Annotated in this window: 79 protein-coding genes; 44 read left to right on the forward strand and 35 right to left on the reverse strand. The window is 67.4% G+C overall.

The window, feature by feature from the left end; genetic code table 11:
• Nucleotides 1-205: 205 nt before the first annotated feature.
• A complete protein-coding gene (locus C9412_RS14235) occupies nt 206-553 on the reverse strand; it encodes a phasin family protein (protein ID WP_107232224.1) in 348 nt (115 codons plus the stop codon).
• Nucleotides 554-669: 116 nt separating this feature from the next.
• Nucleotides 670-1,032: a 6-carboxytetrahydropterin synthase QueD gene (queD, locus tag C9412_RS14240; RefSeq protein WP_107232297.1), complete on the reverse strand. Its 363-nt coding sequence runs from the start codon at nt 1,030-1,032 to the stop codon at nt 670-672.
• Nucleotides 1,033-1,228: 196 nt separating this feature from the next.
• On the opposite strand from queD, the gene C9412_RS14245 reads away from it, so the two are divergent.
• Nucleotides 1,229-3,868 (forward strand): TonB-dependent receptor, encoded by a 2,640-nt coding sequence (locus tag C9412_RS14245; RefSeq protein ID WP_107232225.1) that lies wholly within the window; start codon nt 1,229-1,231, stop codon nt 3,866-3,868.
• A gap of 74 nt (nt 3,869-3,942) precedes the next feature.
• Entirely contained in the window at nt 3,943-6,537 is a 2,595-nt protein-coding gene (locus C9412_RS14250; RefSeq protein ID WP_107232226.1) for a M14 family metallopeptidase, read from the forward strand.
• A gap of 100 nt (nt 6,538-6,637) precedes the next feature.
• Here the strand turns inward: C9412_RS14250 and C9412_RS14255 are convergent, their stop codons facing one another.
• From C9412_RS14255 to C9412_RS14265, 3 genes are all read right to left on the reverse strand, one after another.
• A complete protein-coding gene (locus C9412_RS14255; protein ID WP_107232227.1) occupies nt 6,638-7,261 on the reverse strand; it encodes a hypothetical protein in 624 nt (207 codons plus the stop codon).
• Between the two features lie 94 nt (nt 7,262-7,355).
• Entirely contained in the window at nt 7,356-7,979 is a 624-nt protein-coding gene (locus C9412_RS14260; RefSeq protein ID WP_107232228.1) for a hypothetical protein, read from the reverse strand.
• Between the two features lie 227 nt (nt 7,980-8,206).
• A complete protein-coding gene (locus C9412_RS14265; protein ID WP_107232229.1) occupies nt 8,207-9,622 on the reverse strand; it encodes a DEAD/DEAH box helicase in 1,416 nt (471 codons plus the stop codon).
• A gap of 946 nt (nt 9,623-10,568) precedes the next feature.
• On the opposite strand from C9412_RS14265, the gene C9412_RS14275 reads away from it, so the two are divergent.
• Together C9412_RS14275 and maiA are read left to right on the forward strand one after the other, a co-directional pair.
• A complete protein-coding gene (locus tag C9412_RS14275) occupies nt 10,569-11,558 on the forward strand; it encodes a fumarylacetoacetate hydrolase family protein (protein ID WP_107232231.1) in 990 nt (329 codons plus the stop codon).
• Between the two features lie 14 nt (nt 11,559-11,572).
• A complete protein-coding gene (gene maiA / locus C9412_RS14280; protein ID WP_107232232.1) occupies nt 11,573-12,241 on the forward strand; it encodes a maleylacetoacetate isomerase in 669 nt (222 codons plus the stop codon).
• Between the two features lie 74 nt (nt 12,242-12,315).
• Here maiA and C9412_RS14285 read toward each other — a convergent pair whose 3' ends face one another.
• A complete protein-coding gene (locus tag C9412_RS14285; protein ID WP_107232233.1) occupies nt 12,316-13,446 on the reverse strand; it encodes a PilT/PilU family type 4a pilus ATPase in 1,131 nt (376 codons plus the stop codon).
• Nucleotides 13,447-13,567: 121 nt separating this feature from the next.
• On the opposite strand from C9412_RS14285, the gene C9412_RS14290 reads away from it, so the two are divergent.
• From C9412_RS14290 to C9412_RS14340, 11 genes are all read left to right on the forward strand, one after another.
• Nucleotides 13,568-13,933 (forward strand): DUF4398 domain-containing protein, encoded by a 366-nt coding sequence (locus C9412_RS14290; RefSeq protein WP_057496724.1) that lies wholly within the window; start codon nt 13,568-13,570, stop codon nt 13,931-13,933.
• Complete coding sequence (locus tag C9412_RS14295) at nt 13,930-14,814, forward strand: hypothetical protein (protein ID WP_107232234.1); 885 nt, start codon at nt 13,930-13,932, stop codon at nt 14,812-14,814. The genes C9412_RS14290 and C9412_RS14295 overlap by 4 nt, the downstream gene beginning before the upstream one ends.
• A 323-nt stretch (nt 14,815-15,137) precedes the next feature.
• Nucleotides 15,138-15,374 (forward strand): YdcH family protein, encoded by a 237-nt coding sequence (locus tag C9412_RS14300; protein ID WP_057496722.1) that lies wholly within the window; start codon nt 15,138-15,140, stop codon nt 15,372-15,374.
• A 301-nt stretch (nt 15,375-15,675) separates the two neighbouring features.
• Nucleotides 15,676-17,046, forward strand: a complete 1,371-nt coding sequence (locus tag C9412_RS14305) for a pyridoxal-phosphate dependent enzyme (RefSeq protein ID WP_107232235.1) — start codon at nt 15,676-15,678, stop codon at nt 17,044-17,046.
• Between the two features lie 123 nt (nt 17,047-17,169).
• A complete protein-coding gene (locus C9412_RS14310) occupies nt 17,170-18,342 on the forward strand; it encodes a cystathionine gamma-synthase (RefSeq protein WP_107232236.1) in 1,173 nt (390 codons plus the stop codon).
• Nucleotides 18,339-19,157 carry an ABC transporter permease gene (locus C9412_RS14315; protein WP_107232237.1) on the forward strand — a complete coding sequence of 273 codons (819 nt, stop codon included), beginning with the start codon at nt 18,339-18,341 and terminating at the stop codon, nt 19,155-19,157. Before C9412_RS14310 ends, C9412_RS14315 begins: the two co-directional genes overlap by 4 nt.
• Before the next feature lie 39 nt (nt 19,158-19,196).
• The gene (locus C9412_RS14320; protein WP_107232238.1) at nt 19,197-20,540 is read left to right on the forward strand and encodes an ABC transporter ATP-binding protein; all 1,344 of its coding nucleotides are present in this window, start codon (nt 19,197-19,199) and stop codon (nt 20,538-20,540) included.
• On the forward strand, nt 20,537-21,094 hold the full coding sequence (locus tag C9412_RS14325) for a CatB-related O-acetyltransferase (RefSeq protein WP_107232239.1): 558 nt from the start codon (nt 20,537-20,539) through the stop codon (nt 21,092-21,094). The genes C9412_RS14320 and C9412_RS14325 overlap by 4 nt, the downstream gene beginning before the upstream one ends.
• Complete coding sequence (locus C9412_RS14330) at nt 21,033-22,241, forward strand: class I SAM-dependent methyltransferase (RefSeq protein WP_258190247.1); 1,209 nt, start codon at nt 21,033-21,035, stop codon at nt 22,239-22,241. Before C9412_RS14325 ends, C9412_RS14330 begins: the two co-directional genes overlap by 62 nt.
• 54 nt (nt 22,242-22,295) lie before the next feature.
• The gene (locus C9412_RS14335) at nt 22,296-24,803 is read left to right on the forward strand and encodes a glycosyltransferase (RefSeq protein ID WP_107232240.1); all 2,508 of its coding nucleotides are present in this window, start codon (nt 22,296-22,298) and stop codon (nt 24,801-24,803) included.
• 3 nt (nt 24,804-24,806) lie between these two features.
• Entirely contained in the window at nt 24,807-25,784 is a 978-nt protein-coding gene (locus C9412_RS14340; protein ID WP_107232241.1) for a glycosyltransferase, read from the forward strand.
• Nucleotides 25,785-25,800: 16 nt separating this feature from the next.
• Here C9412_RS14340 and C9412_RS14345 read toward each other — a convergent pair whose 3' ends face one another.
• From C9412_RS14345 to C9412_RS14400, 12 genes are all read right to left on the reverse strand, one after another.
• The gene (locus C9412_RS14345; RefSeq protein WP_107232242.1) at nt 25,801-26,352 is read right to left on the reverse strand and encodes a hypothetical protein; all 552 of its coding nucleotides are present in this window, start codon (nt 26,350-26,352) and stop codon (nt 25,801-25,803) included.
• Between the two features lie 5 nt (nt 26,353-26,357).
• Nucleotides 26,358-28,124: a hypothetical protein gene (locus C9412_RS14350; protein ID WP_146160109.1), complete on the reverse strand. Its 1,767-nt coding sequence runs from the start codon at nt 28,122-28,124 to the stop codon at nt 26,358-26,360.
• Nucleotides 28,124-28,900, reverse strand: a complete 777-nt coding sequence (locus tag C9412_RS14355; protein WP_107232244.1) for a GDSL-type esterase/lipase family protein — start codon at nt 28,898-28,900, stop codon at nt 28,124-28,126. Before C9412_RS14355 ends, C9412_RS14350 begins: the two co-directional genes overlap by 1 nt.
• Nucleotides 28,897-29,301 carry a GtrA family protein gene (locus C9412_RS14360; protein ID WP_107232245.1) on the reverse strand — a complete coding sequence of 135 codons (405 nt, stop codon included), beginning with the start codon at nt 29,299-29,301 and terminating at the stop codon, nt 28,897-28,899. Before C9412_RS14360 ends, C9412_RS14355 begins: the two co-directional genes overlap by 4 nt.
• Nucleotides 29,298-30,605 carry an NAD(P)/FAD-dependent oxidoreductase gene (locus C9412_RS14365; protein WP_107232246.1) on the reverse strand — a complete coding sequence of 436 codons (1,308 nt, stop codon included), beginning with the start codon at nt 30,603-30,605 and terminating at the stop codon, nt 29,298-29,300. Before C9412_RS14365 ends, C9412_RS14360 begins: the two co-directional genes overlap by 4 nt.
• A 29-nt stretch (nt 30,606-30,634) precedes the next feature.
• Nucleotides 30,635-31,579 carry an NAD-dependent epimerase/dehydratase family protein gene (locus C9412_RS14370; protein ID WP_107232247.1) on the reverse strand — a complete coding sequence of 315 codons (945 nt, stop codon included), beginning with the start codon at nt 31,577-31,579 and terminating at the stop codon, nt 30,635-30,637.
• A gap of 1 nt (nt 31,580) precedes the next feature.
• Nucleotides 31,581-32,312, reverse strand: a complete 732-nt coding sequence (locus C9412_RS14375; RefSeq protein WP_107232248.1) for an SDR family oxidoreductase — start codon at nt 32,310-32,312, stop codon at nt 31,581-31,583.
• Between the two features lie 2 nt (nt 32,313-32,314).
• Nucleotides 32,315-33,628, reverse strand: coding sequence for an FAD-binding oxidoreductase (locus tag C9412_RS14380; protein WP_107232249.1), 1,314 nt, complete (start codon nt 33,626-33,628; stop codon nt 32,315-32,317).
• A complete protein-coding gene (locus tag C9412_RS14385; protein WP_107232250.1) occupies nt 33,625-35,040 on the reverse strand; it encodes a UbiA family prenyltransferase in 1,416 nt (471 codons plus the stop codon). Before C9412_RS14385 ends, C9412_RS14380 begins: the two co-directional genes overlap by 4 nt.
• Before the next feature lie 125 nt (nt 35,041-35,165).
• Nucleotides 35,166-36,089, reverse strand: a complete 924-nt coding sequence (locus C9412_RS14390) for a lysylphosphatidylglycerol synthase transmembrane domain-containing protein (RefSeq protein WP_258190248.1) — start codon at nt 36,087-36,089, stop codon at nt 35,166-35,168.
• 56 nt (nt 36,090-36,145) lie between these two features.
• A complete protein-coding gene (locus C9412_RS14395; RefSeq protein WP_107232252.1) occupies nt 36,146-37,084 on the reverse strand; it encodes an electron transfer flavoprotein subunit alpha/FixB family protein in 939 nt (312 codons plus the stop codon).
• Nucleotides 37,084-37,830 (reverse strand): electron transfer flavoprotein subunit beta/FixA family protein, encoded by a 747-nt coding sequence (locus C9412_RS14400; protein ID WP_012509979.1) that lies wholly within the window; start codon nt 37,828-37,830, stop codon nt 37,084-37,086. Before C9412_RS14400 ends, C9412_RS14395 begins: the two co-directional genes overlap by 1 nt.
• A gap of 290 nt (nt 37,831-38,120) precedes the next feature.
• Here C9412_RS14400 and rfbB point away from each other — a divergent pair, with 290 nt between their 5' ends.
• The 4 genes from rfbB to rfbD are packed head-to-tail and all read left to right on the forward strand — an operon-like array spanning nt 38,121 to nt 41,528.
• On the forward strand, nt 38,121-39,176 hold the full coding sequence (gene rfbB, locus C9412_RS14405) for a dTDP-glucose 4,6-dehydratase (RefSeq protein ID WP_107232253.1): 1,056 nt from the start codon (nt 38,121-38,123) through the stop codon (nt 39,174-39,176).
• Between the two features lie 14 nt (nt 39,177-39,190).
• Nucleotides 39,191-40,078: a glucose-1-phosphate thymidylyltransferase RfbA gene (gene rfbA / locus C9412_RS14410; RefSeq protein WP_021202693.1), complete on the forward strand. Its 888-nt coding sequence runs from the start codon at nt 39,191-39,193 to the stop codon at nt 40,076-40,078.
• Entirely contained in the window at nt 40,075-40,632 is a 558-nt protein-coding gene (gene rfbC, locus C9412_RS14415) for a dTDP-4-dehydrorhamnose 3,5-epimerase (RefSeq protein ID WP_107232254.1), read from the forward strand. Before rfbA ends, rfbC begins: the two co-directional genes overlap by 4 nt.
• The gene (rfbD, locus tag C9412_RS14420) at nt 40,629-41,528 is read left to right on the forward strand and encodes a dTDP-4-dehydrorhamnose reductase (protein ID WP_107232255.1); all 900 of its coding nucleotides are present in this window, start codon (nt 40,629-40,631) and stop codon (nt 41,526-41,528) included. The genes rfbC and rfbD overlap by 4 nt, the downstream gene beginning before the upstream one ends.
• A gap of 77 nt (nt 41,529-41,605) precedes the next feature.
• Here the strand turns inward: rfbD and C9412_RS14425 are convergent, their stop codons facing one another.
• Together C9412_RS14425 and C9412_RS14430 are read right to left on the reverse strand one after the other, a co-directional pair.
• Nucleotides 41,606-43,009, reverse strand: a complete 1,404-nt coding sequence (locus C9412_RS14425) for a mannose-1-phosphate guanylyltransferase/mannose-6-phosphate isomerase (protein WP_107232256.1) — start codon at nt 43,007-43,009, stop codon at nt 41,606-41,608.
• A 12-nt stretch (nt 43,010-43,021) separates the two neighbouring features.
• Nucleotides 43,022-44,368, reverse strand: a complete 1,347-nt coding sequence (locus C9412_RS14430; RefSeq protein WP_107232257.1) for a phosphomannomutase — start codon at nt 44,366-44,368, stop codon at nt 43,022-43,024.
• A 139-nt stretch (nt 44,369-44,507) separates the two neighbouring features.
• On the opposite strand from C9412_RS14430, the gene C9412_RS14435 reads away from it, so the two are divergent.
• Both C9412_RS14435 and C9412_RS14440 read left to right on the forward strand, forming a co-directional pair.
• Entirely contained in the window at nt 44,508-45,242 is a 735-nt protein-coding gene (locus C9412_RS14435) for a CoA transferase subunit A (protein ID WP_107232258.1), read from the forward strand.
• Nucleotide 45,243: 1 nt separating this feature from the next.
• Complete coding sequence (locus C9412_RS14440) at nt 45,244-45,876, forward strand: CoA transferase subunit B (RefSeq protein ID WP_107232259.1); 633 nt, start codon at nt 45,244-45,246, stop codon at nt 45,874-45,876.
• A gap of 35 nt (nt 45,877-45,911) precedes the next feature.
• Here C9412_RS14440 and C9412_RS14445 read toward each other — a convergent pair whose 3' ends face one another.
• Nucleotides 45,912-47,960: a glycoside hydrolase family 99-like domain-containing protein gene (locus tag C9412_RS14445; protein ID WP_107232260.1), complete on the reverse strand. Its 2,049-nt coding sequence runs from the start codon at nt 47,958-47,960 to the stop codon at nt 45,912-45,914.
• A 118-nt stretch (nt 47,961-48,078) separates the two neighbouring features.
• Here C9412_RS14445 and C9412_RS14450 point away from each other — a divergent pair, with 118 nt between their 5' ends.
• Nucleotides 48,079-48,669 carry an alpha-ketoglutarate-dependent dioxygenase AlkB gene (locus C9412_RS14450; RefSeq protein WP_107232261.1) on the forward strand — a complete coding sequence of 197 codons (591 nt, stop codon included), beginning with the start codon at nt 48,079-48,081 and terminating at the stop codon, nt 48,667-48,669.
• 121 nt (nt 48,670-48,790) lie between these two features.
• Here the strand turns inward: C9412_RS14450 and C9412_RS14455 are convergent, their stop codons facing one another.
• Genes C9412_RS14455 through C9412_RS14470 form a run of 4 tightly spaced genes read right to left on the reverse strand, consistent with a single transcriptional unit; the run spans nt 48,791 to nt 52,306 of the window.
• The gene (locus C9412_RS14455; RefSeq protein WP_107232262.1) at nt 48,791-49,429 is read right to left on the reverse strand and encodes an ABC-type transport auxiliary lipoprotein family protein; all 639 of its coding nucleotides are present in this window, start codon (nt 49,427-49,429) and stop codon (nt 48,791-48,793) included.
• On the reverse strand, nt 49,426-50,352 hold the full coding sequence (locus tag C9412_RS14460) for an MlaD family protein (RefSeq protein WP_057496696.1): 927 nt from the start codon (nt 50,350-50,352) through the stop codon (nt 49,426-49,428). The genes C9412_RS14455 and C9412_RS14460 overlap by 4 nt, the downstream gene beginning before the upstream one ends.
• A gap of 3 nt (nt 50,353-50,355) precedes the next feature.
• Entirely contained in the window at nt 50,356-51,183 is an 828-nt protein-coding gene (locus C9412_RS14465) for an ABC transporter ATP-binding protein (protein WP_107232263.1), read from the reverse strand.
• Between the two features lies 1 nt (nt 51,184).
• Nucleotides 51,185-52,306, reverse strand: coding sequence for an ABC transporter permease (locus C9412_RS14470; RefSeq protein WP_107232264.1), 1,122 nt, complete (start codon nt 52,304-52,306; stop codon nt 51,185-51,187).
• A 92-nt stretch (nt 52,307-52,398) separates the two neighbouring features.
• On the opposite strand from C9412_RS14470, the gene C9412_RS14475 reads away from it, so the two are divergent.
• Nucleotides 52,399-53,658: a threonine/serine exporter family protein gene (locus C9412_RS14475; RefSeq protein ID WP_057496693.1), complete on the forward strand. Its 1,260-nt coding sequence runs from the start codon at nt 52,399-52,401 to the stop codon at nt 53,656-53,658.
• A gap of 81 nt (nt 53,659-53,739) precedes the next feature.
• On the opposite strand, the gene C9412_RS14480 is transcribed toward C9412_RS14475, so the two are convergent.
• From C9412_RS14480 to C9412_RS14490, 3 genes are all read right to left on the reverse strand, one after another.
• Nucleotides 53,740-54,123 (reverse strand): H-NS histone family protein, encoded by a 384-nt coding sequence (locus C9412_RS14480; RefSeq protein WP_049398421.1) that lies wholly within the window; start codon nt 54,121-54,123, stop codon nt 53,740-53,742.
• 225 nt (nt 54,124-54,348) lie between these two features.
• Complete coding sequence (locus C9412_RS14485) at nt 54,349-56,052, reverse strand: proline--tRNA ligase (protein WP_107232265.1); 1,704 nt, start codon at nt 56,050-56,052, stop codon at nt 54,349-54,351.
• 578 nt (nt 56,053-56,630) lie between these two features.
• On the reverse strand, nt 56,631-57,005 hold the full coding sequence (locus tag C9412_RS14490; protein ID WP_107232299.1) for a DUF4124 domain-containing protein: 375 nt from the start codon (nt 57,003-57,005) through the stop codon (nt 56,631-56,633).
• Nucleotides 57,006-57,085: 80 nt separating this feature from the next.
• Here C9412_RS14490 and pssA point away from each other — a divergent pair, with 80 nt between their 5' ends.
• The 3 genes from pssA to rimI are packed head-to-tail and all read left to right on the forward strand — an operon-like array spanning nt 57,086 to nt 58,859.
• Nucleotides 57,086-57,862: a CDP-diacylglycerol--serine O-phosphatidyltransferase gene (pssA, locus tag C9412_RS14495; RefSeq protein WP_107232266.1), complete on the forward strand. Its 777-nt coding sequence runs from the start codon at nt 57,086-57,088 to the stop codon at nt 57,860-57,862.
• On the forward strand, nt 57,859-58,365 hold the full coding sequence (locus C9412_RS14500; protein ID WP_107232267.1) for a hypothetical protein: 507 nt from the start codon (nt 57,859-57,861) through the stop codon (nt 58,363-58,365). Before pssA ends, C9412_RS14500 begins: the two co-directional genes overlap by 4 nt.
• Nucleotides 58,362-58,859, forward strand: a complete 498-nt coding sequence (gene rimI / locus C9412_RS14505) for a ribosomal protein S18-alanine N-acetyltransferase (RefSeq protein WP_107232268.1) — start codon at nt 58,362-58,364, stop codon at nt 58,857-58,859. Before C9412_RS14500 ends, rimI begins: the two co-directional genes overlap by 4 nt.
• A gap of 36 nt (nt 58,860-58,895) precedes the next feature.
• Here rimI and C9412_RS14510 read toward each other — a convergent pair whose 3' ends face one another.
• From C9412_RS14510 to C9412_RS14530, 5 genes are all read right to left on the reverse strand, one after another.
• Nucleotides 58,896-59,717 carry an EamA family transporter gene (locus C9412_RS14510; RefSeq protein ID WP_107232269.1) on the reverse strand — a complete coding sequence of 274 codons (822 nt, stop codon included), beginning with the start codon at nt 59,715-59,717 and terminating at the stop codon, nt 58,896-58,898.
• A 101-nt stretch (nt 59,718-59,818) separates the two neighbouring features.
• Nucleotides 59,819-62,647, reverse strand: a complete 2,829-nt coding sequence (locus C9412_RS14515) for a valine--tRNA ligase (RefSeq protein WP_107232270.1) — start codon at nt 62,645-62,647, stop codon at nt 59,819-59,821.
• 33 nt (nt 62,648-62,680) lie between these two features.
• On the reverse strand, nt 62,681-62,872 hold the full coding sequence (locus C9412_RS14520; RefSeq protein ID WP_014035920.1) for a YqaE/Pmp3 family membrane protein: 192 nt from the start codon (nt 62,870-62,872) through the stop codon (nt 62,681-62,683).
• 20 nt (nt 62,873-62,892) lie between these two features.
• On the reverse strand, nt 62,893-63,318 hold the full coding sequence (locus tag C9412_RS14525) for a DNA polymerase III subunit chi (protein WP_014645876.1): 426 nt from the start codon (nt 63,316-63,318) through the stop codon (nt 62,893-62,895).
• 82 nt (nt 63,319-63,400) lie between these two features.
• Entirely contained in the window at nt 63,401-64,879 is a 1,479-nt protein-coding gene (locus C9412_RS14530) for a leucyl aminopeptidase (RefSeq protein ID WP_107232271.1), read from the reverse strand.
• A 104-nt stretch (nt 64,880-64,983) separates the two neighbouring features.
• Here C9412_RS14530 and lptF point away from each other — a divergent pair, with 104 nt between their 5' ends.
• Nucleotides 64,984-66,066 carry an LPS export ABC transporter permease LptF gene (gene lptF, locus C9412_RS14535; protein WP_107232272.1) on the forward strand — a complete coding sequence of 361 codons (1,083 nt, stop codon included), beginning with the start codon at nt 64,984-64,986 and terminating at the stop codon, nt 66,064-66,066.
• A complete protein-coding gene (gene lptG / locus C9412_RS14540) occupies nt 66,063-67,169 on the forward strand; it encodes an LPS export ABC transporter permease LptG (RefSeq protein WP_107232273.1) in 1,107 nt (368 codons plus the stop codon). Before lptF ends, lptG begins: the two co-directional genes overlap by 4 nt.
• An 89-nt stretch (nt 67,170-67,258) precedes the next feature.
• Here the strand turns inward: lptG and C9412_RS14545 are convergent, their stop codons facing one another.
• Entirely contained in the window at nt 67,259-67,750 is a 492-nt protein-coding gene (locus C9412_RS14545) for an RDD family protein (RefSeq protein WP_107232300.1), read from the reverse strand.
• Between the two features lie 56 nt (nt 67,751-67,806).
• On the opposite strand from C9412_RS14545, the gene xerD reads away from it, so the two are divergent.
• A complete protein-coding gene (gene xerD, locus C9412_RS14550) occupies nt 67,807-68,784 on the forward strand; it encodes a site-specific tyrosine recombinase XerD (RefSeq protein ID WP_107232274.1) in 978 nt (325 codons plus the stop codon).
• A gap of 99 nt (nt 68,785-68,883) precedes the next feature.
• The gene (locus C9412_RS14555) at nt 68,884-69,669 is read left to right on the forward strand and encodes a DsbC family protein (protein ID WP_107232275.1); all 786 of its coding nucleotides are present in this window, start codon (nt 68,884-68,886) and stop codon (nt 69,667-69,669) included.
• A 109-nt stretch (nt 69,670-69,778) separates the two neighbouring features.
• Here the strand turns inward: C9412_RS14555 and C9412_RS14560 are convergent, their stop codons facing one another.
• Nucleotides 69,779-71,878 (reverse strand): glycosyl hydrolase family 18 protein, encoded by a 2,100-nt coding sequence (locus C9412_RS14560; protein ID WP_107232276.1) that lies wholly within the window; start codon nt 71,876-71,878, stop codon nt 69,779-69,781.
• A gap of 813 nt (nt 71,879-72,691) precedes the next feature.
• On the opposite strand from C9412_RS14560, the gene purL reads away from it, so the two are divergent.
• From purL to gspD, 14 genes are all read left to right on the forward strand, one after another.
• A complete protein-coding gene (purL, locus tag C9412_RS14565; RefSeq protein ID WP_107232277.1) occupies nt 72,692-76,576 on the forward strand; it encodes a phosphoribosylformylglycinamidine synthase in 3,885 nt (1,294 codons plus the stop codon).
• Nucleotides 76,577-77,003: 427 nt separating this feature from the next.
• Nucleotides 77,004-85,121: an ESPR-type extended signal peptide-containing protein gene (locus tag C9412_RS14570; RefSeq protein WP_107232278.1), complete on the forward strand. Its 8,118-nt coding sequence runs from the start codon at nt 77,004-77,006 to the stop codon at nt 85,119-85,121.
• Nucleotides 85,122-85,306: 185 nt separating this feature from the next.
• On the forward strand, nt 85,307-87,169 hold the full coding sequence (locus C9412_RS14575; RefSeq protein WP_107232301.1) for a S8 family peptidase: 1,863 nt from the start codon (nt 85,307-85,309) through the stop codon (nt 87,167-87,169).
• Between the two features lie 133 nt (nt 87,170-87,302).
• Complete coding sequence (gene gspE / locus C9412_RS14580) at nt 87,303-89,024, forward strand: type II secretion system ATPase GspE (RefSeq protein WP_107232279.1); 1,722 nt, start codon at nt 87,303-87,305, stop codon at nt 89,022-89,024.
• Nucleotides 89,025-89,048: 24 nt separating this feature from the next.
• Nucleotides 89,049-90,269: a type II secretion system F family protein gene (locus C9412_RS14585; RefSeq protein ID WP_107232280.1), complete on the forward strand. Its 1,221-nt coding sequence runs from the start codon at nt 89,049-89,051 to the stop codon at nt 90,267-90,269.
• A gap of 48 nt (nt 90,270-90,317) precedes the next feature.
• Complete coding sequence (gspG, locus tag C9412_RS14590; RefSeq protein WP_107232281.1) at nt 90,318-90,761, forward strand: type II secretion system major pseudopilin GspG; 444 nt, start codon at nt 90,318-90,320, stop codon at nt 90,759-90,761.
• A 6-nt stretch (nt 90,762-90,767) separates the two neighbouring features.
• Nucleotides 90,768-91,262, forward strand: coding sequence for a GspH/FimT family pseudopilin (locus C9412_RS14595; protein ID WP_107232282.1), 495 nt, complete (start codon nt 90,768-90,770; stop codon nt 91,260-91,262).
• Nucleotides 91,259-91,684 carry a prepilin-type N-terminal cleavage/methylation domain-containing protein gene (locus C9412_RS14600; RefSeq protein WP_107232302.1) on the forward strand — a complete coding sequence of 142 codons (426 nt, stop codon included), beginning with the start codon at nt 91,259-91,261 and terminating at the stop codon, nt 91,682-91,684. Before C9412_RS14595 ends, C9412_RS14600 begins: the two co-directional genes overlap by 4 nt.
• Nucleotides 91,681-92,313 carry a type II secretion system protein J gene (locus tag C9412_RS14605; protein WP_107232283.1) on the forward strand — a complete coding sequence of 211 codons (633 nt, stop codon included), beginning with the start codon at nt 91,681-91,683 and terminating at the stop codon, nt 92,311-92,313. The genes C9412_RS14600 and C9412_RS14605 overlap by 4 nt, the downstream gene beginning before the upstream one ends.
• Nucleotides 92,310-93,173 carry a general secretion pathway protein GspK gene (locus tag C9412_RS14610; protein WP_107232284.1) on the forward strand — a complete coding sequence of 288 codons (864 nt, stop codon included), beginning with the start codon at nt 92,310-92,312 and terminating at the stop codon, nt 93,171-93,173. Before C9412_RS14605 ends, C9412_RS14610 begins: the two co-directional genes overlap by 4 nt.
• On the forward strand, nt 93,170-94,312 hold the full coding sequence (locus C9412_RS14615) for a PilN domain-containing protein (protein WP_107232285.1): 1,143 nt from the start codon (nt 93,170-93,172) through the stop codon (nt 94,310-94,312). The genes C9412_RS14610 and C9412_RS14615 overlap by 4 nt, the downstream gene beginning before the upstream one ends.
• Nucleotides 94,293-95,006, forward strand: a complete 714-nt coding sequence (gspM, locus tag C9412_RS14620) for a type II secretion system protein GspM (RefSeq protein ID WP_258190256.1) — start codon at nt 94,293-94,295, stop codon at nt 95,004-95,006. The genes C9412_RS14615 and gspM overlap by 20 nt, the downstream gene beginning before the upstream one ends.
• Complete coding sequence (locus tag C9412_RS14625; protein WP_107232286.1) at nt 94,996-95,784, forward strand: general secretion pathway protein GspN; 789 nt, start codon at nt 94,996-94,998, stop codon at nt 95,782-95,784. Before gspM ends, C9412_RS14625 begins: the two co-directional genes overlap by 11 nt.
• 9 nt (nt 95,785-95,793) lie before the next feature.
• Entirely contained in the window at nt 95,794-97,992 is a 2,199-nt protein-coding gene (gene gspD, locus C9412_RS14630) for a type II secretion system secretin GspD (protein ID WP_107232287.1), read from the forward strand.
• Nucleotides 97,993-98,509: the final 517 nt, after the last annotated feature.

The following is a 98,509-nucleotide window of genomic DNA, read 5'->3' on the forward strand; positions in this document are numbered from 1 at the left end:
GGAGGGGACGGCCAACGGCCGGCGCCGGGGGACATTTGCCCAGGTCCCTGCCTGCCCCGGCGGGGCCCTTCAGTTCGCGGGGAAGTGCGTCGAAGAAGTGCTCTGCAATCCAGACGCCAGGCAAAAAAAGACCCGGCAGAGGGAGGGATCTGCCGGGTCCGGATTGCATGGGGGGAGGGACCCATGCAATGAGCGTTGCGTCGCGTCAGTGACTGTTCGCGTCCGCCGTTGATTCGTTGTAACCCTGCACCAGTTCTGACCAGGCCTTGCTGGCCTGCAGGCCGAGACCGACCACGTCCTGCTGGGCCTGGCCCAGTCGCTGCAGGTTGTCCTGCCACAGCTGTGCGCCCCTGGAGAGGGCACCGGCCGCGTCTTCGCTGCGGGCCAGCTCGCCCAGCCAGCCGCCGGTGGCGGTCAGGTTGCGCTCCATCGCCTTCAGCTGCACGCCGAACATGCTTTCCGCGTTCTCCAGCGCCAACCGGTTCGCGCGCGTTGCCGCAGCGGCGAGCTGGCGGGTGGCATCACTGAAGCGATCGCTGAAGGCGGCGGCCATGGGGCATCAGGGAGTGACTTGATGCAATGCAGCATACGCCGTTGATGCGGCAATGCAACAAAAATAACAAAGGCGCCCAAGGCGCCTTTGAAAATCCTTGAAGATCAATGGGTTGATCAGGCGGATGGGCCGCGGTAACGGCAGCCGGAGGTGCAGGTTTCATGCACGGTGATCTCGCTCAGCGCCGGCAGGCCGGGCTTGAGTTCGTTCCAGATCCACACCGCCAGGTTCTCGCTGGTCGGGTTCTCCAGGCCAGGGACATCGTTGAGGTAGTGGTGGTCCAGGCGGTCGTAGATCGGCTGGAAGGCGGCCTTCACGTCTCCGAAATCCATGATCCAGCCGGTCTGCGCGCCTGGCTCGCCCTCGACCTTCAGTTCCACCCGGAACGAGTGTCCATGCAGGCGCGCGCACTTGTGCCCGGGCGGCACGTTGGGGAGGCGGTGCGCCGCCTCGATCATGAAGACTTTGAAGATTTCCATGGCGCCCATTGTACGTCGCAGGTGTCGCTTACGGCCGGTCGGCGCCGGCACGTCCGTGAAGAAATTCTTTCCATCCGGATGAAGAGATGATAGTTTATCTTATATCCGCATGAAGAGATGTTATTGGCCGGACCCCGGCCAGGCATGGACTACTGCGGAACTTACGTCGTCCTTCCACTACCTCCCTCACATCGTCATGCCCCAGCACACCCTGCTCGTGGCGGCCCTGGCCGTCGCTCTGGCCGCGCCTTTGTCCGCCGCCGCCGAAACCTCCGCCGACGCCAGTGGCGAAGCCAGCACACTGGCTGCCGTGCGCGTCACCGGCTCCAACATCAAGCGCGCCGATAGCGAAGCCTCCAACCCGGTGCAGGTGATCGGCCGCCAGCAGCTGGAGCAGACCGGCAAGGCCACCGTGGCCGATGTGCTGCGTTCGATTTCGGCCAACACCGGTAACGCGGCCAACGAAACCACCAACAATGGCTGGGCCTCCGGTTCGGCCGGCATCGGCCTGCGTGGCCTGTCGCAGAAGAACACGCTGGTGCTGCTCAACGGTCGCCGCCTGGCCAACTACGGTTTCCCGGCCGGTGGCCTGTCCGACACCTTCGTCGATCTCAACGCGCTGCCGCTGGTGGCGGTGGAACGCATCGAAGTGCTCAAGGACGGCGCCTCGGCCGTGTACGGTTCCGACGCGGTGGCCGGCGTGGTCAACATCATCACCCGGCAGAACTTCGAAGGCGCCGAGATCGGCGGCAGCTTCGGCGGTGCCGACCAGGGCGGCCTGCACGAGCAGAACCTGAAATTCGTCGGCGGCCTGGGTGATCTCGACACCGACGGCTACAACATCCTCTTCAGCCTGCAGGGTTACAACCGCGAACGCCTGGACCAGGACGAACGCAACCTGACCAAGAGCGGCATCTACACCGACCAACCGGGCGGCCGCTGGAACGGCTGGTCGGCCAAGGGCGCGCGTTACCTGGTCAACGGCGTGTCGGTGCCGATGCTCGATGCCAACGGCAACTGCCCCACTGGCACCACCCGTGTCGCCAGTGCGCCGATCGATGGCCTGGCCGGCGATACCTGCGGTTTCAACCAGGCGCCGTTCACCACGCTGATTCCTTCAACCAAGCGCTACCAGGCCTATGCCAACGGCACCTTCCGCCTGAACGACAACGTCGAAGCCTTCGGCGAAGTGCTGTACAGCCAGATCAAGGGCGCTGCATGGTTCGGCAGCAGCCCGTTCTTCACCCTCGAAAGCGGTCGCTTCGCGTTGAACGCCGACAGCGGCCTGGCCGAGCCGGTGTCGTCGCTGCTGCCGGCCAGCAATCCGTACAACCCGTACGGCCGCGCGATCCCGATCGAGTACACCTTCTTCGACCTCGGCGGCACCATCAAGACCAACCGCTCCACCGCCTATCGCGGCGTATTCGGGCTGCGCGGCACCACTGCGAACTGGGACTGGGAAGTGGCCGCATTCGGCGCGCGCAGCAGCGAGCGCGAGACCGTGTCCGGTGGTTTCGCCAACCGTTGGGCACTGGCCGATGCGCTGGCCACGGGCAGCTACAACCTGCTCAACCCCGCCGCGACGCCGCAGTCGGTACGTGATGCGATCAACATCGCCACGCTGCGCCCGGCCGAGTCCAAGCTGCAGGGCATCGACGCGAAGATCTCCGGCACGCTCGGCCACACCTGGGCCGGTGACATCGGCTTTGCCGCCGGTGCCGAGTGGCGCCGCGAGAAGCTCGACTCCAACAACCCGTGGCAGATCGACGCCGGCCTGCAGGTACGCCCGGCCATCGCCGAAGTGCACGGCGAGCGCCGGGTCAGCGCCGCCTACGCTGAAGTGAATGTACCGCTGGCCTCGACGCTGGAGCTGTCCGCTGCTGCGCGCGCCGACCATTACGACGATTTCGGCGACGCGTTCTCGCCGAAGATCGGCCTGCGCTGGCAGCCGCTGGACTTCCTGCTGGTGCGCGCCTCGGCCTCGAAGGGTTTCCGTGCACCGTCGCTGTCGGAGAACTCCAACAGCACCAGCATCGCCTACGGCAGCGTGGTCGACCCGCGTGATCCGGACGTACCGGGCTCGCGGCAGAATCCGACCTTCTTCACCGTCGGCAACAACGCGCTGAAGCCCGAACGCACCAAGAGTGTGAACTTCGGCGTGGTGCTGTCGCCGTGGGCCAACACCAACCTGAGCGTGGATTACTACCGCATCCAGCTGGACAACCTGGTCGGCACCAACAACACCCAGACCCTGGTCAACGACAACGTGGCTGGCGCGGTGCAGCGCGACGAGCGCGGCAAGCTGCAGGCGGTCTACAACCGCTACCAGAACCTGAGCGAACTGAAGACCTCGGGCATCGACGTCGAACTGCGCCAGCGCATCCCGACCGTTGCACTGGGTGACTTCACCGTGTCCTCGGCCTACACCCATGTGCGCGATTACCGTCGGCCGACCGTGGTCGGTGGCCCGCTGGTGGACTACGCCGGCAGCAACCTTGGCGCGACCCTGCCCAAGGACAAGGCCACCACCACGCTGGACTGGAAGCAGGGCGACTTCAACGCGGCGGTGACCTGGTACTACACCAGCGGCTACCGGCAGGAAGCCAGCACCGCGGCCAAGGCGGTGCAGACGCGCGTCGGCAGCTACAGCCAGTTCGACCTGTACCTGGCCTACACCGGCGTGGACAGGCTGACCGTGTACGCCAAGGTGCAGAACCTGGCCGACAAGACGCCGCCGTACGACGCCTCGTTCCCGGGCATCCGCGCGCCGTACGACTTCAGCCAGTACGACCTGCGCGGCCGCTACTTCACGCTGGGCTTCGATTACCGCTTCTGATCCATCCGCCGCGGCCGGTCACCTTCAGGGGCCGGCCGCGCGACCGTCTGCCGTTGTGTTCCCGGGGAGTTACCGTGTCCTTGCATCGCCGTGCCGTTCTTCCGTTGCTGATCGCCGCCGCCACCGCGTTGTCCTGCCCGCAGCCGGCGCAGGCACAGAGTGCGTACTTCTTCCCGCAGGCCACCGACGCGGCCGCATTCGATACGGCCATCCCCACGCCGGAGCAGTTCCTGGGCTATCCGATCGGCAGCCGCTACACCCGGCATGACCAGCTGGTGGCGTACCTGCAGGAACTGGCCCGGCGTTCGGACTCGATCAGCGTGCGCGAGATCGGTCGCAGTTACGAGGGCCGCCCGCTGCTGATCGCCACCGTCACCGCCGCCAGCAACCATGCGCGGCTGGAACAGATCCGCCAGCAGCACGCCACCCTGGTCGATCCGGCGCAGCCGCGCAGCGCCGCCGGCACCAGCCCGGTGGTGGTCTGGCTGGGCTACAGCGTGCATGGCAATGAAACGTCCAGCGCCGAAGCGGCGATGCTGACCGCCTACTACCTGGTGGCCAACCGCAGCGCCGAAACCCGGCAGTGGCTGCAACAGGCGGTGGTGCTGTTCGACCCGGCGCAGAATCCCGATGGCCGCGATCGCGCCGCCAACTGGCACAACGCCTGGGCCTCGGACCCGGCTTCGGCCGACCCGGCCGACAAGGAACATGTCGAACCCTTCCCGCAGGGCCGCACCAACCACTACTTCACCGATCTCAACCGCGACTGGCTGGCGCTGACCCAGCGCGAGTCGCGACCGAAGGTGGAGGTGTTCCATCAGTGGTATCCCAACGTGCAGATCGACTTCCACGAAATGGGCAAGGACAGCACCTACTACTTCGAGCCCTCGCCGAAGAGCATGCACAGCCCGCTGATTCCGCCGGCGTCGTATGAATTCAACAAGACCCTGGCCAAATACCACGCGCAGGCGCTGGATGCGCTGGGTTCGCTGTACTACACGGGTGAGAACTTCGACAACTTCTCGCCTGTGTACGGTTCTACCTATCCGGACTTCCATGGTGCGGTCGGCGTGACCGTCGAACAGGCCAGCTCGCGTGGCCGCGTGCAGGAGTCGGTGAATGGTCTGCTGACCTTCCCCTTCACCATCCGCAATCAGGTCGCCACCGGGCTGGGCACCGTGCGTGGTGCAGTGACCGAGCGCAGCGGCCTGTTCGACCTGCAGAAGCAGTTCTTCCAGAGTGCACTGAAGCAGGCCGCACAGCAGCCGGTGAAAAGCTTCGTGTTCGGTGATGCGCAGGACCCGGCACTGACCCGTCGCCTGCTGGAACTGTTGCTGCTGCATCGCATCGAGGTGCACGCTCTGGATCGCGAGGTGAACGTGGACGGCCAGCGCTTCAGCGCCGGCAGTGCCTACGTGGTGCCGGTGCAGCAGGCGCAGTTCCGCCTGGTGCATTCGATCTTTGCCGAGACCCCGCCGATCAAGGGGGATGTGTTCTATGGCAGCACCAGCTATGCGATCGCGCCCGCCTACGGTGTGGCGTTCGCCGGCAGCCGCAGCCGCATCGACGGGGGGGCACGCGTTCGCGCGCTGCCGGCGGAGCAGGGCGCGGTGCTGGGCGGCCAGGCCGGATTCGCTTATGTGATCGACTGGCGCGACTACAACGCCGGGCGCGCGCTGGCCGCGCTGCAGGGCAAGGGCGTGAGCGCACGTGCGGCGTTCCAGCCGTTCACCACCGCGACCGCGCAGGGCGACGTCAGCTTCGCCGCCGGCAGCCTGGTCATTCCGGTCGCCGGGCAGTCGCTGCAGGGTGTGGCGCTGCTTGAGGCTGTGACGTCCGCCGCGCGCGAAGCGGGAGTGCAGGTGCAGGCACTGTCCAGTGGCCGCAGCCGCGAAGGCATCGATCTCGGCAGTGACGGCGTCAAAGCGCTGCGCAAACCCGTGGTTGCGCTGGTGATGGGTGAGGGCGTGGCGGCCACCGAGATCGGCTCGGCCTGGTTCCTGCTCGACCAGCAGCTGCGGCTTCCCGCCAGCAAGCTCGACCCGCAGCAACTGGGCAAGGTGGCACTGGACCGCTACACCACCATCGTGTTGTCCGGCGGAACCTACAGCGGCGTGGATGCCACGGCCGTGGCCGCGCTGAAACGCTGGGTGCAGGCTGGTGGTTCACTGGTGACCTACGGCAGCGCCGCGAAGTGGGCGATCGAGCAGAAGCTGGCCGACGGCGAGACGCTGGGCAAGGAGGAAGAGGCTGCCGACGCCGGCCGTCGCGCCTTCGGTGACCAGCGCGATATCGCCGCGATCGAGCGGGTCAGCGGCAACATCCTCAGTGCCGACGTCGATACCAGCCATCCGCTCGCCTTCGGCGTGCCGCGACGGCAGCTGGCGATCAACAAGGAGAACACGGTGACGCTGCAGCCAAGCGCGAATCCGTTCTCGACGGTGGTACGCATCGACACGCCGCCGCGGGTGAACGGCTATCTGTCTGAGCGCAACCGCGCGCGGGTGGCGGGCAGCGCGTGGTTGCTGGTGTCGGCGCAGGGGCAGGGCAATGTGGTGCTGTTCGCCGATGACCCGGCGCACCGCAAGTACTGGCACGGGACGGATCGGCTGCTGATCAACGCGATCTTCTTCGGGAATCTGCTGAATCCGGCGAAAGCGCGGGGTTGAGGCTGCACGCATCAGACGGTAGTGCCGGCCGCTGGCCGGCAAGAGAAAAAGACGGCGCGCCAGCGCCGTCCCCGACAGCCCCGCGCAGCGGGAGCAGCGATCAGAAGCTGGCGCGCACGCCCGTCCTGTACTCGGAGGCGTCCTTGTCGAACTGGCCTTCCAGCACAACCCCCCAGGTATCGGTGATGTTCAGCTGTCCGCCCACCACGCCGTACCAGCGGGCATCCTGGCCGTCGCCGCCATTGGCGTAGCCGCCCTTCAGCCAGCCTTCGGCGTGCTCGGTGAACCTGCCGCGCACACCCACCATGCCCAGTACCTGGTTGAAACGAGAGGTCTGGCGGAAGCGCGCATCGCCGAGTCGATGGTCCGACCTGGCCGAACGGTGGTTCCAGGCGAACTCGCTGGTGAAGTCCAGGCGGTCGCTGATCGGTGCGTGATATCCCAGGCCCAGGTACGGAACGTCGAGCGTGGTCTTCATCCGCGCATCGCCGCCATGGTCGCTTGCACTGACGCGGGATGCGCCTGCGATCACATGGAACTGCGGTGCAATTGCGAATGAACCGCGGACATAGCCACCGTCGGCGGTGAAGTCAGCGGCACCGCCGGCATCAAGCTTCAGTCGGTTCCAGCCGCCTTCCACATAGGTGTAGCTGAGCTCGTCGCTGGCCGACGCCAGCAGCGGCGTTGCCAGCAACAGGCAGGTTGCCAGGAGCATCTTGCGCATCGTTCAAGTCCTTGTATGAGGCGGGAGCGCGGCGGACGGCTGGTCCGTGCCGCAGCGCCGGGCCGTGCCGTCAGCGGGTGGACGCAGGTTCCGATCAGAAGCTTGCGCGGACGCCCACGCGGTACTCGGCAAAGTCGTCGTAGAACTGGCCTTCGGCCACCACACCCCAGGTACGGTTGAAGCTGATCTGGCCACCGACGGTGCCTGTCCAGGTGCCATCGAAGTGGTTGTTCCCGTCGATGTAGCCTGCCTTGATCCACGCCTCGGTCATTGCAGACGGCTTGCCGCGAAGGCCGACATTGCCGACGGCGGTATTGACCGAGGCCTTGCTGGTGTAGGTCACGCCATCGGAGTGGATTTCGTCTTTGCCGCTGCGGCGGTTCCATGCCAGGTCGGCGGTGAAGTCCAGCCGGTCGCTGATCGGCATGTGGTAGCCGATGCCCAGATGCGGTTGGTCGAAGGTGGTCTTGACGCTGGAGTATGCGTAGCGGGTGGTATCGGTCACACGCGACCAGCCACCGAACACGTTGACCTGTTCGGCGATGGCGAAGGAGCCACGCACATAGCCGCCATCGGCCTTTGGATCGTTGAGGGCGCGGGAGCTGATCTGGAGCTGGTTCCAGCCCCCTTCCACGTAGCTGTAGCTCATGCCGTCGCTGGCCATGGCAGTCAGCGGAGCGCTGAGCAGCAGGCTGGAAACCAGGAGAATCTTGCGCATCATGCGTGTCCTTATGGCGTTGCGATCCTGGCCGGAACGTGCGGAGACGCGTCCGGTTGCGACGTCATGTCGCCGGCTGAGTCTAGCCAAATTTCACGCGGCGTATACGCCATGCCCGGCGGCGATGACGGCGGGTAGCGAACCATTCAGGAAGTGCCCGGCGCTTTGCACAACAAAAAAGGGCGCAACTTGCGCTGCGCCCTTTCGTGCATCACAGGTGCGGATGATCAGCCGGCGCGACCGCCGCCGTTGCCACCCTGGCCGCGGCCACGGCCGCCACCATTGCCACCACCGCCACGACGCTGGCCCTGGCCCGCGCCCGCACGCTGCTGGCCATTGCCACCGCCCTCGCGACGGCCACCACCGGCCTTCTTCGGGCCCGCGTGCGCATGGCGCGGTGCATCGCCGTGCGGACGACGTGCGTGGCTCTTGCGCGGTGCGCGCTCGCCGGTATCGTGCTCGGCCTTGCCCGGCGCACTGTTGCCCCAGCGGATCGGCACCTGCAGCTCGAAGCCCGGCACATCACGGATGTCCATGTCTCGGCCCAGCAGGCGCACGATCGCGCGCAGCAGCTTCACTTCATCCTGCGCCACCAGCGAAATCGCCTGGCCGGTGGAACCGTTGCGGCCGGTACGGCCGATGCGGTGCACGTAATCCTCGGCCACCATCGGCAGATCGAAGTTGATCACCTTCGGCAGTTCGTTGATGTCGATGCCACGTGCGGCGATGTCGGTGGCCACCAGCACGGTCACCCGGCCGGCCTTGAAATCGCCCAGTGCACGCAGGCGCTGGCCCTGGCTCTTGTTGCCATGGATCGCCGCGGTCTTGATGCCCGACTTTTCCAGGAACGTGGCCAGCTTGTCGCTGCCGTGCTTGGTGCGGGCGAACACCAGCGTCTGCTCGCGGCTGTCCTGCGCCAGCAGGTGCAGCAGCAGGTCGCGCTTGCGGCCGGCATCGACCGGGTGCACGCGGTGGGTAATGGTTTCGGCCACGGTGTTCTTCGGCGTCACCTGGATCTGTTCCGGGTTGCGCATGAACTCCAGCGCCAGCTGGCGGATGTTGTCCTCGAAGGTGGCCGAGAACAGCAGGGTCTGGCGGTTCTGCTTCGGCAGCTTGGCCAGGATGCGCTTGATCGACGGCAGGAAGCCCATGTCGAGCATGCGATCGGCTTCGTCCAGGATCAGCACTTCGATGCCGGACAGGTCGACGCTGCGACGCTCCAGGTGATCGATCAGGCGGCCCGGGCAGGCCACCAGCAGGTCCACGCCACGGCGCAGGATGTCCAGCTGGTTGCCCATGCCGACGCCGCCGTAGATGCAGGCGCTGGGGATGCGCAGATACTTGCTGTAACCGCGCAGGCTGTCATGCACCTGGGTAGCCAGCTCGCGGGTCGGGGCCAGGATCAGCGCGCGCGGCTTGCGCGGGCCGGCGCGCACTTCCTGCGAGGCGGTGCCCAGGTGCTGCAGCAGCGGCAGGCCGAAGGCGGCGGTCTTGCCGGTGCCGGTCTGAGCGCCGGCCAGCAGGTCGCGACCGGCCAGCGCCAGCGGGATCGCCTGCTGCTGGATCGGGGTCGGGTTTTCGTAGCCCTGCTCGGCGAGCGCACGCAGCAGGAAGGGCGCCAGGCCCAGCGATTCAAAAGACATTGAGTTTGCTCCAAGTACAAGAAACGCCTGTCCGAACGGACAGACGGGGGCAGATCAGAGTGATCGGCTGACTCGGAGCGTTCCCGTGAACCGCGCTGCGAGAAGTTGGGTGCAGCCGGCGCGGAGCGCAGGCTGGAATGCGTGACGAACGGTGTCGGAGTGGGGGCGGGCGACGGGGCGGACCCCGGACGCCGGCGATCCCGAAGGGAAACGGACGGCCGCTGCAGACCTGCATAGTCTAACCGATGGCTGAGACCTCGCGCAAAAAGCCCCGTTCAGGTAGGGGGGCTCTCCGCAGGGCTGCGCCCTGCACCCGCAGAGGCCGAAGCGACGTCAACGTCAAAGGCGGGTTTCCTGAGGGATGGCGGGGTGGGTCCGGTTGCGGGGGACGCCGTGAACCCCCCTCCGGGGTCCGGCCCAGCCGCCGGCGGCTGGGCGTTCGGGCGCTTGCGAAGCAGTGCTTCGCAAGCAAAGCGCCCTCACCCATGGGGGCTTGGCCGCGGCATCCATGCCGCGGACACTCCCGCCACCGGACCCACCCCGCCTTCGACAGTTTTCCGCGATCTGTCAGATCTCATTCGATCAATTTCGATGTCTGATCGATTTCGACGGTGAATGATGTGGATGTTCGATCCGTCATCGGGAAATTGTCGGGGGTGGGGCGGTGTGGGCGGGCAGGACCGTTGGCGCCATGGATGGCGCCATCGAGCCCCCAAGGATGGGTTTACGGCGTGTCCTGCCCGCCCACACCGCCCCGCCAAACCCGCGGACAACCCAGAGCCGGCTGTTGCCTTTGACGTTGCCGTTGCATTGAGCAGGTGCAGGGCTGCAAGCCCTGCCGACCCCCCACTACGGTAGGGTGGGCCGATGCCGCGCTGCAGCTTGGCGCCGCCACAGATTTGATTACACTTGAAACTTGTTTGCCCACGACTCCGGACACCCACCCATGAAGCTTGGTTCTTTGAAGGAAGGCGGCCGCGACGGCACCCTGATCGTCGTCTCGCGTGACCTGCGCCACGGCGTGCGCGCCACCGGCATTGCCGCCACCCTGCAGCAGGCCCTGGAGGACTGGAGCCGCATCGCGCCGCGCCTGAACGCCCTGTCCGAATCGCTCAATGCCGGCGACGCCGATGGCGTGTTCGACCTCGATCCGCAGGCGCTGGCCGCGCCGATGCCGCGCGCCTATGAATTTGTCGATGGCAGCGCCTACCTGCCGCACGTGGAGCGCGTACGCCGCGCCCGCGGCGCCGAAGTGCCGGAGAGCTTCTACACCGACCCGCTGATGTACCAGGCCACCAGCGCCGGTTTCTACGGCCCGCGCGATGCGGTCAAGGTAGTCAGCGAGGACTACGGCATCGACCTGGAAGCGGAGATCGTGGTGATCACCGACGACGTGCCGATGGCGGCCACCCCGGAGCAGGCCGCTGGCCACATCCAGCTGGTCGGCCTGGTCAACGATGTCTCGCTGCGCAACCTGATTCCGGGCGAGCTGGCCAAGGGCTTCGGCTTCCTGCAGTCCAAGCCGCGTTCGGCGCTGTCGCCGGTGTTCGTCACCCCCGACGAGCTGGGCGCTGCGTGGCAGGACAGCAAGGTGCATCTGCCGCTGCTGACCCACATCAACGGCCAGTGGTTCGGTGCGCCGGAAGCGGGCGTGGACATGCAGTTCAATTTCGCCCAGCTGGTCGCACATGCGGCCAAGACCCGTCCGCTGGGTGCCGGCACCATCGTCGGCTCGGGCACCATCGCCAACGAAGACACCAGCAAGGGCGCCTCGTGCTTCGCCGAACAGCGCGTGGTCGAAACCCTGCGCGACGGCAAACCGAGCACGCCGTTCATGTCGTTCGGCGATGTGGTGCGCATTGAAATGCTCGATGCCGCCGGCAACAGCATCTTCGGTGCCATCGAACAGCGCGTCGAGCAGGCGGCCAAGCCCTGAGCATGGAGGCGGCGATGGACATCCTGGTTGACGACGGCATCGTGCTGTACACCTACTGGCGATCCAGCGCCGCCTACCGCGTGCGCATCGGCCTGGAGCTGAAGGGCCTGGCCTGGGAAGCGCGGCCGGTGCACCTGGTGCGCGAGGGCGGCGAGCAGCATCTGCAGGCTTACCGCGCGCTCAACCCACAGCAGCTGGTGCCGACCCTGCTGCACGAGGGACACGCGCTGACCCAGTCGTTGGCGATCCTGGAATACCTGGATGAGCGTTTCCCGCAGGTGCCGCTGCTGCCGGCCGACGCTGCCGGCCGTGCGCGGGTGCGGGCCCTGGCCCAGCTGGTGGCCTGCGATATCCATCCGATCAACAACCTGCGGGTGATGCAGTACCTGGAGCGCGCGCTGCAACTGCCGGCCGATGCCCGCACGCAGTGGACCCTGCACTGGATCGCCGAAGGCTTTGCCGCGATGGAAGCGATGCTGGCCAACAGCCGCGACACCGGCACCTTCTGCCACGGCGACCGCCCCGGCCTGGCCGACCTTTGCCTGCTGCCGCAGCTGTACAACGCCCAGCGCTTCGGCCTGGACCTGGCGCCGTACCCGACTCTGCGCCGCATCGAAGCGGCCTGCCAGGCGCTGGACGCCTTCGACCGCGCGCGCCCGGAAAACCAGCCCGACGCCGCCTGATCCCAAAAAGGGGACGGAGGGGATTAAGTCGTAAGTGCACATACGACCTAATCCCCTCCGTCCCCTTTTTTCGCTCAGAAGCCGTGGGTGATGGTGGGCTGGGTTGGCGATGAGAAATCCGCGTACGGATCGTGCTCGCCGCTGCTGCCTTCGGACAGGCGGAACTTCAGCGCCAGGCCATCGCGCGAATCAGCTGCACGCAGCGCCTCTTCCTGCTCGATCACGCCGCTCTTGGCCAGCCGGAACAGGCACTGGTCGAAGCTCTCCATGCCTTCCTCCAGCGAACCTTCCATCGCCGCCTTGATCTCGTGCACCTGGCCGCGGCGCAGCAGGTCGCGGATCATCGGCGTATTGATCAGCACCTCGGTGGCCGGCAGGCGGCGGCCTTCCTTGTTCTTCACCAGGCGCTGGCTGATCACCGCACGCAGGTTCAGCGCCAGGTTCATCAGCACGTTCTTGTGTGCGCTTTCCGGGAAGAAGTTCAGGATGCGCTCGATGGTCTGGTCGGCGTTGTTGGAGTGCAGGGTGGCCAGGCACAGGTGGCCGGTCTCGGCGAAGGCGATCGCCGCCTCCATCGTCTCCGCGTCCAGGATCTCGCCGATCAGGATCACGTCCGGCGCTTCACGCATCGCGTTCTTCAGCGCGTTGTGGAAGGCATGGGTATCCAGCCCGACCTCGCGCTGGTTGACGATCGACATCTTGTGCTTGTGCAGGTACTCGATCGGGTCCTCGATGGTGAGGATGTGACCGGTGGTGGTGCTGTTGCGGTGGTCGATCATCGACGCCAGCGAGGTGGACTTGCCCGAGCCGGTGGACCCCACCACCAGCACCAGCCCGCGCGGGGTCATGATGACGTCCTTCAGCACCTGCGGCAGGTTCAGCTCCTCGATGCTCGGGATGCGGCTGCGGATGGCGCGGATGACCATGCCGACCTCGCCGCGCTGCTTGAACACGTTGACGCGGAAGCGCCCGGCATCGGGCAGGGCAATGGCCATGTTGAGTTCCAGCTCGCGCTCGAACTGCGGCACCTGGCCTTCGTCCATCAACGAGTAGGCGATCTTCTTGACCATGCCCGGCGGCAGGCCGGTGTTGCCCAGCGGATAAAGCTTCCCCTCGATCTTGATGTAGACCGGTGCCCCGGTGGTCAGGAACATGTCCGAAGCGTTCTTTTCGGTCATCAGCTTCAGGAAGTAGCCGATATCCATTGCGAATTTTCCCCAACGAAACGGCCGACGCCCGTTGCCAGCACGGTGTCGGCTTGACGACAATGGCCGTGAACCGACAACCGGTACGGCCTCCCCAATGAAACGACTTAGCTTCGCACGAATGCGCCATGTCCTGTATGTGATGGCGTTTGCATTCGCACTGTCTGCCCCCGCCTGGGCGCAGGACGCCGCGCTGGAACTGGCGCAGGCCCGGCAGGCGGTGGACAAGGCCACCCAGGCCGATGCCGACCAGTACGCCCCGGACCTGATCGGCCTGGCCCGCCAGGGCCTGGAGCAGGCCCAGCGTGCCGCCGCCGACCGCCGCGAGCGCAAGAATGCCCCGGCGATGGCCCTGCGTGCCGCTGCCGACGCCGACCTGGCGCGTGTGCGCAGCGAGGAAGCCACGGCCACCGCCCAGCTGCAGCTGCGCCGCAACGAGGTCAACCAGCTGCAGCGCCAGCTGTCGACCGGGGAGGACCGCCGATGAAGCCGATTACTGCCGCAACCCTGGCCGCGCTGCTGGCGCTGCCCGCGCTGGCCATGGCCGCCGACAACCCGATGGTGGCGCAGCTGAGCCAGCGCCTGATGGCCATCCAGGCCAACCCGGACACCGCCGAGCTGGGCGCCTTCGAGCGCATGCAGGCGCAGCAGGCCATCGCCACCCTGGACAAGGCCAAGCGCCGCGACCAGGAGCTGGCCACCTACCTGGCCGAGCGCCGTGTGGAGATTGCCGAGACCGCCGTGCGTACCGCCCTGGCCGCGCGCGAGGTTGACCGCCTGGAGCGGACCCGCAGCGACCTGCTGATCGAGGCCAGCCGCCGTGATGCCGCACGTGCCCGCCAGGAAGCGGAGCAGCTGCGCATGCAGGCGCAGATGCAGGCCGAGGAGGCCGAGCGCCTGCGTCAGGCCGCCGAGGCCGAGACCCTGGCCCGCCAGGATGCCGAGAATGCCCTGACCAGCGTAGCCGGCAAGCAGCAGCAGCGGCTCAGCGCCGCCCAGCAGAACGCCGCCAAGCTGGCCCGCGAGGAAGCCGAGCTGGTGTCCGGGCAGAAGCTGCCGGGTTCGAAGTTCGATGGCCGCGGCGAGGTCTTCACCTTCCGTGGCGATGCGTTTGCCGCCGGTGCCTCCAGCCTGTCCGGCGGCGCCCGCAACCAGGCCAAGGCGTTGGCCGAGTACCTGAACATCGGCAAGAAGGGCCGCCTGCGCATCGAGGCCTACGACAGCGCCAACGGCGTGGGCCAGAAGCGGGCCGAGGCGCTGCGCGATGCCTTGGTCGCGGCCGGTGTCGCAAGCAACCGCATCCAGCTCGCCGGCAAGAAGGCGGCCTCCACCCAGGCACGTTCGGCCGAGGTCATCATCGCCCCGTAATTGCTTGATATTGTTTGTTTTTCGTTGCAATGAGCATTCAGCCTGAACCCCGCCCCGGCGGGGTTCGGTCTTTTTGCCGCAGGGGCTTGAACCCCGCCCGGAGCAGGCGTAGGGTCAATCGTCCGGGACGCAATGCCGCGGACCGGACGATGGGAGGGCCGGGCCGATGCAAGCAGGGCGCGAACCGCAGCAGACCGACGTGCGCAGGCCAGTGCCGCAGGTCGTTGCAGGCGTCCAGGTGGCCATCGACCGGCGCTCCTCCATGAACAACGCCCCGTGCCTTGCGGCCGGGGCGTTCGTGTATCTGTCGAAGGAGGTCCATCATGTTTGAAGATCAGCCCCAGAGCGAGATCGACGCACGTCGTGCGCGGGATCCGGAGTTCAGGGCACTCCATGACCAGCACCGCAAGTTGAACAAGAAGTGCATGGATGCGGAGTTGGGTGTACTCCCGATCGATGATGTCACCCTGGGTCGCATGAAGCGCGAGAAGCTGCTGGCCAAGCAACGACTTCTGCGAATGTACGCAACACCGCTCTCAGCACCATCCCCCACGCTTTGACGCACCCCGTCACGCCCGGAACGGCGTGGCCCGGCCATTGATGGCCCCGCCAGGCGCTCCTGCCCTGGCATCGCGGCACCGCCGATGAGGCGGCCGCGCCAAGGCACCACAGGCCGTGGTGCCTTGGCCTGCAGGCACAACTCACCGATGCGGGCGGTACCGGTCTCCTCGTCGATCCGGGGCCGTCCGCATCCCTTTTCCGGGCAGGATGCGGGCGCCCGCGCGCCGACCTGACATTCCGCGCCATCCGTCGGATAATCATCGGTCCGGCCCTGCGTGGCGCGAATCGAAAGTCCTCCGAATGCCCATCCATTCCTCCGTGCTCGAACTCATCGGCCAGACCCCGATCGTCAAGGCCCAGCGCCTGGATACCGGTGTCTGCGAGCTCTACCTGAAGCTCGAAAGCGCCAACCCGGGCGGATCGATCAAGGATCGCATCGGCCTGTCGATGATCGAGGCGGCGGAGCAGCGCGGCGAGCTGAAGCCCGGTGCCACCCTGGTGGAGGGCACCGCCGGCAACACCGGCCTGGGCCTGGCGCTGGTGGCCCAGCAGAAGGGCTATAAGCTGATTCTGGTCGTTCCCGACAAAATGAGCCGGGAAAAGATCTTCAACCTGAAGGCGATGGGCGCCGAGGTGCGCCTGACCCGTTCAGACGTGGCCAAGGGCCACCCGGAGTACTACCAGGACCTGGCCAAGACCATCGCCGAGCAGACCCCCGGCGCGTACTTCATCAACCAGTTCGGCAACCCGGACAATCCGGCCGCGCACGAATTCGGCACCGGCCCGGAAATCCTGGAGCAGATGGGCGGCGATCTCGACGCCATCGTATTCGGCTGTGGCAGTTCGGGCACCATGACCGGCCTGTCGCGGGCCTTCGCCAAGCTGTCGCCGAAGACCGAACTGGTGCTGGCCGACCCGGTGGGCTCGATCCTGGCCGAGTACATCAATGACGGCACGCTCAACGACAAGTCGGGCAGCTGGCTGGTGGAGGGCATCGGCGAGGATTTCCTGCCGTCGATCTCCGATTTCAGCCGGGTGAAGAAGGCCTATGCCATCACCGATGCGGAAAGCTTCCATACCGCCCGCGAGCTGCTGGGCAAGGAAGGCATCCTGGGCGGTTCGTCCACCGGCACCCTGCTGGCCGCCGGCCTGAAGTACTGCCGCGAGCAGACCACGCCGAAGAAGGTGCTGGTGCTGGTGCCCGATACCGGCAACAAGTACCTGTCCAAGATGTACAACGACTACTGGATGCTGGACAACGGCTTCCTGCAGCGCCCGCAGCACGGCGACCTGCGCGACCTGATCCTGCGCCCCTACGGCCAGCGCGACACCGTGGTGATCGGCCCGAACGATCTGCTGACCACCGCCTACCAGCGCATGAAGCTGTACGACGTGTCGCAGCTGCCGGTGATGGACGGCGACCAGCTGGTCGGCATCGTCGATGAAAGCGACGTGCTGCTGCACGTCTACGGCGACGAAGCGCGTTTCCGCGACTCGGTGGCCACTGCGATGGTCAGCAAGCTGGACCGGCTGGACGTCAAATCGCCGATCGAAGCGCTGCTGCCGGTGTTCGACCGTGGGCAGGTGGCGATCGTGATGGACGGCGACGCCTTCCTGGGCCTGATCACCCGCATCGACCTGCTGAACTATCTGCGCCGTCGCGTGCAGTAAGCCGCTGATCGGCGACATTCGCCACTGAATCCCGGTTTATCTGCGTCAAAGGTCGTTAAGGCCGCGCTGATAGACTCCCGATCCTTTGACGGCGCCGCCTGCCGGCGCCCACCAGGAAAGAACATGTCCAACGCTACTTCCCAGGATCGCGCCCTGGCCCTGGCTACCCTGGCCATCCATGGCGGCCAGTCGCCGGACCCGAGCACCGGCGCAGTGATGCCGCCGATCTACGCCACCTCGACCTACGCCCAGTCCAGCCCGGGCGAGCACCAGGGCTTCGAGTACTCGCGTACGCACAATCCGACCCGCTTCGCCTATGAGCGCTGCGTGGCGTCGCTGGAAGGCGGCAGCCGCGGCTTCGCCTTCGCCTCGGGCATGGCGGCCAGCTCGACCGTGATCGAGCTGCTGGACGCCGGCAGCCACGTGGTAGCGATGGACGATATCTATGGCGGCAGCTTCCGCCTGTTCGAGCGCGTGCGTCGCCGCACCGCCGGGCTGGATTTCAGCTTCGTCGACCTGACCGATCTGGCGGCCTTCGAAGCGGCCATCACGCCGAAGACGAAGATGGTGTGGATCGAGACCCCGACCAACCCGATGCTGAAGATCGTGGACATCGCTGCGGTGACCGCCATCGCCAAGCGCCATGGCCTGATCGTGGTGGTCGACAACACCTTCGCCTCGCCGATGCTGCAGCGTCCGCTGGAACTGGGCGCCGACCTGGTGCTGCATTCGGCCACCAAGTACCTCAACGGCCACTCGGACATGGTCGGCGGCATGGTGGTGGTCGGCGACAACGCCGAACTGGCCGAACAGATGGCCTTCCTGCAGAACTCGGTGGGTGGCGTGCAGGGCCCGTTCGACAGCTTCCTGGCCCTGCGTGGCCTGAAGACCCTGCCGCTGCGCATGAAGGCGCACTGCGCCAACGCGCTGGCCCTGGCGCAGTGGCTGGACAAGCACCCGGCGGTGGAGAAGGTGATCTACCCGGGCCTGCCGTCGCACCCGCAGCACGAGCTGGCCGGCAAGCAGATGGCCGGCTACGGCGGCATCGTCTCGATCGTGCTCAAGGGCGGTTTCGAGGCGGCCAAGCGCTTCTGCGAGAAGACCGAACTGTTCACCCTGGCCGAGTCGCTGGGCGGCGTGGAAAGCCTGGTCAACCACCCGGCGGTGATGACCCATGCCTCCATTCCGGTCGCGCGCCGCGAGCAGCTGGGCATCAGCGATGCGCTGGTGCGCCTGAGCGTGGGCGTGGAAGACCTGGGTGATCTGCAGGTGGATCTGGAGAGGGCGTTGCAGTGAGCGGGAATCTCTCTCCGGCGTCTGCCATTTCCAGCCTGTTCCGGCACCATCGACTGATCGTGCAGTTGGCCAAGCGGGAAGTGCTCGGGCGCTACCGCGGTTCGATCGCGGGCCTGACCTGGTCATTCTTCAATCCGTTGTTGATGCTCGCGGTGTATACGTTCGTCTTTTCGTACGTGTTCAACGCCCGCTGGGCGGGGGCCGTGGAAGGCAGTCGCGCCGAATTCGCCGTGATCCTGTTCGCAGGCATCATGGTCCATGCGTTCTTGACCGAATGCATCTCGAAGGCGCCGAACCTCATCATGGGCAACGCCAGCTACGTCAAGAAGGTGGTCTTCCCTCTGGAGATCCTGACCTGGTCGGCGGTGGCTTCGGCCTTCTTCCATCTGCTGATCACGTTGACGGTTCTGTTGATCGCGCAGTACGCATTGCTCGGGCGCTTGCCATTGACGGTGCTGTACTTCCCGATCGTGATCTTCCCGCTGGTACTGGTTGCGCTCGGCGTGACCTGGTTCTTCGCGGCGCTGGGCGTCTACTACCGCGATATCGGCCAGATCACCGGCCTGCTGGCCACGGTGCTGCTATTCATGAGCCCTGCGCTCTACCCGGTGACGTCCCTGCCAGAAGGGATGCGCAAGTACATCTATCTCAACCCGCTGTCCTTCATCATCGAACAATCGCGCAACGTCCTGATGTGGGGAATTGCACCCGATTGGATCTCGCTGCTGAAGTACACGATCGTCAGCCTGCTGATTGCCTACATCGGCTACTACTGGTTCCAGCTTGTCCGTCGAGGTTTCGCCGATGTTGTCTGAGCATCGCCTGCCCTCAGTGCTCCGTTCGAGGAAGAAAGCATGAGCGATATCGCCATCCGGGTAGAAGATGTCTCCAAGTGCTACCAGGTCTACGAGAAGCCGCACGATCGGGTGAAGCAGGCGCTGCTGCCCCGTATCCGGCGAGTCGCAGGGTTGGCCGAAAAGCGCTACTTCCGCGAATTCTGGGCCGTGCGCAGCCTGTCGTTTGAAGTTCGCCGTGGCGACACGGTGGGCATCATCGGTCGAAACGGCTCGGGCAAGTCCACGTTGCTGCAGATGATCTGCGGCACGCTGGCGCCGACAACGGGCAACGTTCACGTGCAGGGGCGGGTAGCCGCCCTGCTGGAACTGGGCGCCGGCTTCAACCCCGAGTTCACCGGCCGCGAGAATGTCTACCTCAGCGCGGCCATCCTGGGCCTCAGCCGCCAGGAAGTGGACCAGCGCATGGATCGCATCCTGGCCTTTGCCGATATCGGCGATTTCGTCGATCAGCCGGTCAAGGTCTATTCCAGCGGCATGTACGTCCGATTGGCGTTTGCCGTGATCGCACATGTAGACGCCGATGTCCTGGTCGTAGACGAGGCGCTGGCCGTGGGTGACGCGGTGTTTGTGCAGAAGTGCATGCGCTTCCTGCGCTCGTTCCGCGAGCGCGGCACCCTGCTGTTCGTCAGCCACGACACCGGTTCAGTGCTCAGCTTCTGCCAGTCTGCGATCTGGCTGGATCGCGGCGTCATGCGCAGCCATGGGACCGCGCAGGAAACCACCCAGTCCTACATCGAATACTGCGCGCAGGAGAGCTACGGCGACGAAGTGAAGCTGCAGGCGCTGGACGATCGCAAGGCCGCCGCAGCACGCGGCCCCAGCCGGGCACCGGCCAAGGTTGAAGAAGAGCTGCGGCTGGAGCTGTTCGACAACATCGCCCACTCCGATGGCTGGAAGTCGGGTGAAGCCTCCATCCTGGACGTGAAGCTCACCAATCTTGACGACCCGGGCCGGCCGTTCTTCCTCGGCGGGGAAGCGGTCAACCTGCGCATCCGCGCGCGCGTGGAACGCGACATGGTGAGCCCGATCCTGGGCTTCTTCGTGAAGGATGGCCTTGGTCAGTCCCTGTTCGGCGAACACACCTTCACCCATGTCCAGCCCGCCCTGACCGTGGCTGGTGGCCAGGAGATCGAAGCGGAGTTCGACTTCCATCTGCCCCTGCTGCCCAACGGCGACTACTCGATGACGGTGTCGGTTGCCGAAGGCGACCCGGTGACCAATACCCAGCACCACTGGCTGCACGATGCGCTGATCCTGCGCGTGTCTTCGCCGGTTCTCCGCTATGGCCTGGTCGGCATTCCGTTCGAGCGCGTGCAGATGCGAGTGATGGAGGCAGAATGAGCACCTATCAGTGCCAGATTGCCGAGCTCTCCAGCAGCGACCCGCGGATTTCCGTCGGCAGGTTCACCTACGGCAGCCCCCAGTTCAAGGTGTGGGAGGACGGCGAGTCGGTGACCATCGGTGCGTTCTGCTCCATCGCTGACGAGGTGGTGTTGTTTGGCGGTGGCGAGCACCGGCCGGAATGGGTGACCACCTATCCGCTGCGCATTGCCTTCGGTGATCCTCTGGCCGGCAAGGATGGTCATCCAGCAACGAAAGGGCCGACCCGCATTGGTAACGATGTATGGATCGGCTATGGCGCCACGGTGATGTCCGGCGTCACCGTGGGCGACGGTGCCATCATCGGTGCGCGCGCTGTGGTCACGCGTGACGTCCCGCCCTATGCCATCGTCACGGGCAACCCGGCGCGGGTAGCGCGCTATCGTTTCAGCGAAGAAGTCATCGCTGCGCTGCTGGACATCCGGTGGTGGGATTGGCCGATTGAAAAGATCCATGCCAACCAGGGCGCGCTGTGTGGAGGCAGCATCGACGAATTCGTCGCGCAGTTTCGATAACTTTCCCGGCCCGCCCCGTCTTGCCTTCCGCGCTGCCAGCCACTGGATTGAGAATGCCATGATTGACCTTCCCATCAACAACGCAATGTTCATCAAGCCCCGCAACACGCCTGAAAGCGCGTGGCTGGGTCACATCCCGTTTGCAGCCTGGATGATCCAGGTGCAGCGTCCGGATGTGTTCGTGGAGCTTGGAACGCACCGGGGTGCCTCGTTCTTCGCTGTCTGCCAGGCGGTGCTGGAAACCGGCGCGCCGACGCAGTGCTTTGCCGTTGATACCTGGGAAGGAGACGAACACGCAGGCAAGTACGGCGACGAGATCTTCGCGCCCGTCGCAGACTATCGACAGCGCAACTACGCGGACTTCTCCACGCTGATGCGCATGCGTTTCGAGGAAGCCGTAGAGTATTTTGAAGACGGCAGCGTGGATCTGCTTCATATCGACGGCCTGCACACCTACGAGGCTGTCCGCAGTGATTTCGAGACGTGGGAGCGCAAGCTGTCCCGTCGCGCCGTGGTCCTGTTCCACGACATCAACGTGCGGGAACGCGGCTTTGGCGTGTGGCGCTACTGGGCCGAGATCCAGGCGCGGTACCCGTCGTTCTCTTTCAGCCATACCCATGGCCTGGGTGTGCTGCTGGTAGGCCCGGAACAGCCCGAGGCACTGCTGTCCCTGTGCAACAGCGCGGGCACTGAAGAGGGCAGCGTCCTGGTCAACCGTCTGTTCGAGATGCTGGGCCGATTGATCGGCGCCAACGTGGACATCGGCACGCTGGCGCGCGAACAGGGCCGCCTTGCGGGTTTGCTGCATCAGCGTGAAGTATCCGAGGCCGGTGCCTGCCAGCGCGTCGATCAGCTCCAGCTCGAGCTGGCCCAGGCCAATGACGCCTTGAGGGAGCAGCGTGAGCGCAACAGTGCGCTGGCCGCCTCGGTCAGCAATGCGGCGATCGCCGACGAACTGCGTGAGTTCGCCGCCCGCGCCGAATCCCGGGAAGCGGACCTGTCCGGCCAGACCCGCCAGTTGCAGGAGGCGTTGACTGCGACCCGTGACGCGTTGCAGCAGTCTCACCTTGAGCTGGAGAAGATGCGGACATCCACCAGCTGGAAGGCGATGGGGCCGTTCAGACGCATCCGCAGGTGGTTTGGTTGATCCACCATCGTTCTGACGTTGTTGTATGAAGTCGCCTGGAAACGGAAGCCGAAAATGACGCCTTGGCGTGTTGTAGTCCTCGATACAAAGAGGAGCAATCCAAATCACTATATCTATCTGGCCATCGTCAACGCGCTGCGCCAGAGTGACCGCGTCGAGTACGTCGCCGCGGCCGATTACCGCGCGGCATTGCATGAAGCGCAGCGCGGCAACTGCAACCTCTTCATCGCCTTCGATGGAGAGGAGCTTGATCGGTCGATTGTCGAGCGTATCGCTGGGCTGTGCGAACGCAGCGTGCTCTGGATCACTGAGGATCCTTACGAACGGCGAGTGAATCAGGCCAACGCCGACCTGTTCGATCTTGTGTTCAGCAATGACACCGGCAGCGTTGCTGCATACGGCGAGAAGGGGCGTTCGCTGGTGTTCGCCGCCGATCCGGAGTTCCACTTCCATCCGGTTCCGTCCAGCGACCACGGTCACTACCTGTATGACCTGTTCTTTGCCGGGACGGCGTGGCCCAACCGCGCCGAGTTCCTGGCAAGTCTGCAGCGCCAGCTTCCCGACATCCGCCTGAAGCTTGCGCTGCCATCGAATCCCTACATTCCTGCTCCGAAGCTGAACATGGAGCAGAGTGCGTACGACTGGCGCACGCCGAACACCGAGTTCGCGAAGTTCGCCAACCGCAGCCGCGCCGTGCTGACCCTGCACCGTGCCTTCTCGTCGTCCGGCAATGAGCCCGTCGCGCATACGCCCGGCCCGCGATTCTTCGAAGTCGCGCTGGCTGGAGGCTTCCAGCTGGTCGACATGTCTCTGCCAGAGATCCGGGTGCAGGATTTCTACGAAGAGAACAAGGAATTCATCGGCTTCCGCGATGTCGGTGAATGCATCGAGAAGCTGGCCTACTATCTTTCACACCCGGATGAGCGCCTCGAGATCACCCGCAGGGCACAGGCAAAGACGCGCCAGATGCATCTGTATGCGCATCGTGTGACGCGCTTGCTTGCCGAGATTGACTCGCTGCCACCGCGATCCATCCAGGACGTGGCGCCGCCGTCTGCGGTGATCGATCAGGCTGCTCCGCGCCAGCGCGTTCTGGTGGTATCGCACAACACCACCGGCGTGGCTCCCTACGGCGGCGTCGAGGTTTACCAGGAGTCGGTCCGGCTGGCGCTCGCAGGCCAGTTTGAATTCTGGTTCTACACCCCGGATCGCTCTGCCAAGCCGCTGGGCAAGGCCTACAGCCTGCGTGATGAGAACCTCCAGGTTGTTGAGACCGTCTCCTTCCCGGACGGGCTCAATCCTGACCTGTTGACCTGCCCGCAACGTGAGGCGGCGTTCTCCGATCTGCTGCGCAGGTACGGGATCGAACTGGTGCATTTCCAGCATCTGATCGGGCACCCACTGTCGCTGCCGCTGCTGACGCGGCCGCTGGGCATCCGCTCGCTGCTGAGTCTGCATGACTACTATGGAATCTGCGCGCGCTTCAATCTGGTGGACTACCGCGGTGTGTACTGCGGTATCGACAAGCTTCCGAAGGAAACCTGCGATGTCTGCCTGAACGCGGCGGATGGCGCGGGCGCGGGCAGCCAGGCGCGACGTCGCGCCTTCATGGGGCGCGTGCTTTCCGAGATCGACGTTCTGCATGCCAACACGCCTGGTGTGGCCGCGATGTTCACCAGTCTCTACCCGCAGCTCAGCGCGGCGGGGAAGATCGAGGTGAATGGCGTTCCCATGCCGCGCGCCGATGTCCTTGCCACCGAACGGAGGGAGGCATCGGTAGACGGCCCGTTGAGGATCGCGGTACCGGGCAACTTCACCCGCAACAAGGGCGGCAATGAACTTGTCCACGCGTTCAACCAGCTGCGCGACGACGATGTCCAGATCGACATTCTCGGCCCGGTTGCCGCCGAGTACGAGCCGATTCTGGATGTTCTGAAGATTCCCAATCTGCATGTACATGGTCCCTACGCCCCCGGTTCGCTGCCCAGGCTGTTGCGTGACCACGATGTCTCGATTCATTTCTCGATCTGGCCTGAAACCTACTGCATCAGCCTGTCCGAGGCCTGGGCTGCAGGCCTGGTTCCGATCGTGGCCGACATCGGTGCACTGGGTGAACGTGTGAGCGATCGCGTCAATGGATTGAAGGTGCCGCTCTGTGAGGCCGGCGCGCTTGTCCATGCGGTACGTACGCTTGCAGCTGACCGCGCGCAGTTGCTGAACATGCGCTCCAATATCGGCCATGGCGAACTGTGCCAGCACGACGCCCATATGGCGTGGCTGTCTTCAACCTACTCGCGGCTGATGCCGCAGGCGCGTATCACGGCATCGCCGGGAACGCAGCGGAAGGGCAACACCATCGCCGATCTGGGCATCCTTCTGGTGGATCCGCGCTGGCTGCACCCGCCGGTCGGCTCGACGGTGGCCGGTGGAGGAAGCTCCCCATTGGCGCCCGTCGCGCCTGTCAGTCTGCCCAGACGTGCGTGGCGCTACCTGCGGACACATGGTTTGCGACGCACGCTGGGGCGCGTCATCCAGGCGATCGCTCGGCGGATGGAAGGTTGATCAATGAAGAATGAAAGCTTGAGCCGGGTGCTGGTGACGGGTGCTTGTCCGGACAATCACAATCGCAATACCGTGCTGCGTGATTATGTCGCCGAGGGATTTGGCCAGATTGATGCGGTGAGTGCCGTCGCGACCTGCCCATTGGAGCGTGCTGCAGAGGTCGCAGCCGTGTTCAGCCCCGATGTCGTGCTGTGCTTCGGATCCTGCATGCCCGATGATGCCGACTACGCGCAGCTGCGGCAGTGGTGCAGCGAGTCGGGTGCGTGCATGGTGTTCTGGCTGCATGACGACCCCTACGAGTTCGACTACAACTACAAGCTCGATGGTGTAGCCGACATCGTTTTCAGCAACGACCGTTGGTGCGCGGCGCACTATGCGCATCCGTGGGCGCGGCATCTTCCGCTGGCGGCCAGCAAGGCCGCCCACTGGCGTGACAGCCAGGGCACCAAGAGCATCAATCTGTTCTTCTGTGGCGTTGCTTTCGACAACCGCAAGCGCCTGCTGAAGGATCTGCGAGGCACGCTTGAACGGCATGATGCGCTGATCCTCGGAGATGGCTGGCCGAAGGACCTCCCGTTCTGCGAGAACCGCCGGCTGGGCAACTCCGAGCTCTCGGATCACTACGCGCGTGCCGCGCTCACGCTCAACATGGGGCGTGATTTCCATTACGCCAACGATCGCTTCAAGCTTGACCCCTCCACGCCGGGTCCACGCACGTTTGAAGCGGCCATGGCCGGCGCCGCCCAGTTGTTCTTCGTGGAGAGCCTGGAGATCATCGACTACTACGATCCTGCGAAGGAAATCGTGCTCTACAACTCGGGCCACGAATTCTCGCGCCTGGTGGATGATCTGCTTGCCTCGCCCGAGGCGTGTGGCCGGATCGGACAGGCCGCGCAGGCGCGCACGCTGAGCGACCACACCTACGCGGTACGCGCAGCAACCATCATCGACGAAGTGGCACGCTGGAGGCAGCGGGCCTGAGGCCCGCTCCACGCTTTCATTCCATCGTTGCTGCCGGATCGCGCAGCAGTGTCCAGACGTCCTGCTGTGATCTCGGGCTGATTCGGATCGAAACCTCGCTGCCGGCGAGGTCTGCCAGCGGCAGGCGCAGCTGCGCCCAGTCGTCCTGTTCGGCTGGCAGCTGCTCAACGACCGACCGCAGCACTCTTCCGTCGCTGCTGGTGGCTTCGACGACGAATTCGACCGGGACCAGGCTGTCTCGCGGCCACTGGGGGTGAACCCTCGCCTGTGCAATGAACACCGAGTGCCGGGCCACGGGAACACGGTCGAACTGCAGCCATTGCCCCGCATTGATCCACGATTCGTGGTGCGGCGTTCCGTCGACTTCGCGATTGATTCCCAGGTAGGCGCCACCCTTCCGGAAGGCGCTGATGTGTGTCCAGCTGCTCAGATCGATGCTCTGGCGACGCTCGCTGAAGCCGCCATCCTTCAGCAGGCTCTGTACGGCAATGGGGGCCGCCAGCGCGCATGCGCCAACCAGCAGCAGCGTGGCCGCAAGCGCGGAATCAGGGGTCAGCCAGGCAGGCAAAGCTCTCATCGGATGCTCTCCGGGTCGTGCGCGCCGGGCAGAGGCATGAAACGGCTTGGAGCGCGCAGTATCAGAATGGCGGTGACCACGCCGGTAACCAGGACGAGCGAAGAGAAGTAGTGGGTGAACTCACCTTCGTAGCTGGCAGGCGGCATTCTCCAGTAGAGAACGCCAACAAACTCGACGAGCATGGCCAGGGAAATCAGCTTGATCGTCTTCGCGCCCAGCTGCTGCATGCCAATGCAGAAATGCACCAGCACGGGAATGGCCGCGAACAGCATCACCGGCAGCAGGAAGTGATCGTCACGACGATACAGGCCCAGCCCGGGAATCAGCGGCAGCAGCAGCAGGCCGATCAGCAGGAGCCTGGGTGTCCAGCGGTGCGCTTCGGCTGCGAAGAAACCACGAAGGACCACCGCACCACCAAGCAGACCGAGTGCGAACAGTGCGCGCAGGAACTGCAGTTGGAACAGCGATTCGGCCAGATCACGCCAGCTGGGGGCCGGGTTGGCGAGGCTGGAGCCCATGACCAGCTGCAGCACTTCGGTCGGCAGCAATCCCTTGGCCATGTTCATCCAGGGCACCAGGCTCAGGCTTGCCGGCGAGGTGGTGGCATAGAAGGCCTGGGCAATCTCCGCGGCATCGTGATGGAAGCCTTCGGTGACCGGAACGTTGTACAGGTAGTACTGGCGGAGCGGGGATGCACCGCCGAAGATGTGCTCTGCGGCGAACCACAATGCGGGCACCAGTGCGCAGAGCAGGAGCGAGCCGGCCAGCGCCGGCCAGGGGATCGCGCGCTGCCGCCATGCCTCTGCGAGGAGGTAGAAGGTGACCACGCCGCAGAATGCGATATGCGACCACAGGAACGAGCCGTGCGCATAGAACGCAATGCCACTGAGCAGGCAGGCCAGCACCGGTCGCCGCTGCAGTGCCAGCAGGCATGCGGCCCACAACCAGGTCAATGCATAGAGCTTGGGCCACAGCCCGATGACATTGAGCAGGAAGAACGGGCTGACCAGTACCAGGATGCCGCAGAGGTAGGCCGCCCGCCCGCGTGCGAATCTGGAAACGATGGAAAGCAGTGCGATCGAGCAGATCGCGTTGATCGCGATCCAGAGGCTGGCATAGGCCATCTGCAGCGCAGGGCTGTAATCATAGAAGCGATCGGAGAACCCGAATCCGAACGCCTTGAGCACGTCTGCGGTAATGATGCCGCCGAGGAAGGGGCGGTCGAACAGGGAGAATTCGCCTCCCTCCTTGAGCGCGTGGCCCCACAGCAGGTACTGGGCCTGGAACGCGCCCTGCGGGGAATCGCCTGGGGTGATGCCGGTGAGGCCGTAAAGCGACCAGAACAGCGTAGGCCCTCTGGCCGGGCTGAAGTGATAGCTCACCATCAGCAGGTAGCACAGCGCGAACAGGGCGAGCAGGACCACGTGCGGCACGCCGACCTGGAGCCGTTGGCGCTTTGCCAGCAACGTGCCAAGCGCGATGCCGGCACAGATCCACAAGGCCGCGCCGACGTATGCCGGGCTAGCGGCAAGCACCAGGGCCGCCACCAGGGCATGGCTCAGCGTACCGGCCAGGAGGGTCAGCAGCGCACGGTCCCAGCGGCCTGGCAGGGTCTGGATCCACGAGGGGGCAACCGCCGTGCCGATGACCAGTACGGCCAGCAGATAGGCCGGACCCACGAGGCCAGCAAGAAGGACTGTCTGTAAGGTGGACATCACAAGGGAAAATGCCGGAGCAATGGAAAGATTACAGGTTCCATGCACTACCTGTTTGCGGGGGCGGCGGCCGGTCGTGCGAACAGGTCTGCGAGGTTCCTCGCCACCAGCGCGTGGCCTTGCCTGTTTGGATGGTTGGACTGGGCCATGAGCCCGCTGCGGTCGCCCTTGAAATGCAGGAACGAGGCCAGGTTGTCGGCGACCGGAACCTGCAGCCGGGCCCCAAGGCCTGCGATCATGTCGGCCTGGATGCGGAGCGGATCGTCCTGCCGTTCGGGGTGCGCCTGCTCATCCCAGGTGGGTGTCATCAGCACCGGGCAGGCCCCTGCACTGCGTGCCCTGCCGATCATGTCGGTGAGGTTGCGCTCCGATTCGGCCAGCGGCAGCGAGCGATCATTCAAGCCATAGTCGATCAGCACAACACGCGGGTGATGATCCAGCGCGTCGCGCTGGAACCTGGCACGTCCCTGCGTCGAGTTTTCTCCGCCCACCCCCGCAGTGATGACATTGAGCACGGCATGGGGATATGCAGCGGCCAAGGCATCTTCCAGCAGACGGGGATAGGCGTCGGTCTTCTGGACCTGCGGCGTCCGGCCATAGCCGGCGGGTACGCTGTGGCCGAATGCGACAATGTTGATCGCATGGTTGTCCGGCCACGCCACCGTCAGATCGTCGATCACCCGGGCCAGGCATTGCGCCCCGACGGGCGCCGCCGTGGGCCGGATGTCCGGCGTGGCTGCGCTGGGTGAAGACGACGGCGGTGCGGCCGGTTGGCAACCGGAGGCAAGCACGAGTACCAGCAGGGTCCAGCGTGGGAGATTCATGTCCGGAAGGAGAACCGCTTGTGGCCGAGGTAACTGGTGATCACCGGTACAGCGACACCAACGGCATGGGCAATCGTCTCATTGTGGAAATCCACGCCCATTGCAGGCAGCAACCAGCGTGCCAGCAGAAGGCTGATGACCACCGTCTGCAGCACCGCCGCCAGATTGATCAGGATGAACCAGAGCACCTGATGGTGCAGCCGGTTGCTGGCCTGGCCGAACACGAACACCTTGTTCAGGGTGAATGCGGTGATCATGCCCAGGCAGTAGGCGATCACAATGGCAGGGACGTAGTGCAACCACTGGCTGATGACAATGCGTGAGCCGAAGTTGACGGCAGCCGCGAGGCCGCCTGCAACCAGGAACAGGATGAACTGTCGAGACAGGGCCGGTATCTTCACTGCTTGACCAGGCTCTGCGAGGCAAGCTCGGCCAGCGTCTGCCCGACCGCGATGCTCTCGTTGATCGAGCGGTCTTCCGGGTAGTAGTACGCGGTGTCGGCCATGTAGAAGCCGTGCAGCGGCGTCTTCATCGGCGGCAGCATGTCCTGGAACCCCGGCGGGCAGATCGTCTGTGCGTACTCGTAGCGGTGGCAATGCGTCGCCTTGATCCACTCCGGCTTGAACGCCGGATTGATCATCGGCAGGTAGCTGATCACTTCGTCGATCAGCTGCTGGTTGCTCCACTGCCACTTGGGGTGGGTCTTGGGCATGTAGTACGGCGCATACACGATGTGCTCGCCCGGCCCCTTGCCCGGATTGAGGTTGCTGTACTCGATCAGGCCCGGGATGGTGATGCGGTCATCACTGATGTTCATCCAGAAGTTCTCGCTGACCGGCTGCGACAGCTTCAGGATCACGCAGGCCACCGGGATGTTCTCGATGGCATCGACCTGCTCGGCGAAGGCCTTCGGCAGTGCCGGCACCATCTTCGGTACGTACTGGATGGGCGCGGTCGAAACCACCGCGTCATACGCCTGGTGTGCGTCGGCCGTGCGGATGCCGGTGACCTTGCCATCGACGGCCGTCACTTCCTCGATCGGCTGCGACAGCAGGATGCGGCCGCCCCGGCGTTGCACCTCTGCGGCCATCCTTTCCAGCAGCACCGCCGATCCGCCCTGCAGATAGCCCATGCTCTCGTTGAACAGATTGCGGCGCGACAGCGCCACGCGCTTGATGCGGGTGCCGATCCACGAGGCGGACAGGTCGTTCTGGTACTCGAAGAACTTCAGGGCGAAGGCCTTTTCCCACATCACCTTGTAGGCCTTGGGGCCGATCCAGCGGGTGATCCAGTCGCGGGCGTTCTCCTTGTCCAGCGCGGTCCAGTCCTGGATGCCCTTGGTGTGCATCACATGCAGGGCGTAGCGCACCTTGTCGACCAGGCCCAGATGCGGGAAGCCGAGCAGAGCGAAGGGGGTGCCCCACTTGTGCAGCTTACCCTGGTAGTAGTAGCCCATCTTCGTGTCCGTCCAGTGCAGGCGGTCGGACAGCTGCATCTCGTCGAGCAGCTTGAACAACGGGTAGTCGGTCTTGCAGATGAAGTGGTAGTAGCGCTCGATACGCAGGCCGTCGAAGTCGAAATCCGCGGACATGCCGCCGATGCGGTCGTCGCGTTCGTAGATATCGACCTGATGGCCCTGCTTGAGCAGCTCCAGCGCGGCCATGAGACCCATGGGGCCGCTACCGATGATGGCGAAATTGGGCATGTGAGAAACTCTTGGTCTGTTCTGTCGGATCAGCGCTGCAGCACGATATGGCTGTAGCGCGGGTCGGTGTAGCTTTCGCGGATGGCGTCTTCGAACGGGGTCTGCTTCACCCCGAACACCGCCTCGGTATCGACACCCTTGAAGTCGTCACCGGCACTGAGCGCCTTGAGCTGATCGGCGGTAAAGGGCGGCTTGCTGCTGAACAGGCTGTAGACCTTCAACAGGAACGCAAAGAAGCCGATCGGGATGTGCACGATCACCGTGTGCAGCTTCTTGACCCGCTTGATGGTGCGGATGATGTCAACGTAGTCCACGCGGGTATCGCCGACAACATCGAACACCTCACCGTCCGGTTCGGTCTGGATGCACTTGGCGATGCAGCGGCAGAAGTCGCGCTCGTACAGCGGTTGGCGCATGAACCGGCCGTCGCCGGGGATCGGGAACACCGGCGTGCGCGCCATGAAGCGCGACAGCCAGCCAAGATGCTTGGGATCGAACCAGCCGAACATCAGGGTCGGGCGCAGCACGCAGTGGCGCTGGCCACTGGCCACCACCATCTCCTCCTGCTCGCGCTTGGTGTTGGTGTAGTCGTCCTTGGCGACGGAGTTCACCACCGAAGAGCTGATGTGCACCATGTAGGGCACGCCAGCGGCCTTGCATGCGGCCAGTACATGCCCGGTTGCCGTCAGGTTGTTGCGTACGAACAGGTCGGTGGTCTTGCCGGTGATCTGGGCATGCAGCTGCACCACCAGGCGCGCACCTTCGAAGGCCTGCGCCCAGTCGCCGGGCTCGGCAAGATCGGCCAGGATCGTCTCCACGTCCGGATGCAGGCCGCGCAGGATCTCCAGGTTGTGGGCGTGCTTGTCGATTGCCACCAACCGGGTGTAGCCCTGCTGCTTCATCTCGACGATGAGGTTCTGCCCCACCAGGCCTGCGGCGCCGGTCAGGACGATCTTGTCGTTCTTGTCTGCCATGTCAGAGCTTGATCCTGCGGAAAACGAACTCGGGAATGTTCTTGATGATCATCATGATCGCCCACCAGAAGCCGGGCAGATACGCCACGGCCTTGCGCTTGCCGATGGCCTTGAGGATACCGGCGGCGACCTTGTCCGGCGTTGCCCACAGGGCCCCCTTCTTGAATGCGGCGGTCATCGGCGTGTCGACGAAGCCCGGCTTGATCACCAGCACGTTCACCCCGGCCGGGCGCAGGCGCTGGCCCAGGCCGCTCAGGTAGGCGGTGACGGCGGCCTTGGCGCTGCCGTACAGGTAGTTGCTGGCGCGGCCACGGTCGCCGGCCACCGAGGAGATCACCGCCAGCGTCGCACCGGACTGCAGCCGCTGGGCCAGCGCGGCGGCCAGGGCGATGGTGGAGGTGCCGTTGGTGGCGAACTCGCGCAGCGACAGGTCCACCGAGGCATCACAGGCGGCCTGGTCGGGCAGGGTGCCGTGGGCGATGAGTACGGTGTCGATGCCTCCCAGCGTGCTCCAGGCGGTGTCGAGCAGTGCACCGTGGGCGGCCACGTCGTTGACGTCGAGCACGCCGTACTCTGCGCGCTGCGCACCGCGCACCCGCAGATCGGCGGCGATGGTGTCCAGCTTGCCGGCACTGCGGCCCACCAGATACAGCGCGGCGCCGCGTGCGGCGTACAGGCGGGCAACCGATTCGGCGATGGCCGAGGTCGCGCCGATGATCAGGATCTTCTGCATGCTTACTCCATCACCCGGCGCCAGAAGCCGGATGAGAATCGGGGGTCGATGAAGCGGGAGAATGCTTCCCAGGCCGGGTAGGCCTGGCGGAACAGGGTGCCGGACATCCGCGCGTCCTTGGCCGCGTACACGGCACCGCCCGCTTCGCTGACGATGCGATCGAGCCGGTCGAGCATCTTCAGCAGCCCGGGACCGTCGTTGGGGAAATCCAGCGCGAGGGTGGTGCCCGGGCGGGGGAACGACAGCAGGCCCGGCGAGGGACGTTCGCCGAATTCCTTCAGCACGGCCAGGAACGAGCCGCGCCCGCTGCGGGCGATCTCGGCCAGCAGGGCCGCGGTCGCGTCGCGGGCAGTCTCTGGAGGCAGCACGCACTGGTGCTGCAGGAAGCCGCGGGGGCCGTACATGCGGTTCCAGTGGTTGATGCCATCCAGTGGGTAGAAGTAGCTCTGGTAATGCGACAGGTGGCGCGCACGCCGCGCCGGCTGGCGCCAGTAGTACAGCGTATTGAACGGGCGCAGGGTCAGCCGGTTGACCAGCGATACCGGCGGCACCACCGGCATGCTGCGGCGAGGCGCGGAACTGGGGGTTGCCGCCTGTGCATTGCCCGGCGCGTGGTCGCCGCGCAGGAAGTGGCCACGGCCCAGGTGCCTGCCACTGGCCAGGCAGTCGATCCAGGCCACGGTGTACTCGAAATCGTTGGCCGAAGCACGCGACAGCGCGAAGAACTCGTCCAGATTGTCGAAGCGGATCGATTCGGTCTCGATCCAGGGCCCCGGCACGCGTCGCAGCTGCAGCTCGGCCCAGGTGATGAAGCCGGTCAGGCCCAGGCCGCCCACGGTGGCTTCGAACAGCCCACTGCAATCGCCCGGTGCCAGTTCATGCCGCACGCCATCGCTGCGCAGCAGTTCCAGGCGGCGTACGTGGTGCCCGAACGTGCCTGCGCGATGGTGGTTCTTGCCGTGTACGTCATTGCCGATCGCACCGCCCACCGTGGCATAGCGGGTGCCCGGGGTGACCGCCAGGAACCAGCCGCGCGGCAGGGCGATATCCAGGATATCGGCCAGGGTCACCCCGGCTTCGCAGCGCACGACGCCGGTGGAGGGGTCGAAGTCGATGAAGCGGTCCAGGGCGCGGCTGGTCAGCAGCGTCGCTGCTGGATTCAGGCAGCTGTCGCCATAGCTGCGGCCATTGCCATGCGGCAGCACCGTGCCGCCATCGGGCGGCAGCGGCAGCGGCGCACTGCGGTCGAGCACCGGAACAATCCGCTGCTGCACACGCGGGTAGCGCCCCCAGGACTGGCCAACCGCTGCACTCATATGGCAATCAGGACGATCAGCACGCACAGGCCGATGACGATCTGGCTGCCGCGATCCAGTGCGGCGAACACGATCGGGTCGTCATGCATGTCGCCCCGGTGCGAGACGATCCACATGCGGCTGATCCAGTACAGCAGGATAGGGCACAGCAGCCACAGCAGCTTGGGATTGCTGTACAGCTCCAGGCTCTCGGGGCTGTTGATGTACAGCGCGAACACCAGCACGCCGATATAGCCGGCCGCCGCCCCCAGCGACTGCACCAGCGGCAGGTCGGCCACCGAGTAACCGCGGCCGATGGCCACGTCCTTGCCGTTGGCCAGGGCCGATGCCAGTTCGGTGTAGCGCTTGAGCATGGCCAGGCTGAGGAACACGAACATCGAGAACGCCAGCAGCCAGAACGACAGTTCCGAGCCGATAGCCACCGCACCGCCGATGATGCGCACCGTGTACAGCGCTGCCAGCATCACCACGTCGATCATCACCACGCGCTTGAGCTTGAGCGAGTAGCTCAGGGTCATCACGTAGTAGCAGAGCAGCACCGCGGCAAATGCCGGGCTGCAGGCCAGCGCCAGCGCAAAGCCGGCCAGGGTGATCAACGGCGCGACCAGCAGGCCATGCAGCAACGGCAGCGTGCCGGCGGCGAAGGGACGCTTGCGCTTGCGCGGATGCATGCGGTCCGGGGTCAGGTCCAGCAGGTCGTTGAGCAGGTATACGCCGGACGCGCACAGGCCGAAGGCCAGGAAGGCCACGCCGGCGTCGATGACCGCGGCCGGGTCGAGGAAGCGGTGCGCGGTCAGCAGCGGTACCAGCACCAGCAGGTTCTTCAGCCACTGGTAGACACGCAGGGCCTTGATCCAGGTCAGCAGGTTGCCATTCTGCGCGGGCAGATGGGCCAGGACCTCGGTCTGCTTCGACGCCGCGCGGACGAGCCCGGTACCGTTGTTGACCACGATCGCGCCACCGGCATGCGCCCACACCTTCAGGTCGACCTGGCCATTGCCCATGTAGTCGAAGCCACGCTCGCCAAAGCGCGCCGCCAGGGCCTGGCCCTTGTTGCTGCCGGACAGGTTGGTATGGCCGTCACTGGCCATGACTTCTTCGAACAACCCCAGGTGATCGGCGATGGGTTGCACCAGCAGTCGGTCCGAGGCGGTACACAGCACGCGCGGGCGTTGCGTGGTGGTGCGCAGGATCTCAAGCACGCGCTCGTCGTAGGGCAGCGTCTCAGCCGGCAGCTGCACGCGCGAGGCCAGCTGGCGCTTCACGTAGGCCTTGCCGCGCAGCAGCCAGAACGGAACCAGGAACAGATAGAGCGGGTTGTGGGCAAGCAGCGCCAACAGCGATTCGTACAGGATGTCCGAGCGCAACAGGGTGCCGTCGAGGTCGACGCAGAGGGCGCGGGATGCGGTCACAGCGACTGTGCCTCTTCGCAGAAAATGGCGTGATGCTGCATGTACTTCCCTTTGCGCACGGTTCAGTTCAGCCTGAATGATAAGGGAAGCTGTCAGGGCACGCAGCGGTGCACAGCGTCATGGGCCTAGCTGGCCTGCGATGGCCTGGCGCCCAGCTCGAGCGCGAGCATCGCCAGCATGCCCACCAGCACGGCCAGCCAGAGGCTGACCAGGCGGATGCCGATGGCCACGGTCAGGGCGGTCTCCATGGGAACGCCGGTGGCACCGAGCATCAGCACGATGGCGGCTTCGGTGGTGCCCACTCCGCCCGGTACGAATGAGAGCGCGCCGACCAGCATGGCCAGCGGGTAGATTCCCAGCGCCAGTGGCCACGGCAGGGTAATGCCCAGGGCCTGGCAGAGCAGGCCGAAGGCGATTGCGGTCAGCAGCCACGCGGCGGCGCCCTGCAGGCCGGCGGGCAGCAGCAGGCGGACGCGCAGCAGGGGGCCCAGTGCGCTGGCGCCGCTGACCAGGAAATGGCCCAGACGCCGCAGGGGTGGGCCGGGCAGCAGCGCGATGCATCGATGCGCGGTACGCGCCAGCGTCGGCCAGCTGCCCAGCAGGGCCAGGATCAGCAGCACGCCCAGAATGATCGCGGCCAGTACGCCGAACGCCGGGATCAAATGGGCGGCGCCGATCGCCAACACGGTGATCACCAGCAGGTCCAGCGCGCGCTCGAAGATGAAGGTGGCCAGGGTCGCCGTTGGCGGGATGCCCTGCCAATTGAAATAGCGGATGCGCAGCAGTTCGCCGGCCTTGCCGGGTGAGGCGGTGAAAGCAAAACCGGCCAGATAGGCCAGTGCGCCCTGGCCCCAGCTGCGTGGGCGCAGGCGCTGCGCGGCGAGCACCGAGCGCCAGCGTTGGTAGCGGAACACATAGCTGACCAGCACCAGCGCGCTGCACAGTGCCAGCGTGGTGGCATGTTCAGCCAGTTGCGAAAGGATGTTGCGGTCGCGGTCGATGTACCACAGGACCGCCAGGTAGGCCGCCGCCGTGGCGGCGACCCACACGCCTGCGCGTCCCCGGCGAGCCGGCTTCACCGGCGCCGGGGGCGTGCAGTCAGGCATTACAGCGCCTTTTCCAGCTCCGGCAGGATCGCGAACAGGTCGCCGACCAGGCCGATGTCGGCAATCTCGAAGATCGGCGCGTCGCCGTCCTTGTTGATCGCCACGATGGTGCCGGCGTCCTTGATGCCGGTCAGATGCTGGATCGCACCGCTGATGCCCACGGCCACATACAGCTCCGGCGCGATGATCTTGCCGGTCTGGCCGACCTGCAGATCGCTGGGCACGTAGCCGGCATCGACGGCGGCGCGCGAGGCACCGACGGCGGCACCGAGCTTGTCGGCCAGCTGGAAGATGACCTTGAAGTTCTCTTCCGAACCGACGCCACGACCACCGGAGACCACGCGCTTGGCGGCCTGCAGGTCCGGGCGGTCGCTGGCACCGGCGGCCAGGCCGACGAAGCGGGTGTGGGTCGGCAGGGCCGCGTCCACGCTGGCCGCTTCAACGGTAGCGTTGCCACCCTGGGCGGCTTCCGGCCAGGAGGCGGCGCGCACGGTGGCGACCACGATCTGGTCGGCCGGGGCTTCCACGGTGATGATCGCGTTGCCGGCGTAGATCGGGCGCTTGAAGGTGTGGCTGCCTTCCACGCTCATCAGGTCGGAGACCTGGTTGACGCCGAGCAGGGCGGCCACGCACGGCATCAGGTCCTTGCCGAAGGTGGTCGACGGGCCGAACACGTGGGTATAGCCCTTGGCCAGCTGCGCGATCTGCGGGGCCAGCACCTGGGCGATGGCCTGCGCGTTGGCGGCGTTGGCCACGGTCAGGACCTTGGCGACGCCGGCGATCTTCGCTGCTTCGGCGGCGACGGCGGCCGGATCGGCGGCCAGCACCAGCACGTCGATGCTGGCGCCGCTGATGGCGGCCGCGGCGCTGACGGTCTTGGCGGTGGCGGCGTTGAGCTTGCCGTCGTGGTGCTCGGCGATGACGAGAATCTTGCTCATTACAGCAGCCCCTTCTGCTTGAGTGCGGCAACCAGTTCGGCCGCGTCCTTGACCATCACGCCCTTGCTGCGCTTGGACGGCGCGGCGTACTGGGTGGTCTTGAAGGTGTCGGCGGCTTCAACGCCGAGGTCGGCCAGCTGCAGGGTTTCCAGCGGCTTGGCCTTGGCCTTCATGATGTCCGGCAGCTTGATGAAGCGCGGCTCGTTCAGGCGCAGGTCGGTGGTGACCACGGCCGGCAGATCGACTTCCAGCGTTTCCAGGCCGGCATCGACTTCGCGGGTCACCGTGGCCTTGCCGTCGGCAATCTCCAGCTTGCTGGCGAAGGTCGCCTGCGGGCGGCCCCACAGCGTGGCCAGCATCTGGCCGGTCTGGTTGGCGTCGTCGTCGATGGCCTGCTTGCCCAGGATCACCAGGTCCGGCTGTTCCTTCTCGATCAGCTTGAGCAGCGTGCGCGAGGCGGTCAGCGGCTGGATGGCCTGGTCGGTGACGACGTGGATGGCGCGGTTGGCGCCCATGGCCAGGCCATTGCGCAGGTGCGCCTGGGCGTCGGCCGGCGCGATGGTGGCCACCACGACTTCGCTGGCGATGCCCTTGTCGCGCAGGCGCAGGGCTTCTTCCAGAGCGATTTCATCGAACGGATTGGGAGACAGCTTGACGCCGTCGGTGACCACGCCGGAACCGTCCGGCTTGACCTGAATGCGGACGTTGTAGTCCACCACGCGCTTGTACGCGACGAGGATTTTCATCTGGTACGGGGTCCTTGTAGTGCCGGCCGCCGGCCGGCTCACATTTGCTGGGGGGAACATCCGGTCCTGCAACAGCAACCGGTTCGGGGGTGGGATCCCGATTCTAGCTGGCTTGGGTCGACCATGCGAATGCGTATGGTGATGTTGCATCGCGGCATGGAACGGACGTCGCGGGTGCGCCATTCACGACACGCTGGCAGTCGTGAAGACGGGGGGCATGTATGCTGTGCCGCTGTGCGGGAGCGCCCACGTGCGCCCCATGGATGACATTTTGATCAGGAGAACAGGTAGTGCCCACATGGCTTGTCACCGGCGGCGCCGGATTCATTGGCGGTAATTTCGTTCTCGAAGCCGTCGCCCGCGGCATCAAGGTGGTCAACCTTGACGTGCTGACCTACGCCGGCAACCTGAAGACCCTGTCCAGCCTGGAGGGCAACCCCAACCACGTGTTCGTGCAGGGCGACATCGGCGACCGTGATCTGGTCGCCCGCCTGCTGGCCGAGCACCAGCCGGACGCGGTGCTGAATTTCGCCGCCGAAAGCCATGTCGATCGTTCCATCGATGGCCCGGGCGCCTTCATCCAGACCAACGTGGTCGGTACCCTGGGCCTGCTGGAAGCCGTGCGCGACCATTGGAAGGCGCTGCCGGCCGAGCAGGGCGCGGCGTTCCGCTTCCTGCACGTGTCCACCGACGAGGTGTACGGCACCCTGGGTGAGACCGGCAAGTTCAGCGAAACCACCCCGTATGCGCCGAATTCGCCGTACTCGGCGTCCAAGGCGGCGTCGGACCACCTGGTGCGTGCGTTCCACCACACCTACGGGTTGCCGGTGCTGACCACCAACTGCTCCAACAACTACGGCCCGTACCACTTCCCGGAGAAGCTGATCCCGCTGGTGATCGCCAAGGCGCTGGCCGGCGAGCCGCTGCCGGTGTACGGCGATGGCAAGCAGGTGCGCGACTGGCTGTTCGTGTCCGACCATTGCGAGGCGATCCGCACCGTGCTGGCCAAGGGCCAGGTGGGCGAGACCTACAACGTCGGTGGCAACTCGGAAAAGCAGAACATCGAAGTGGTGCAGGCCATCTGCGCACTGCTGGACCAGCGCCACCCGCGCGCGGACGGCCAGCCGCGCAGCAGCCAGATCACCTACGTCAGCGACCGCCCCGGCCATGACCGCCGCTATGCGATCGATGCCTCCAAGCTGAAGAACGACCTGGGCTGGGAACCGGCCTACACCTTCGAGCAGGGCATCACCTTCACCGTCGACTGGTACCTGGACAACCAGGAATGGGTCAACGGCGTGCTGGACGGCAGCTACCGCCTGCAGCGCATCGGCACCGCGGCCTGAACCCAGGAGACGACATGACCCAGCGCAAGGGCATCATCCTCGCCGGCGGCTCCGGCACCCGGCTGTATCCGATCACCAAGGGCGTCAGCAAGCAGCTGCTGCCGGTGTATGACAAGCCGATGATCTATTACCCGCTCAGCGTGCTGATGCTGGCGGGCATCCGCGAGGTGCTGATCATCAACACCCCGCACGAACAGGCGCTGTTCCAGCAGCTGCTGGGCGACGGCTCGCAGTGGGGCATGGACATCCAGTACGCCGTGCAGCCCAGCCCCGATGGCTTGGCCCAGGCCTACCTGATCGGCCGCGACTTCGTGGCCGGCAAGCCGAGCTGCCTGGTGCTGGGCGACAACATCTTCCACGGCCACGGCCTGCGCGAGGTGCTCAAGCGCGCCGATGAACGCACCGACGGTGCCACCGTGTTCGGCTACTGGGTGAACGATCCGGAACGCTACGGCGTGGCCGAGTTCGACAAGAGCGGCAAGGTCATCGACCTGGTCGAGAAGCCGGAGAATCCGCGTTCGAACTATGCGGTGACCGGCCTGTACTTCTATGACGGCAATGCCAGCGCGCATGCGGCCGACCTGAAGCCGTCGCCGCGTGGCGAGCTGGAGATCACCGATCTCAACAAGCGCTACCTGGCCGAAGGCAACCTGCACCTGGAAGCACTGGGCCGCGGTTATGCCTGGCTCGATACCGGCACCCACCAGTCGCTGCTGGAAGCGTCCAACTTCATCGAAACCATCCAGACCCGACAGGGCCTGCAGGTCTGCTGCCCGGAGGAAATCGCCTTCGGCCAGGGCTGGATCAACGCCGAACAGCTGGAAGCCCTGGCGGCGCCGCTGATCAAGAATGGCTACGGCCAGTACCTGCACAAGCTCGCATTGCGTGGAGTTGTTCCGTGAAAGTGATTGAAACCAAGTTGCCTGGCTGCGTGGTGATCGAGCCGGCCGTGTTCGGCGATGCGCGCGGCTATTTCTTCGAGACCTGGAACGCCGAGCGCTTTGCCGCGCTGGGCCTGCCGGATCGCTTCGTGCAGAGCAATGTTTCCACCTCGGCCAAGGGCGTGCTGCGTGGCCTGCATTACCAGTGGCCGCGCCCGCAGGGCAAGCTGGTCAGCGTGCTGGAAGGCGAGGTCTATGACGTGGCCGTCGACATCCGTCGCGGTTCGCCGACCTTCGGCCAGTGGGAGGCGGTGGTGCTGAGCGCGGAGAACAAGAAGCAGTTCTGGATTCCCGAAGGCTTCGCCCACGGCTTTGCCGTGCTGTCCGAACGCGCGGTGTTCAGCTATCTGTGCACCGAGGTCTACCTGAAGGACTTCGATGCCGGCGTGCGCTGGAACGATGCCGATATCGCCGTGGACTGGCCGATCAGTGCGCCGACGTTGTCGGCCAAGGACGAGAACGCGCCGTTCCTGAAGGACATCGCTGAAGACCGCCTGCCGGTCTACACCCCATGACGGTGCTGGTGTTCGGCGGCAACGGCCAGGTCGGCCAGGAGCTGCTGCGCGCGCTGGCGCCGCTGGGAACGGTGGTGGCGACCACGCGCAGTGGCCAGCTGCCCGATGGCAGCGCCTGCGAAGTGGCCGACTTCGGCCAGCCCGACAGCCTGCCGGCGCTGCTGGACCGCCTGCAGCCGTCGCTGGTGGTGAATGCTGCGGCGTATACGGCAGTGGATCGTGCCGAGCAGGACGCCGAGGCCGCGTTCGCGGCCAACGCGCAGGCGCCGGGCGTGATCGCGCGCTGGTGCGCGGCCCACGACGTGCCGTTCGTGCACTACTCCACCGACTACGTGTTCGACGGCCAGGGCAGTGCGCCGTATGGCGAGGACGAGCCGACTGCACCGCTGGGCGTGTACGGCACCAGCAAGCGCGACGGCGAGGATGCCGTGCGTGCCGCAGGTGGACGCCATCTGATCTTCCGCACGGCGTGGGTGTATGCCTCGCACGGTGCGAACTTCATGCGCACCATGCTGCGCGTGGGGGCCGAGCGTGACCAGCTGCGGGTGGTGGCTGACCAGATCGGTACGCCGACGCCGGCCGCGCTGATTGCCGATGTCACCGCGCAGGCACTGCAGCATCCGGGCCAGCTTTCGGGCACCTGGCATCTGACTGCCAGTGGCCAGACCAGCTGGCATGGCTTCGCCGAGGCGATCTTCGCCGAAGCACTGGCCAGCGGCGTGCTGGCCAAAGTGCCTGCGGTGGAAGCGATTGCCAGTTCCGAGTACCCGACCCCGGCCCAGCGTCCGGCCTGGTCGGTGCTGGACAACCGCAAGCTGCAGCAGGATTTCGGCATCGTGCTGCCGGCGTGGCAGGACGGCCTGAAGCGGGTGATGGCGGAGATTGCCAGCGGGTAGAGTCGAGCTTGCTCGACTGCGCCTGCACAGTGTGCCGACCAACGGTCGGCACCCACCCCCCACCCACGGGCACCGGATCAACTGCGCCCGTAGGTGTCCTCGAAGCGCACGATATCGTCTTCGCCGAGATAGCTGCCCGACTGCACTTCGATCAGTTCCAGCGGCAGCTTGCCCGGGTTGCGCAGGCGATGGGTCACGCCCAGCGGGATGTAGGTGCTCTGGTTCTCGCTGAGCAGGATCACCTCGTCGCCGCGGGTCACCTCGGCCGTACCACTGACCACGATCCAGTGTTCGGCGCGGTGGTGGTGCATCTGCAGGCTCAGCGTACCGCCCGGCTTGACCGTGATCCGCTTGACCTGGAAACGCTCGCCGTTGTCGATCGAATCGTAGGCACCCCACGGACGATAGACCTTGCGGTGCCAGGTGGCCTCGCTGCGGCCTTCGGCCTTCAGCTGCGCCACCACCGCCTTGACGTCCTGCATGCGGTCGGCCTTGCCGACCAGCACCGCGTCATCGGTTTCCACCACCACCACATCGTCCAGCCCCACCAGCGCCACCAGGCGCTGCGCGTAGGCGTAGGTGTTGCGGCAATCGATCGCGATCACATCGCCGTGGTGGGCGTTGCCGTCGCCGTCCTGCTGCGAGACATCGCGCAGCGCCGTCCACGAGCCGACGTCATTCCAGCCTGCATCCAGCGGGATCACCACCGCATCGGCGGTCTTTTCCATCACCGCGTAGTCGATTGAATCGGACGGCACCGCGCTGAAGGCATCCTTGTCCAGGCGGGTGAAGTCGGCATCGCGGCGGGCCTGCTGCCAGGCACTGCGACTGCCGGCCAGCATCGCCGGCTGGAAGCGTTCCAGTTCCTGCAGGTAGCGCGAGGCCTTGAACAGGAACATGCCGCTGTTCCAGTAGTACTGGCCGCTGCTGACATAGCCGCTGGCGGTCTCCAGGTCGGGCTTTTCGACAAAGCGCTCGACCGCACGCAGGCCCTGGCCATCGGCCGCCTTGATGTAGCCGTAGCCGGTTTCCGGGCCGGTCGGCACGATGCCGAAGGTGACCAGCTTGCCGGCTTCGGCGGCACCGGCGGCGGCCTGAACCGCTGCGCGGAACGCCGCCTCGTCGGTGATCACATGGTCGGAGGGCAGCACCAGCAGCAGCGCATCGGCGCCGTCGCGGGTGGCTTCCAGCGCGGCCACCGCGATCGCCGGCGCGGTGTTGCGACCGACCGGTTCGAGGATGATCGCGGCCGGTTCGGCGCCCACCTGCTGCAGCTGCTCGGCGGCGACGAAGCGGTGCTCTTCGTTGGCGATCACCAGCGGACCACGCGCGGCGAGCGGCGCCACGCGCTGCCAGGTGGCCTGCAGCATCGTCAGCTCCCCGGCCAGTGGCAGGAACTGCTTCGGGTAGGCCTCACGCGAAAGCGGCCAAAGGCGGGTCCCGGAACCACCGGACAGGATGACGGGCTGGATGCTGCTCATGGTCTTCCCCGGTTACTGCTGGATGAGGCGGGAGAGCTCATCGGTGCGCGCCTGCATCAGCGCGGCATCGCCGCGCGATTCGACGTTCAGGCGCAGCAGCGGCTCGGTGTTGGAACTGCGCAGGTTGAAGCGCCAGGCACCAAAGTCGGCGCTGATGCCATCGGTGTGGTCCAGCGCCGGCGACTGCGCGGCGAAATGCTCCATCACACGCGCCACGGCGGCCTTGGCATCGGCCACCTTGAAATTGATCTCGCCGCTGCACGGATAGGCGGCCATGCGGTCCTCCACCCAGTCGGCCAGCGAGCGGCCGCTTTCGGAAACCAGCTGTGCGATCAGCAGCCACGGGATCATGCCGGAGTCGGCATAGGCAAACTCGCGGAAATAGTGGTGGGCGCTCATCTCGCCGCCGTACACCGCGTCCTCGGCGCGCATCTTTTCCTTGATGAAGGCGTGGCCGCTCTTGCACTGCACCGGCACGCCGCCGGCCTGCTCGACCATGTCCACGGTGTTCCAGACCAGGCGCGGGTCATGCACGATCTTGCCGCCGGGGTTGCGCGCCAGGATTGCCTTGGCCAGCAGGCCGACCAGGTAGTAGCCCTCGATGAAGCGGCCGCTGTGGTCGAAGAAGAAACAACGGTCGAAGTCACCATCCCAGGCGATGCCGAAATCGGCGCCGTGCTCGCGCACCGCGTCGGCGGTGGCGGCGCGGTTTTCCGGCAGCAGCGGATTGGGGATGCCGTTGGGGAAGCTGCCATCGGGTTCGTGGCAGATGCGGATGAACTCGAACGGCAGGTGCGGGGCGAGCAGGTCGACGATGGCGCCGGCGCCACCGTTGCCAGCATTGACCACCAGCTTCAGCGGCTTGAGCTTGCCGGCATCGACGTAGCTCAGCAGGTGTTCGATGTAGGCGCTCTTGTCGTGCTGGGCGACCTGGCCGGCGCGCGCGGGCTCGGCCGCGGAGGTATCGGCGGCCACCGCATCGGAGATCGCGAACAGGCCGGTATCGGAGCTGATCGGCCGTGCGTTTTCCTTGACCAGCTTCATGCCGTTGTAATCCATCGGGTTGTGGCTGGCGGTAACCATCACGCCGCCGGCGGCACCCAGATGATCGGTCTGGAAATAGACCTCTTCGGTGCCGCACAGGCCGATGTCGATCACCTCGCGGCCGGTGCCGCGCAGGCCGGCCGCCAGCGCGTCCTGCAGCGCCGGGCTGGTCAGGCGCACGTCGTGGCCGAGGACCACCGGGCCCGGCGCGAGCTGCGCGGCCAGGGCCACGCCGATGCGGCGTGCCAGGTCTTCGTTCAGTTCTTCCGGCACGCGGCCGCGGATGTCGTAGGCCTTGAAGGCGGGCAGGGGCATCGATCGGATCCTTGTTGAGCTCAGCCCCCGATTGTAGTGCCTGCGCTGTATGGGAAGCGTTTCCATGCCGCAACGCCACGTGACCGGTGCAGCGGCTGGCCTAGAATGGGCGCATTACATCAACGAGGTGAGGGCGTAGATGAGCAACCCGGCAACGACCGGCGGCAGGCGCAGCAAGCGCTTTGCCAGCGCGGCCCAGGCGCTGGAGGGCGTGGTCGCCGATGGCCAGACCCTGGCGGTGGGCGGCTTCGGCCTGTGTGGCATTCCCGAGGCGCTGATCGCTGCACTGCGTGACAGCGGCGCCAAGGGCCTGACCGTGATCTCCAACAATGCCGGCGTCGATGGCTTCGGCCTGGGCCAGCTGCTGGAAACGCGGCAGATCAAGAAGATGATTTCGTCCTACGTGGGCGAGAACAAGGAATTCGAGCGGCAGTTCCTGGCCGGTGAGCTGGAGCTGGAGTTCAATCCGCAGGGCACCCTGGCCGAACGCCTGCGTGCCGGCGGCGCGGGTATTCCGGCATTCTTCACTGCCACCGGCTACGGCACGGTGGTGGCCGAAGGCAAGGAAACACGCGAGTTCGACGGCAAGCACTACGTGATGGAAACCGCGCTGCGCGCCGACGTGGCGCTGGTCAAGGCGTGGAAGGCCGACGAAGCCGGCAACCTGGTGTTCCGCAAGACCGCGCGCAACTTCAACCCGGCCTGTGCGATGGCCGGCAAGGTCTGCATCGTGGAAGTGGAGGAGGTGGTGCCGGTGGGCGCCATCGATCCGGACCAGGTGCATCTGCCGGGCATCTACGTGCACCGCATCGTGCACAACGCGCACCCTGAAAAACGCATCGAACAGCGCACCATCCGCGCGGAGGGCAACTGACATGGCGTGGACCCGTGACGAGATGGCGGCGCGCGCTGCCCAGGAACTGACCGACGGTGCCTACGTGAACCTGGGCATCGGCCTGCCGACCCTGGTCGCCAACCATATCCCCGAGGGCGTGGATGTGTGGCTGCAGTCGGAGAATGGCCTGCTCGGCATCGGCCCGTTCCCGACCGAAGCCGAAGTCGACGCCGACCTGATCAATGCCGGCAAGCAGACCGTCACCGCCCGCGCCGGCGCCAGCTATTTCGGCAGCCACGACAGCTTCGCGATGATCCGCGGTGGCCACGTCAACCTGGCCATCCTCGGCGCCATGCAGGTGACCGACAAGGGCGACCTGGCCAACTGGATGGTGCCCGGCAAGATGGTCAAGGGCATGGGCGGTGCGATGGACCTGGTGGCCGGCGTACAGCGCGTGGTGGTGCTGATGGAGCACACCGCCAAGAACGGCGAACACAAGATCCTGACCGAATGCACGCTGCCGCTGACCGGCGTGGGCGTGGTCGACCGCATCATCACCGATCTGGCGGTGTTCGATGTCACCGATGATGGATTGCGGCTGGTGGAAGCCGCGCCGGGTGTCGGCGATGACGAGCTGAAGGAAAAGACCGGCGTCGCTTTCCAGCGCGCCTGACCGGTACCGGCAGGGGCCCATGCGGGCCCCTGCGTTCAGCTGCGCCGTGCGTAGGCGTAGTCGCCGTCGTCGATGTCGGGCTCGCCCAGGCAGGCCGCTGCGCTGACCATGCGCAGCCCGGCCTGCTCGCAACAGGCGCCCAGTGCACGTTCGATTGCGTGGGCCAGGGTGCCATCGATCTGGCCGTGTTCGGCCTCGAAGTCGCTGCGATACAGGTGTGCGTCCAGCAACGGGCGCAGCGCCTGCAGCCGCCACCACCCCATGCTGCCGGCCGCAAAGCGGCTGGCCTGCAGCGGTTGCCGCAGGCCCAGCCGGGCCTGCAGGCGCGCCAGCGCGGGGCCGTTGCCGCCCACAAAACCGCTCACCGGCAGCAGGTGGCCCTCGGCGGCCACCATGCCCAATGCAGGGTCGGCCTGGAAGGCGGCGTGGAGGCGTGCGGCGCGCCCGCCCTGTACCAGCCGCTGCAGCAGTTCCTGCCGCCATTGATCGCCGTCGGCGCGGTGGGTTGAACGCTTGGTATGCAGCTTCAGCACGACATCGTGGTGATCCTGGAGCAGCCGCTCGGCCACTTCGAGGAAGGGCAGGATGTCGCGTCCCCGGTTTTCCACCGCGCTGACCTCACCCTGCAGCCCCTGTGCCGACAGCGCCTGCTGGACCGCCTCGACCTGATGCGCCGGCGTGGTCACGATGATCCGCCACGGCAGCGACGCCTCGCGCAGCGCGCCCAGCACCTCCGGCAGTGTTTCCAGATACCAGGCATGGATGTGCACTGCCGGTTGCCGATTCGCGGCCGGTGCCGGTGACAGCGCTTCGCGCGTTGCCTGCAACCAGGCGTGGCCGAGCCGTGCGTCGGGTTCCAGCACGGCGCCTTCGGCCCATTCGTTCCAGGCGTTGATGAAGACCAGGCGCTGGTTCTGCGCTGCCGTCGACAGGCGCTCATGCACAGTAGTGCGCAGCCAGTCGCGGTAGCCGCGCGGTGAGGCGTGCAGGTACACGCGGCCACGCCCGGAGCGGCGCGCCTCGTTGTCCCAGCCGGGGTTCACACCGGGATAGAGCGGATAGTCCGGCAGCGGGCGTGCAGCAATGTCGGCCGCCAGTTCGCGCCAGTCGCGGACATCGCCATGGAACTCCGGGTTGAGCAGCCACTGCTGTGCCGACAACGAGCCGGGATTGCTCATGTTCGGCGGAAACTCGATGGCCGCGTCGAAGCCGATGTCGCGCGGATCCGGACGTTCGAACCCCTGTACGTAGGCCAGATGGATCTCGCCGATGCCATTGTCGCGGCACCAGTGGCGCCAGCGTTCGCCGGTGGCCCGCGCGTCGGGCAGCAGATTGGGGCGGTAGACCAGCAGCATCGGCCGGCCATCGACCTTCAGGGCGCGGCGGTCGCGCAGGTACGGCGCCACGTGGGCGATGAAGGCCAGATCGTCTTCGGCGCTGTGCTGCTGGCCGATCAGGATGTCTTCGTCGCGGCCATCCCAGCGGCGTGCCCAGTTTTCGTTGGCCCAGCACAGGCAGAACGGCAGTTCGATGCTGTCATCGGCCAGCCACTGGCGCACCGGATCTTCCATCAGGGTGCGGCCGCTGAACCAGTAGAAATAGAAGCAGAACGCGCCGATGCCGTGCTCGGCCGCGAGCTGCGCCTGGTCACGCATTACCTGCCGGTTGCGCAGATCGTAGAAGCCCAGGTCCGCCGGCAGCCGTGGTTGCACGTGCCCTTCAAACTGCGGCAGTGCACGCGTGACGTTGCGCCATTCGGTGAAGCCCTTGCCCCACCACGCGTCATTCTCGGGGAAGGTATGGAACTGCGGCAGGTAGAAGGCGACCAGCGTGGCCGGCAGCGTGGAAGGCAGCGCCTGCGACAGCTGCGGGCGGTAACCGATGGCCGCCTCGTCGGCCCGCCAGCGCAGTTGCGCGTTGGCCGGCGCACCCTCGGCATCGCGCTGGCCCCGCGGCGGCGGCGGCACCCAATCGGCATGCCGCGCCAGCAGCCGCGCGCGCAACCGGTCGCGCTGTGCCTGTGGCAGCGGCAGCGCCCGGAACGCGGCGCGCAGCAGCGGGAACAGTGTCTGGCGCAGGCTCATCGGAGGTGGCACCAGGACGGCAGGCGGAACATGGGGATCGGCATCGGGGCAACGGTCATGCGGGCATTTTCAGCGCTGGCGGCCGTGACGGCAAACACCGGCATGCTAGCGTGTGGCCATGCTCTTCCCCCACCACCTGCCCGATGCCGATGTCCAGCACCTGCCGGGCTGGCTGGGCGCTGCCCGGGCCGATGCCCTGATGGCCGGGCTGCAGGCCGACGTGCCCTGGGAGGTGCATCGCATCCGCATGTTCGGCCACTGGGTGGACTCGCCACGGCTGAGCTGCTGGATCGGCGACCCGCAGGCCCGCTATCGCTACTCCGGCGCCGACTTCGTGCCGCAGCCGTGGCCGCCTGCGCTGCAGGCTCTGCGCGAGCAGCTGCAGGCCGAAGGTGTCGGCCGCTTCAACAGCGTGCTGCTGAACCGCTACCGCAGTGGCGGCGATTACAAGGGCTGGCACAGTGACGACGAACCGGAGCTGGGGCCGGCACCGGTGATCGCCTCGCTGACCCTCGGCGCGGCACGGCGCTTCCTGCTGCGCCGGCGCGATGATCCGGCGCGCAAGGCCGAATTCGTGCTGGGCCACGGCGACCTGCTGGTGATGGCCGGGCCGACCCAGCGCTATTACCAGCATGCGCTGCCGAAGATGGCGCGGGTGCAGGGCGAGCGCATCAACCTGACGTTCCGCTGGATCACGCCGCGCGGGTGAGGGCGGGGCCGGTGCAGATGGGGTCAGAGCCCTTTCGCGGTGCGAAAGGGATCCGGCCCCGGAATGTGGAATGGGGTCAGATCCCTTTTCTGCGGGGAAAGGGCTCCGACCCCGCTGCGCTTCAGCGCTTGCTGCCGGCGTCCGCCTGGCCGCTGGTCAGGGTCCAGCCGACCACGTCCTGTGCCAGCTGCTGCAGGCCGCGTTCGAAGGCGGCGGTCACCGCCGGCACGTCAGTGCTGCCGACCGGTTGTGCCTGACGGAACGTGCGGTCGGCGACCACACGCTGGTCGGCCACGTGGATCAGCTTGGCGTTGAGCTCGATCACCACCGTCGGCGTGGCCTGGCCCTGGTAGTCCGATTCGAAGCGGCGCACGTCGGTGGACAGCTTGTAATCGGCACGGATGCCGGCAGCGCTGCGGGCCACCCCGCCGATGCGGCCGGAGTCCTCGAAGCCGCGCAGCAGGGTGTCTTCGATCATGTCGGTGGCCGGCTGCGCCCAGCTGGCACCCTTGTAGATCTCCAGCTGCGAAGGCGTCGGCCGCACATTGATGCGCGGGCTGTCGACCATGCGTGCAGCGCTGGGCTTGGCCAGCACCAGCTGCCAGCTGGCCTGCGGCCACGACGGATCGGCCTTGACCTGCACGGCCGGCGAGTACAGCGTCACCGCCGTTTTCTCGCTGCTGCCCAGGATGGAGCAGCCACCCAGCAGGGCGACCATCGAAGCGGCCAGCAGCAGGCGCGGAAGCGGCATCGGGTTCATTTGGGTTCGAACTCCTTCGGTGCGTCGCGGCCCAGCAGGTAGCGCGCGGGGTTGTTCTCGAGGCGGTCGCTGACCCGGCGCAGGTCGCGGATCAGGCCGCGCAGTTCGGTCAGGGTCGGGCCCAGCTGACCCAGGCCATCGTTGGCGAAGCTGTTGATGGCCGCGCGGTTCTCGCCCAGGATCGAATCGGCGTTGCCGGCCGCCGAATCGAGCTTGGCCAGGGTCGCGTCGAGCTTGTCGATGATGCCCGGCAGCTGCTGCACCAGGTTCTTGTCCAGGCGCTCGATGGTGCCGTTGGTGGTCTTCAGCGTGGTATCCAGGCTGCGCGCGGCATCACGCGCGCTGAGCAGCAGCGCCTGGGTGCCCTGGTCGCGGTCGGCCAGGCCACCACTGATGGTTTCCAGGTTGGCCAGGGTGGCGTTGATCGAGGCCACGTTGCGGTCGCTGAGAATCTGGTCCATGCGCTCGACGATGCGGTTGGCCACATCGGTGATGTTCTGCAGCGCCGAGGGCGTGGTCGGAATGATCGGTGCCGGGTCCTTGTTGACCGTGGTCAGCGCCGGCGACTGCGGCGTGCCGCCACTGAGCTGGATGATCGACGGCCCGGTCAGGCTGGTGATCGCCAGCTTGGCGCGGGTATCGGTCTTGACCGGCGTGGTCGAATTGAGGCGGATGCGCGCGACCACCTGGCGCGGGTCATCGGGAACCAGGTTCAGCTCGGTGATCGAGCCGACCGCGATGCCGTTGTACTGCACCGGGCTGCCGACCGACAGGCCGGTCACCGCCTCGCGGAACACCACGCGGTATTCCTGCCAGGTGCGGTCGGAGGAGTACTTGGCCGCCCACAGGCCGAAGGCCAGCAGGGCCAGGCCGGTGATCAGGGTGAACGCGCCGATCAGCACGTAGTTGGCTTTGGTTTCCATGGCTCAGGCACTCTCGATCTGTTCGCCGCGCGCGGCACGCGCACGCGGTCCGTGGAAGTATTCCTGGATCCACGGATGATCCAGTTTCTCGATGTCAGGCAGCGGTGCGTTGGCGACCACCTTGCGGTCGGCCAGCACGGCGACGCGGTCGCAGATGGCGTACAGCGTGTCCAGGTCATGGGTGATCAGGAACACGGTCAGCCCCAGCGCTTCCTGCAGGGTCTTGATCAGGCGGTCGAAGGCGGCCGCGCCGATCGGATCCAGGCCAGCGGTGGGCTCGTCCAGGAACAGCAGCGGTGGATCCAGTGCCAGCGCACGGGCCAGCCCGGCGCGCTTGCGCATGCCGCCGGACAGCTGCGAGGGCAGCTTGTTGATCGCATCGGCCGGCAGGCCGGCCAGCTTCACCTTCAACAGCGCCAGTTCGTAGTGCCAGCGCTCGGGCAGCTCGCGGTGATGCTCCTTCAGCGGCACCTGCACGTTCTCGCCCACGGTCAGCGAGGAGAACAGGGCGCCATCCTGGAACAGCACGCCGGTGTTGCGCTCGATGTGCAGGCGGCTGTCGGCATCGTCGGCGCGCGCGTCACGGCCGAGCACTTCGATCTGCCCCGCATCGGGCGTACGCAGGCCGAGGATGGAGCGCATCAGCACCGACTTGCCGGTACCCGAACCCCCGACCACGCCGAGGATTTCGCCGCGGCGCACGTCCAGGTCCAGGTCTTCGTGCACGGTCTGGCTGCCGAAGCGGTTGACCAGCCCGCGCACGCGGATGGCCAGTTCATGACCGTCGCTGTCGCGCATGTCGAGGGTTCCGGTGGCAGGCGATGTGGTCATCTCACCAGTCCATGTGCATGAACCACAACGCCGCGAAAGCGTCGATGATGATCACCAGCGAGATGGTCTGCACCACGCTGGAGGTGGTGCGTTCGCCCACCGACTGCGCGGTGCCTTCCACCTTCAGCCCTTCCAGGCAGCCGATCAGCCCGATCACCAGCGCGAACACCGGCGCCTTGGACAGGCCGACCAGCATGTGCCGCACTTCCATCGTCTCGTGCATGCGCGCGATGTACATCTGTGGCGGAATATCCAGGTCGAACGCACCCACGGTGATGCCGCCGGCCAGACCGGCGATCATCGCGATGAAGGTCAGCAGCGGCAGCGTGACCAGCAGTGCCAGCAGGCGCGGCAGCACCAGCAGATCGACCGGGTCCAGCCCCAGTGTGCGCATCGCATCGATCTCCTCGCGTGCCTTCATCGCACCGATCTGCGCGGTGAACGCACTGGCGGTGCGGCCGGCCAGCACGATCGCGGTCAGCAGCACGGCGAACTCGCGCAGGAAGGCGATGTTGACCAGCTCGACCACGTAGATCTCGGCGCCGAAGTCACGCAGGATGGTGGAGCCGAGGAAGGCGATGACCGCGCCGACCAGGTAGGACAGCAGCGCCACCAGTGGCACCGCATCCAGGCCCACCTGTTCCATCTGGTGCACGGTAGCGGTGAGCCGGAACCGGCGCGGTTCCTTGACCAGGCGTGCGGCCTTGACCAGGTTCTCGCCGAGGAAGCTGCACAGCGCCTTGATGTTGTGGCCGGTGGCATGCACGCTGACACCGAGGCGCTCCAGCGCGGCCAGCACGCCGAAATCGCGCTTGGGCTTGGGCCGGTCGTCGGCCACTTCCTCGATGGTGCACACCAGCGCCTGATGATCCGGACGGAACTGCAGGGCCTCTTCGCCCAGGTCGGCGCGGTGGGCCACACGCAGTACCTGCAGCACGCCGGCCGAGTCCAGCTGTTCGATGCCGGTGGCATCGATGCCGGTCAGTTTGTCGGGAACGCCATGCAGGACCTCGGCCGCGGCCAGCGCGGTCTTCAAGGTCCAGGTGCCGGACAGGTGGATCAGGCCCGGGTCATGGGCGTCCTGCTCGAGCTGGGGGGCGTGGTTCGGGGTCACGTGGGCCATTCGGATCGCAGCATAACCGTTCTGTAGCGGACGTCGGGTCGAACCCGGCTGAATTTATCCGGCAGGGCCCGGCGTAGGTAATACTACGGCGCATGTCCGCAGACGCTCACACGATCCCCACGCCCCAGGCCACCTACGCACAGCGCGTGGCCTTCGTTTCCGAGATCGCCGGACGCCTGCACAGCTATGGCACCACGGCCCAGCGCCTGGAAACGGCGGTGGTGGCACTGGCACGCCAGCTCGATCTGGATTGTGAACCGTGGTCGAATCCCACCGGTATCATCCTCAGCTTCAGCGACCCGGCACAGGCGATCGGCTCCAGCGACATCACCCGGGTGATCCGCCTGGCCCCCGGCGAAAACGACCTGCACAAGCTCAGCGTGGCCGACCGCATCGCCGAGGAAGTGTCCAACGGCCGGATGAGCATCGCCCAGGGCCACACGGCGCTGCGCCAGCTGGACAAGGATCCGGGACGGCGCGGCAAGCTGCGCACCATCCTGTCCTTCAGCCTGGGCGCGGCCGGCGTGGCCGGCATGTGGAAGCTGCCGTGGCTGGACATCGCCACCGCCGGTGTCATCGGCCTGATGATCGGCCTGCTCGGCATGGTCACCGACCGTCGCCCGGCCACCCGCGAGGCGGCCGAGGCACTGGCCGCGCTGCTGGCCGGCATGGTCGCCACGCTGGTGGCCTCCTTCATCGGTGCGCTCAACCTCAACACCGTGATCATCGCCTCGCTGGTGGTGCTGCTGCCCGGCATGTCGCTGACCAACGCGGTCAACGAACTGGCCAGCCAGCATTGGGTATCGGGCACGGCGCGCTTTGCCGGCGCGCTGACCACCATCATGAAGCTCAGCGTCGGCGCGATGATCGCGGTGACCCTGGCCGATGTGCTCGGCCTGGATCCAGTGATCCGCGCCGCGCGGCCGCAGGGGCCATGGGTGGAGTGGGGCTCGCTGCTGACCGCGGCATTCGCCTTTGCGATGCTGTTCAAGGCCAACCGTCGCGACTATCCATGGGTGATCGCTGCGTCGGTGGCCGGCTATGCCATCTCCAAGTTCGGTGGCCATGCCTGGGGTGCACCGGCCGGCATCTTCCTGTCGGCGATGCTGTTGACCGCCGGCGGCAATCTGTTCGGCCGCCTGGTCGGGCGCCCCGGCGCGATCATCCGCCTGCCCGGCATCATCATGATGGTGCCCGGCAGCACCAGCCTGCGCGGCGTGCTGACCCTGGTCCAGCAGCAGGACGTGGGCGCCGGCCAGAGCGTGTTCCTGACCGTGCTCAACGTGGTGATGGCACTCGTTGCCGGCCTGTTGTTCGGCAACCTGCTGATGCCGGCCCGCAAAACCCTGTAGGTGTGGACCGTTGGTCCACACACTGGGGAATGAAAAACGCCGGCTTTCGCCGGCGTTTTCCCACGGCTTTCCGATCCGGCCTCAGGCCTTCTTGATCAGGAAATCTTCCGGCTTCTTGTTGCCCTTGGCGGTCAGCTCGGCCATCCAGCGCGGCTGCTTGCCACGGCCGGTCCAGGTTTCCTTCGGGTTGGCCGGGTTGCGGTACTTCGGCGCCACCTTGCCCAGCTTGCGGCCGGCGGTCTTGGACGGCGCCTTGGCGGCCTTGGCCACCTTGCGCGCGCGCGGTGCCGGGGCGTCGCCGAACAGTTCCTCGATCGTGTAACCCTCGGTCTTGGCCAGCTTGGTCAGCTGGGCGCGAACCTTGGTGATCGGCCGGCGCTTGGCAACGATGGTCTGCTGCTTCTTTGCGGTGCGGATCAGGGCGCCCAGCTCGCGTGCCGACAGGCCGGTCAGGTCAATGCTCATTTACGGTTACTCCAGAAACTAATGTGTGGACGGGACGAGCCAGTCCATGGCGTCGCGGGACAGAATAGAGATGAATTATTCCAAGCACAAATACTGCCGGGACAGGTCTTGGCGACCTGCCGGCTGCAACGCGGGCATTTTGACCGGATTATGTCTGCTGCCATATTCCGGCGGGCCGATCACCGGCAAAAAAAGACCGGGGCATGCCCCGGTCCTGTGTGCCGATCAGCCCTGCAGGCGCTGCAGCAGGGAGGCCTTGTCCAGGCTCTCGGCTTCGCTGGCGCGGCGCGAACGGTACTCGTAGGTGCCCGCGGCCAGGCCACGTTCGCTGACCACCACGCGGTGCGGAATACCGATCAGTTCCATGTCGGCGAACATCGCGCCCGGGCGCAGGCCACGGTCATCGAGCGCCGCATCCAGCCCGGCGTCGCGCAGTTCCTGCAGCAGGCTGGCCGCCGCTTCGGCCACCGCAGCGTCACCCTTCGGGTTGATCACGCACACCACCACCTGCCACGGCGCCATCGCGTCCGGCCAGATGATGCCGGCATCGTCATGGTTCTGTTCAATTGCGGCAGCCACCACGCGCGAGATGCCGATGCCATAGCAGCCCATTGCCATCACCGCGGCCTTGCCGTTCTCGTCCAGCACAGTGGCGTCGAGTGCTTCGGCGTACTTGCGGCCGAGCTGGAACACGTGGCCGACTTCGATGCCGCGGGCGATCTTCAGTTCGCCACCGTCCAGCGCCCGGTCACCGGCACGCACGTTGCGGATGTCGGCCACTTCCGGTTCCGGCAGATCGCGGCCCCAGTTGACACCGGCCAGGTGGAAGCCGGATTCGTTGGCACCGACGACGAAGTCGGACATCGCCGCCACTTCGCGATCGGCGACCACGCGGATGGCCTTGGCCGGGGCGACCGGGCCGAGGAAGCCCGGCACGCTGCCCAGGTACTCGGCGATCTCCGCTTCGCTGGCGAAGCGCTGTTCGTCCAGACCGGCCACCTTGGCCAGCTTGATCTCGTTGACCTCATGGTCGCCGCGCACCAGCACCAGCACGAACTGCTGCGCCTTGCCTTCGCCAGCGACCAGCGCCACCGACTTCACGGTGCGCTGCAGGTCGATGCCGAGCAGGGCGGCGACGTCCTCGCAGGTCTTCTGGGTGGGCGTGTCGAGCTTGCGCATCGCTTCGGTGGCGGCCGCACGCGGCGCCGGATCGGCAGCGATCGCCGCTTCCATGTTGGCCGCGTAATCCGAGCCGGTGGAGAACACCAGCGCGTCTTCGCCGGAATCGGCGATCACGTGGAATTCCTGCGAGGCATCGCCGCCGATCGCGCCGGAATCGGCCTGCACCATGCGGAAGTCCAGGCCCAGGCGGGTGAAGATGCGGCTGTAGGCCGACTTCATGTTCTCGTATTCGCGCACCAGGCACTCATCGTGCAGGTGGAACGAATAGGCGTCCTTCATCAGGAACTCGCGCGAACGCATCACGCCGAAGCGCGGGCGGATCTCGTCGCGGAACTTGGTCTGCACCTGGTAGAAATTCACCGGCAGCTGCTTGTAGCTGGACAGCTCGCTGCGCGCGAAGTCGCAGGCGGCTTCCTCGGCGGTCGGGCTGTAGCAGAACACCTGGTCCTTGCGGTCCTTGATCTTCAGCAGCTGCGGGCCGAACTTCTGCCAGCGCCCGGTCTGCTCCCACAGTTCCTTCGGCTGGATGGTGGGGATCTGGAATTCCACCGCGCCAGCACGGTCCATTTCCTCGCGCACGATGCGTTCGACCTTGCGCAGCACGCGCAGGCCCAGCGGCGACCAGGTGTACAGGCCGGAGGCGAGCTTGCGGATCATCCCCGCGCGCAGCATCAGCCGGTGGCTGGTCAGCTCGGCGTCGCTGGGGGTTTCCTTGGTGGTGTGCAGGTGGAACTGGGAGAGGCGCATCGTCGGCTTCGGATAACGGCAGAGACGCCTATTCTGCCAGCCCGGCCGGGGGTGGGGGTACTGGCAGGGCTGCGCCCTGCACCCGCCTCATGCAACGGCAACTGCAACTGCCGAAGCAACGGCAAAGGCCGGTTTCCCGCGGGATGGCGGGGTGGGTCCGGTTGCGGGGGACGCCGTAAACCCGTCCGTGGGGGCTTGGCCGCGGCATCCATGCCGCGGACACCCCCGCAACCGGACCCACCCCGCCTTCGACAGTTTTCCGCGATCTGTCGGAAAGCCACTGGGGTCAGATCCGTTTTCCGCAGGAAAACGGATCTGACCCCGGATTCACTTCGATCTCTGACAGAGTTCATCCACGTATGGCGTGGGATCTACTGGCCACCGGCCAACTGTCGAAGGCAGGGTACTGTGGGTTTGCGGGGTGTGAGCCGCATGGATGCGGCGACCAAGCCCCCATGGACGGGTTCACGGCGGCCCCGCAAACCCACAGTGCCCTGCCATCCCTCAGGAAGCCGCTTTGACATTTGACGTTGCCGTTGTTTTAAGCAGGTGCAGGGCTGCAAGCCCTGCCGATACCCTCACTCCGCCGGGCAGTACGCCTTGATGGCGGCTTCCGCCAACCCCTTCTGCGCGCTGCGCTGTTCCGGGGTCAACGCGGTATCGGGCTTGCCGTCGCCATCGGTGTCGTGCATCACCTGGCCGGTGCCTTCCAGCAGGGCCAGGTTGGCGCGGGCGGTACTACACGGCTCGGGCACCGGCGCGGCCGGAGCCTCGGCGCTGGCCGCGGCCTGGGGGCTGCGGGCCTGCTCGCGGGTCTCATACTTCCTGCCCGCCGGAGGGGTCTCCGAGTACTGCGTAACGCCATTGGCGTCCTTCCACTTGTACACCGGGCCGGCCACGGCGTTGGCACTGGCCAACAGCAGCAGGCATCCAAGGCTGGACAGGGCACGCATGGCAAACTCCGCAGAATGGGCGTAGAACGCCGATTGCAGCATTGGCGCCGACGGCTGGCAAGTCGATTAAACTGGATTCCATGGACCCGATCACACCGCCGCCGCGCTCGCGCACGATTTACCTGCTGCCCAACCTGTTCACCACGGCCGGCCTGTTCGCGGGCTTCTACGCGATCATCGCTGCCGCCAACGGCGATTTCGTCAACGCCAGCATTGCGGTGTTCGTGGCCGCCGTGATGGATGGGCTGGACGGGCGCGTGGCGCGCCTGACCGGTACCAGCAGCGAGTTCGGCGTGCAGTACGACTCGCTGGCCGACCTGGTCAGCTTCGGCATGGCGCCGGCGCTGGTGATGTATCACTGGTCGCTGTCGTGGCTGAAGTTCGATGACCCGCTGCTGGGCCGCGTCGGCTGGGCGGTGGCATTCCTGTATGCCGCGTGCGCGGCCCTGCGCCTGGCCCGCTTCAACACCCAGGTGGCGGTGGTCGACAAGCGCTGGTTCGTCGGTCTGGCCAGCCCGGCCGCGGCCGGGCTGATGATGTCCTTTGTCTGGGCCTTCGCCGACGGCAATCTGGGCTGGGATGGCAATCAGCTGCGCTACGTCGCGCTGGCGGTGACCCTGGTCGCCGCGCTGCTGATGGTCAGCCGTATCCGCTTCTGGAGCTTCAAGGGTGGTGCCGCCAAGGACGGTCGTGCTGACCGTGTGCCGTTCCTGGTGCTGGCACTGGTGCCGGTGGCCATCGCCATCGCGGTGATCGACCTGCCGCGCGTGCTGTTCGCGGTCGGCATCCTGTACGCCGTGTCCGGCCCGGTGATGTGGGCCGTACAACGCCTGCGCAAGAAGTCCGAGGCCGCGTGAGCCAGGACCTGCCCGTGCTGTGGTCGCCGGCCCAGCAGGCCTGGCTGCAGGCCATGGGCTACACCGTCTATCACGACGGCCAGCTGGCTGCCGAGCTGGATGCGGCGCTGCAGCTGAGCGTGGCCAACGCCGAAGCCCGTGCTGCTGCGCCGGCCGGGCCCGCCCACGTGGGCGCCGCCGCGCACGAACGCCCTGGCGGCGCCGAAGCTGTGGCGCGCCCGGAACGCCCGGCACCGCCACGTCGCGAACCTCCGGTCACCGCACCGGATACCGCACCGGCCACGGCACGTCCGATGCCCAGCGGCAACGCCCGGCAACCGGTGGTGCGCCTGCCGGACCGGCTGCAGATCGCCTTGCTGCGTGCGTCGGGCTGCAACCCGAACGACCCGTCCACCCAGGCGCTGATGGACAGCTGGCCGCTGGACCAGCTGCGCCACGATCCGGCCGCCAAGCGCGCGCTGTGGCCGCAGCTGCGTGCCCTGCGCAAGCGGGGGGCAGCATGAGTGCGGTCAGCCAGCCGGGACCGGTGCGCCTGCGCGCGCTGCGCGAGAGCGATCTCAATGCGGTGATGGCGATCGAGCTGCGTGGCTATCCGTTTCCGTGGACCCGCGGCATCTTCATCGACTGCCTGCGCGCCGGCTACCCCGGCCTGGCGATGGAGCGCGACGGTCAGCTGATCGGCTACGGCGTGCTCAGCCTCGCCGCCGATGAGGCGCACGTGCTGAACATCTGCATCGATCCGCTGGCGCAATCGCGTGGCCTGGGCCGCCAGCTGCTGCGCGCGCTGGTCCAGCTGGCCCGTGATCGGGGCGCGCAGCGGGTGTTCCTTGAGGTGCGCCCGTCGAACACGCCGGCATTGGCGCTGTACCACAGCGAAGGCTTCAACGAGATCGGCCGCCGGCCGCGCTATTACCCGGCCGCACAGGGGCGGGAGGACGCGGTGGTGATGGCCATCGAACTGGTCGGCGACGATCTGCAGGCGATGCCGCCGCTGTAACGGAGTAGGGTTGCCGGCCAGCGGCCGGCACTACCTCTACGCCGACCGCAAGGCCAATACGCCGCTCACGATGAGCGATGCTGCCAGCCAGCGCGTGCGTGGTATCCGTTCGCGCAGCAGGAACACCGAGATCAGCAGCGCAAACAGGATCGAGGATTCGCGCAGCGCCGAGACCATGGCCACCGGTGCCTGGGTCATGGCCCACAAGGCCATCGCATAGGAGGCCGTGGTGCCGACACCGCCGGCCAGACCCAGCGGCCAATGCTGCCGCGCATAGTCCAGCACCGCGCCGCCGCGCGTGTACAGCGCCCACAGCGGCAGCGGAATGCCCGACAGCAGGAACAGCCACAACGTGTAGCTGAGCGCGTTGCCGGACTGGCGTGCGCCCTGCGCATCGACCAGGGTGTAGGTGGCGATCATCGCGGCGGTCAGCAGCGGCAGGCGCAGTTGGCCACCGCGTGCACCCAGTGCCATGCACAGGATGCCGGTACTGACCAGCAGCACGCCCAGCCAGGCCGCCGGTGGCAGCCGTTCGCCGAGCAGGGTGCCCGCCAGCGCGACCAGGATCGGCGCACTGCCACGCATCAGCGGATAGGCCAGGCTCATATCGACCTGCTGATAGCAGCGTGCGACCAGGCCGTAGTAGGTCACCTGCAGCAGCACCGATGCGCCCAGCCAGGGCCAGCTGTGCGCGGCGGGAAAAGGCAGGAAGGGCAGGGCGGCGGCCGACAGCAGCGCGGCGCTGCCGGTAACCAGCACGGTGCCGAGGAACTTGTCCGGCCCGCGCTTGACGATCGCATTCCAGCTGGCATGCAGTGCCGCCGCGGCGAGAACCAGCAGGAAGATCGAAAGAGGCATCGGGCGATGATGCCATGCCGGGAAAATGGAAACGCCGGGCATCGCCCGGCGCTTCTTGAAACGATGTGCCAACCTTGGTTGGCACGCACCCGAGCGTGGCGTTACAGCTTCGCGCGCTGCTCGCGCAGGCCGGCCAGCTGGGTGTTCCAGTCGGCCAGGCGCACACGCTCCTGCTCGACCACGGCCGGCGGCACCTTGTCGGTGAACCTGGCCAGCTTGGTCTCGCTCTTCTCCTTCTCTGCTTCGACGCGGGCGATTTCCTTGTCCAGGCGCGCGCGCTCGGCATCGAGATCGACCAGGCCTTCCAGCGGCACCAGCAGCTTCAGCTCGCCAACGATCGCCGCAGCGGCCGGCGGTGCGCTTTCACCCTCGGCCAGCCACTGGATGCTGTCCAGCTTCAGCAGGAACGACAGCGAGGCACTGAAGCGTTCGATGCGCACGCGGTCCAGCTCGAGGCCCGCCTGCAGGCGCAACGGCACCAGCTTGGACGGGGCGACATTGAGTTCACTGCGCACGCGGCGCACGGCGCTGATGGCCGCCTTCAGCCACTCCACGTCGGCCTCGGCCTGGGCGAAATCGCCGGCGAATTCGTCGGCGGTCGGGTACGGGCGCAGCGACAGCGTGGTCGCGGCCAGGCCCAGACGCGGCGCCAGCTGCTGCCACAGCTGTTCGGTGATGAACGGGGTCAGCGGATGCAGCAGGCGCAGCAGCGCTTCGAGCACGTACAGCAGGGTGTGGCGGGTGCTTTCGGCGTCGGCGGCGTCGGCACCGTTCAATGCCGGCTTGCTCAGTTCCAGGAACCAGTCGCAGAACTCGTTCCAGGCGAACTCGTACAGGCACTGCGCCAGCAGGTCGAAGCGGTAGTTGGCGTAGTGGCCCTGCGCTTCGGTCGACACCGCCGCCAGGCGCGACAGGATCCAGCGCTCGGCGTCGGTGCGCGGCGTCGGCACGCCGGTGAACGCGGCGCCTTCGGTGTTCATCAGGGCGAAGCGGCTGGCGTTCCACAGCTTGTTGCAGAAGTTCTTGTAGCCTTCGGCACGGTTCATGTCGAACTTGATGTCGCGGCCGTGGGTGGCCAGCGCGGCGATGGTGAAGCGCAGCGCATCGGCACCGTGGGCGGCGATGCCGTCCGGGAATTCCTTGCGGGTGGCCTTCTCGATCTTCTCCACCATCTTCGGCTGCATCAGGCCGCCGGTGCGCTTGGCGACCAGATCGTCGATGCTGATGCCATCGATGATGTCCAGCGGGTCGAGCACGTTGCCCTTGCTCTTGGACATCTTCTGGCCCTGGCCGTCGCGGATCAGGCCGGTGAAGTAGACGTCCTTGAACGGGATCTTCCCGACCAGGTTGTCGGTGGCCATGATCATGCGCGCCACCCAGAAGAAGATGATGTCGAAGCCGGTGATCAGCACCGACGACGGCAGGTAACGGTCGAAGCCGCGCTCGGCCATGGCCTGCTCGTTCGGCCAGCCCAGGGTGGAGAACGGCCACAGCTGCGAGGAGAACCAGGTCTCCAGCACGTCGCTTTCCTGGTTCAGCACCACGTCGCTGCCGAGGTTGTGCTTGGCGCGCACTTCCGCTTCGCTGCGACCGACGTAGCAGCTGCCGGTGGCGGCGTCGAACCACGCCGGAATGCGGTGGCCCCACCACAGCTGGCGGCTGATGCACCAATCCTGGATGTTGTTCATCCAGTGGCGGTAGGTGTTGATCCAGTTCGGCGGCACGAAGGCGATGGTTCCGTCTTCGACCAGTTCCAGGCCGCGCTTGGCCAGGTCGTCCATCTTCACGAACCACTGGTCGGTCAGGTACGGCTCGATCACCTGGCCGGTACGGTCGCCGCGCGGCACCTGCAGCTTGTGCGCGCGGGTCTCGACCAGAATGCCCAGGTCTTCCAGCTCGGCCAGCACCGCCTTGCGCGCGGCGTAGCGGTCCAGTCCCTGGAAGCGTTCGGGCGCATTTTCATTCAGCGCCGCCACCGGGGTGAACAGGTTGATCATCGGCAGGCTGTGGCGCACGCCGACTTCATAGTCGTTGAAATCGTGCGCCGGGGTGACCTTGACCACGCCGGTGCCGAACGCACGGTCCACGTAATCGTCGGCGATCACCGGCACGCGGCGGCCGGTCAACGGCAGCACCACCTGCTTGCCGATCAGGTGCGCATAGCGCTCGTCTTCCGGATGCACCATCACCGCGGTATCACCCAGCAGGGTTTCCGGGCGGGTGGTGGCCACCACCAGATAGTTGCGGGTCTCGCGCAGGGTTTCCACGCCGTCGGCATCGCGCTCGACGTGTTCGTAGCTCAGGCCGTCATCGAGCGTGTAGGCGATCGACCACAGGAAGCCGTCTTCCTCGGCGCTCTCCACTTCCAGGTCGGAAATGGCGGTCTTCAGCACCGGGTCCCAGTTGACCAGGCGCTGGCCACGGTAGATCAGGCCCTGCTCGTACCAGCGCACGAAGGCTTCGTTGACGGCGGCCGACGGCTGCGGGTCCATGGTGAAGGTGCTGCGCGACCAGTCGGCGGAGGTGCCGAGGCGGCGCATCTGGCGCTCGATGGTGTCGCCGGACTGCTGCTTCCACTCCCAGACCTTGCCGATGAAGCCCTCGCGGCCCAGCGAATCACGGGTCTCGCCCTTGCCTTCCAGCGCCAGGTTGCGGCTGACCACCATTTCGGTGGCGATGCCGGCGTGGTCGGTACCGACCTGCCACAGCGTGTCGTAGCCGCGCATGCGGTGGTAGCGCACCAGTGCATCCATCAGGGTCTGCTGGAAGGCATGGCCCATGTGCAGGGTGCCGGTCACGTTCGGCGGCGGCAGCAGGATGGTGTACGGCTCGCCCGTGCCGGACGGCTTGAAGTGGCCGGCCTTCTCCCAGGCCTCGTAGAGGTCGGTCTCGAAGGACTTCGGGTCGTAGCTGGAGGCGAGTTGGGTCATGCGGGGGAACCGGTAATCAAGGCGGAAGGGAGATCAGCGCGACCCGAGGGCGCGCCGGATCTTCTGGTCGGTGTGGTACTGGCTGACCGCGTAGGCGGCCCAGATGGCGGCGGGCAGCCAGCCGATCAGGGTGATCTGCAGGATCAGGCAGACGATCCCGGCCAGCGGTCGGCCGATGGTGAAGAAGGACAGCCAGGGAAGAATCAGGGCGATCAGCAGGCGCATCAAGGGGGTCCTCGCGGGGCTTACATGTCGTGCTTGTTCAGGTCGTAGCCGGCGGCCTTGTACTGGCGCCAGCGCTCGCGCAGCGGTTCGCGCGCTTCCGGATCGGCCGGAACCACTTCCAGCACGCGCTCGCACTGGCCCAGCCAGGGCTCGTCGCGCAGGTTGATCACCAGTGGGCGCGCCGGCGCATCGGTGCCGGGCACGGCGATCAGCACCAGCGCCTCTTCCTCGTCCATGTCTTCGCCGGCGATCTGGTGCGGGATGTAGGCATCGTTGTCGAACGCCCACAGCAGTTCGTCCAGTTCCTCGGCCTGGGCCTGGTCGCGGGCCAGCACCAGGGTGAACAACCCGGCGTCGTTGGCCTTGCGCGCCAGCTCGCAGACCAGGCGCAACGGCTCGGTCAGGAAGCGGGGCTTGGCGATCAGGTAGAAGTCGGCGCGGGGCATGGCAGGGTCCGGGTCAGGCAGGGGCCCGGTCGTGCCGGGCGAGGCCCTGGCCGGCGGTTGCCGGCCAGGGTCGGGTACGGCATCAGGCGCGGGCGGCCTGGTCCAGCAGCCATTGGCTCAGCAGGCCGACCGGGCGGCCGGTGGCCATGCCACGCTTGCCTTCATCGCTGGCCACGCCGGCAATGTCCAGGTGCGCCCAGCGCTGGCCTTCGGCAAAGCGCGACAGGAAGCAGCCGGCGGTGATCGCACCAGCCCAGCGGCCGCCGATGTTGTAGACGTCGGCGAAGCTCGAATCCAGCATCGGCTGGTACTCGTCCCACAGCGGCAGGCGCCAGGCGCGGTCGAACACGTGCTCGCCGGCGGCCAGCAGCTCGTTGGCCAGGTCGTCGTGCTTGCTCATCAGGCCGGCGGTCTGGTGGCCGAGGGCGACCATGCAGGCACCGGTCAGGGTGGCCACGTCGACCAGGGCCTGCGGCTCGAAGCGCTGCGCGTAGGTCAGCGCGTCGCACAGGATCAGGCGGCCTTCGGCATCGGTGTTGCCCACTTCGATGGTCTTGCCCGACATCGAGGTGATCACGTCGGACGGACGATAGGCGTTGCCATCGATGGCGTTTTCCACCGCCGGGACCACCACGACGAGGTTCAGCGGCAGCTTGGCCTTGACCGCAGCGACGAAGGTGCCGATGACGTTGGCGCCACCGCACATGTCGTACTTCATCTCCTCGATGCCGCCCTGGGTCTTCAGGTTGACGCCACCGGTATCGAAGGTGATGCCCTTGCCAACCAGCACATAGGGCTTGGCGTCGCCTGCACCGGTCCACTTCAGCACCACCAGGCGCGGGCGGTTGGCCGAGCCACGGGCCACGGCCAGCAGCGAGCCCATGCCCAGCGCTTCCATCTGGTGCTCGTCGAGGATCTCGGCTTCGGCGCCGTCGTGCTCACCGGCGAACTTCACGCCCACCTCGGCCAGGTAGGCCGGGGTGCAGTAGTTCGGCGGCAGGTTGCCCAGCTCGCGGGCGAACTCGACACCGGCGGCGATGGCCTGGCCCTGGGCCAGCGCCTGCGCGTCGTCACCGGCGATGGCCAGCTGGGTCAGGCCGGCGTCTTCGGCCTTCTTCTTGCCCAGGGTGGCGGTGTAGCGGTAGGCGGCGTGATCGGCGGCGATCACCGCCTGGCGGATGGCCCAGGCCGCGTCGCGGTCCTTGATCGCCACCTCGGACAGGGTGAACAGCGCGCTGCGGGTGGCGCCGGCCTTCAGCGCGCGCACGGCGTCGCCCACGGCCTTCAGGTACTGCGGCACGCCGAAGCGGGCGGCGTCGCCCAGGCCGACCACCAGCACGCGCGCGGCGCTCACGCCCGGCAGGTCGTGCAGCAGGGTGGTGGCGCCGGTCTTGCCGGACAGGTCGCCACGCTGGGCCAGGGCGGCCAGACGGCCACCACTGGCGGCGTCCAGGGCCTGTGCGGCCGGGGTCAGGGTATGGTCGGCATAGGCGCCAACCACCAGGCAATCAACGGTGGCGGCGGCCGGAGCAACGTGGTTCAGGGTGAATTCGAGGGCCATTGAGCAGATTCCATTGGCGAGTCCGTACAATCGCAGGCCGTTTACGCCCAGACAGTAGACTGGGCGGCACCGCGAACGAACCCCAGAGTTTAAACCACCGCCCCATGCTGAAGCTCGACCGATACCTGCTGGGCGATTTCGTCCAGAGTTTCCTGGCTACCCTGATCGTCCTGCTGGTGGTCAGCGTGGGCGGCGTGCTGGTGGACATCCTCGGCAACATCGCCGACGGGCGCCTGCCGGCCAAGCTGCTGTTCTCGCAGCTGGGCCTGCAGTTCATCGCCTACCTGCCGCTGATCCTGCCGCTGGCGCTGATGCTGGGCCTGCTGCTGGCGATCGCCCGGCTGTACCGCGACTCGGAAATGGCGGTCATCACCGCCATTGGCGTGGGCCCCAAGCGCCTGCTGCGGCCGCTGCTGATGCTGGTGGTGCCGGTGGTGCTGCTGGTCGGCGCCTGCTCGCTGTGGCTGGGGCCCTGGGCCGGGCGGGTGGCCGAGCAGATGATCATCGAGGCCAACCGCAGCGTACTGATGGCCGGGCTGGAGCCGGGCCGCTTCACCCCGCTGCCCAATGGCGGGGTGGTCTACCTGTCCTCGATCTCGCCCGATGGCACCCAGCTGGGCAAGGTGTTCCTGCAGCGGCAGAAGGACGACCGCCTGGAAGTGGTGTCGGCCAACGGCGGCCGCATGTACTTCGAGGGTACCCGCCAGCGCTTCCTGGAGCTGGATGACGGCCACCAGGTGGAAGGGCCGGTGACCGGTGGGCTGGATTACCGGTTGGCGACCTTCGCCCGCAACGACGTGGCCCTGCCCGATGGCGCACAGGCCCGCACCGAGGATGATCCCGAACTGATGCCGACCCTGCAGTTGATCGGAGATGCGCGGCCGCAGGCACAGGCACAGCTGCACCGCCGCCTGGCGCCGCCGCTGATCGCGCTGGCGTTTGCCCTGCTGACCGTGCCGCTGGGCCGCAGCTCGCCGCGCCAGCAGCGCTATGGACGCATGATGCTGGCCCTGATGGCCTACATGGTGGGCACCAACCTGATGTTCATCGGCAGCGGCTGGATCGCCAACGGCAAGATCCCGGCCGCGCTCGGCCTGTGGTGGCTGACCCTGCCGCTGCTGGCGCTGGCGATCTGGATGTATGCACGTGATGGCCGCCTGGGCCGCCCGAAGGGAGCCCGCGCATGAGGCTGCGCCCGATGCGTTTCGACCTGTACCTGGGGCGCTCGGTGTTCACCACCGTGCTGCTGACCTGGGCGGTGCTGGTGGGCCTGGACGTGGTGATGGCCTTCTCCGGCGAATTCAAGGACATCGGCAAGAACGGCTACACGCTGGGCCACGCTGCGGCCTGGGTGCTGTACACCGTGCCGCGCCGTGCCTACACCTTCTTCCCGACCGCTGCGGTGATCGGCTCACTGATGGGCCTGGGCCAGCTGGCGGCGACCTCGGAGCTGACCGCGCTGCGCGCGCTGGGCCTGTCGCGCAAGCGCCTGAGCGTCTCGGTGGCGATTGCCCTGTCGCTGTTGACCGCGGTGATGGTGCTCAGCGCCGAGACGCTGGGGCCGTGGGGCCAGGACCGCGCCGATGCGCTGAAGACCAGCGCCAAGTGGGGGCTGGATATCTCGACCACCCGCTATTCCGGGCTGTGGGCACGCGAAGGCGATACCTTCCTCAATGCGCAGAGCGGCGAGGAGCAGCTGGTCGGTGACAAGGGAACCCGCTTGATCCTGCGCGACGTGCGCCTGTACCGCGTCGCCGAGGACGGCCAGATCGCCTCGTTGACCCACGCCGCCACGGTCGAGCACGACAAGGATGGCTGGGTGCTGACCGGGGTGCGCCGCGATACGTTCGGCGAACGTTCGGCCACCCGCCAGGAAGTGGCACGTGAACCCTGGAACTCGAAGCTGGACCCGGCCGCGCTGGCGACCGGCATCGCCAAGCCGCGCAACCTCAGCGTGTCCGAGCTCAGCACCAGCATCGCCTACCGGCAGCGCAACGGGCTGGACGCGCGCGATTTCGAGGACGTGTACTGGAGCCGCTGGTTCTACCCGGTGAACGTGCTGGCGCTGTGCCTGGCCGCCGTGCCGTTCGCGTTCGGTTCGCTGCGCAGTGGCGGCATGGGCAAGCGCCTGTTCCTGGGCATCCTGTTCGCGCTGGGCTTCTGGCTGCTGCAGCTGTTCTTCGGCCGCATGGCCGGCGCGCTGAAATTCGATTACCGCATTGCCTATGCGCTGCCGCCGATCGTGATGCTGGCCGTGTCCGGACTGCTGTTCCGGCGTAAATCGGGCTGACCCAGGTTGTCGTAGAGCCGAGCCCATGCTCGGCTGATGCCCTGTGAGCGAAACGCAGTCGAGCATGGCTCGACTCTACAGGTCGTGCATCACCGCTTCGGCAGGCGCACCAGACGGGTACCGCTGGCGCGGTCGTGCCAGGTCAGGTGCTGGCGATCGAGCCACGCCCACCAGAATCCCAGCCCGCCCAGCAGCAGCGACAACGTGCCCACCGCGAAACGCAGCCACAGCTGCGCGCGCTGCAATGGCGTGCCATCGCTTGATTCCAGCTTCAGGCGCCAGGGACGCATGCCCAGCGTCTGCCCGCCACGGCGCCAGCTGGCCGTGGCGTACCACCCGGTCACCGCCCAGCACACTGCCCACAGCAGCCACTGCCAGACGCTGAACGGGGCGATGTTCTCGCGCTGGGCATGGCCGCTGAAGGTGTAGCCCAGGGTGAACAGCGTGCCGGCCAGCATCCACAGGGCCAGCACCGGCAACGCGTCGTAGACCATCGCCAGCATGCGCCACAGCAGCAACGCACGTGGGCGGGGCATCTCGGTGGTGGCCGCAGCGGCGGCCTCGGGGACAGGGCGGGGCATGCGCCGAGCATACGCAATGCTGGCCGCATCCGCAGTCGCGCTCGTATCCTGCACGCATGGCTCTTGTTTCCACCCCCGCCGAACGCCGTCAGCTGGTGCAGCAGCTGCCGGAGCTGCGCGCCGACGACAGCACGCGCATCCAGCGCTTCCTCGATGCGATCTGGGCCGAGAACGGCCTGGCCCGCGCCACCCTCGACAGCTACCGGCGCGACTTGGAGGGCCTGGCGCGCTGGATGGATGGGCGCGATGGCGGGCTGGCCGGCATCGAACGTCCCGGCCTGTTCGACTACCTGGCCTGGCGTACCCGTCATGGCTGGTCGCCGCGCAGCAACGCGCGCCTGCTGTCGGCACTGCGCGCGTTCTTCGCCGACGGCGTGCGTCGTGGCGAGCGCAGCGAAGACCCCAGTGCACTGCTGGATCCGCCGAAGCTGCCGCGGCTGCTGCCCAAGGCGCTGGCCGAAAGCCAGATCGACGCGCTGCTGGCCGCGCCGGACATCGACAGTCCGCTGGGCCTGCGTGACCGCGCCATGCTGGAACTGATGTACGCCGCCGGCCTGCGCGTGAGCGAGCTGGTGCTGCTGCCGGCCACCGCGGTCAACCTGCGCCAGGGCGTGCTGCGGGTCACCGGCAAGGGCAGCAAGGAACGGCTGGTGCCGCTGGGCGAGGAATCACAGCACTGGCTGGAGCGCTACCTGCAGCAGTCGCGGCCGCAGCTGGTCGGCAAGGGCAAGGTGCAGGCGTTGGCCGACGGGCAGACGCCGTTGTTCATCGAGCCGACGCTGCATGCGCTGACCCGCCAGGCCTTCTGGCACCTGGTCAAGCGCCACGCGCAGGTGGCCGGTATCGACCCGGCGCGGATCAGCCCGCACGGCCTGCGCCACAGCTTTGCCACCCATCTGCTCAACCGCGGTGCCGACCTGCGCGCGCTGCAGATGCTGCTGGGCCACAGTTCGCTGTCCACCACCCAGATCTACACCCTGGTGGCGCGCGAGCATCTGCAGAAGCTGCACGCCCGCCATCATCCGCGCGGCTGAGCGAGGGCCTGAACCCGGCCTTGCGCCGTGCCCGGCGTCGCGGCCCGGCTGCGGTGGCTGTGTCAGAATCCGGAGTCTTCTTCTGTCGCGGACCGTTCCATGCTCCGATTTGCCATCGCCGCCGTGTTCGGTGCGCTCAGCCTGACCGCCTGTGCCCAGCCGGCCCCGCCGGCCGCCAAGGCACCCGCCGCCGCCCCGGCCAAGGCCAGCCCGGCCGCCAACGGTTCGGCCGACCAGGCCGTGCGTGCCGCGCTGACCGCGCTCAACCCCGGCTTCGAGGTGGACTACATCGGTGCCGCGCCGTTCCCCGGTTTCCGCGAGGTGGTGGTCTCCGGCCAGCTGCTGTATGTATCCGATGATGGCCGCTACCTGTTCCAGTCGCAGCCCTACGACACCCGCGCCAAGGGCCCGGCCAACAGCGAGGGCCTGCTGGGCTATCGTCGCAGCCTGCTGGCCAAGGCCAACCACGGTGATCGCATCGTGTTCGCCGCGCCGAACGCCAAGTACACCATCAGCGTGTTCACCGATATCGAATGCGGCTACTGCCGCAAGCTGCACCAGGACATCGCCGAACTCAACCGCAACGGCATCACCGTTGAATACCTGGCGTTCCCGCGCATGGGCCTGGGCAGCAAGGACTACACCGACATGATTTCGGTCTGGTGTGCGGCCGACCGCCGCCAGGCGCTGACCAACGCCAAGCGCGGTGGCAGCGTGCCGGCCAGGAACTGCACCAACCCGGTGGCGATGCAGTACGCGCTGGGCCAGCAGCTGGGCGTGAACGGCACGCCGGCGATCTTCGCGCCCGATGGCACCCAGCTGGGGGGCTACCTGCCGCCGGCACAGCTGCGCGCGGCGCTGGAAAAGCTGTCGGCCAAGCGCTGACCTTTTTCTGTAGAGCCGAGCCCATGCTCGGCTGCGGAAACATCAGCCGAGCATGGGCTCGGCTCTACAGGTAGGAAGCCAGGGGCGCGCTGCACCCCCGGCCTTTTTCTTACTTCAGGCCATCACTGACCGCCTTGGTCAGCGTGCCCTGCGCATCGTCACCACTGAACTCCCAGACGAACGCGCCGCCCAGGCCCTGGGTCTTCACATAGCCCATCTTGCGGGTGATGTTGGCCGGGGTGTCGAAGCTCCACAGCGTGCTGCCGTTGTAGATCCAGGTGGCACCGGCGGTGTTGTCGGTGTAGCCCGGCCACGCCAGGTTCTTCAGCACCTTCCAGTCTTCGATGCCGGCTTCATACGTGCCCGGAGCGGCGCCGCTGGCGGTCTGGTACAGGCCGTTGTTGGCATTGGCCACGCCGGTCCAGCCACGCCCGTAGTAGCCGATGCCCAGGTTGAGCTTGGCCGCAGGCACGCCACGGCTGATGAAGGCCTCGATGGCGTCGTTGCTGTTGTACAGCTTCTGGTCGCCGGTGGATGGATCATTCGGCGAATCGAACAGTGCCGACTGGTGATTGGTCTTCGCATCCCACGCACCGTGGAAGTCGTAGGTCATCACGTTGATGTAGTCCAGGTACGGGTGGTACGCGGCCGGATCGGTGACGCGGATCTTGTCGATGCCTGCACCCACCGCCACCGTCAGCAACAGGCCCGGACGCACCGCATCGAGCTGGCGGCGGAACTCGGCCATCAGCGCGGTGAAGTTGGCGTTGTCTTCCGGCTTGCCGCATTCGATGCCGCAGGCCACCGGGTATTCCCAGTCGATGTCGATGCCGTCGAACACGCCCAGCGCCGCACCGGCACCACCGGCGCCATCGGTCACCGGCAGGTTGCCCTTGATGTAGGCATCGATGCACGAGGCAACGAAGGCCTGGCGGTTTTCCGGGCGTGCCGCGCTGGAGAAGCCACGCGACCAGGTCCAGCCGCCCAGCGAGATCAGCACCTTCATGCCCGGGTACTTGGCCTTGAGCTGCTTGAGCTGGTTCCAGTTGCCGCGCAGCGGCTGGTCCCAGGTATCGGCGCTGCCGCTGACGCTCTCGGCGGCGCTGAAGGCCTTGGTGTAGTCGGCGAAGGCGTCGCCACCGGCACCGCTGTTCGGATCCGACGGCTGGGTGATGCCCACTTCGCAGCGGTTGTTGCGCACGTTGCCGAAGGCGTAGTTGATGTGGGTCAGGCGTGCGGCCGAACCGCTGCTGTCGATGTTCTTGACCCGGTAGTTGCGGCCGTAGATGCCCCACTGGGTGAAGTAGCCGATGACCCGCTTGCCGGTGGTGCCATCGTCGCCGGCCAGCGTGGTGGCGCTGATTTCGGTGCCCTGGGCCGACGCATTGCCGGCGTTGTCGCGGGCGCGCACGCGGTAGCGGTAGGTGGTCGATGCGGTCAGCCCACCATCGACGTAGCTGGCACTGGACGGCGAACCGACCAGGCTGCCGTTGCGGTACACGTCATAGCCGGCCACGCCGCTGCCGCCGGTGTTGTCGGTGGACGGGCTCCAGCTGAGCGCGATGCTGTTGGCGGTACGCGTGCCCACCGCCAGCCCGCCCGGTACGCTCGGTGCGGTGGTATCGCCACCGGCGGCGTTGACGGTGATGGTGATGGTCGCGGTGCTGCTGGTGGCGTTGTTGTTGTCGGTGGCTACCGCGCGCAGGGTGTGGCTGCCGGCGCTGGCATTGGTCCAGCTGGCCGCGTACGGCGCACTGGTGGCCACGCCCAGCGTGCTGCCGTCGCGGAAGAACTCGACCTTGGCGACGCTGCCGTCCGGGTCGCTGGCGTTGGCGGTCACGTTGACCGTGCTGCCGGCGCTGAAGGTGGCGCCGTTGGCCGGCGAGGTCAGGCTGACCACCGGCGGCTGGTTGGTGCCGCCGCCATCACAGGCGCCGAGGTTGGTGTAGTAGGGCGCACCGGCCGGATGGTCCGGCGGCGCGTTCCAGATGTCCTGGTTCGCCCGATAGAGGACGCCTCCTTTCTGCAGGGTATCGCCGGCCCGGTAGATCTTGGCCTGGTCCCACTGGGCCACGCCGGCACAACTGGCAGCCTGCGCCAGTCCGGGCAGGGCAGCGGCACCGGCGGCCACGGCAAGCAGCCAGGCCAGGCGGCGGGGACGACAGTTTCGGGTCGCACGTTCGGCACTGCGCACAATCGGGTCGTACATGGGTAAGTCTCCGATCAAAGGGCGCGCGGGCCCCGATGGCGCCGCGCGTGACGCAGGTCCGGGCGTCGCCCGGGAAGGCGACGGAGGGGGCGGACGGGGTACCTGGGAGGCCGGGGAGAGAGTCCGGCGCCAGGTGGGGACAACGTTGTCATCAATTGTGTGGTCAATCCGTGAGCAAGCGCATGGTTCGGGGAATCGGGCGGAGAGCGCGCTGCGCGCGGCCGGCGGCCATCGGCGGAGCCCCTCGTGGCTGGGGCTTTCCGCGAACAGCGGGCTTCTGGAGGTTGGCCGGGTGGGTGGGCTGCGCAGGGGACGCCGTGAATACGTCCCTGTAGGCTCGGGCGCGCCATCCATGGCGCTTACGCCCCTGCGCAGCCCACCCACCCGGCCACGGACAGGTTCCTGCGCGGCCAGCCACGGAAGACAGAACAAAAAATCAAAAGCAAACGCCGGTCGCTTCGCTCTTCAATGCCTGATTCCTGAAATTTCCCTTGTTGCCGGCCAGCGGCCGGCACTACCGGCGAGCATCCACGCATGGCGTGGATCTACCGCAGATCGCGGAAATCTGTCGAAGGCGGGGTGGGTCCGGTTGCGGGGGTGTCAGCCGCATGGATGCGGCTGCCAAGCCCCCAAGGACGGGTTTACGGCGTCCCCCGCCACCGGACCCACCCCGCCATCCCACGGGAACCCAGCTTTTGCTTTGGCCGTTGCCGTTGCCCTGGCCTCGGCGGGTGCCGGGCGCCGCCCGGCCCAAGCCCGTCCCCCGCTTCCGGTACAATGTCGGGCCCGTTTCCCAACTACGGTTCCCCGGACATGATGGTCCTCGAGGGCGCGCCCGCCCTGTCGCCGTTCCGCCGCGAACGTCTTGAATCCCGCCTGCAGTCCATCGCGCCCTCCCTGCGCATCAGCGGTGCCTGGCACGTCTACTTCGTGCAGACCGAAGGTGCCGCCGCCCCCGACCTGACCACCCTGTGCCGCATCCTCGAGGCTGCGCCGCAGGCGCAGGCCGTGGCCGACGGTGCGGTCAGCCGCATCGTGGTGCCGCGCCTGGGCACGCTGTCGCCGTGGTCGAGCAAGGCCACCGAACTGGTCCGCGGTGCCGGCCAGCCGGTCAGCCGGGTCGAGCGTGGCCTGCGCATCGACGTGCAGGGCTGGCCGGCCGATGCCGCCGCCCTGCAGGCGCTGGTCAAGGCGCTGCACGATCCGATGACGCAGTCGGTGCTGGAAACGGTCGAGCAGGGCCAGGCGTTGTTCTCGGCGCCGGCGCGGGGTGAGCTGGAACGCGTGCCGGTGGACCAGCTGGAGGCCGCCAACCAGCGCCTGGGCCTGGCCATGGCCCAGGACGAGATCGACTACCTGCGCGAACGCTTCACCACGCTGGGTCGCTCGCCGTCTGACGTGGAACTGATGATGTTCGCGCAGGCCAACTCCGAGCACTGCCGGCACAAGATCTTCAACGCCAGCTGGACCATCGACGGCCAGGAACAGGACCGCTCGCTGTTCCGGATGATCAAGAACACCCACCAGCAGACCCCGCAGCACACGCTCAGCGCGTACAGCGACAATGCCGCGGTGATCGAAGGCCATCCGGCCTCGCGCTACCGTCCGGATCCGGCCAGCGGCGAGTACCGCCGCGAGCCGCAGGTGCCCAGCGCGTTCCAGATCAAGGTGGAAACGCACAACCACCCGACCGCGATCGCACCGTTCCCGGGCGCCTCGACCGGTGCCGGTGGCGAGATCCGCGACGAAGGCGCGACCGGCCGCGGTGGCAAGCCGAAGGCCGGCCTGACCGGCTTCTCGGTCTCGCACCTGCGCATTCCCGAACTGCCGCAGCCGTGGGAAGCGCCGCGTGCGCTGAACCCGCGCATGGCGCCGGCGCTGGAAATCATGACCGACGGCCCGCTCGGCGGCGCCGCGTTCAACAACGAGTTCGGCCGCCCGAACCTGCTCGGCTACTTCCGCAGCTTCGAGCTGCCCGAAGGTGCCGATCTGGTCCGCGCCTACGACAAGCCGATCATGCTGGCCGGTGGCCTCGGCGCGATCGATCGCATCCAGGTCGACAAGATCCAGCTGCAGGCCGGTGATGCGGTCATCGTGCTGGGTGGCCCGGCGATGCTGATCGGCCTGGGCGGCGGTGCCGCCAGTTCGGTGGCCTCCGGTGAAAGCGCCGAGGACCTGGATTTTGCCAGCGTGCAGCGCGACAACCCGGAGATGGAACGTCGCTGCCAGGAGGTCATCGACCGCTGCGTGGCGATGGGGGCCAACAACCCGATCAAGTTCTTCCACGACGTCGGCGCCGGTGGCCTGTCCAATGCCATTCCCGAGCTGCTGCACGATTCGAGCGTGGGCGGTGTCATCGACCTGGGCAAGGTGCCCACCGATGATCCGTCGCTGTCGCCGATGCAGCTGTGGTGCAACGAATCGCAGGAACGTTACGTGCTGGGCGTGGCCCAGGAACGCCTGGCCGAGTTCGCCGCGCTGTGCGCGCGCGAGCGCTGCCCGTTCGCCGCGGTGGGCGTAGCCACGGCCGAAGAACACCTGGTGGTGGCCTACGGCGCCGTGCCCGGCCACACCCCGGCCGATGCGCCGATCGACCTGCCGATGGACGTGCTGTTCGGCAAGCCGCCGAAGATGCACCGCGACACCGCGCACCCGCCGGCCCCGCGCTGGCCGGCGCTGAAGACCGGCGGCCTGGATCTGCACGAAGCGGGCCTGCGCGTGCTGGCGCACCCGACGGTGGCCTCGAAGAACTTCCTGGTCACCATCGGTGACCGCAGCGTCGGCGGCCTGACCGCACGCGAACAGATGGTCGGCCCGTGGCAGCTGCCGGTAGCCGACGTGGCGATCACCGCGGCCGACTTCGACGGCGTGGCCGGCGAAGCGATGTCGATCGGCGAGCGCACCCCGCTGGCCCTGCTCGATGCCGCCGCGTCGGCGCGGATGGCGGTGGGCGAAGCGCTGACCAATCTGTGCGCGGCGCCGGTGGATGCGTTGGATGAGATCAAGTTGTCGGCGAACTGGATGGCCGCTGCCGGCCACCCGGGCGAAGACGCGCTGCTGTACGACGCGGTGAAGGCGGTGGGCATGGAGCTGTGCCCGCAGCTGGACATCAGCATCCCGGTGGGCAAGGACTCGCTGTCGATGCAGGCGCAGTGGCACGACCAGGGCGAAGCGCACAAGAGCGTGTCGCCGGTGTCGCTGGTGATCTCGGCGTTTGCGCCGGTGCTCGACGTGCGCCAGCAGCTGACCCCGCTGCTCGACCGTGATGTGGACAGCGAGCTGTGGCTGATCGGCCTCGGCGCCGGCAAGCAGCGCCTGGGCGGTTCGATCCTGGCCCAGGTGCATGCCGATCACGGTGACCTGCCGGCGTTCGCCGGTGCCGCGCCGGACCTGGACGATCCGCAGCGCCTGCGTGCCTTCTTCGAACTGATCCGCGATGCGCGCCAGTCCGGCCTGCTGCTGGCCTACCACGACCGCAGCGATGGCGGTGCCTTCGCCGCGCTGTGCGAGATGGCCTTCACCTCGCGCCTGGGCCTGGACATCACCCTCGATGCCTGGGGCGACGATCCGTTCCGCAGCCTGTTCAATGAAGAACTGGGCGCAGTGGTGCAGATTGCCCGCGAAGACCGCGCCGCGTTTGCCGATCTGGTCGAGCGCCACGCACTGATCGAATGTGCGCAGCGCATTGCCAAGCCGACCACCGCACCGGTGGTGCGCGTGTCGCTGGGCGGCGAAAACCTGGCCGAGTGGCGCTGGGACGCGCTGTTCGACGCCTGGTGGTCGGTCACCCACGCCATGCAGAAGCGCCGCGACAACCCGGTCAACGCCGATGCCGAACGCGAGGTCGCGCGTGCCTTCAATGCGCCGGGCCTGAAGCCCAAGCTCAGCTTCGACCTCAATGAAGATGTCGCCGCACCGTTCATCAGCACCGGTGCGCGCCCGCGCGTGGCGGTGCTGCGCGAGCAGGGCGTCAACGGCCAGATCGAGATGGCCAACATCTTCGAACGTGCCGGCTTCCGCGCGTTCGACGTGCACATGAGCGACCTGATCGAAGGCCGCGTGGCGCTGCAGGACTTCACCGGCCTGGTCGCCTGCGGCGGCTTCAGCTACGGCGACGTGCTCGGCGCCGGCCGCGGCTGGGCCACCTCGATACTGGAGCGCAGCGCACTGCGTGATGCCTTCGCCGCGTTCTTCGCGCGCGAAGACAGCTTCGCGCTGGGCGTGTGCAACGGCTGCCAGATGATGAGCCAGCTCAAGGGCATCATCCCCGGTGCCGAGCACTGGCCGCAGTTCCGCCGCAACGCCAGCGAGCAGTTCGAAGCCCGCACCGCGCTGCTGGAAGTGGTGGAATCGCCGTCGATCCTGCTGCGCGGCATGGCCGGTTCACGCCTGCCGGTGGCGGTGGCGCATGGCGAAGGCCAGGCCGTGTTCGACAACGCGGTCGACCAGGCCACGGCGCGTGTCTCGCTGCGTTACATCGATGGCCACGGCAACGTGGCCAGCCAGTACCCGTTGAACCCGAACGGTTCGCCGGACGGCATCACCGGCCTGACCAGCACCGACGGTCGCGTCACCATCATGATGCCGCACCCGGAACGTACCCCGCGCGCGCTCAACCTGAGCTGGGCACCGGCCGAGTGGCAGGGCGATTCGCCGTGGATGCGCATGTTCCGCAACGCACGGGTCTGGTGCGGCTGATCGCGCAACCCACAATGCCTCTGCGTATGGGAAACCCGCCGGACTTCCGGCGGGTTTTTCTTTGCCCTGAGGAAAATGCTGACGTGGCCATCAGTTACATGCGTTTTCATGCGCCGGATAATCATCACGTACGCCTAACAAAATACTTTCATAAACAGGTGAAAGAGTGAACTGCTTCACGGCAATAGGATTTGCCATGTCAAAGTCTTGACGTTTTTCAAAGTTGCCGTTAACACTTGAACCCCGTTTCAGAACCATTCATTCCGCAGTAACCGTCTGGCGCACGCGCTCGGTTTCTTTCGCTGCGCGCCGTTCGGCAATACCCCGTAGTAAATCACGCGAATAAACGCCCCCAGGGGACGTTGGGCCAGAAGGCCCGGCGGTGGCGTTGCTTTGCCCAAAACCAGTCCACTCAGGAGCCGTACCGATGAATCGGATTTATCGCAAGGTCTGGAACAAAGCATTGGGTCAGTTGGTGGTGGCCTCGGAATTGGCCTCCTCCGACAGCAGCGGAGGTGTTGTCGACCAACGCGCCGCGACGACGCAGGCAACACCGGCCCTGCTGGCCGTTGCCCTGGGCCTGGTACTGGGAGTGGGCATGGCCGGCACTGCGGCGGCGCAGTCGGTGCAGATCGGTGGCAGCGCCACCTGCGTGGCGTTCAGCGGCAAGCTGTTGGAAAAGTGCCTGATCGAGGGCAGCGCCAGCGCCAAGGGCAGCAACGCGGTGGCCATCGGCGCCGGTACCAGCGCCAGCGCGGCCAACAGCGTGGCGCTGGGCGCCGGCTCCAAGGCCACCCGTGCCAACACCGTGTCCGTCGGCGATGCCGGCAAGGAACGGCAGGTCACCAACGTCGCGGCAGGCACGCAGGCCACCGACGCCGTGAACAAGGCGCAGCTGGATGCGCAGGCACGTGCCACCCAGGCCGCGCTGGCCGATGTCGCCGCCGATGGCAACCGCTATTTCAAGGCCGATGGCGCCGGTGATGACAGCGACGCGGCGAAGATCGAAGGGCAGGGTGCCCTGGCCGCCGGCGCCGGCGCGCAGTCGCTGGCCAATGCCACCACTGCCATCGGCACCCAGGCCATTGCCGCCGGCCTTGGCGCCAGCGCATTCGGCCAGGGCGCGCTGGCGCTGGGCGATGCCAGCGTGGTGGTGGGGCAGAGTGCAGCCGCGTTTGGTCTGGGCGACACCGCAGTGGGCGCCAGTGCCACTGCCGCCAGCGAGAATGGCGCAGCCACCGCACTGGGCGCGTTGTCCGAGGCGACCGCCGATGGCGCAACCGCCGTCGGTGGTGGTGCCGTGGCCATGGGCCCGGGCAGCACCGCACTGGGTCGTGGCGCTACGGCCGCCAATGAAGCCTCGATCGCGGTGGGTGCGTTCAGCACGGCCGTGGGCGAGTACAGCACGGCGCTGGGTTCCAATTCGGCGGCGGTGGCTACCGGCAGCGTGGCGCTGGGCGCCGGCTCGCTGGCTGATCGCGTCGATACCGTCTCGGTCGGCGCCGTCGATTACGGCCTGACCCGGCAGATCACCAGCGTCGCCGCCGGTACCGAAGACACCGACGCGGTCAACGTTGGCCAGTTGAAGGATGTCGCTGCGGTGGCCGACGCGACGGCCAAGCGTTTCCAGGCGACCGGCAGCAGCAACAGTGATGCCGGCGCGCTGGCCGAAGGCGATGACGCGCTCGCGGCTGGCGAAGCCGCCAACGCCATCGGCAACGGCGCTACCGCCGTGGGTGCCGGTGCAACGGCGGTTGCGCAGAACGCCACGGCGGTGGGCACCAACGCGCTGGCGTCGGGCCAGAACAGTGCCGCGTTCGGCAACAACGCGCAGGCCAACGGTCCAGGCAGCGTCGCGGTGGGCGGCGCTGCGGTGGATGCCAACGGCAACCCGCTGATCACCAGCGGTGGCGTGCCGGTGGAAACCGGTGCGACCAGTGCCGGGGTCGGCGGCACCGCAGTGGGTGCCAGTGCCGAGGCCGGTGGGTTTGCTGCCTCCTCATACGGTGTCGGCGCCTACGCCGCCGGCGCGCAGGCCTCCGCGTTCGGTGCGGTGGCCAATGCCATCGGTGATTACTCCACTGCGCTGGGTACGCAGAGCAATGCCACCGGCACCAGCAGTGTGGCCATCGGCGGCCCGGCCGATCTGATTCCGGGCCTGGGCTTCTTCGTGCAGACCCAGGCCAGTGGCGAGGCCGCCACGGCGGTCGGCGCCGGTGCCATCGCCAGTGGCAACTACGCCGTGGCCAACGGCAGCCTGACCGAAGCGTCCGGTGCCGAGTCGGTGGCCGTGGGCTACTTCGCCTACGCGCCCGGCGAAAATGCCAGCGCGCTCGGTGCACAGACCTGGGCCAGTGGCGCGCAGAGTACCGCGGTGGGCTACTACGCCACGGCACGCGGCGCCAACAGTGTCGCGTTGGGTGCCAATTCCGAAGCGGTGCGCGCCAACAGCGTGGCCGTGGGCAGCGCGGGCAACGAACGGCAGATCACCAGCGTGGCCGCTGGCAGTGAAGCCACCGATGCGGTGAACAAGGCGCAGCTGGATGCAGTGGCCACGACCGCCGACAGCACCGCGCGCTTCTTCCAGGCCCAGCCGGAAACCGGCAGCAATGCCGGGGCCTATGCCGAAGGCGAGGGGGCGCTGGCGGCCGGTTCGGCCAGCAACGCCATCGGTGCCGGCGCCGTGGCACAGGGCGCCGGCGCGTCGGCGCTGGGCGATGACAGTGTGGCCCTGGGCCGCAACACCAGTGCTGCCGGTGCCGGCGGGGTGGCCATTGGTGGCCTTGGCCAGGCCTACGACGCATTCAACCAGCCGCTGGTCGATGACCAGGGCAACCCGGTGCGCGTGGGCACCACGGCTGCCGCCGATGCGACGGCGGTGGGCAACGCCGCACAGGCCACCGGCGCAACCAGCAATGCGTTCGGCAGCGCCGCCAAGGCAAGCGGCGACAACAGCCTGGCGGCCGGCGGAAAATCACGCGCCACCGGCAGCTACGCCGTCGCGCTCGGCGACAGCGCGTTCGCCAGCAGCGATGACAGCACCGCCGTAGGCGGCTACAGCTGGGCCACGGCCAGTGGCGCCAGCGCGTTCGGTGCCGGTGCGTGGGCCACGGCCACCAACGCATCCGCGTTCGGCAACGCGGCCTGGGCCAGTGGCAACGGCGCCACCTCGATCGGCTACAACAGCTGGGCCAACGGCAACAGTGCCACCGCCGTCGGCCGTGGTGCGTTCGGCTATGGCGACAACAGTGTCGCGCTGGGCTTCCAGGCGCTTGGCAACAGCATCAACAGCATTGCCATCGGCACCAACACGGTGGCCGGCGGAGAGAGTGCCATCGCGGTCGGTGCTGGCAGCAACGCCAGCGGCAACAACGCGGTCGCACTGGGCGCCGGCTCCGTGGCCAGCCGTGACCGCAGCGTGGCGGTGGGCAGCGCAGGCAACGAGCGGCAGATCACCAGCGTGGCCGCCGGTACCCAGGCCACCGATGCGGTGAACAAGTCGCAGCTCGATGCGGTAGCCGCCAGTGCGGCCAACACCAGCAAGTACTTCCAGGCCAGCGGCAGCGACGACAGCGACGCCGGTGCCCACGTGGAAGGCGACAACGCGCTGGCCGCGGGTGAAGCGGCCACGGCCATCGGCAATGGTGCGACCGCGTTCGGCAGCGGCGCCAATGCTCTGGCCGGCAATGCACAGGCCATCGGCTTCAATGCACTGGCCACGGCCGCCAATGCCAGCGCCATTGGCGCCAACGCACAGGCCACCGGCGAGTACGCCACCGCCCACGGTGCCGAGAGCGAAGCCAGCGGTGAACAGAGCGCGGCGTTTGGTGCGGCGGCGGTGGCCAGCGGCGCCGGCAGCACGGCGACCGGTGTGCTGTCTGAGGCCAGTGGCGAGGAAGCCGTGGCGGTGGGCTACTTCAGCAACGCCAGCGGCGAAGCGGCGACCGCCGTGGGCAGCGAAAGCGTGGCCAGCGGCACGGCCTCGGCGGCGTTCGGTATCGGCGCCGAAGCCACCGGCGGTTACAGCACTGCCATTGGCGGCTATGCGCAGGCTTCGGCATTCAACGCAACCGCCTTCGGCAACTTCGCCAACGCATCCGGTTCCAACAGCGTGGCGCTTGGCGGCGATTCGGAAGCATCCGGCGCCTACAGCACCGCCACCGGCCAGGGCAGCCTGGCGTCGGGCACCAATGCGGTGGCCGTCGGTGGTTCGCTGTTTGGGCTGCTGGCCACTGAAGCGTCCGGCGACTACTCCACGGCCGTGGGTGGCGGTGCCTATGCGCCCGGCATCAACAGTACCGCGCTGGGCAACGCGGCCGAATCGCGCGGTGCCAACAGCGTGGCGTTGGGCGCCGACTCGATTGCCGACCGCGACAACACGGTCTCGGTGGGCGGCGGCGGCAACACCCGTCAGGTCACCAACGTGGCCGCGGGCACCCAGGGCACCGATGCGGTGAACAAGGACCAGCTGGATGCGGTCGCCGCCGAGGGCGCAACCACGCGCAAGTACTTCCAGGCCAGTGGCAGCGCCGACAGCGATGCCGGCGCCTATGTGGAAGGTGACAGTGCGCTGGCTGCTGGTGAAGCGGCCAACGCCATCGGCAACGGCGCTACGGCGCTGGGTGGTGGTGCCACCGCTGTTGCAGCCAACGCCACCGCAATCGGCTTCAACAGCCTGGCCACCGGCACCAACGCCGCGGCCGTCGGCAACAACGCGCAGGCCAGCGGCGATGACAGTGCCGCACTGGGCAGCGGTGCCGCGGCCAGCGGCATCAGTGCCACGGCCACCGGCGCTGCGGCGCAGGCCAGTGGCGTGTACAGCACGGCCAACGGTGCAGAGTCCATCGCCAGCGGTGCGCAGTCGCTGGCCAGCGGCTTCCGTGCGGCGGCATCGGCTGATGGCACCACGGCCGTGGGCGGTTACAGCGAAGCCAGCGGCCGTCTCGGCACCGCACTGGGCTATGGCTCGGCGGCGACCGGCGCCAACACCACCGCCGTCGGCTTTGGTGCCGCCGCTGCGGGGACCGGTGCAGTGGCAGTCGGCCAGTCCAGCGAAGCCAGTGGTGCGGAGAGTGTCGCCATCGGCGGCAGCACGTTCTTCGGCCTGATTCCGTCGCGCGCCAGCGGCACCGGTGCTGCGGCCTTCGGTGCCGGTGCCTGGGCCACCGAGGATTACGCCACGGCAATCGGCTGGAATTCGTGGGCCGATGGCGCCGATTCGACCGCGCTGGGCGCCAGCGCTACCGCCACTGGCCTCAACAGCGTCGCACTCGGCGCCGGCTCCAAGGCCGAGCGTGACAACAGCGTGGCCGTCGGCAGTGCCGGCAGCGAGCGCCAGGTCACCCATGTCGCTGCCGGTACCGAAGGCACCGATGCGGTGAACAAGAACCAGCTCGACGCGGTGGCCGCCACGGCGGACAAGACCAGCCGCTACTTCCAGGCCAGTGGCAGCGCCGACAGCGATGCTGGTGCCTATGTGGAAGGTGACAGCGCGTTGGCTGCCGGTGAAGCAGCCAACGCCATCGGCAACGGCGCTACGGCGCTGGGTGGTGGTGCCACCGCTGTTGCAGCCAACGCCACCGCAATCGGCTTCAACAGCCTGGCCACCGGCACCAACGCCGCGGCCGTCGGCAACAACGCGCAGGCCAGCGGCGATGACAGTGCCGCACTGGGCAGCGGTGCTGCGGCCAGCGGCATCAGTGCCACGGCCACCGGCGCAGCGGCGCAGGCCAGTGGCGTGTACAGCACGGCCAACGGTGCAGAGTCCATCGCCAGCGGTGCGCAGTCGCTGGCCAGCGGCTTCCGTGCGGCGGCATCGGCTGACGGCACCACGGCCGTGGGCGGTTACAGCGAAGCCAGCGGCCGTCTCGGCACCGCACTGGGCTATGGCTCGGCGGCGACCGGCGCCAACACCACCGCCGTCGGCTTTGGTGCCGCCGCTGCGGGGACCGGTGCAGTGGCAGTCGGCCAGTCCAGCGAAGCCAGTGGTGCGGAGAGTGTCGCCATCGGCGGCAGCACGTTCTTCGGCCTGATTCCGTCGCGCGCCAGCGGCACCGGTGCTGCGGCCTTCGGTGCCGGGGCGTGGGCCACCGAGGATTACGCCACGGCGATCGGCTGGAATTCGTGGGCCGATGGCGCCGATTCGACCGCCCTGGGCGCCAGCGCTACTGCCACTGGCCTCAACAGCGTCGCACTCGGCGCCGGCTCCAAGGCCGAGCGTGACAACAGCGTGGCCGTCGGCAGTGCCGGCAGCGAGCGCCAGGTCACCCATGTCGCTGCTGGTACCGAAGGCACCGACGCGGTGAACAAGAACCAGCTCGACGCGGTGGCCGCCACGGCGGACAAGACCAGCCGCTACTTCCAGGCCAGTGGCAGCGCCGACAGCGATGCTGGTGCCTATGTGGAAGGTGACAGCGCGCTGGCTGCTGGTGAAGCGGCCAACGCCATCGGCAACGGCGCCACGGCGCTGGGCAGTGGCGCCACCGCCGTCGCGGCCAATGCCACGGCGGTGGGCTTCAATGCGCTGGCCACGGGGGCCAACGGCGCGGCACTGGGCAACGCGGCGCAGGCCAGTGGCGTGGACAGCCTGGCGCTGGGCAGTGGCGCGGTGGCCAGTGAACTTGGCGCCAGTGCCACCGGCGCCGGAGCACAGGCCAGCGGTGCCTACAGCACCGCCAGCGGTTCGCAGGCCGTCGCCAGTGGCACGCAGTCGCAGGCCAACGGTTTCCGTGCCAGCGCCACGGCCGATGGTGCCGCCGCACTGGGCGGCTACACCGAAGCCAGCGGCCGCCTGGGCACGGCGGTCGGTTACAGCGCCAAGGCGACGGCGGCCGGTGCCACGGCGGTCGGTTTCGGCGCCACTGCCAGCGCCGCCGGCAGCACCGCGCTGGGCGCGTCCTCGGTGGCCGATCGTGCCAACACCGTATCGGTGGGCAGTGCCGGTGCCGAGCGGCAGATCACCCGCGTCGCGGCCGGTACCCAGGCCAACGATGCGGTGAACCGCGCCCAGCTCGACGCGGTGGCCTCCACCGCAGACGCCACCAGCCGCCACTTCCGCGCCAGTGGCAGCGGCACCGCGACCGCCAGTGGCAGCGATGCCATCGCGGTGGGCTCGGCCGCCACCGCCAGTGGCAACCGCAGCAACGCGCTGGGCAGCAACGCCAGCGCCATCGGCAACGCGACCCTGGCACTGGGCGCCAACACCGCCGTGACCGGCAGCAACGCGGTCGCTCTCGGTGCCGGCTCCCGCGCCGTGGAGGCGAACGTGGTCTCGGTCGGTGGTGGCAACGGTACTGATGGCCCGGCGACGCGCCGCATCGTCAATGTGGCCGACGGTCGCATTGCTGCCGGCAGCAGCGATGCGGTCACCGGTTCGCAGCTCAACGTGACCAACCAGCGCGTGGGTGCGGTGGAAACCCGCGTCGGCGACTTCGATTCGCGCATCGCCACGGTTGAAACCACTGCCGCCAGTGCAGTCGGCTACGACGACGCCAGCCGCGATCGCCTGACCCTGGCGGGGATCCAGGGCACCACCCTGGACAACGTCGGCGCAGGCAGCATCGCTTCCGGCAGCCGTCAGGCCATCAACGGCGGGCAGTTGTTCCAGTCGCTCAGCGATGCCGCCAGCTTCCTGGGCGGCGGTGCCAGCGTTGGCCTGCAGGGTGTGTTCGTTGCGCCGAACTATGTGATCCAGGGCTCCACCTACAGCAACGTCGGTGATGCGTTGGGCGCACTGGACCGCAAGGTCAGCGAGATCGACCGCCGCACCGCCAGCGGCAGCCGTTCCAGTGCCTCCAGCCTGCGCTCCATGTCCGCCTCGCTCGATGCCGAACCGTCCAGCGCCGCGCTGGGCCTGGCCGGTGAGGATGCGAGCGTGGCCGACACCGCGCCTGCCGCCAGCACGGCCCGCGTGCAGGGCACCCCGACCGCCGCCAGTGCGGGCACTGCGCAGCCTGTCCTGGCCAGCGGTGGCGGGCTCAATGCGGTCGCGATGGGTGAAGGTGCCGTCGCCAGCGGCGCCTCGTCCACCGCGCTGGGGCAGGGCGCCAGTGCAACGGCGGCCAACGCCGTGGCACTGGGCCAGGGCTCGGTGGCTGACCGTGCCAACACGGTCTCGGTCGGCAGCGAGGGCAACGAGCGTCAGGTCACCAACGTTGCAGCCGGTACCACGGCCACCGATGCGGTCAACAAGGGCCAGCTGGATCGTGGCATCACCACCGCCAACAGCTATACCGACAGCCGCGTGCAGGCCGTATCCGACAGCTTCGACGTGTTCAAGGGTGAAGTGGATGGACGCCTGCGTCACATGGACCGTCGCATTGATCGCCAGGGTGCGATGAGCGCCGCGATGCTCAACATGGCCACCAGTGCCGCCGGCATCCGCACCCAGAACCGGGTCGGCGTCGGCATCGGTTTCCAGGGCGGCGAGTCGGCGATGTCGCTGGGCTACCAGCGCGCGATCAGTGATCGCGCCACGGTCACCATCGGCGGCGCCTTCAGCAGTGATGACAGCTCGGTCGGCGTGGGTGCCGGCTTCGGCTGGTAAGTGTGCAACCGCGTGCCGATGGTTCTGCCATCGGCACGCCATGCAGTGAGCGCCAAAGGGGCGTGGCACGGCAACCCTGGTGGGCCAGCCAGGGCAGTCGCAGGGAGTGATGGCCGTAGTGAGCTCCGTCCGTGCAATGGACGGAGAAGGAAAGCTCAACCATGACCTTGAAGAGGATTTCGAACGTGACCAACAAGCAGACCCTTCGCATCAATGTGCTGGCTGCCGCCGTGCTGTCGCTGACGGTGGGCGTCGGTGCCGCGCATGCGGCAACCCCGGGCGTGGCCAAGGAGCCGTCGCGTCTGGCCAGCGCTGCCCAGCAGAGCGTGGACGGCGTCATCGTCAAGTACCGCAGCGGCACCGCCGCCGCCAGTGACCGCTCGGCCAAGCTGTCGGTGGTCCAGTCGGCGCTTTCACGCGCCATCGTCAGCAGCGGCAACACCAGCCGCGCCACTGCGCTGGCCCCGCAGGTGGAACGCAGGCTGGGCACCGGCGCCGATCTGGTGCGGTTGAAGTCCAGGCTCGGCAATGCCGACATGCAGAAGGTGCTGGCCGAACTGAACGCCGATCCTTCGGTGCAGTACGCGGTGGCCAACGTACGCCTGCAGCGCTCGGACCTGCGCGCGGCGAACGCCCAGCCCGCGCTGGTTCCCAATGATCCGGACTACCAGCGCCTGCAGTGGAACTTCCACAACGCCACCGGTGGCGTGAATGCGCCGGCGGCATGGGACGTATCGCAGGGCGAGGGCATCGTGGTGGCCGTGCTCGACACCGGCATCATTCCCAATGTCCCGGACTTCGGCACGAACCTGCTGGAAGGGTACGACTTCATCAGCGACAAGGAATCCTCGCGCCGGCCGACCGATGGCCGTGCACCGGGCGCCACCGACTACGGCGACTGGGTGGAGAATGCCAACGAGTGCTACACCGGCTCGCTGCCCGATGACAGCTCCTGGCACGGTACGCACGTGGCCGGCACCATCGCCGAGGTGGCCAACAACGGTTCGGCCGTGGCGGGTCTGGCCTACAAGGCCAAGGTTCTGCCGGTGCGCGTGCTGGGCAAGTGCGGTGGCACCCTGGCCGACATCAGCGATGCCATCACCTGGGCATCGGGTGGCACCGTGCAGGGCGTCCCGGCCAATGCCAATCCGGCCGAGATCATCAACATGAGCCTGGGCGGTGGCGGTGCGTGCGATCCGGCCTACCAGGATGCGATCAACGGCGCGGTCTCGCGTGGCACGCTGGTGGTGGTGGCGGCCGGCAATGAAACCGACAACGCGGCCAACTACCGTCCGTCCAGCTGCGCCAATGTGGTGGCGGTGGGCGCTACCCGTGTGACCGGTGGCATCACCTACTACTCCAATTACGGCACGGTGGTCGATCTGGCCGCGCCGGGCGGTGGTGGCAGCGTGGATGGCAACCCGAACGGGTACATCTGGCAGATCGGCACCGACGCCACCCAGGGCCCCACCGGTGGCCAGTGGATCTACATGGGCAAGGGCGGCACCTCGATGTCCTCGCCGCATGTGGCTGCCGTGGCCGCGATGGTGCAGAGCGCGCTGATCGCCAAGGGCAAGGAGCCGCTGGCGCCGGCCGCGCTGGAAACCCTGCTCAAGCAGTCCGCGCGTCGCTTCCCGGTCACCATTCCGGCGGCGACGCCGATCGGCAGCGGCATTGTTGACGCCAAGGCCGCACTGGACGCCGCGCTGAAGGAGCCGTGCACCGAGAACTGCGAACCGGAAGGCATCCCGCTGACCAACAAGGTGACCGTGGGTGGCCTGGCCGGCGCAGCCGCCAGCGAAACCGTGTACACCTTCGAAGCGGCAGCGGGCAAGGCGCTGAGCGTGCTGACCTACGGCGGCAGCGGCAACGTGTCGGTGTACCTGGCCCAGGGCCGCGTGCCTACCGCCACCGACAACGATGCCAAGTCCACCCGCCCGGGCAATACCGAAACCGTGCGCGTGGCCAAGACCGTGGCCGGCACCTATTACATCAAGGTGGTGGGTGAGGCGGCCTACAGCGGGGTGAGCATCCTGGCGACCCAGTAATTCCGGCGTCGTAGATGAACACGCGAAGCCCGTCACCCAGGTGACGGGCTTCGTGTTTTTGCCAAAGGCCTGCCGGGGAGGGCGGAATCCACTGCCGAACTGCTAAAGTCGGACCGATTGACAGGAGAGTCATGTGAACGCGCTCGCTGCTACCGTTACCGACGACGCCGAAGGCCGCATCCTGGATGCGCTGCTGGCGCGTGGACGGCTCAAGGAAGCCGACCTGGCGCGCGCGCGGCCGCTGCACGCCGAAGCCGGTGGCAGCCTGCTCGGGCTGCTGGTGCGGTTGGGCCTGGTGTCCGAACGCGACCAGGCGCAGGCCAGCGCCGACGTGCTGGGCCTGCCGCTGTTGGAGGGCCGGCAACTGCCCGAAGCGCCTCCGCAGGCGCTGGCCGATGGGCTGCCGCTGTCGCTGCGTTTCCTCAAGCAGTTCCATGTGTGCCCGCTGGACATCAATGAACAGGGTATGCGGCTGTGGCTGGCCGATGCCCACGACCCCTACCCGCAGCAGGCCGTGCAGCTGGCGCTGGGCGTGCCGGTCACCCCGGTGCTGGGCATGCGCGCGGAAATCGACGATCTGGTGGAACGCTGGTTCGGTCAAGGGCGCAGCGCGATGGGGGCGATCGTCGAGACCGCCGACGGCGAGGGCGGTGCGGTCGACGATATCGAGCACCTGCGCGACCTCGCCTCCGAAGCGCCGGTGATCCGCCTGGTCAACCTGGTGATCCAGCGTGCGGTGGAACTGCGCGCCTCGGACATCCACGTCGAGCCGTTCGAAAGCCGCCTGAAGGTGCGCTACCGCGTCGATGGCGTGCTGGTGGAGGGCGAAAGCCCGCCGGCCAACCTCACCGCTGCGGTGATCAGCCGCATCAAGATCATGGCCCGGCTCAACATCGCCGAGCGTCGCCTGCCGCAGGACGGCCGCATCATGCTGCGCGTGCAGGGCAAGGAGCTGGACCTGCGCGTGAGCACGGTACCGACCGCGCATGGCGAAAGCGTGGTGATGCGCCTGCTCGACCGCGAAACGGTGGTGTTCGATTTCCACCGGCTGGGTTTCACCGATGCGTTCCTGCCGCAGTTCCGCAAGGTGCTGGAACAGCCGCACGGCATCCTGCTGGTGACCGGCCCGACCGGTTCGGGCAAGACCACCACGCTGTACACCGCGCTGAGCCAGCTCAACACCGCCGACGTCAAGATCATCACGGTCGAGGATCCGGTCGAGTACCAGATCGAAGGCATCAACCAGATCCAGGCCAAGCCGCAGATCGGCCTGGATTTCGCCAACGCCCTGCGCAGCATCGTGCGCCAGGACCCGGACATCATCATGATCGGCGAAATGCGCGACCTGGAAACCGCGCGCATCGCCATCCAGTCGGCGCTGACCGGCCATCTGGTGCTGTCCACCCTGCACACCAACAATGCGGCCGGCGGCATCACCCGCCTGCTCGACATGGGCGTGGAGGATTACCTGCTCACCTCCACCATCAACGGCATCCTGGCCCAGCGCCTGGTGCGCCGGCTGGAGCCGACCCACGCCGAGCGCTACCAAGCCTCGCCGGAGGAGATCGAGCGTTTCGAGCTGCGCCGCCTGCAGCCGCAGGGGCCCATCCATCTGTACCGTCCCGTGCCGTCGGCGCTGGCGCCGACCGGTTACCTCGGCCGCACCACCATCATGGAATTCCTGGTGATGAACGATGCGCTGCGGCGGGCGGTGATGCGCCGCGATGGCATGGGCGAAATCGAACGCATCGCCCGGGAAGCGGGCATGCGCACCATGTACGAGGATGGCCTGGCCAAGGCACTCAGTGGGCAGACGACCCTCGAGGAAGTGCTGCGCGTCACCGAGGAAAGCTGATGCGCGCAGGATCCCGGGGCTGACATGCCGAACTACCGTTACAAGGCGCTCAATCCGCACGGCGAGATCTTCGACGGGCAGATGGAGGCCGCCAGCGAGGCCGAGCTGGTGGCGCGGCTGCAGGACCAGGGCCATCTGCCGATGGAGACGCAGCTGGCCGACGGCGGCGCCCTCGGTGGCAGCAGCTGGCGCAACCTGCTGCGCCCGCGCCCGCTGCAGGGGCCGGCACTGCTGCAGTTCACCCAGCAGCTGGCAACCCTGCTCGGCGCCGGCCAGCCGTTGGATCGCGCGCTGTCGATCCTGCTCGGCCTGCCGGAGGACGAACGCTCGCGGCGCGCGATCACCGACATCCGCGACGTGGTGCGCGGTGGCGCGCCGCTGTCGACCGCGCTGGAACGCCAGCACGGCCTGTTCTCGCGCCTGTACGTGAACATGGTGCGCGCCGGTGAAGCCGGTGGCAGCCTGCACGAGACGCTGCAGCGCCTGGCCGACTACCTCGAGCGCAGCCGTGCGCTGCAGGGCAAGGTGATCAACGCGCTGGTCTATCCGGCCATCCTGCTGGTGGTGGTGGGCGGTGCGCTGCTGTTCCTGCTGGGCTACGTGGTGCCGCAGTTCGCGCAGATGTACGAGAGCCTGGACGTGGCGCTGCCGTGGTTCACCAACGCGGTGCTGCAGCTGGGCCTGTTCGTGCGCGACTGGTGGATCGTGCTGCTGGTGGTGCCGGCGGTGCTGGCGCTGCTGTTCGAGCGCAAGCTGCGGCAGCCGGCATTCCGCCTGGCGCTGGATGGCTGGCTGCTGCAACGGCGCGGCATCGGCCGCCTGATGGGCGAACTGGAAACCGCGCGGCTGGCGCGCACGCTCGGCACACTGCTGCGCAACGGCGTCCCGCTGCTGGGCGCGCTGGGCATCGCCCGCAACGTGCTCGGCAACCGTGCGCTGGCCGCCGACGTGGAAACGGCCGCAGACGAAGTGAAGAACGGCGCCGGGTTGTCGCTGGCGCTGTCACGTGGCAAGCGTTTTCCGCGCCTGGCGCTGCAGATGATCCAGGTAGGCGAGGAGTCCGGCGCACTCGACACGATGTTGCTGAAGGCGGCCGACACCTTCGAACAGGACAGCGCCCGCCGTATCGACCGCCTGCTGGCGGCCATGGTGCCGGCGATCACCCTGGTGCTGGCCTCGGTGGTCGGCGCGGTGATCGTCGCCGTGCTGGTGCCGCTGTACGACCTGACCAATGCCATCGGTTGACGATGGAATGCCCCGCAACCCCGATACCCGCAACAGAAAGGACCGTCCATGATTGCTTCCCGTCGACCGATCCGCCTTTCCTTCACCGCTGCACGCCACCAGTCGGGCATGAGCCTGCTGGAAATCATCATCGTCATCGTGCTGATCGGCGCGGTGCTGACCCTGGTCGCCAGCCGCGTGCTGGGCGGCGCTGACCGCGGCAAGGCCAACATCGCCAAGGCGCAGGTGCAGACCGTGGCCTCCAAGATCGACAACTACCAGATCGACACCGGCAAGCTGCCGGGTGCGCTCAACGATCTGGTGACCGCACCGGCTGGCGTCGGCGGCTGGTTGGGCCCGTATGCCAAGCCGGCCGATCTGAACGATCCGTGGGGTCACGCGCTGGAGTACCGCGCACCGGGCGAAGGCCAGCCCTATGAGCTGGTCAGCCTGGGCAAGGACGGCAAGACCGGCGGCAGCAGTGTCGACGCCGATATCCGCTACCAGCCGTAAGCCTGCATGAGCGCTTTCCTGCCGCGCCGGCTGCCCCGCCCGCGCCTGCACGGCAGGCGCGCAGGGGGGCTGTCGCTGCTGGAAATGCTGCTGGTGATCGCGTTGATCGCGGCGATCGGCCTGATCACCGCGGCCGGCCTGTCGCGCGGTTTTGCCGGCATGCAGCTGCGCAGTGCCGGCAAGGACATCGCCAACCAGCTGCGCATGGTGCGCGCGCAGGCCATCGCCCGCGGCGAACCGCAGCGCTTTGTGATCGAACCGGCGCGGCGGCGCTGGGAAGGTGCCAACCAGCGTCAGGGCGACGTCCCGGCGCAGCTGCAGGTGCAGTTCGAAGGCGCCGCGCAGCTGGCCACCGCGCCGGGCCAGGGCGTGATCGAGTTCCATCCCGATGGTGGTTCCAGCGGTGGCCGCATCCGCCTGCAACGCGACGGCGCCGAATGGCGCATCGATGTCGGCTGGCTCACCGGTGAGGTCCGATCGGGACCATGGCGGGCACCATGAAGCGGCGCGCACGCGGCTTCACGCTGCTGGAAGTGATCATCGCCTTCGCCCTGCTCGGCCTGGCGTTGACCCTGCTGCTGGGCAGCCTGTCCGGAGGCGCCAGGCAGGTGCGCGAGGCCGAGCTGCGCACGCGCGCGGTGCTGCATGCGCAGTCGCTGCTGGCCGAAGCCGGTGTTGCCGCACCGTTGCAGGCGGGTCGCCAGCAGGGCGAATGGGAGCAGGGCCGCTACCACTGGGAGCTGCAGGTGCAGCCGTGGGTGGAGCCGCGCGCGGGCAACGCCGCGCAGGCACAGGCGCAGTCGCCCGGCACGCCCTGGCTGGCCGAACTGCAGCTGCAGGTACGCTGGGGCGACAGCGAACGCGAGCAGTTGCGCTGGCGCAGCCTGCGCCTGCTGCCGCCGGACCTGGAGAGCGCGCGATGAAGCGATGCGCCGCCGGCTTTACCCTGGTCGAAGTGATGCTGGCCACCGTGCTGCTGGCCGGTGGCCTGGCCCTGGCCTTCGCCAGCGTGCGCTCGGCGATGGCCGTCAGTCAGCGCGGCGAACAGATCGCGGCCGACAGCGAACGCATGCGCGCGGTGCAGGCGCTGCTGCGGCGGCAACTGGCCGGTGCGCTGCGCACGCCGCTGGAAGTCCCCGATCCTACCCGCGAGCCGATCTTCTTCCAGGGCGAGGAACAGCGCATGCAGTTCGCTGCCGACCTGCCGGGCTATCTCGGCCGTGGCGGCCCCTATCTGCATGCGCTGCAGGTCGATGGCCGCCCGGGTCACCGCCGCCTGCTGCTGGACCTGGTGCTGCTGCAGGAAGGCGAGCGCATCGCCGAGACGCCGCCACGCCCACCGGAGCTGCTGGTGGACGAGCTGGAATCGGTGCAGCTGCGCTATCGCGGCATCGACGCCGGTACCGGCCAGCTGACCGAGTGGCTGCCGCGCTGGGACGATACCCGGCGGCTGCCGATGCTGGTGGAGATCCAGATCGTGCCGGCCCGTGGCGCGCCCTGGCCCGCACTGGTGGTGGCGCCGCGCGTGGGCGGCAGCGGGGGCCCGCGATGAGCCGTTCACGCGGCGCGGCACTGGTACTGGTGCTGTGGCTGATTGCGCTGATGACCGCGCTGGTGGGCGCGTTCGCACTGAGTGCACGGGTCGAGCATCTGCAGCAGCGCGTGCTCGATGACGGCGCGCGCGGCCAGGAGCGCGCGCGGGCCGGGCTGGAGTACGCGCTGACGCGCCTGTCCGCCGATCCGCAGCGGGCGCCCTGGCGCGCCGACGGCCGCCTCTATCGCTGGCAGTTCGACGACGCCACCATCGAGATCAAGGTGCTGGACGAGAACGGCAAGATCAACCTGAATCTGGCCGATGTGGCCCTGCTGACGGCTTTCCTCAAGGCGCTGGGCGAGGATGACGGCGCGGCCCGGCAGTTGGCTGGCGCCATCGTCGACTGGCGTGACGAGGACAGCCTGGTACAGGCCGGTGGCGGTGCCGAAGCGCCCGACTATGCTGCAGCAGGGCTGCCCTATGGCCCGCGCAACAAGCGTTTCGAGACTCTGGGCGAGCTGCAGCGGGTGCTGGGCATGCGCGGACCGTTGTATCGGGCGATGCTGCCGCATGTGACGCTGTACAGCCGTCAGGCGCGGCCCGATCCGCAGTTCGCCGGTGCACCGGTATTGACTGCGCTGGGCCTGGACGCGGAGCAGGCGTTGGCGCAGCGCGCGCAACAGGAGCGTGACGCCGGTGGCGAAGCGGGTGCGACAACGCTTGCCAGCGCCAGCGGCACCTATAGTATCGAGTGCCGTGTCACCGACGGCAGTGGACGCCGGTCGGTGTTGCAGGCAGTGGTACGCAATGGCTCGGGCGGGGTTCCCGGGCAGACCTACACAGTGCTTCGCTGGGAGCAGGGAATGGCAGCAAGATGACAGCTTGGCAGGACAGTCTGCGGCAGGTGCAGGGCCGGATCGGCCCGGGCACGGGCCGTTTCCTGCGTTGGTGGCGGCACGGGTTGCTGGCCTGGGTGCCGGTGCGTTGGCAGTGGGCGCTGGGCTGGGGCCAGGCACGTCTGCTGTTGCTGCGTGACGGCGATCACCTGCAGGTCTGGCGTGAAGCCGGCGAGCGCCGCGAAGACGTGGTGCGCCTGCCGTGGCCGCTGTCGCCGCAGGCGCTGGACCGGGTGCTGGAACCGCGCCTGCGCGGCCTGCCGCGGGTGTGGTTGTTGCCGGCCACGGACGTCCTGCGGCGCACCCTGCGCCTGCCGGGCGCGGCCGCCGACCGCCTGCGGGCCGTGGTCGGCTTCGAGATCGACCGGCAGACACCCTTCGAATCGTCCCAGGTCAGTTTTGACGTACGCGAACTCGGCTCGGCCAGCGAAGGCCAGCTGCAGGTGGAGCTGGTCGCCTGGCCGTTGCGCCAGTTGGACGCCTGGCGCGCCAGCGTGGGCGAGTGGGCCGACGCGCTGGCCGGTGTCGATGCCATCGACACGCAGGGCAGGGCGCTGCAGGTGAACCTGCTGCCCCCGGCGCAGCGCCAGCAGCGACCGGACCCGATGCGGCGCTGGAACATGCTGCTGACCGTGGCGGCCCTGCTGATGCTGGTGCTGGCGGCCCTGCAATTGCTGGACAACCGCCGCGCCGCCGCCGATGAACTGCGTGCGCAGGTCGAGCGCAGCGCGCGCAGCGCGCGTGGCGTGGCCAGCGAGCGGGCGCAGCTGCAGGCCCTGGTCGAGGGCGCGGCGTTCCTGGAGAAGCAGCGCAACCAGCGTGCAGGCACGGTCGAAATCTGGAACGAACTGACCCGGCGCCTGCCCGAAGGCACCTACCTGGAAAAACTGGCGATCGAAAGCAACAACCTGCAGCTGATCGGCCTCAGCCGCGAAGCCTCGCAGCTGGTGCAGCTGCTGCAGGACGCGCCGCAGTGGCGCAAGGTCAACCTGACCGGCGTGCTGCAGGCCGATGGCGCCGCCAGTGGCCGCGACCGCTTCACCATGACCGCCGAGCTGCAGCCGCTGGCCGCCGCCCGCACCGAGGAGGCGGCCGATGCTGATGCCAAACGCACGCCGTGACCGCTGGCTGGCGCTGGCCCTGCTGCTGGCCGTGCTGGGCCTGGCCTACCTGCTGCTGGTGCATCCCTGGTTCACCCAGCCGCTGCGTGAGATCGATGCCGATGTCGCGTCGTTGCGCGAACGCGAAGCACGTGTGCAGGCGCAGCTGCAGCAGCAGCCGCAGATCGAACAGCGCCTGCGTGCCACCCGCGAGGCCCTGCTGCAGCGTCCCGGCTTCCTGCGCGAGGCCACCGCTGAAGCCGCCGCTGCCGCGCTGGGTGCCAAGCTGCAGGATGCGGTGGCGATGGCCAGCCCAGGCAACCGCAGTTGCACCATCAGCAACCGCACGCCATTGACCGACAACCGGCGCGATGCCGAGTTCGTCCGCGTTGCCATGCAGGTGCGGCTGCGCTGTGGCGTGGCCGAACTGGCCACGGTCCTGCACAGCCTGGAAACCGGCAGCCCACGCCTGTTCGTGGACAACCTCAACCTCATTGCACAGCGTTTCCAGCAATCACCGAACGAATCGGGGCTGGGTCTGGACGTGTCCTTCGAACTGGCCGGTTATCTGTTGCCGGGTGCTGCCAGCGAAGGTGCTGCACCGGCACCGGCACCGGCACCGGCCACCGAAGCCGCGCCGACGCCGCCGGCCGAGGCGCCCGCACCCGCACCGCTGCCGTCGCCCGATGGACAGGAGGTGGCCGATGAAGCGTGAGCAGATCAGCCTGCGCACCGGTTTCCTGCTGGCCCTGGCCGGCTGGGCCGGTGCCGTCTGGCTGGCCACCCTGTTCGGGCTGGGCAACCGTCTGCCGCAGGTCGGCGGTGATGCCGACGCGGCGCCACCGCTGCCCACCCTGGCGCCCCTGGCCGCCGAGCGCATGGCCAGTGCCGACAGCTACAGTGCCATCGCGGCGCGCCCGCTGTTTGCCGAAGACCGCCGCCCCCGTCCGTACCTGCTGGGCGGCAGCGAACCGGCGGCCAGCGCCGCGCTGCGCCTGACCGGCGTGCTGCTCAGCGGCGATTTCGGCATGGCCACCTTCAGTACCGAGCAGAACCGATCACTGCGCCTGCGCCTGAACGGAGAGGCGGTGGACGGCTGGCAGCTGGTGGCCCTGCAGCCCCGCCAGGCAACGGTGATCGGGCCCGGAGGCAACCAGGTGCTGGAACTGGCCGTGTTCAATGGCCAGGGCGGCGAGCCGCCAACCGTGCTGCGTGGCGCCAACGGCGTCCCCCCTGCGGCCGGCGGCGCCGTGCCGTCGCCGGTTCCGCCGCCGCCGCCGGCAGCGGCCGCACCTCCGGCGCAGACGGCACAACGCCCGGCCACCGCCACCGCAGCAACCCCGGCCGCACAGACACCTCCCGCCGACACCAACGGCCCCAGCGAAGCGCAGATGCAGGCCATCCGCGAACGCATCCAGGCCCGTCGCCGCCAGCTGCAGCAACAACAGCAGCAACAACCGTCGCCGCCCCCGGGCGATGGCACCAACCGATAGAGTGAATGCATGAACCTGCGTTTTCTTCCCTGGTCCTTTGCCCTTGCGCTGCTGGTCGGCTGCAGTACGGTGTCCGCGCCGCACGTGCAGCGCAACGGCAACCTGTCGCCCAGCGCCGCTGCCGGACAGGCGGCCGATGTCGCCGCCGATGCCGCCCGTGAGAGCCAGGGCGCGCCGCAGGCGGTGATCCGCCGCGGCACCGGCACCATGATCAACCGCGAAGCCGCGCGCGCACCGGCGCCGGCGCTGCACGGGGCCAGCACCGGCGAGGCCACGTTCAACTTCGAAGGCGAATCGCTGCACGCGGTGGTCAAGGCGATCCTGGGTGACATGCTGGGCCAGAACTACGTGATCGCTCCGGGTGTGCAGGGCACGGTCACCCTGGCCACGCCCAAGCCGGTATCGCCGGCGCAGGCGCTGAACCTGCTGGAGATGGTGCTGGGCTGGAACAACGCGCGCATGGTCTACAGCGGCGGTCGCTACAACATCGTTGCCGCCGACCAGGCATTGGCCGGTACCGTTGCGCCGAGTACCGCACCGGCCGCCAGCGCACGCGGCTTCGAGGTGCGGGTGATCCCGCTGCAGTTCATCTCGGCCACCGAGATGAAGAAGGTGCTCGAGCCGTACGCGCGGCCCAACGCCATCGTCAACGTCGACAGCGGCCGCAACGTGATCACCCTGGGCGGCACCCGTGCCGAGCTGGAAAACTACATGCGCACCGTCGAGATCTTCGACGTCGATTGGCTGTCGGGCATGTCGGTGGGGGTGTTCCCGATCCAGTCGGGCAAGGCCGAGCAGGTCGCCGCCGACCTTGAGAAGGTGTTCGGTGAGGAGAGCAAGACGCCCAGTGCCGGCATGTTCCGTTTCCTGCCGCTGGAAAATGCCAATGCCGTGCTGGTGATCACCCCGCAGGTGCGTTACCTGGACCAGATCCAGCAATGGCTGGACCGGATCGATACCGCAGGTGGCAGTGCGCGCCTGTTCTCCTATGAACTGCGCTACATCAAGGCACGTGATCTGGCCGAGCGCCTCAGCGAAGCCTTCGCCAGCAGCGGCAACCGTGGCGGCTCCAGCCCGGCGTCGCTGGCACCGGGTGCGATTCCGTCGCAGCTGGGCGGCGAGAGCGATCGCGGCATGGACAGCAGCAACAGCAGCCTGGGTTCCACCACGGGGGGAACCGGCAGCGGCAGCAGTGGCGGCAGCATGAACCTGCCGCAGCGCCAGTCCGGCAATGTCAGTGTCAGCCTGGAGGTGGAAGGCGACCGCGTCGGCGTGTCGGCGGTGGAGGAAACCAACACGCTGCTGGTGCGTTCGACGCCGCAGGCATGGCGCTCGATCCGCGAAGTGATCGAGAAGCTGGACGTGATGCCGTTGCAGGTGCACATCGAAGCACAGGTGGCCGAAGTCGCACTGACCGGCGACCTGAAGTATGGCGTGAACTGGTTCTTCGACAACGCCGTGGCCGGGCGCGCGCTGACCGGTGCGCTCAGCGGGCTGACCCTGCCACCGGCGGCGGCCGGCGCCTGGAACACCTTCGCCGGTGGCGTGACCGGCAACGATGGCGTGGGCTGGGCCTTCACCGGCCACAATGCCGCGGCCGTGGTCAGCGCACTGGACAAGGTCACCGACCTGCGTCTGCTGCAGACCCCCTCGGTGTTCGTGCGCAACAACGCCGAAGCCACGCTCAATGTGGGTGACAAGGTGCCGATCAACACCACCACGGTGAACACCGGTGTGGGCACCAGCACCTACAGTTCGGTGCAGTACATCGATACCGGCGTGATCCTCAAGGTGCGCCCGCGGGTGACCCGCGATGGCACCGTGTTCCTGGACATCGTGCAGGAAGTGAGCAGCGCCTCGGAGATTCCGGAGACCTGCAACCCCAACGAGCGCAACTGCAACCCGCGCATCTCGACCAAGAAGCTGTCCACCGAGGCGGCGGTGCAGAGCGGTGACACCATCATGCTGGCCGGTCTGATCACCGATTCGGCCACCGATGGCAGCAGCGGCATTCCGGGCCTGAGCAGGATTCCGGTGATCGGTGCGCTGTTCGGCCAGAAGACCCGTACCAGCCGCCGTTCGGAGGTGATCGTGCTGCTGACCCCGAGCATCGTCCGCAACGGCCAGGAAGCGCGCAATCTGACTGACGAGTACAGCAAGCGTTTCCGTGCGATGGAACCGCTGAACCAGCCGCGCGCGAAGAAGTAAGGGGTTTATGGCCGGGCTGCGCCCGGCCCCCATGGTCGTGCCGGCCGCTGGCCGGCAACAGCAACAGCAACAGCGGGTTTTCTGAGGGATGGCGGGGCGGTGCGGGTTGTCAGGACACGCCGTAAACCCCTCCCTGGGGGCTCGATGGCGCCATCCATGGCGCCAACGGTCCTGCCAACCCACACCGCCCCACCGCTGACAGATTCCTGCGACTGCTGGTAGGTGTCGGCCTTGGTCGACACGGTAGATCCCCGTCAGATTTCGAAATCGAGAAATGGGGTCAGATCCGTTTTCCGAAGGAAAACGGATCTGACCCCAGCAGCCATTCCGACAGCTCGCAGGAAACTGTCGAAGGCGGGGTGGGTCCGGTTGCGGGGGTGTCCGCGGCATGGATGCCGCGGTCAAGCCCCCATGGGTGAGGGCGCTTTGCTTGCGAAGCACTGCTTCGCAAGCGCCCGAACGCCCAGCCGCCGGCGGCTGGGCCGGACCCCGGAGGGGGGTTTACGGCGTCCCCCGC

It is taken from the genome of Stenotrophomonas sp. Nf1 (assembly GCF_003028475.1).
Lineage (GTDB): Bacteria > Pseudomonadota > Gammaproteobacteria > Xanthomonadales > Xanthomonadaceae > Stenotrophomonas.

Coding starts and splice junctions, on each gene's coding strand:
- C9412_RS14235 (WP_107232224.1), bottom strand. CDS start 553: ATGGCCGCCGCCTTCAGCGATCGCTTCAGTGATGCCACCCGCCAGCTC.
- queD (WP_107232297.1), bottom strand. CDS start 1,032: ATGGAAATCTTCAAAGTCTTCATGATCGAGGCGGCGCACCGCCTCCCC.
- C9412_RS14245 (WP_107232225.1), top strand. CDS start 1,229: ATGCCCCAGCACACCCTGCTCGTGGCGGCCCTGGCCGTCGCTCTGGCC.
- C9412_RS14255 (WP_107232227.1), bottom strand. CDS start 7,261: ATGCGCAAGATGCTCCTGGCAACCTGCCTGTTGCTGGCAACGCCGCTG.
- C9412_RS14260 (WP_107232228.1), bottom strand. CDS start 7,979: ATGCGCAAGATTCTCCTGGTTTCCAGCCTGCTGCTCAGCGCTCCGCTG.
- C9412_RS14265 (WP_107232229.1), bottom strand. CDS start 9,622: ATGTCTTTTGAATCGCTGGGCCTGGCGCCCTTCCTGCTGCGTGCGCTC.
- C9412_RS14275 (WP_107232231.1), top strand. CDS start 10,569: ATGAAGCTTGGTTCTTTGAAGGAAGGCGGCCGCGACGGCACCCTGATC.
- maiA (WP_107232232.1), top strand. CDS start 11,573: ATGGACATCCTGGTTGACGACGGCATCGTGCTGTACACCTACTGGCGA.
- C9412_RS14285 (WP_107232233.1), bottom strand. CDS start 13,446: ATGGATATCGGCTACTTCCTGAAGCTGATGACCGAAAAGAACGCTTCG.
- C9412_RS14290 (WP_057496724.1), top strand. CDS start 13,568: ATGCGCCATGTCCTGTATGTGATGGCGTTTGCATTCGCACTGTCTGCC.
- C9412_RS14295 (WP_107232234.1), top strand. CDS start 13,930: ATGAAGCCGATTACTGCCGCAACCCTGGCCGCGCTGCTGGCGCTGCCC.
- C9412_RS14300 (WP_057496722.1), top strand. CDS start 15,138: ATGTTTGAAGATCAGCCCCAGAGCGAGATCGACGCACGTCGTGCGCGG.
- C9412_RS14305 (WP_107232235.1), top strand. CDS start 15,676: ATGCCCATCCATTCCTCCGTGCTCGAACTCATCGGCCAGACCCCGATC.
- C9412_RS14310 (WP_107232236.1), top strand. CDS start 17,170: ATGTCCAACGCTACTTCCCAGGATCGCGCCCTGGCCCTGGCTACCCTG.
- C9412_RS14320 (WP_107232238.1), top strand. CDS start 19,197: ATGAGCGATATCGCCATCCGGGTAGAAGATGTCTCCAAGTGCTACCAG.
- C9412_RS14325 (WP_107232239.1), top strand. CDS start 20,537: ATGAGCACCTATCAGTGCCAGATTGCCGAGCTCTCCAGCAGCGACCCG.
- C9412_RS14330 (WP_258190247.1), top strand. CDS start 21,033: ATGCCAACCAGGGCGCGCTGTGTGGAGGCAGCATCGACGAATTCGTCG.
- C9412_RS14335 (WP_107232240.1), top strand. CDS start 22,296: ATGACGCCTTGGCGTGTTGTAGTCCTCGATACAAAGAGGAGCAATCCA.
- C9412_RS14340 (WP_107232241.1), top strand. CDS start 24,807: ATGAAGAATGAAAGCTTGAGCCGGGTGCTGGTGACGGGTGCTTGTCCG.
- C9412_RS14355 (WP_107232244.1), bottom strand. CDS start 28,900: ATGAATCTCCCACGCTGGACCCTGCTGGTACTCGTGCTTGCCTCCGGT.
- C9412_RS14365 (WP_107232246.1), bottom strand. CDS start 30,605: ATGCCCAATTTCGCCATCATCGGTAGCGGCCCCATGGGTCTCATGGCC.
- C9412_RS14370 (WP_107232247.1), bottom strand. CDS start 31,579: ATGGCAGACAAGAACGACAAGATCGTCCTGACCGGCGCCGCAGGCCTG.
- C9412_RS14375 (WP_107232248.1), bottom strand. CDS start 32,312: ATGCAGAAGATCCTGATCATCGGCGCGACCTCGGCCATCGCCGAATCG.
- C9412_RS14380 (WP_107232249.1), bottom strand. CDS start 33,628: ATGAGTGCAGCGGTTGGCCAGTCCTGGGGGCGCTACCCGCGTGTGCAG.
- C9412_RS14395 (WP_107232252.1), bottom strand. CDS start 37,084: ATGAGCAAGATTCTCGTCATCGCCGAGCACCACGACGGCAAGCTCAAC.
- C9412_RS14400 (WP_012509979.1), bottom strand. CDS start 37,830: ATGAAAATCCTCGTCGCGTACAAGCGCGTGGTGGACTACAACGTCCGC.
- rfbA (WP_021202693.1), top strand. CDS start 39,191: ATGACCCAGCGCAAGGGCATCATCCTCGCCGGCGGCTCCGGCACCCGG.
- rfbD (WP_107232255.1), top strand. CDS start 40,629: ATGACGGTGCTGGTGTTCGGCGGCAACGGCCAGGTCGGCCAGGAGCTG.
- C9412_RS14425 (WP_107232256.1), bottom strand. CDS start 43,009: ATGAGCAGCATCCAGCCCGTCATCCTGTCCGGTGGTTCCGGGACCCGC.
- C9412_RS14430 (WP_107232257.1), bottom strand. CDS start 44,368: ATGCCCCTGCCCGCCTTCAAGGCCTACGACATCCGCGGCCGCGTGCCG.
- C9412_RS14435 (WP_107232258.1), top strand. CDS start 44,508: ATGAGCAACCCGGCAACGACCGGCGGCAGGCGCAGCAAGCGCTTTGCC.
- C9412_RS14440 (WP_107232259.1), top strand. CDS start 45,244: ATGGCGTGGACCCGTGACGAGATGGCGGCGCGCGCTGCCCAGGAACTG.
- C9412_RS14445 (WP_107232260.1), bottom strand. CDS start 47,960: ATGAGCCTGCGCCAGACACTGTTCCCGCTGCTGCGCGCCGCGTTCCGG.
- C9412_RS14450 (WP_107232261.1), top strand. CDS start 48,079: ATGCTCTTCCCCCACCACCTGCCCGATGCCGATGTCCAGCACCTGCCG.
- C9412_RS14455 (WP_107232262.1), bottom strand. CDS start 49,429: ATGAACCCGATGCCGCTTCCGCGCCTGCTGCTGGCCGCTTCGATGGTC.
- C9412_RS14460 (WP_057496696.1), bottom strand. CDS start 50,352: ATGGAAACCAAAGCCAACTACGTGCTGATCGGCGCGTTCACCCTGATC.
- C9412_RS14465 (WP_107232263.1), bottom strand. CDS start 51,183: ATGACCACATCGCCTGCCACCGGAACCCTCGACATGCGCGACAGCGAC.
- C9412_RS14470 (WP_107232264.1), bottom strand. CDS start 52,306: ATGGCCCACGTGACCCCGAACCACGCCCCCCAGCTCGAGCAGGACGCC.
- C9412_RS14475 (WP_057496693.1), top strand. CDS start 52,399: ATGTCCGCAGACGCTCACACGATCCCCACGCCCCAGGCCACCTACGCA.
- C9412_RS14480 (WP_049398421.1), bottom strand. CDS start 54,123: ATGAGCATTGACCTGACCGGCCTGTCGGCACGCGAGCTGGGCGCCCTG.
- C9412_RS14485 (WP_107232265.1), bottom strand. CDS start 56,052: ATGCGCCTCTCCCAGTTCCACCTGCACACCACCAAGGAAACCCCCAGC.
- C9412_RS14490 (WP_107232299.1), bottom strand. CDS start 57,005: ATGCGTGCCCTGTCCAGCCTTGGATGCCTGCTGCTGTTGGCCAGTGCC.
- pssA (WP_107232266.1), top strand. CDS start 57,086: ATGGACCCGATCACACCGCCGCCGCGCTCGCGCACGATTTACCTGCTG.
- rimI (WP_107232268.1), top strand. CDS start 58,362: ATGAGTGCGGTCAGCCAGCCGGGACCGGTGCGCCTGCGCGCGCTGCGC.
- C9412_RS14510 (WP_107232269.1), bottom strand. CDS start 59,717: ATGCCTCTTTCGATCTTCCTGCTGGTTCTCGCCGCGGCGGCACTGCAT.
- C9412_RS14515 (WP_107232270.1), bottom strand. CDS start 62,647: ATGACCCAACTCGCCTCCAGCTACGACCCGAAGTCCTTCGAGACCGAC.
- C9412_RS14520 (WP_014035920.1), bottom strand. CDS start 62,872: ATGCGCCTGCTGATCGCCCTGATTCTTCCCTGGCTGTCCTTCTTCACC.
- C9412_RS14525 (WP_014645876.1), bottom strand. CDS start 63,318: ATGCCCCGCGCCGACTTCTACCTGATCGCCAAGCCCCGCTTCCTGACC.
- C9412_RS14530 (WP_107232271.1), bottom strand. CDS start 64,879: ATGGCCCTCGAATTCACCCTGAACCACGTTGCTCCGGCCGCCGCCACC.
- lptF (WP_107232272.1), top strand. CDS start 64,984: ATGCTGAAGCTCGACCGATACCTGCTGGGCGATTTCGTCCAGAGTTTC.
- lptG (WP_107232273.1), top strand. CDS start 66,063: ATGAGGCTGCGCCCGATGCGTTTCGACCTGTACCTGGGGCGCTCGGTG.
- C9412_RS14545 (WP_107232300.1), bottom strand. CDS start 67,750: ATGCCCCGCCCTGTCCCCGAGGCCGCCGCTGCGGCCACCACCGAGATG.
- xerD (WP_107232274.1), top strand. CDS start 67,807: ATGGCTCTTGTTTCCACCCCCGCCGAACGCCGTCAGCTGGTGCAGCAG.
- C9412_RS14555 (WP_107232275.1), top strand. CDS start 68,884: ATGCTCCGATTTGCCATCGCCGCCGTGTTCGGTGCGCTCAGCCTGACC.
- C9412_RS14560 (WP_107232276.1), bottom strand. CDS start 71,878: ATGTACGACCCGATTGTGCGCAGTGCCGAACGTGCGACCCGAAACTGT.
- purL (WP_107232277.1), top strand. CDS start 72,692: ATGATGGTCCTCGAGGGCGCGCCCGCCCTGTCGCCGTTCCGCCGCGAA.
- C9412_RS14570 (WP_107232278.1), top strand. CDS start 77,004: ATGAATCGGATTTATCGCAAGGTCTGGAACAAAGCATTGGGTCAGTTG.
- C9412_RS14585 (WP_107232280.1), top strand. CDS start 89,049: ATGCCGAACTACCGTTACAAGGCGCTCAATCCGCACGGCGAGATCTTC.
- gspG (WP_107232281.1), top strand. CDS start 90,318: ATGATTGCTTCCCGTCGACCGATCCGCCTTTCCTTCACCGCTGCACGC.
- C9412_RS14595 (WP_107232282.1), top strand. CDS start 90,768: ATGAGCGCTTTCCTGCCGCGCCGGCTGCCCCGCCCGCGCCTGCACGGC.
- C9412_RS14600 (WP_107232302.1), top strand. CDS start 91,259: ATGAAGCGGCGCGCACGCGGCTTCACGCTGCTGGAAGTGATCATCGCC.
- C9412_RS14605 (WP_107232283.1), top strand. CDS start 91,681: ATGAAGCGATGCGCCGCCGGCTTTACCCTGGTCGAAGTGATGCTGGCC.
- C9412_RS14610 (WP_107232284.1), top strand. CDS start 92,310: ATGAGCCGTTCACGCGGCGCGGCACTGGTACTGGTGCTGTGGCTGATT.
- C9412_RS14615 (WP_107232285.1), top strand. CDS start 93,170: ATGACAGCTTGGCAGGACAGTCTGCGGCAGGTGCAGGGCCGGATCGGC.
- gspM (WP_258190256.1), top strand. CDS start 94,293: ATGCCAAACGCACGCCGTGACCGCTGGCTGGCGCTGGCCCTGCTGCTG.
- C9412_RS14625 (WP_107232286.1), top strand. CDS start 94,996: ATGAAGCGTGAGCAGATCAGCCTGCGCACCGGTTTCCTGCTGGCCCTG.
- gspD (WP_107232287.1), top strand. CDS start 95,794: ATGAACCTGCGTTTTCTTCCCTGGTCCTTTGCCCTTGCGCTGCTGGTC.